General features: G+C 68.7%; 107 protein-coding genes, 1 tRNA gene, 1 other RNA gene and 3 pseudogenes. 51 read left to right on the top strand and 61 right to left on the bottom strand.

Going from position 1 to position 113,017, the window contains the following annotated elements; all coding sequences use genetic code 11:
• A pseudogene (locus H7J06_RS26970) lies at window positions 1-687 on the top strand (cytochrome bc1 complex cytochrome b subunit); the annotation flags it as partial.
• 336 nt (window positions 688-1,023) lie between these two features.
• Here H7J06_RS26970 and H7J06_RS26965 read toward each other — a convergent pair.
• The 4 genes from H7J06_RS26965 to ctaC all read right to left on the bottom strand — a co-directional run bounded on the left by H7J06_RS26965 (window position 1,024) and on the right by ctaC (window position 4,147).
• Window positions 1,024-1,674, bottom strand: a complete 651-nt coding sequence (locus H7J06_RS26965; protein WP_264042467.1) for a DUF2561 family protein — start codon at window positions 1,672-1,674, stop codon at window positions 1,024-1,026.
• Window positions 1,674-2,519 (bottom strand): MmpS family transport accessory protein, encoded by an 846-nt coding sequence (locus H7J06_RS26960; protein ID WP_264042466.1) that lies wholly within the window; start codon window positions 2,517-2,519, stop codon window positions 1,674-1,676. The genes H7J06_RS26965 and H7J06_RS26960 overlap by 1 nt, the downstream gene beginning before the upstream one ends.
• A gap of 164 nt (window positions 2,520-2,683) precedes the next feature.
• Window positions 2,684-3,103 (bottom strand): cytochrome c oxidase subunit 4, encoded by a 420-nt coding sequence (locus H7J06_RS26955; RefSeq protein ID WP_264042465.1) that lies wholly within the window; start codon window positions 3,101-3,103, stop codon window positions 2,684-2,686.
• Between the two features lie 12 nt (window positions 3,104-3,115).
• Window positions 3,116-4,147 carry an aa3-type cytochrome oxidase subunit II gene (ctaC, locus tag H7J06_RS26950; protein WP_264042464.1) on the bottom strand — a complete coding sequence of 344 codons (1,032 nt, stop codon included), beginning with the start codon at window positions 4,145-4,147 and terminating at the stop codon, window positions 3,116-3,118.
• 160 nt (window positions 4,148-4,307) lie between these two features.
• Between ctaC and asnB the strand changes: the two genes are divergently transcribed.
• Window positions 4,308-6,251 carry an asparagine synthase (glutamine-hydrolyzing) gene (asnB, locus tag H7J06_RS26945; RefSeq protein WP_264042462.1) on the top strand — a complete coding sequence of 648 codons (1,944 nt, stop codon included), beginning with the start codon at window positions 4,308-4,310 and terminating at the stop codon, window positions 6,249-6,251.
• A 4-nt stretch (window positions 6,252-6,255) separates the two neighbouring features.
• On the opposite strand, the gene H7J06_RS26940 is transcribed toward asnB, so the two are convergent.
• The gene (locus H7J06_RS26940; protein ID WP_264042461.1) at window positions 6,256-7,230 is read right to left on the bottom strand and encodes a carbohydrate kinase family protein; all 975 of its coding nucleotides are present in this window, start codon (window positions 7,228-7,230) and stop codon (window positions 6,256-6,258) included.
• A gap of 151 nt (window positions 7,231-7,381) precedes the next feature.
• Between H7J06_RS26940 and H7J06_RS26935 the strand changes: the two genes are divergently transcribed.
• Window positions 7,382-7,939, top strand: a complete 558-nt coding sequence (locus tag H7J06_RS26935; protein ID WP_264042460.1) for an Rv0361 family membrane protein — start codon at window positions 7,382-7,384, stop codon at window positions 7,937-7,939.
• Between the two features lie 21 nt (window positions 7,940-7,960).
• On the opposite strand, the gene H7J06_RS26930 is transcribed toward H7J06_RS26935, so the two are convergent.
• Together H7J06_RS26930 and H7J06_RS26925 are read right to left on the bottom strand one after the other, a co-directional pair.
• A complete protein-coding gene (locus H7J06_RS26930) occupies window positions 7,961-8,326 on the bottom strand; it encodes a HesB/IscA family protein (protein ID WP_263998661.1) in 366 nt (121 codons plus the stop codon).
• Between the two features lie 75 nt (window positions 8,327-8,401).
• Window positions 8,402-9,481, bottom strand: a complete 1,080-nt coding sequence (locus tag H7J06_RS26925; RefSeq protein WP_264042459.1) for a glycerate kinase family protein — start codon at window positions 9,479-9,481, stop codon at window positions 8,402-8,404.
• 89 nt (window positions 9,482-9,570) lie between these two features.
• Between H7J06_RS26925 and H7J06_RS26920 the strand changes: the two genes are divergently transcribed.
• The 3 genes from H7J06_RS26920 to H7J06_RS26910 are packed head-to-tail and all read left to right on the top strand — an operon-like array spanning window position 9,571 to window position 11,510.
• Window positions 9,571-10,248 carry a DUF3043 domain-containing protein gene (locus tag H7J06_RS26920; protein WP_264042457.1) on the top strand — a complete coding sequence of 226 codons (678 nt, stop codon included), beginning with the start codon at window positions 9,571-9,573 and terminating at the stop codon, window positions 10,246-10,248.
• A 6-nt stretch (window positions 10,249-10,254) separates the two neighbouring features.
• Window positions 10,255-10,788, top strand: coding sequence for a bifunctional adenosylcobinamide kinase/adenosylcobinamide-phosphate guanylyltransferase (locus tag H7J06_RS26915; RefSeq protein WP_264042455.1), 534 nt, complete (start codon window positions 10,255-10,257; stop codon window positions 10,786-10,788).
• Complete coding sequence (locus H7J06_RS26910; protein WP_264042454.1) at window positions 10,785-11,510, top strand: adenosylcobinamide-GDP ribazoletransferase; 726 nt, start codon at window positions 10,785-10,787, stop codon at window positions 11,508-11,510. Before H7J06_RS26915 ends, H7J06_RS26910 begins: the two co-directional genes overlap by 4 nt.
• Before the next feature lies 1 nt (window position 11,511).
• On the opposite strand, the gene H7J06_RS26905 is transcribed toward H7J06_RS26910, so the two are convergent.
• Together H7J06_RS26905 and gcvT are read right to left on the bottom strand one after the other, a co-directional pair.
• Entirely contained in the window at window positions 11,512-12,618 is a 1,107-nt protein-coding gene (locus H7J06_RS26905) for a branched-chain amino acid aminotransferase (protein ID WP_264042452.1), read from the bottom strand.
• A gap of 22 nt (window positions 12,619-12,640) precedes the next feature.
• A complete protein-coding gene (gcvT, locus tag H7J06_RS26900; protein WP_264042451.1) occupies window positions 12,641-13,738 on the bottom strand; it encodes a glycine cleavage system aminomethyltransferase GcvT in 1,098 nt (365 codons plus the stop codon).
• A 76-nt stretch (window positions 13,739-13,814) separates the two neighbouring features.
• Between gcvT and H7J06_RS26895 the strand changes: the two genes are divergently transcribed.
• Window positions 13,815-15,326, top strand: coding sequence for a leucyl aminopeptidase (locus tag H7J06_RS26895; protein WP_264042450.1), 1,512 nt, complete (start codon window positions 13,815-13,817; stop codon window positions 15,324-15,326).
• Between the two features lie 4 nt (window positions 15,327-15,330).
• Here H7J06_RS26895 and H7J06_RS26890 read toward each other — a convergent pair whose 3' ends face one another.
• A complete protein-coding gene (locus H7J06_RS26890) occupies window positions 15,331-16,212 on the bottom strand; it encodes a LysR family transcriptional regulator (protein ID WP_264042449.1) in 882 nt (293 codons plus the stop codon).
• Window positions 16,213-16,345: 133 nt separating this feature from the next.
• Here H7J06_RS26890 and H7J06_RS26885 point away from each other — a divergent pair, with 133 nt between their 5' ends.
• Complete coding sequence (locus tag H7J06_RS26885; RefSeq protein WP_264042448.1) at window positions 16,346-17,086, top strand: SDR family oxidoreductase; 741 nt, start codon at window positions 16,346-16,348, stop codon at window positions 17,084-17,086.
• 25 nt (window positions 17,087-17,111) lie between these two features.
• Complete coding sequence (locus H7J06_RS26880; RefSeq protein ID WP_264042447.1) at window positions 17,112-17,846, top strand: SDR family oxidoreductase; 735 nt, start codon at window positions 17,112-17,114, stop codon at window positions 17,844-17,846.
• An 11-nt stretch (window positions 17,847-17,857) separates the two neighbouring features.
• Here H7J06_RS26880 and H7J06_RS26875 read toward each other — a convergent pair whose 3' ends face one another.
• Complete coding sequence (locus tag H7J06_RS26875) at window positions 17,858-19,495, bottom strand: SDR family oxidoreductase (RefSeq protein ID WP_264042446.1); 1,638 nt, start codon at window positions 19,493-19,495, stop codon at window positions 17,858-17,860.
• Window positions 19,488-19,845: pseudogene (locus H7J06_RS26870) on the bottom strand (oxidoreductase). The gene H7J06_RS26875 and the pseudogene H7J06_RS26870 overlap by 8 nt, the downstream one beginning before the upstream one ends.
• Before the next feature lie 145 nt (window positions 19,846-19,990).
• Between H7J06_RS26870 and sucB the strand changes: the two are divergent.
• The 6 genes from sucB (at window position 19,991) to H7J06_RS26840 (ending at window position 27,063) form a co-directional block, all read left to right on the top strand.
• Window positions 19,991-21,769 (top strand): 2-oxoglutarate dehydrogenase, E2 component, dihydrolipoamide succinyltransferase, encoded by a 1,779-nt coding sequence (gene sucB / locus H7J06_RS26865; RefSeq protein ID WP_264042445.1) that lies wholly within the window; start codon window positions 19,991-19,993, stop codon window positions 21,767-21,769.
• A 5-nt stretch (window positions 21,770-21,774) separates the two neighbouring features.
• The gene (locus H7J06_RS26860; RefSeq protein WP_264042444.1) at window positions 21,775-22,683 is read left to right on the top strand and encodes a TIGR01777 family oxidoreductase; all 909 of its coding nucleotides are present in this window, start codon (window positions 21,775-21,777) and stop codon (window positions 22,681-22,683) included.
• Between the two features lie 19 nt (window positions 22,684-22,702).
• Entirely contained in the window at window positions 22,703-23,383 is a 681-nt protein-coding gene (lipB, locus tag H7J06_RS26855; RefSeq protein ID WP_264042443.1) for a lipoyl(octanoyl) transferase LipB, read from the top strand.
• Between the two features lie 26 nt (window positions 23,384-23,409).
• Window positions 23,410-24,354, top strand: coding sequence for a lipoyl synthase (gene lipA / locus H7J06_RS26850; RefSeq protein ID WP_264042483.1), 945 nt, complete (start codon window positions 23,410-23,412; stop codon window positions 24,352-24,354).
• A gap of 4 nt (window positions 24,355-24,358) precedes the next feature.
• Complete coding sequence (locus tag H7J06_RS26845; protein WP_264042442.1) at window positions 24,359-25,114, top strand: DUF4191 domain-containing protein; 756 nt, start codon at window positions 24,359-24,361, stop codon at window positions 25,112-25,114.
• Window positions 25,115-25,239: 125 nt separating this feature from the next.
• On the top strand, window positions 25,240-27,063 hold the full coding sequence (locus H7J06_RS26840) for an amidohydrolase (RefSeq protein ID WP_264042440.1): 1,824 nt from the start codon (window positions 25,240-25,242) through the stop codon (window positions 27,061-27,063).
• On the opposite strand, the gene H7J06_RS26835 is transcribed toward H7J06_RS26840, so the two are convergent.
• The gene (locus tag H7J06_RS26835; RefSeq protein ID WP_264042439.1) at window positions 27,060-27,542 is read right to left on the bottom strand and encodes an RDD family protein; all 483 of its coding nucleotides are present in this window, start codon (window positions 27,540-27,542) and stop codon (window positions 27,060-27,062) included. The two genes, H7J06_RS26840 and H7J06_RS26835, sit on opposite strands and share 4 nt — an antisense overlap.
• A gap of 127 nt (window positions 27,543-27,669) precedes the next feature.
• Here H7J06_RS26835 and glnA (H7J06_RS26830) point away from each other — a divergent pair, with 127 nt between their 5' ends.
• Both glnA (H7J06_RS26830) and H7J06_RS26825 read left to right on the top strand, forming a co-directional pair.
• A complete protein-coding gene (glnA, locus tag H7J06_RS26830) occupies window positions 27,670-29,106 on the top strand; it encodes a type I glutamate--ammonia ligase (RefSeq protein WP_263998685.1) in 1,437 nt (478 codons plus the stop codon).
• Between the two features lie 112 nt (window positions 29,107-29,218).
• Window positions 29,219-29,650 carry a DoxX family protein gene (locus tag H7J06_RS26825; protein ID WP_264042438.1) on the top strand — a complete coding sequence of 144 codons (432 nt, stop codon included), beginning with the start codon at window positions 29,219-29,221 and terminating at the stop codon, window positions 29,648-29,650.
• 12 nt (window positions 29,651-29,662) lie between these two features.
• Here H7J06_RS26825 and H7J06_RS26820 read toward each other — a convergent pair whose 3' ends face one another.
• The 7 genes from H7J06_RS26820 to H7J06_RS26790 all read right to left on the bottom strand — a co-directional run bounded on the left by H7J06_RS26820 (window position 29,663) and on the right by H7J06_RS26790 (window position 40,192).
• Window positions 29,663-30,523 (bottom strand): TIGR03619 family F420-dependent LLM class oxidoreductase, encoded by an 861-nt coding sequence (locus tag H7J06_RS26820; protein WP_264042437.1) that lies wholly within the window; start codon window positions 30,521-30,523, stop codon window positions 29,663-29,665.
• Window positions 30,520-31,191 (bottom strand): PaaI family thioesterase, encoded by a 672-nt coding sequence (locus tag H7J06_RS26815; RefSeq protein WP_264042436.1) that lies wholly within the window; start codon window positions 31,189-31,191, stop codon window positions 30,520-30,522. Before H7J06_RS26815 ends, H7J06_RS26820 begins: the two co-directional genes overlap by 4 nt.
• Window positions 31,188-34,139, bottom strand: coding sequence for a bifunctional [glutamine synthetase] adenylyltransferase/[glutamine synthetase]-adenylyl-L-tyrosine phosphorylase (locus tag H7J06_RS26810; protein WP_264042435.1), 2,952 nt, complete (start codon window positions 34,137-34,139; stop codon window positions 31,188-31,190). Before H7J06_RS26810 ends, H7J06_RS26815 begins: the two co-directional genes overlap by 4 nt.
• A 36-nt stretch (window positions 34,140-34,175) precedes the next feature.
• Entirely contained in the window at window positions 34,176-35,516 is a 1,341-nt protein-coding gene (glnA, locus tag H7J06_RS26805; RefSeq protein ID WP_264042434.1) for a type I glutamate--ammonia ligase, read from the bottom strand.
• Between the two features lie 112 nt (window positions 35,517-35,628).
• Window positions 35,629-37,158: an alpha/beta hydrolase gene (locus tag H7J06_RS26800; RefSeq protein ID WP_264042433.1), complete on the bottom strand. Its 1,530-nt coding sequence runs from the start codon at window positions 37,156-37,158 to the stop codon at window positions 35,629-35,631.
• 89 nt (window positions 37,159-37,247) lie between these two features.
• Window positions 37,248-38,756 (bottom strand): alpha/beta hydrolase, encoded by a 1,509-nt coding sequence (locus H7J06_RS26795; RefSeq protein WP_264042432.1) that lies wholly within the window; start codon window positions 38,754-38,756, stop codon window positions 37,248-37,250.
• A 44-nt stretch (window positions 38,757-38,800) separates the two neighbouring features.
• Window positions 38,801-40,192, bottom strand: coding sequence for a WS/DGAT/MGAT family O-acyltransferase (locus H7J06_RS26790; protein ID WP_264042431.1), 1,392 nt, complete (start codon window positions 40,190-40,192; stop codon window positions 38,801-38,803).
• Between the two features lie 155 nt (window positions 40,193-40,347).
• Between H7J06_RS26790 and panB the strand changes: the two genes are divergently transcribed.
• Complete coding sequence (gene panB / locus H7J06_RS26785; protein ID WP_264042430.1) at window positions 40,348-41,190, top strand: 3-methyl-2-oxobutanoate hydroxymethyltransferase; 843 nt, start codon at window positions 40,348-40,350, stop codon at window positions 41,188-41,190.
• Between the two features lie 9 nt (window positions 41,191-41,199).
• Here the strand turns inward: panB and H7J06_RS26780 are convergent, their stop codons facing one another.
• A complete protein-coding gene (locus tag H7J06_RS26780) occupies window positions 41,200-41,979 on the bottom strand; it encodes an enoyl-CoA hydratase/isomerase family protein (protein ID WP_264042429.1) in 780 nt (259 codons plus the stop codon).
• A gap of 110 nt (window positions 41,980-42,089) precedes the next feature.
• Between H7J06_RS26780 and H7J06_RS26775 the strand changes: the two genes are divergently transcribed.
• On the top strand, window positions 42,090-43,598 hold the full coding sequence (locus tag H7J06_RS26775) for a CYTH and CHAD domain-containing protein (protein ID WP_264042428.1): 1,509 nt from the start codon (window positions 42,090-42,092) through the stop codon (window positions 43,596-43,598).
• A gap of 11 nt (window positions 43,599-43,609) precedes the next feature.
• Here the strand turns inward: H7J06_RS26775 and rnpB are convergent.
• The 3 genes from rnpB to H7J06_RS26760 all read right to left on the bottom strand — a co-directional run bounded on the left by rnpB (window position 43,610) and on the right by H7J06_RS26760 (window position 45,680).
• Window positions 43,610-43,999, bottom strand: an RNA gene (gene rnpB, locus H7J06_RS26770) — RNase P RNA component class A.
• A gap of 111 nt (window positions 44,000-44,110) precedes the next feature.
• Window positions 44,111-44,746, bottom strand: coding sequence for an SAM-dependent methyltransferase (locus H7J06_RS26765; RefSeq protein ID WP_264042427.1), 636 nt, complete (start codon window positions 44,744-44,746; stop codon window positions 44,111-44,113).
• A complete protein-coding gene (locus H7J06_RS26760) occupies window positions 44,733-45,680 on the bottom strand; it encodes an NAD(P)/FAD-dependent oxidoreductase (RefSeq protein WP_264042426.1) in 948 nt (315 codons plus the stop codon). Before H7J06_RS26760 ends, H7J06_RS26765 begins: the two co-directional genes overlap by 14 nt.
• 46 nt (window positions 45,681-45,726) lie before the next feature.
• Between H7J06_RS26760 and H7J06_RS26755 the strand changes: the two genes are divergently transcribed.
• The gene (locus H7J06_RS26755) at window positions 45,727-46,302 is read left to right on the top strand and encodes a type II toxin-antitoxin system RelB family anti-toxin (RefSeq protein ID WP_264042425.1); all 576 of its coding nucleotides are present in this window, start codon (window positions 45,727-45,729) and stop codon (window positions 46,300-46,302) included.
• Here H7J06_RS26755 and H7J06_RS26750 read toward each other — a convergent pair.
• A complete protein-coding gene (locus H7J06_RS26750; protein ID WP_264042424.1) occupies window positions 46,291-49,191 on the bottom strand; it encodes an MMPL/RND family transporter in 2,901 nt (966 codons plus the stop codon). The genes H7J06_RS26755 and H7J06_RS26750 overlap by 12 nt on opposite strands.
• Window positions 49,188-49,667, bottom strand: a pseudogene (locus H7J06_RS26745) (MmpS family transport accessory protein). The gene H7J06_RS26750 and the pseudogene H7J06_RS26745 overlap by 4 nt, the downstream one beginning before the upstream one ends.
• A gap of 107 nt (window positions 49,668-49,774) precedes the next feature.
• Between H7J06_RS26745 and H7J06_RS26740 the strand changes: the two are divergent.
• A complete protein-coding gene (locus H7J06_RS26740; RefSeq protein WP_264042422.1) occupies window positions 49,775-50,386 on the top strand; it encodes a TetR/AcrR family transcriptional regulator in 612 nt (203 codons plus the stop codon).
• Here the strand turns inward: H7J06_RS26740 and H7J06_RS26735 are convergent.
• From H7J06_RS26735 to H7J06_RS26725, 3 genes are read right to left on the bottom strand one after another with little or no spacing between them, the layout of a single operon-like run.
• The gene (locus H7J06_RS26735; RefSeq protein ID WP_264042421.1) at window positions 50,361-51,446 is read right to left on the bottom strand and encodes a bifunctional RNase H/acid phosphatase; all 1,086 of its coding nucleotides are present in this window, start codon (window positions 51,444-51,446) and stop codon (window positions 50,361-50,363) included. The two genes, H7J06_RS26740 and H7J06_RS26735, sit on opposite strands and share 26 nt — an antisense overlap.
• Window positions 51,443-52,180: a zinc ribbon domain-containing protein gene (locus tag H7J06_RS26730; RefSeq protein ID WP_264042420.1), complete on the bottom strand. Its 738-nt coding sequence runs from the start codon at window positions 52,178-52,180 to the stop codon at window positions 51,443-51,445. Before H7J06_RS26730 ends, H7J06_RS26735 begins: the two co-directional genes overlap by 4 nt.
• Window positions 52,177-53,310: a Nif3-like dinuclear metal center hexameric protein gene (locus H7J06_RS26725; protein ID WP_264042419.1), complete on the bottom strand. Its 1,134-nt coding sequence runs from the start codon at window positions 53,308-53,310 to the stop codon at window positions 52,177-52,179. Before H7J06_RS26725 ends, H7J06_RS26730 begins: the two co-directional genes overlap by 4 nt.
• A gap of 158 nt (window positions 53,311-53,468) precedes the next feature.
• On the opposite strand from H7J06_RS26725, the gene H7J06_RS26720 reads away from it, so the two are divergent.
• Genes H7J06_RS26720 through H7J06_RS26710 form a run of 3 tightly spaced genes read left to right on the top strand, consistent with a single transcriptional unit; the run spans window position 53,469 to window position 55,463 of the window.
• Window positions 53,469-54,116: an HAD-IA family hydrolase gene (locus tag H7J06_RS26720; protein ID WP_264042418.1), complete on the top strand. Its 648-nt coding sequence runs from the start codon at window positions 53,469-53,471 to the stop codon at window positions 54,114-54,116.
• A complete protein-coding gene (locus H7J06_RS26715) occupies window positions 54,109-54,603 on the top strand; it encodes a low molecular weight protein-tyrosine-phosphatase (protein WP_264042417.1) in 495 nt (164 codons plus the stop codon). Before H7J06_RS26720 ends, H7J06_RS26715 begins: the two co-directional genes overlap by 8 nt.
• A gap of 35 nt (window positions 54,604-54,638) precedes the next feature.
• Window positions 54,639-55,463: an SURF1 family cytochrome oxidase biogenesis protein gene (locus H7J06_RS26710; protein WP_264042481.1), complete on the top strand. Its 825-nt coding sequence runs from the start codon at window positions 54,639-54,641 to the stop codon at window positions 55,461-55,463.
• Here H7J06_RS26710 and H7J06_RS26705 read toward each other — a convergent pair.
• From H7J06_RS26705 to H7J06_RS26695, 3 genes are read right to left on the bottom strand one after another with little or no spacing between them, the layout of a single operon-like run.
• Complete coding sequence (locus tag H7J06_RS26705; protein WP_264042415.1) at window positions 55,417-56,391, bottom strand: cobalamin biosynthesis protein; 975 nt, start codon at window positions 56,389-56,391, stop codon at window positions 55,417-55,419. The genes H7J06_RS26710 and H7J06_RS26705 overlap by 47 nt on opposite strands.
• A 12-nt stretch (window positions 56,392-56,403) precedes the next feature.
• Window positions 56,404-57,480: a hypothetical protein gene (locus H7J06_RS26700; RefSeq protein WP_264042414.1), complete on the bottom strand. Its 1,077-nt coding sequence runs from the start codon at window positions 57,478-57,480 to the stop codon at window positions 56,404-56,406.
• Window positions 57,481-58,023, bottom strand: a complete 543-nt coding sequence (locus H7J06_RS26695) for a cellulase family glycosylhydrolase (protein WP_264042413.1) — start codon at window positions 58,021-58,023, stop codon at window positions 57,481-57,483.
• A 396-nt stretch (window positions 58,024-58,419) separates the two neighbouring features.
• Here H7J06_RS26695 and H7J06_RS26690 point away from each other — a divergent pair, with 396 nt between their 5' ends.
• From H7J06_RS26690 to H7J06_RS26670, 5 genes are read left to right on the top strand one after another with little or no spacing between them, the layout of a single operon-like run.
• A complete protein-coding gene (locus H7J06_RS26690; protein ID WP_264042412.1) occupies window positions 58,420-58,602 on the top strand; it encodes a hypothetical protein in 183 nt (60 codons plus the stop codon).
• A 58-nt stretch (window positions 58,603-58,660) separates the two neighbouring features.
• A complete protein-coding gene (locus H7J06_RS26685) occupies window positions 58,661-59,083 on the top strand; it encodes a DUF6319 family protein (RefSeq protein WP_264042411.1) in 423 nt (140 codons plus the stop codon).
• 53 nt (window positions 59,084-59,136) lie between these two features.
• Window positions 59,137-59,499: an ArsR/SmtB family transcription factor gene (locus tag H7J06_RS26680; protein WP_264042410.1), complete on the top strand. Its 363-nt coding sequence runs from the start codon at window positions 59,137-59,139 to the stop codon at window positions 59,497-59,499.
• The gene (gene arsB / locus H7J06_RS26675; RefSeq protein WP_308205837.1) at window positions 59,496-60,581 is read left to right on the top strand and encodes an ACR3 family arsenite efflux transporter; all 1,086 of its coding nucleotides are present in this window, start codon (window positions 59,496-59,498) and stop codon (window positions 60,579-60,581) included. Before H7J06_RS26680 ends, arsB begins: the two co-directional genes overlap by 4 nt.
• Window positions 60,578-60,994 carry an arsenate-mycothiol transferase ArsC gene (locus tag H7J06_RS26670; protein ID WP_308205836.1) on the top strand — a complete coding sequence of 139 codons (417 nt, stop codon included), beginning with the start codon at window positions 60,578-60,580 and terminating at the stop codon, window positions 60,992-60,994. Before arsB ends, H7J06_RS26670 begins: the two co-directional genes overlap by 4 nt.
• Before the next feature lie 19 nt (window positions 60,995-61,013).
• On the opposite strand, the gene H7J06_RS26665 is transcribed toward H7J06_RS26670, so the two are convergent.
• Window positions 61,014-61,592 (bottom strand): CGNR zinc finger domain-containing protein, encoded by a 579-nt coding sequence (locus H7J06_RS26665; RefSeq protein WP_264042409.1) that lies wholly within the window; start codon window positions 61,590-61,592, stop codon window positions 61,014-61,016.
• A gap of 80 nt (window positions 61,593-61,672) precedes the next feature.
• On the opposite strand from H7J06_RS26665, the gene H7J06_RS26660 reads away from it, so the two are divergent.
• Window positions 61,673-62,653 carry a quinone oxidoreductase family protein gene (locus H7J06_RS26660; RefSeq protein WP_264042407.1) on the top strand — a complete coding sequence of 327 codons (981 nt, stop codon included), beginning with the start codon at window positions 61,673-61,675 and terminating at the stop codon, window positions 62,651-62,653.
• A gap of 3 nt (window positions 62,654-62,656) precedes the next feature.
• On the opposite strand, the gene H7J06_RS26655 is transcribed toward H7J06_RS26660, so the two are convergent.
• A complete protein-coding gene (locus H7J06_RS26655) occupies window positions 62,657-63,541 on the bottom strand; it encodes an alpha/beta fold hydrolase (protein ID WP_264042406.1) in 885 nt (294 codons plus the stop codon).
• Between the two features lie 131 nt (window positions 63,542-63,672).
• On the opposite strand from H7J06_RS26655, the gene H7J06_RS26650 reads away from it, so the two are divergent.
• Window positions 63,673-64,299 carry a TetR/AcrR family transcriptional regulator gene (locus H7J06_RS26650; protein WP_264042478.1) on the top strand — a complete coding sequence of 209 codons (627 nt, stop codon included), beginning with the start codon at window positions 63,673-63,675 and terminating at the stop codon, window positions 64,297-64,299.
• Between the two features lie 16 nt (window positions 64,300-64,315).
• On the opposite strand, the gene H7J06_RS26645 is transcribed toward H7J06_RS26650, so the two are convergent.
• From H7J06_RS26645 to H7J06_RS26625, 5 genes are all read right to left on the bottom strand, one after another.
• Window positions 64,316-64,981, bottom strand: coding sequence for a GntR family transcriptional regulator (locus tag H7J06_RS26645; RefSeq protein WP_264042405.1), 666 nt, complete (start codon window positions 64,979-64,981; stop codon window positions 64,316-64,318).
• 69 nt (window positions 64,982-65,050) lie between these two features.
• The gene (locus H7J06_RS26640) at window positions 65,051-65,776 is read right to left on the bottom strand and encodes a sigma-70 family RNA polymerase sigma factor (RefSeq protein ID WP_264042477.1); all 726 of its coding nucleotides are present in this window, start codon (window positions 65,774-65,776) and stop codon (window positions 65,051-65,053) included.
• On the bottom strand, window positions 65,776-67,347 hold the full coding sequence (locus H7J06_RS26635; protein ID WP_264042404.1) for a GMC family oxidoreductase: 1,572 nt from the start codon (window positions 67,345-67,347) through the stop codon (window positions 65,776-65,778). The genes H7J06_RS26640 and H7J06_RS26635 overlap by 1 nt, the downstream gene beginning before the upstream one ends.
• Before the next feature lie 53 nt (window positions 67,348-67,400).
• Window positions 67,401-68,270 carry a dioxygenase family protein gene (locus tag H7J06_RS26630; RefSeq protein ID WP_264042403.1) on the bottom strand — a complete coding sequence of 290 codons (870 nt, stop codon included), beginning with the start codon at window positions 68,268-68,270 and terminating at the stop codon, window positions 67,401-67,403.
• A 45-nt stretch (window positions 68,271-68,315) separates the two neighbouring features.
• On the bottom strand, window positions 68,316-69,203 hold the full coding sequence (locus H7J06_RS26625) for an alpha/beta fold hydrolase (RefSeq protein ID WP_264042402.1): 888 nt from the start codon (window positions 69,201-69,203) through the stop codon (window positions 68,316-68,318).
• Between the two features lie 187 nt (window positions 69,204-69,390).
• Between H7J06_RS26625 and H7J06_RS26620 the strand changes: the two genes are divergently transcribed.
• Window positions 69,391-69,867, top strand: coding sequence for a hypothetical protein (locus H7J06_RS26620; protein WP_264042401.1), 477 nt, complete (start codon window positions 69,391-69,393; stop codon window positions 69,865-69,867).
• 457 nt (window positions 69,868-70,324) lie between these two features.
• Here H7J06_RS26620 and H7J06_RS26610 read toward each other — a convergent pair whose 3' ends face one another.
• Window positions 70,325-70,906, bottom strand: a complete 582-nt coding sequence (locus H7J06_RS26610) for a TetR/AcrR family transcriptional regulator (protein WP_264042399.1) — start codon at window positions 70,904-70,906, stop codon at window positions 70,325-70,327.
• A gap of 73 nt (window positions 70,907-70,979) precedes the next feature.
• Here H7J06_RS26610 and H7J06_RS26605 point away from each other — a divergent pair, with 73 nt between their 5' ends.
• A complete protein-coding gene (locus H7J06_RS26605) occupies window positions 70,980-71,912 on the top strand; it encodes a TauD/TfdA dioxygenase family protein (protein ID WP_264042398.1) in 933 nt (310 codons plus the stop codon).
• 834 nt (window positions 71,913-72,746) lie between these two features.
• Here the strand turns inward: H7J06_RS26605 and H7J06_RS26600 are convergent.
• Together H7J06_RS26600 and H7J06_RS26595 are read right to left on the bottom strand one after the other, a co-directional pair.
• Entirely contained in the window at window positions 72,747-74,429 is a 1,683-nt protein-coding gene (locus H7J06_RS26600; protein WP_264042397.1) for a PE family protein, read from the bottom strand.
• 187 nt (window positions 74,430-74,616) lie between these two features.
• Complete coding sequence (locus H7J06_RS26595) at window positions 74,617-77,208, bottom strand: helix-turn-helix transcriptional regulator (RefSeq protein ID WP_264042476.1); 2,592 nt, start codon at window positions 77,206-77,208, stop codon at window positions 74,617-74,619.
• A 179-nt stretch (window positions 77,209-77,387) separates the two neighbouring features.
• Between H7J06_RS26595 and H7J06_RS32730 the strand changes: the two genes are divergently transcribed.
• Genes H7J06_RS32730 through H7J06_RS32720 form a run of 3 tightly spaced genes read left to right on the top strand, consistent with a single transcriptional unit; the run spans window position 77,388 to window position 78,354 of the window.
• Window positions 77,388-77,720 carry a hypothetical protein gene (locus tag H7J06_RS32730; RefSeq protein WP_372515416.1) on the top strand — a complete coding sequence of 111 codons (333 nt, stop codon included), beginning with the start codon at window positions 77,388-77,390 and terminating at the stop codon, window positions 77,718-77,720.
• The gene (locus H7J06_RS32725; RefSeq protein ID WP_372515415.1) at window positions 77,717-77,986 is read left to right on the top strand and encodes a hypothetical protein; all 270 of its coding nucleotides are present in this window, start codon (window positions 77,717-77,719) and stop codon (window positions 77,984-77,986) included. Before H7J06_RS32730 ends, H7J06_RS32725 begins: the two co-directional genes overlap by 4 nt.
• Window positions 77,987-78,015: 29 nt before the next feature.
• The gene (locus H7J06_RS32720) at window positions 78,016-78,354 is read left to right on the top strand and encodes a hypothetical protein (protein WP_372515414.1); all 339 of its coding nucleotides are present in this window, start codon (window positions 78,016-78,018) and stop codon (window positions 78,352-78,354) included.
• A gap of 316 nt (window positions 78,355-78,670) precedes the next feature.
• Here the strand turns inward: H7J06_RS32720 and H7J06_RS26585 are convergent.
• The 4 genes from H7J06_RS26585 to H7J06_RS26570 form a co-directional block, all read right to left on the bottom strand.
• Window positions 78,671-78,745 (bottom strand) — tRNA-Val (locus H7J06_RS26585).
• Window positions 78,746-78,791: 46 nt separating this feature from the next.
• On the bottom strand, window positions 78,792-79,256 hold the full coding sequence (locus H7J06_RS26580; protein WP_264042396.1) for a peroxiredoxin: 465 nt from the start codon (window positions 79,254-79,256) through the stop codon (window positions 78,792-78,794).
• Between the two features lie 5 nt (window positions 79,257-79,261).
• The gene (locus tag H7J06_RS26575) at window positions 79,262-79,684 is read right to left on the bottom strand and encodes a DUF3052 domain-containing protein (RefSeq protein WP_264042395.1); all 423 of its coding nucleotides are present in this window, start codon (window positions 79,682-79,684) and stop codon (window positions 79,262-79,264) included.
• Between the two features lie 84 nt (window positions 79,685-79,768).
• The gene (locus H7J06_RS26570; RefSeq protein WP_264042394.1) at window positions 79,769-80,320 is read right to left on the bottom strand and encodes an Rv2240c family protein; all 552 of its coding nucleotides are present in this window, start codon (window positions 80,318-80,320) and stop codon (window positions 79,769-79,771) included.
• A gap of 174 nt (window positions 80,321-80,494) precedes the next feature.
• Here H7J06_RS26570 and aceE point away from each other — a divergent pair, with 174 nt between their 5' ends.
• From aceE to H7J06_RS26535, 7 genes are all read left to right on the top strand, one after another.
• Window positions 80,495-83,287, top strand: a complete 2,793-nt coding sequence (aceE, locus tag H7J06_RS26565) for a pyruvate dehydrogenase (acetyl-transferring), homodimeric type (RefSeq protein WP_264042393.1) — start codon at window positions 80,495-80,497, stop codon at window positions 83,285-83,287.
• A 66-nt stretch (window positions 83,288-83,353) separates the two neighbouring features.
• Complete coding sequence (locus tag H7J06_RS26560) at window positions 83,354-84,619, top strand: PucR family transcriptional regulator (protein ID WP_264042391.1); 1,266 nt, start codon at window positions 83,354-83,356, stop codon at window positions 84,617-84,619.
• A 149-nt stretch (window positions 84,620-84,768) separates the two neighbouring features.
• The gene (locus H7J06_RS26555; protein ID WP_264042390.1) at window positions 84,769-85,692 is read left to right on the top strand and encodes an ACP S-malonyltransferase; all 924 of its coding nucleotides are present in this window, start codon (window positions 84,769-84,771) and stop codon (window positions 85,690-85,692) included.
• Window positions 85,693-85,765: 73 nt separating this feature from the next.
• The gene (gene acpM / locus H7J06_RS26550) at window positions 85,766-86,059 is read left to right on the top strand and encodes a meromycolate extension acyl carrier protein AcpM (protein WP_149483639.1); all 294 of its coding nucleotides are present in this window, start codon (window positions 85,766-85,768) and stop codon (window positions 86,057-86,059) included.
• Window positions 86,056-87,306: a 3-oxoacyl-ACP synthase KasA gene (gene kasA / locus H7J06_RS26545; protein WP_264042389.1), complete on the top strand. Its 1,251-nt coding sequence runs from the start codon at window positions 86,056-86,058 to the stop codon at window positions 87,304-87,306. Before acpM ends, kasA begins: the two co-directional genes overlap by 4 nt.
• 30 nt (window positions 87,307-87,336) lie before the next feature.
• Window positions 87,337-88,590, top strand: a complete 1,254-nt coding sequence (kasB, locus tag H7J06_RS26540) for a 3-oxoacyl-ACP synthase KasB (protein ID WP_264042388.1) — start codon at window positions 87,337-87,339, stop codon at window positions 88,588-88,590.
• A 16-nt stretch (window positions 88,591-88,606) separates the two neighbouring features.
• The gene (locus tag H7J06_RS26535) at window positions 88,607-90,028 is read left to right on the top strand and encodes an acyl-CoA carboxylase subunit beta (protein WP_264042387.1); all 1,422 of its coding nucleotides are present in this window, start codon (window positions 88,607-88,609) and stop codon (window positions 90,026-90,028) included.
• 1 nt (window position 90,029) lies between these two features.
• On the opposite strand, the gene H7J06_RS26530 is transcribed toward H7J06_RS26535, so the two are convergent.
• The 3 genes from H7J06_RS26530 to H7J06_RS26520 are packed head-to-tail and all read right to left on the bottom strand — an operon-like array spanning window position 90,030 to window position 92,785.
• A complete protein-coding gene (locus tag H7J06_RS26530; protein ID WP_264042385.1) occupies window positions 90,030-90,641 on the bottom strand; it encodes a dihydrofolate reductase family protein in 612 nt (203 codons plus the stop codon).
• Window positions 90,642-90,671: 30 nt separating this feature from the next.
• Window positions 90,672-92,204: a glycerol-3-phosphate dehydrogenase/oxidase gene (locus H7J06_RS26525; RefSeq protein WP_264042384.1), complete on the bottom strand. Its 1,533-nt coding sequence runs from the start codon at window positions 92,202-92,204 to the stop codon at window positions 90,672-90,674.
• Window positions 92,201-92,785 carry a TetR/AcrR family transcriptional regulator gene (locus H7J06_RS26520; protein ID WP_264042475.1) on the bottom strand — a complete coding sequence of 195 codons (585 nt, stop codon included), beginning with the start codon at window positions 92,783-92,785 and terminating at the stop codon, window positions 92,201-92,203. The genes H7J06_RS26525 and H7J06_RS26520 overlap by 4 nt, the downstream gene beginning before the upstream one ends.
• A gap of 50 nt (window positions 92,786-92,835) precedes the next feature.
• On the opposite strand from H7J06_RS26520, the gene H7J06_RS26515 reads away from it, so the two are divergent.
• Entirely contained in the window at window positions 92,836-94,416 is a 1,581-nt protein-coding gene (locus H7J06_RS26515; RefSeq protein WP_264042474.1) for an FAD-binding oxidoreductase, read from the top strand.
• On the top strand, window positions 94,413-95,312 hold the full coding sequence (locus tag H7J06_RS26510) for a diacylglycerol kinase (protein ID WP_264042383.1): 900 nt from the start codon (window positions 94,413-94,415) through the stop codon (window positions 95,310-95,312). The genes H7J06_RS26515 and H7J06_RS26510 overlap by 4 nt, the downstream gene beginning before the upstream one ends.
• A 147-nt stretch (window positions 95,313-95,459) precedes the next feature.
• On the opposite strand, the gene H7J06_RS26505 is transcribed toward H7J06_RS26510, so the two are convergent.
• The 4 genes from H7J06_RS26505 to H7J06_RS26490 form a co-directional block, all read right to left on the bottom strand.
• The gene (locus H7J06_RS26505; RefSeq protein ID WP_263998797.1) at window positions 95,460-95,972 is read right to left on the bottom strand and encodes a DUF3145 domain-containing protein; all 513 of its coding nucleotides are present in this window, start codon (window positions 95,970-95,972) and stop codon (window positions 95,460-95,462) included.
• A 110-nt stretch (window positions 95,973-96,082) separates the two neighbouring features.
• Window positions 96,083-96,907: a serine hydrolase domain-containing protein gene (locus H7J06_RS26500; protein ID WP_264042382.1), complete on the bottom strand. Its 825-nt coding sequence runs from the start codon at window positions 96,905-96,907 to the stop codon at window positions 96,083-96,085.
• Window positions 96,908-96,918: 11 nt separating this feature from the next.
• Entirely contained in the window at window positions 96,919-97,851 is a 933-nt protein-coding gene (locus H7J06_RS26495) for a homocysteine S-methyltransferase family protein (RefSeq protein WP_264042381.1), read from the bottom strand.
• Window positions 97,852-97,856: 5 nt separating this feature from the next.
• Window positions 97,857-98,624: a dioxygenase family protein gene (locus H7J06_RS26490; RefSeq protein WP_264042473.1), complete on the bottom strand. Its 768-nt coding sequence runs from the start codon at window positions 98,622-98,624 to the stop codon at window positions 97,857-97,859.
• 41 nt (window positions 98,625-98,665) lie between these two features.
• Here H7J06_RS26490 and H7J06_RS26485 point away from each other — a divergent pair, with 41 nt between their 5' ends.
• The gene (locus tag H7J06_RS26485; RefSeq protein WP_264042380.1) at window positions 98,666-99,751 is read left to right on the top strand and encodes an S-(hydroxymethyl)mycothiol dehydrogenase; all 1,086 of its coding nucleotides are present in this window, start codon (window positions 98,666-98,668) and stop codon (window positions 99,749-99,751) included.
• Entirely contained in the window at window positions 99,748-100,380 is a 633-nt protein-coding gene (locus tag H7J06_RS26480; protein ID WP_308205835.1) for an MBL fold metallo-hydrolase, read from the top strand. The genes H7J06_RS26485 and H7J06_RS26480 overlap by 4 nt, the downstream gene beginning before the upstream one ends.
• Here the strand turns inward: H7J06_RS26480 and H7J06_RS26475 are convergent.
• On the bottom strand, window positions 100,377-101,141 hold the full coding sequence (locus tag H7J06_RS26475) for an alpha/beta fold hydrolase (RefSeq protein ID WP_264042378.1): 765 nt from the start codon (window positions 101,139-101,141) through the stop codon (window positions 100,377-100,379). The two genes, H7J06_RS26480 and H7J06_RS26475, sit on opposite strands and share 4 nt — an antisense overlap.
• 4 nt (window positions 101,142-101,145) lie before the next feature.
• Window positions 101,146-101,664: a phenolic acid decarboxylase gene (locus tag H7J06_RS26470; RefSeq protein ID WP_308205838.1), complete on the bottom strand. Its 519-nt coding sequence runs from the start codon at window positions 101,662-101,664 to the stop codon at window positions 101,146-101,148.
• A gap of 46 nt (window positions 101,665-101,710) precedes the next feature.
• Between H7J06_RS26470 and H7J06_RS26465 the strand changes: the two genes are divergently transcribed.
• Window positions 101,711-102,151: a MarR family winged helix-turn-helix transcriptional regulator gene (locus H7J06_RS26465; protein WP_264042377.1), complete on the top strand. Its 441-nt coding sequence runs from the start codon at window positions 101,711-101,713 to the stop codon at window positions 102,149-102,151.
• Here H7J06_RS26465 and H7J06_RS26460 read toward each other — a convergent pair.
• A complete protein-coding gene (locus tag H7J06_RS26460; RefSeq protein WP_264042376.1) occupies window positions 102,148-102,876 on the bottom strand; it encodes an SHOCT domain-containing protein in 729 nt (242 codons plus the stop codon). The two genes, H7J06_RS26465 and H7J06_RS26460, sit on opposite strands and share 4 nt — an antisense overlap.
• Window positions 102,877-102,925: 49 nt before the next feature.
• Here H7J06_RS26460 and H7J06_RS26455 point away from each other — a divergent pair, with 49 nt between their 5' ends.
• Entirely contained in the window at window positions 102,926-104,005 is a 1,080-nt protein-coding gene (locus H7J06_RS26455; protein ID WP_264042375.1) for a class I SAM-dependent methyltransferase, read from the top strand.
• Between the two features lie 3 nt (window positions 104,006-104,008).
• Here H7J06_RS26455 and H7J06_RS26450 read toward each other — a convergent pair whose 3' ends face one another.
• Genes H7J06_RS26450 through H7J06_RS26435 form a run of 4 tightly spaced genes read right to left on the bottom strand, consistent with a single transcriptional unit; the run spans window position 104,009 to window position 109,103 of the window.
• Window positions 104,009-105,766, bottom strand: a complete 1,758-nt coding sequence (locus H7J06_RS26450; RefSeq protein WP_264042374.1) for an acyl-CoA dehydrogenase family protein — start codon at window positions 105,764-105,766, stop codon at window positions 104,009-104,011.
• A 10-nt stretch (window positions 105,767-105,776) separates the two neighbouring features.
• Window positions 105,777-107,498, bottom strand: a complete 1,722-nt coding sequence (locus H7J06_RS26445; protein ID WP_264042373.1) for an Hsp70 family protein — start codon at window positions 107,496-107,498, stop codon at window positions 105,777-105,779.
• 1 nt (window position 107,499) lies between these two features.
• Window positions 107,500-108,573 carry an NAD(P)H-dependent amine dehydrogenase family protein gene (locus tag H7J06_RS26440; protein WP_264042371.1) on the bottom strand — a complete coding sequence of 358 codons (1,074 nt, stop codon included), beginning with the start codon at window positions 108,571-108,573 and terminating at the stop codon, window positions 107,500-107,502.
• Between the two features lie 2 nt (window positions 108,574-108,575).
• Window positions 108,576-109,103, bottom strand: a complete 528-nt coding sequence (locus H7J06_RS26435; protein WP_264042370.1) for a hypothetical protein — start codon at window positions 109,101-109,103, stop codon at window positions 108,576-108,578.
• A gap of 89 nt (window positions 109,104-109,192) precedes the next feature.
• Between H7J06_RS26435 and H7J06_RS26430 the strand changes: the two genes are divergently transcribed.
• A complete protein-coding gene (locus tag H7J06_RS26430; RefSeq protein WP_264042369.1) occupies window positions 109,193-109,933 on the top strand; it encodes an SDR family NAD(P)-dependent oxidoreductase in 741 nt (246 codons plus the stop codon).
• Window positions 109,934-110,003: 70 nt separating this feature from the next.
• Window positions 110,004-112,493 (top strand): glycogen/starch/alpha-glucan phosphorylase, encoded by a 2,490-nt coding sequence (locus H7J06_RS26425; RefSeq protein WP_264042368.1) that lies wholly within the window; start codon window positions 110,004-110,006, stop codon window positions 112,491-112,493.
• A 120-nt stretch (window positions 112,494-112,613) separates the two neighbouring features.
• Here H7J06_RS26425 and H7J06_RS26420 read toward each other — a convergent pair whose 3' ends face one another.
• On the bottom strand, window positions 112,614-112,958 hold the full coding sequence (locus tag H7J06_RS26420) for a DUF732 domain-containing protein (protein WP_264042469.1): 345 nt from the start codon (window positions 112,956-112,958) through the stop codon (window positions 112,614-112,616).
• Window positions 112,959-113,017 lie beyond the last annotated feature (59 nt).

Raw genomic sequence — 113,017 nt, 5'->3', positions numbered from 1 at the left:
GTGGCGTTGTTGATGGGACTCGTCTTCATCCTGCTGACCGTGTACCCGTTCCTGGAGAAGCGGTTCTCCAAGGACACCGCGCACCACAACCTGCTGCAACGTCCCCGGGACGCCCCGGTGCGCACCGCGATCGGCGCGATGGCCATCGCCCTGTACATCGTGCTCACCTTCGCCTGCATGAACGACATCATCGCGCTGAAGTTCCACATCTCGCTGAACGCGACGACGTGGATCGGTCGGATCGGGATGGTCGTACTGCCCGCCATCGTCTACTACATCACCTACCGGTGGGCGATCAGCCTGCAGCGCAGCGACCGCGCGGTCCTCGAGCACGGCATCGAGACGGGCATCCTCAAGCGGCTGCCGCACGGCGCCTACGTCGAGCTGCACCAGCCGTTGGGTCCGGTCGACGAGCACGGCCACCCCATCCCGCTGGAGTACCAGGGCGCCCCGCTGCCCAAGAAGATGAACAAGCTGGGTTCGGCCGGCGCGCCGGGCACGGGCAACTTCCTCTACCCCGACCCCGAAGGCGAACAGGCCGCCCTCGTAGAGGCCGCGCACGCCGCCGAACACCGCGCCATCACCGCCCTCAAACAACGCCAGGGCGTCAACGGCAACGGCAGCAGCAATGGACACGGCAGCAACGGGCACGGCTCCAACGGCCACGGCTCCAACGGAGATCACTGACCGGGTCCGCATCCGCACCATCAACGAACACCGCCCCGACGAAAGTCGGGGCGGTGTTCGTATGTGTGACAGCCATATTCGTCGCCGACCGTGGGGCTCGTGTACGTCGCCACCCGCACTTCTAGGTCACAACCCACACACTCGGCGCCCGACGGTCCCGATCGAGTGTCCGTCCCGGCCCCACTCCCCCACCCCGAGGGGCGGTGTTCGTATGTGTGACAGCCATATTCGTCGCCGACCGTGAGGCTCGTGTACGTCGCCACCCGCACTTCGCGGTCACAACCCACACACTCGGCGGACCGAGCGGATGCCCCCGCTCCCCCACCGCCGAACGGGCTAGTGGGCCGACTCGAGGACGCCGTGGAGCTGACGCAGGAAGGTGAACGGCACCGCGACCATGGCGACGGTGATCACGCCGGCGACGGCGTACACGATCCAGGACGCCGTCTCGTGCTCGGAGGCCATGAGATAGGTGGCCACGCCGATCGCCGTGGCGGCAGCGCCCATGGCGGCCGCGATGGAGGCGGTGCAGCGCAGCCAGATCTGTTCGACCGCGGCGGTCGGGAAGCCAACCCGGTGTCCGGCCGGCGGCGTGGAGTATCGCCGGAGCACCGGCGCACCGAACGGCTGTAACCGCTGCGCCACCGACGGCGTCTCACGGGCCGTGGCGTCCTCCGGCGCATCGGTGCGCGACGGGACACTGGCCACCGCCGACTGCCTAGCCTTCAGCAGCAACGGGATTGCGCCGACGATCACCAGCGCCGAGACACCGATGACGGTGTACAGCAGCCACGGCGTGTCCGACTTCCCCGCACCGGAGGCGTGGGCGCTGGCGAGGTCGACGAGTGCGACGACGGCCGCCACCCCGGCGCCCAGGGCGGTCAGCCACAGCGCGACGGCGGCGACGATCAGAATGCGATCCGTCCGGTCCGGTGTGCCCGGGCGGGGACGCGGGGGCGCGGCCCCACCTTCCACGTCAGTGGTCATCAGCAGCTCGTCTGCCAGTCGTTGTTCTGCTGTGAGGCGATGGTCTGCCCGTCGCTAGTAGTGATCTGACAGTTCAACTTGCTCAGTCGTAGCAGGCTCGACGCCTGCACCGAGCCGAACTCCGACATCGAGATCGGCGTGACGGTCAACGACCAGGGGATGTAGACGTTCTGCTGGGTGCGCTGTCGGCCGGACGCATCGGTGTAGGTCACCGAGATGCGGTCCAGCGGCGCCTTGGTTCCCGTCACGGTGTAGGTGATGAACCGCGGGCCTGCCGGGGCGGCGGAGGTGGCCGGCGGCGGTGCCGTCTCGGCCGGTGGCGGTGCGGGCGGTGCCTCGACCGCCGGCGGGGGCGGCGGCGGCGGCTCCTGGGTGACGGTGATCGTCTCGGGAGGCGGCGGTGGCGGTTCCTCGGTGGTGGACGGCGGAGGAGGCGGCGGGGGCGGAGGCGTCGTGGTGGTGATCTCGTCCTGAACCGGGGGCACCGACGTCGTCGTGCTGGTCTCCGGGTTGGCGAGCGTCTCGCTGTCGGTCCGCGTGACCAGAACGGCAACCGAGACCACCAGCGAGATCGCGGCGACGATGGCGACCACCCCGACCACCCAGGGCCAGCGGGGCGGGGTCGCGTCGTCGTCCTCGGTCTTCGGGTCGAAGGAGTCGTAGTCGTACAGCGCGGAGTCCGGTGGCACGTACGGTGCGCTGGTGAACTGCTCGGATTCCGGCGCGGAGTACGCCCGCGAGTAGATCTCGGTTTCGCCCGTCTTCGGCGACTCCCGAGCCGGTTCGTCCGGCCCCAGTGAATTCGATCCTGGAGAATCCGACTCTGGGGGATTCGGCCCGCTCATCTACGCCTGTCCTTTTCGACTGCCCGGGTGGCGCGACGTCAGCGTCGGGGTCGTGACTGGTGGTCGTGCCTCGGCAACCTTACCGAACGCGACGCCCCGACGGCTTCGGCGGCACGACACATCGGCCAACTGGGGCCTCTATCGTGACCTTGAGCCGTGTGGGGTCAGTGCTTCTCGGGACCGGTGTAGTACTCGAACACGAGGCCGGCGGCCGACGCCAACACCATGCACACGCCCGCGACGATCAACCATGGCAACCACAGTGCGACCGACACGGCCGTCACCGACGCCGACAGGGCGATGAGAAGGGGCCACCAGCTGCTGGGGCTGTAGAAGCCCAACTCCCCTGCGCCGTCGGAGATCTCGGCGTCTTCGTAGTCTTCGGGCCGGGTGTCCAGGCGCCGTGCGACGAACCGGAAGAACGTGCCGATGATCAGTGACAGACCGGTGGTGAGGACCAACGCCGTGGTGCCCGCCCACTCGATGCCGCCATTGGCGTAGATCCCGGTCAGTACGCCGTAGCCGACGGCGCAGACCGCGAAGAACGCGGTGAGGAACTCGAACAGTCTCGCTTCGATGTGCATGAGTCGTCGTCCCTACTTGCTCGCCAGCGGAACCTGCTCGCCGCGGCGCGACTCGAACGGATGCGTGGTGACCGCCAGCTCGGGCAGGCCCACCGCACCGAGTGCGTCGGCGTTGGTTCCGTTGGGATGGTCGATGCGGTATTGGAGGTACGCCTTGAACACGTTGGGCTCCACGACCCGCACCTCGAAGTTCATCATCGAGTGGTACGTGCCGCACATCTCGGTGCAGCGCCCGACGAACGCTCCGGTCTCCTGGATCTCGCTGACCTGGAAGACGTTGTCGGAGTTGTTGGCCTTCGGGTCAGGCATGACGTCGCGCTTGAACAGGAACTCCGGCACCCAGAAGCCGTGGATGACGTCGGCGGAGGCGATCTGGAACTCGATGCGCTTGCCCTTCGGCAGCACCAGGATCGGGATTTCGTTGCTGGTGCCGGTGGTCTCGACCTTGTCGAAGTTCAGGTAGGTGCGATCCTCGGGGTTGAGTCCCTTGATCGGGCCGACGAGTTCCTCGCCGTGCTCGTCGACGCCCTCGGGCTTGGACACCATGGCAGCCTTGCGCTCCGCGTCGGCGCCGTCGTAACTGAGGGTGCCGTCCTTGAACGCGATCTTCTGGTATCCGAACTTCCAGTTCCACTGGAACGCCGTGACGTCGATGACGACCTCGGGGTTGGGATCCTTGTGCAGCATCTTCTCCTGCACCACCACGGTGAAGTAGAAGAGCACCGAGATGATGAGGAACGGCACGACGGTCAACACCAGTTCCAGTGGCATGTTGTAGCCGAACTGGCGCGGCATGTCGGTGTCGGTCTTCTTCTTGCGATGGAAGACGCTCGTCCAGAACAACATGACGTAGACGATGGCGCCGACGACCAGCGCTGCGATGACGCAGGCGATCCAGAGCTCTCGGTTGAGCTTGGCCTCGGGCGTGATGCCGTTGGGCCAGCCGAGGCCGATTGCCTCAGACCAGCTGCAGCCGCTGAGCAGGAGCGAAGTCCCACCGAGAACTACCGACAACGCCACCAACCGGAACCCGCGTGCGGTCACGTCGGTGCCTCCTAGAAGTGGGTGAAACCAGGCGAATACTACGCAGCGTAGACCACACCGTTGGGCAGGAGCGAAGCGACCGGGGGATGTCACTGTGGCCCGGAGCGAAGCGACCGGGGTGTCGGTTCCGTGACCCGTGGCGATTCGGCATACTGGCGCGATGTGCGGACTGCTGGCCTATCTACGCAACCCGTCCGCAGACCCGTCCCCCGGGCTGGTCGACGCGGTGTCCGGCGCCACCCACCTCATGCGTCACCGCGGGCCGGACGAGCCGGGGACCTGGGCTGACGACGACTCCGACCCCACCGTTGTGCTGGGCTTCAACCGGCTGTCGATCATCGACATCGCCCACAGCCATCAGCCGCTGACGTGGGGTCCCCCCGAGCAGCCCGACCGGTACCGGCTGGTGTTCAACGGTGAGATCTACAACTACCTCGAACTACGGGAGGAGTTGTCGGCGCGCCACGGCGTCGAGTTCGCCACCGACGGTGACGGCGAGGCGATCGTCGCCGCCTATCACCACTGGGGCACCGAGGCGCTGAACCGGCTGCGCGGCATGTTCGCCTTCGCGCTGTGGGACGCCAAGGACGAGGAGCTGTTCTGCGCCCGCGACCCGTTCGGCATCAAGCCGCTGTTCATGGCGACCGGCAGCGGCGGCACCATCGTCGGCAGCGAGAAGAAGTCACTCCTGGACCTGGCACCGGTCGCCGGTGTCGACCTCGAGGTGGACGAGCGCGCCGTGCAGCACTACACGGTGCTGCAGTACGTGCCCGAACCCGAGACGTTGCACCGCGGCATCCGTCGGCTGGAGTCGGGCAGCTACGCCCGCATCCGTCCGGGGCACGCGCCCGAGGTGACCCGCTACTTCGTGCCCCGTTTCTCGGCGGTGCCGTTCGTCGCGGGCGCCGAGCAGAGCCGGTACGACGAGATCACCGCGGTCCTGGAGGACTCGGTGGCCAAGCACATGCGTGCCGACGTCACGGTGGGCGCGTTCCTCTCCGGGGGCATCGACTCGACGGCCATCGCCGCACTGGCGATGCGCCACAACCCCCGCTTGATCACCTTCACCACGGGCTTCGAACGGGAGGGCTTCTCCGAGATCGACGTCGCCGTGGCCTCGGCGGAGGCGATCGGCGCCCGGCACGTCGCCAAGGTCGTCAGCCAGGCCGAGTTCGTCGCCGCGTTGCCCGAGATCGTCTGGTACCTGGACGAGCCGGTCGCCGACCCCGCCCTGGTGCCGTTGTTCTTCATCGCCCGCGAGGCCCGCAAGCACGTCAAGGTGGTGTTGTCCGGCGAGGGTGCCGACGAGCTGTTCGGCGGGTACACGATCTATCGGGAACCGTTGTCGCTCAAGGCATTCGACTACGTGCCCGGCCGCCTGCGCCGCACGCTGGGCAAGGCGTCGCGGCCGCTGCCCGACGGCATGCGCGGCAAGAGTCTGCTGCACCGCGGGTCGCTGACGCTCGAGGAGCGGTACTACGGCAACGCCAGGAGCTTCTCCGACGCTCAACTGCGGGCGGTGCTGCCGGGCTTTCGGCCGGAGTGGACGCACACCGACGTGACCGCTCCCCTGTACGCGCAGTCCGAGGGCTGGGACCCGGTCGCCCGGATGCAGTACGTCGACCTCTTCACCTGGCTGCGCGGCGACATCCTGGTCAAGGCCGACAAGATGACGATGGCGAACTCGCTGGAACTGCGGGTGCCGTTTCTGGACCCCGAGGTGTTCGAGGTGGCCTCGCGCCTCCCGTTCGACCAGAAGATCACCCGAACCACCACGAAGTACGCCCTGCGTCGCGCGCTGGAACCGATCGTGCCTGCGCACGTGCTGAACCGGGCGAAGCTTGGCTTCCCGGTGCCCATCCGGCACTGGCTACGGTCCGGTGAACTCCTCGACTGGGCCCACGCGACGCTCGCGTCGTCGCAGACCGACGGCTTGGTCGACAAGGCCGCGGTGGGCCGGATGCTCGACGAACACCGGACCGGCGCGGCCGATCACAGCCGACGGCTGTGGACGGTGTTGATCTTCATGCTGTGGCACGCGATCTTCGTCGAGCACAGCGTGGTGCCTCAGATCGCCGAACCGACGTATCCGGTGCAGCTGTAGGCACTCAGGCCAGCGTGGCGCCGATTTCCTGGCCGGCTTCGGGGCCGTAGGCCGCCGAGAGTCGCTCGACCGCGGCGTCGCGGTCCCAGGTCCACTCCTGCGGTCCGGTCGCCTCGAGCACCAGCACCGCGACGAGCGAGGCCAGCTGGGCCGAGCGCTCCAGGCTGAGCCCGGCGGCACGGCCGGTGAGGAAGCCGGCCCGGAACGCGTCGCCGATGCCGGTCGGGTCGGCCTGATGGGTCTCGGGCACGACGTCGACGTGGACGAACGTGCCGTCCGAGGACACCAGGTCGACGCCCTTCGGGCCAAGCGTGGTCACGCGCAGCCCGATCTGGTTCATCACCTCGGCCTCGCTCCAGCCCGACTTCTGCAGCAGCAGATCCCACTCGTAGTCGTTGGTGAACAGGTACGTCGCACCGTCGATGAGCTTGCGGATCTCCTCACCCGAGAGGCGAGCCAGCTGCTGGGACGGATCGGCCGCAAAGGCCAGTCCGAGCGCGCGGCACTCCTCGGTGTGCAGGAACATCGCCTCGGGATCGTTGGCTCCGACGATGACGAGGTCGATCTCGCCGGCCTTCTTCGCGACGTCGGCGAGCTTGATGTTGCGGGACTCCGACATCGCGCCCGGGTAGAAGGAGGCGATCTGGGCCATGTCCTCGTCGGTGGTGCAGACGAACCGCGCGGTGTAGGCACTCTCGGAGATCAGGACGTTGGAGCAGTCGACGCCGTGTTCGTCGAGCCAGGCCCGGTATTCGTCGAAGTCCTTGCCCGCCGCGCCGACGAGGGCGACGTCACCGCCGAGGACGCCGATGGCGAACGCCATGTTGCCGGCCACGCCGCCGCGATGCAGGACGAGGTCGTCGACCAGGAAGCTCAGCGACACCTTCTGCAGGTGGTCGGCCAGCAGTTGTTCGGAGAACTTGCCGGGGAACTTCATCAGATGGTCGGTCGCAATGGATCCGGTCACCACAATCGTCACGAAGCGTTGCCCTTCATTTGGTTAAACGCGCTACCTAAGACTAACTCGCAGGTCGGTGCGCTAGCCTAACAACGTCATGGCCGGCCCAATCCCGTACCCCGAGTCCCCATACCCGGAATCGACGCCCCAGCAACGGTTTGCACCGACTGGGATGCGGCCGCCCTACCCGGGCGCGGTGCCGTCGGCGTATCCGGGCACGTTGCCGCCTCCGGTGAACTATCCGTCGCCACGCCGCCGCAGGCGCGTCGTGGTCCTCGGGGTGGTGGTCGTGGCGCTGATCGCCGCGGTCGTGGCGGTCATCGTGGTTGCCGGCCGCCGCGGCGGCGACGCCGTGACGGTGACCGACGCCTCGGCCACGACGGCAATTCAGGGTTATCTAGACGCGCTGTCCCGCGGCGACGACGAGACCGTGGCCCGAAACAATTCGTGCGGGTTCTACGACGCGGTCACCGACCGCCGCTCCGACATGACGCTCGCCAACCTGACCAGCGACGCGTTCCGTCGGCAGTACGGCCAGGTGAAGGTGACCTCGATCGACAAGATCGTCACGTGGTCACCCACGCAGTCTCAGGTGCTGTTCACGATGCGGGCGACCCCGGCGGGGCGCAACCAAGGCGAGGTCGAGCGCCAGGGCATCGCCCAGCTGCTCATCCAGGACCGGACGATCCTGGTGTGTTCGTATCTGCCGCGCAACGCCGGCCAGTTCTAGTCGGCGTCGCGCGGCGGGGACTCAGTTGAAGGAGTCGCCGCAGGCGCAGGAACCGCCGGCGTTCGGGTTGTCGATCGTGAAGCCCGTCTTCTCGATGCTGTCGACGAAGTCGATCGTCGCACCCTGAAGGTACGGAGCGCTCATCCGGTCGACGGTCAGCGTGACGCCGCCGAAGTCGACGTTCAAGTCGCCGTCGAGCGAGCGGTCGTCGAAGGCGAGCTCGTAGCGCAGACCTGCGCAACCGCCGGGCTGGACCGCGATGCGCAGATTCAGGTCGTCGCGGCCCTCCTGGTCCAGCAGCGACTTGGCCTTGGCCGCGGCGGCGTCGGTGAGGATGGCGCCGTGGGCGGCGGTGGTAGTCGTAGTCGACTCGTCCTGAACAGTCATTCCGTCTCCCTTGTACCAATCTTTTCCGAGGGGATTGTCATGCGTCGGATATCTCAACGGTACCTTGCCGGGACGCTATTCCCGACCCGTGGCGGCGGCCCACCGCGACGACGTCCATTCGGCGAGCCCGGTGAGCTGTCGCGCAGCGTCGTCCATCGCGACCTGGACCGAACCTGCGAAGTCGGTGATCGAGTGTGCGGCGACGATGCCCGCTCCCGCGAGGGCGGCGTCGTCGAGGGTGACCTGGCCGGCCAGCACCAGCACCTGGGCGTGCCGGGCTCCCGCGGCCAGGGCGCTGACCACCTTGCCGTGCAACGACTGGTCGTCGAATCGGCCCTCGCCGGTGACGATCACGTCGGCGGCGGCGACGTCGCCGGCGAGGTCGGTGTGTTCGGCGATGACGGCGGCACCCGACTCCCGCCGGCCCCCCAGGGCCAGTAGCGCCGCTCCCAGACCGCCGGCCGCACCCGCGCCGGGCTCGTCGCGCACGGTGCGACCGGTGCCCGCCTCGAGGACGTCGGCCCACGCGGTCATCCGGTCCTCGAGCAGGTCGACGGTGGCGGGATCGGCGCCCTTCTGCGGGCCGAAGACGTGGGCCGCACCCCTTGGCCCCAGCAGCGGGTGCTCCACGTCGGTGGCGGCGACCAGGTCCACCCCGGCCAGCCGGGTCACGGCGTCCTCGATGCCGCCGAGCGCGTCGACCAGGCCGCGTCCGCCATCGGTGCAGGCGCTGCCGCCCAACCCGACGACGATGCGGACGGCACCGGCGGCCAGGGCGGCGTCGACCAGCTGGCCGACGCCGCGACTGTGCGCCTCGACCGCGGTGTGGACGGTGGGCGGTCCGCCGAGGATGGCCAACCCGCACGCCTGCGCGCACTCGACGTAGGCGGTCGCCGAGTCGGCGTCGTACACCCACTCGGCGGTCACCTGGGCGGACAGCGGACCGCTGACCTGGGCCGACCGGCGGCCGCCGAAGCGGTTGGCCAGCACGTCGACGAATCCGGGGCCGCCGTCGGACTGCGGCGCCAGCGTCAACTGATCCCCCGGCCGGCCGCGCCGCCAGCCGGTGGCGATGGCCTCGGCGGCTTCGACGGCGGTGAGGCTGTCGCCGTAGCAGTCCGGGGCGATGAGGACGTGTAGGTCGGGGATCGTCACCCCCGAAGGGTAAGGCGAATGGGTCTCGGCGACGCGGCAGATCGGAGGTGCATGTCGGTGCCCGCCAGGATGTCAGTAACCTGGGAGGCGTGAATCTGCTGGGTCGCAAGAAGGACAATCCCCCATCCGAGGAGAGCGACGCGTCCTCCTCCGTAGCCGGGATGTCCGTGGCCGAGCAGGAGGCCAGGGCGCGTGTGACGGCCCCGAAGGGCCGGCCCACGCCCAAGCGCAACCAGACCCGCAGTCGCGGCCCGGTCGCCCCGGCCCCGATGACGTCGGCCGAGGCGCGCAAGCGCAAGAAGGCCGCCAAGCAGACGATGAGCAAGGAAGAGCGCAAGGCCGACAAGCTGGTGCGCCGCGCGGCGCTGGCCGAACGTCGCGAGAAGATGATGTCGGGCGAGGACTCGTACCTGCTGCCCCGCGACAAGGGCCCGCTGCGCCGCTACGCCCGCGACGTCGTCGACGCCCGGCGCAACCTGCTGGGGCTGTTCATGCCGGCTGCGCTCGCTCTGGTCTTCGTGATGCTGTCGCTGCCGTCGGTCCAAATCCAGTACTACGTGCAGTTCGTCATGCTCGGCCTGGTGGTCGTCATGGTGGTCGACGGGTTGCTGATCGGCCGTCGGGTCAACAAGGCCGTCGACGCCAAGTTCCCCGACAACACCGAAAGTGGTTGGAAGTTGGGCTTCTACGCCGCCAGTCGGGCGTCTCAGCTGCGCCGCATGCGGGCACCCCGCCCCCAGGTCGAGCGCGGCGCCAAGATCGCCTGATTCGGCGTGCGCGTCCTCGCGCTCGGTGGCATCCGGTCCGGCAAGTCGCAGTGGGCGGAGGCGGTGATCGCCCTGGCCGCCTCGGCGGCACCCATCCGCTACGTGGCCACCGGCGCCGTCTCAGACGATCCCGACTGGGCAGCCCGGGTCGCTTCCCATCGGCAACGCCGTGACGATCGTTGGTCGACGGTCGAAAGTACCGACGTCGCAACGCTTTTGCGCACCGATCCCGACGTGCCCACCCTGGTCGACGACGTCGGCGGCTGGCTGGTGGCCGCGATGGATCGCCGAAGCGCGTGGACCGGTGGTGTCGTCACACCCGACGTCGACGACCTGGCCGACGCGGTCGAGGCGTTCCGGGGGCCGCTCGCACTGGTCAGCCCGGAGGTCGGGCTGACGGTGGTGCCCGCGACCGAATCCGGCCGTCGGTTCGCCGACGCGTTGGGCACGCTCAACCAGCGCCTCGCGGCGACGTGTGACCGGGTGGTCCTGGTGATCGCCGGGCAGCCGCTGACGGTCAAGGAGCAGTCCCCCACGTGATCGGTTCCGTCGCATCGGCTTTCGCGTTCAGCACCGTCCTGCCGGTCCGCACCCGACAGCCCTTCGGCCGGGGCGCCCTGACCGCGCTGCCGGTGGTCGGGGTGGTGCTCGGCGCGATGGCCGCCGCCGCAGCGTGGCTGGCGGCGCAGGCGTTCGGAACCGGGAACCCGTTGAACGGCATGGCCGTGGTGACGGTCCTGCTGCTGGCGACTCGGGGTTTGCACGTCGACGGCTTCGCCGACACCGTCGACGGGCTGGGCTGCTACGGACCGCCCGAGCGGGCGCTGGCCGTCATGCGCGACGGTCCCGCCGGTCCGTTCGGCGTCGCGGCGATCGTCGTCGCGGTCGTGGTCCAGGGCTTGACGTTCACGATGCTCGACCCGGTCGCGATCGTCGTGGCGGTGGTGGCGGGCCGGGTGGCGGTGGTCTTGGCCTGCCGCCGCGGTGTTCCCGCGGCACCGGGCGGCACTTTGGCCGCGCTGGTGGCGGGCACCCAGCCGGGTTGGGTGGCCGCCGCGTGGGTCGCCGTGCTCGCCGCGGGTGCGTCGGCGGCCACCGTCCGGCCGTGGCAGGGCCCGGTCGCAGTGGTGGTCGCCCTGTCGATCACCGCGGTGCTGGTGGCGCACTGCGTGCGACGGTTCGGCGGCATCACCGGTGACGTGCTCGGTGCGTGCGTCGAGTTGACGACCACGGTCGCCGCGTTGGGACTGGCGGTCGGCTGAGTCAGCCGAGTCGGGTCATCCAGTCGTGGGTGTCGGCGAACGTGCCGCGCTGAATGCCGGTCAGGGTGTCGCGTAGCGCCATCGTGACCTCGCCCGGTTCGCCGTCGGCGATGGTGAACTCGCCGTCGCCGGACTTCACGTGCGAGACCGGGGTGATGACCGCGGCGGTGCCACAGGCGAACACCTCGGTGATCTCCCCCGCGGCGGCCTTCTTCTGCCACTCGTCGACGTCGATCTTGCGTTCCTCGACGGAGTACCCGGCGTCGGATGCCAACTGCAGCAACGAGTCTCGCGTGATGCCCGGCAGCAGCGAGCCGCTGAGTTCGGGGGTCACGAGACGCGCGGTGCCGCCGCTGCCGAAGACGAAGAACAGGTTCATCCCGCCCATCTCCTCGACGTAGCGCCGTTCGAGCGCGTCGAGCCACACCACCTGGTCGCAGCCGTGGTGCGTCGCCTCGGCCTGGGCGAGGAGTGACGCGGCGTAGTTGCCGCCGAACTTCGCCGCGCCGGTGCCGCCGGGGCTGGCCCGGACGTACTCCGTCGACAGCCACACCGACACCGGCTTGAGGCCACCCTTGAAGTACGCGCCTGCGGGCGAGGCGATGACCATGTACCGGTATTCGACGGCCGGCCGCACGCCGAGGCCCGGCTCGGTCGCGAAGATGAACGGACGCAGGTACAGCGACTCCTCGCCGCCCGCGGCGGGCACCCAGTCACCGTCGACGGCGATCAGCTGCCGCAGCGACTCGAGGAACACCTCCTCGGGAAGTTCGGGGATGGCCAGCCGCCGCGCGGAGGTGCGCAGTCGGGCGGCGTTGGCCTCCGGCCGGAACGACACGATGGAACCGTCGACCCACCGGTAGGCCTTCAGGCCTTCGAACACTTCCTGGGCGTAGTGCAGCACCACCGCGGACGGGTCGAGTTGGATGGGCCCGTACGGCAGCACCTTGGCGTCGTGCCAGCCACGGCCCTCGCCGTATTCGATGCTCACCATGTGGTCGGTGAAGTACCCGCCGAAGCCGGGGTCGGCCAGAATTCCGGTCCGTACTTCGTCGCTTGCCGGGTGCGCGTTGCGGGCAAGCGTGAAGTCGAGGGGACCGTCAGTCATGTGCCGATTGTATAACCCGTGACTACCGAGTTTTCGCCTCCACGAACGGCGGTGCGACGACCTCGCAGTCCAGGGCCCGGCCCCGGACGTCGACCGCCACCCGTTGTCCGTCGGCGATGCCGGCGTCCGCGTCGATCAGGGCCAGGGCGATGCCGAGTTTCAATGTCGGAGAGAAGGTTCCCGAGGTGGTGACGCCCACCGGGCGGTCGCCGTCGAGCACCGTCATGTCCGCCCGGAGCACGCCGCGTCCGAGCGCCTTGAGCCCGCGGAGCACCCGGCGCGGGCCGGCCTGCTTCTCCTCGAGCAATGCCTCCCGACCCCAGAACGCGTCCTTCTTCCACCCGATGGCCCAGCCGCAGCGGGCCTGCAGGGGTGAGATGTCCAGCGACAGTTCGTGGCCGTGCAGCGGGTAACCCATCTCGGTGCGCAGCGTGTCGCGGGCGCCGAGTCCGGCCGGTTCGCCGCCGGCCGCCGCGACGGCCTCCACCAGCGCGTCGAACACGACCGCGGCGCGGTCCCATTCGGGGAGCAGTTCGTAGCCGTGCTCGCCGGTGTACCCGGTGCGGCACACCCGCACGGGCACCCCGCCGTACTCGGCGTCCGCATACCCCATGTAGTCCATGTCGGTGGGCAGTCCCAGCGCGGCGAGCACCTCGGCCGACTTCGGGCCCTGGACGGCGAGCACCGCGAAGGACCGGTGCTCGTCGGTGATGGTCAGCCCGGCCGGCGCCTTGGCCTGCAGGGCCGCGACGACCGCGGCGGTGTTGGACGCGTTCGGCACCAGGAACACCTCGTCGTCGGACACGTAGTAGGCGATCAGATCGTCGATCACGCCACCGGAGTCGTTGCAGCACAACGTGTATTGGGCCTTGCCCGCGCCGATCCGGCGGAGGTCGTTGGTCAGGGCGGAGTTGACGTACTCCGCGGCGCCCGGCCCCACCACCAGGGCCTTGCCGAGGTGGCTGACGTCGAAGAGGCCGACGGCGTTGCGGGTGGCGTTGTGCTCGCTGACGGTGCCCGCGTAGGACACGGGCATCAGCCAGCCCCCGAATTCGGCGAAGCTCGCCCCCAACTCGCGATGGCGGTCCTCCAGCGGGCCCTTCAGCAGGTTGTCACTCACGGCGAGTGACTTTATCCCCCCGGGTCGCTTCGCTCCTGCCCGCCGGACCCAATGCCCCGCCGCTAGGGTGACTTCCGTGAGCACTTCACCCGGCTACCAGTCCCCCACCGTCACCGTCTCCACCGGCCTGCCCAAACGCGGCATCGGCGCGGCGGTGCTGATCGTGCCCGTCGTCACCGGCGACGACGATCGGGCCCGCGTGGTCCCCAACCCCTTCCTCGACGCCGAGGCCGTCGGCGAGATCGAAGTGGCGCTGACCGCGCTCGGCGCCAAGGGCGGCAGTGAGCAGACGACGCGGGTGGTGGCTCCGTCACTGCCGGTCGCCAGCGTGTTGGCGGTCGGTCTCGGCAAGTCCCGCGACGAATGGTCGGCCGACGCGATCCGGCGGGCGGCCGGGGTGGCGGCGCGGGCGTTGAGCGGCGTCGAGAGCGTCGTGACCACGCTCTCCGAGCTCGACGTGGCGGCGACGGTCGAGGGCCTCGTCCTCGGCGCGTACCGCTTCACCGACTTCCGCAGCGGCAAGACCGCCCCCAAGGAGCCGGGCCTGGCCAAGATCACGGTGCTGTCGACGGCGAAGGGCGCCAAGGCCGACGCCGTCCGCGGGACCGACGTGGCCACCGCCGTCGCGACGGCGCGCGACCTGGTCAACACTCCGCCGAGTCATCTGTTCCCCGACGAATTCGCCAAGCGCGCAAGGGCTCTCGGCGAGTCGGTCGGCCTGCGGGTCGAGGTGCTCGACGAGAAGGCCCTCGAGAAGGGCGGCTACGGCGGCATCGTCGGCGTCGGCAAGGGTTCGACGCGGCCGCCGCGCCTGGTCCGGCTGATTCACGACGGCGGCAAGGGGCGCAAGCCCAAGAAGGTCGCCCTGGTCGGCAAGGGCATCACCTTCGACACCGGCGGCATCTCGATCAAGCCGGCCGCGAACATGCACCACATGACCTCCGACATGGGCGGTGCGGCCGCCGTGATCGCGACGGTGGTGCTGGCCGCCAAGCAGGGCCTGCCGATCGACGTCGTGGCGACGGTGCCGATGGCCGAGAACATGCCCTCGGCCAGTGCGCAGCGCCCGGGCGACGTGCTCACCCAGTACGGCGGCATCACCGTCGAGGTGCTCAACACCGACGCCGAGGGCCGGCTGATCCTGGCCGACGCGATCGTGCGGGCCTGCGAGGACGGGCCCGACTACCTCATCGAGACCTCGACGCTGACCGGTGCGCAGACGGTCGCGCTCGGCGCCCGCACCCCAGGGGTGATGGGCAACGACGAGTTCCGCGACCGCGTGGCCGCGCTGTCGCAGGCCGTCGGGGAGAACGGCTGGGCGATGCCGCTGCCCGACGAGTTGAAGGACGACCTCAAGTCCACCGTCGCCGACCTGGCGAACGTCAGTGGTTCCCGGTACGCCGGCATGTTGGTCGCGGGTGTCTACCTTCGCGAGTTCGTCGCCGACGGTGTGCAGTGGGCCCACATCGACGTGGCCGCTCCGGCGTACAACACCGGCGGCCCGTGGGGCTACACCGGCAAGGGCGGCACCGGCGTGCCGACGCGCACGATGTTCGCCGTCCTCGAGGACATCGCGAAGAACGGCTGACGGGCTAGGCCGCCAGCGGCACCAGGTGGGCCTGGGCGGCCTGGACGAACTCGGCGACCAGTGGGTTCGCGTCCCCGATCCGGGTGACGACGACGACCTCGCTGGCGGGCACGTCCTCGATCGGGACGGACGCCAGGTCGGCCCGCAGCGAGCTGCGCCGGTCACCGACCGGGACGACGGCCACTGCCAGGCCGCTGGCGACGAGTTCTAGTCTGTCCTCGAAGCTCACGACGACGGGGCCCTCCGGGACCGAAGCGGCGTCGGTCGGGTAGATCGAGCGCGGTGCGCCGTGGGAGCAGTAGACGGTGAGGCCACCGGCGAAGTCCTGCAGTGACACCGATGCCCGACCGGCCAGCCGGTGGTCGGCGGGGAGTACCAGCATCCGCGGCTCCTCGTACAGCACGGTGACGTGCACGTCGTCCGCCGGATGCGGCAGTGGCGCGCGGGTGACCAGCACGTCCACCCGGCCCTCGGCGAGCATCGCCCCGTCGTGGCACTCGAGGTGGCGGGTGCCGATCGTCGCGTGAGGGTGGCGGCGCCGCAGGTCGCGGATGGCCGGGGTGACGACCAGATCCTCGACGTAGCCGACGACGACGTTGCCCGCCGGCGCATGGGCGCGGGCGGTCAGAGCGGCCCGGCGCGCGGCACGCAGCAGGGCCTGCGCCTCGGGGAGGAACGCCGCGCCCGCCTCGGTGAGCCGGGTGCCCCGAGGCGTGCGGTCGAACAGCGGCACGCCGAGCCGGTTCTCCAGACGCTGGATCTGACGGCTCAGGGCCGGTTGGGCCAGGTGCAATTCGGCCGCCGCCCGGCCGAAGTTCAACTGCTCGGCCACGACGGTGAAGTACCGCACCAGCCGCAGTTCGAGGTCGGTTCCGAAGTCGTTCACCGGGGAGTCCTCACGGGCGGGTTCAACCCGGCCGCCGACCTCGGCTATTCCGACGCCGCCATGCCGTTTCGGCATGACGCGGTGCCGAACGGGTCTTGGACAGCCCTGCCACGCGGGCCGAAGACTCCTTGGCATGGGCAGATACGACGGCAAGACGGCAGTGATCACCGGCGGCAGCAGCGGCCTCGGGCTGGCCGCGGCCCGGCATCTGGTCGACGAGGGCGCGCGCGTTCTCGTCACGGGACGAACCCAGGAGACGCTGGACGACGCGGCGGGGCAACTGGGCGGCGGGGCGGTCGCCGTGCGCAGTGACACCAGTTCGCTGACGGAGATCGACGCGTTGGCCGAGCGGGTGCGCGCCGAGTTCGGCACGGTCGACGCGCTGGTGGTCAACGCGGGCATCGGCAGCTTCGACCCGTTCGACGCGGTGACCGAGCAGACCTTCGACGAGGTGTTCGCGATCAACGCGAAGGGCCCGTTCTTCACGGTGCAGAAGCTGGCGCCGTTGCTGGCCGAGGGCAGTGGCGTGGTGCTGACGACGTCGACGGCCAACCAGACCGGGTGGGACGCGGTCAGCGTCTACGCGGCGAGCAAGGCGGCGCTGCGGTCGATGGCCCGCACGCTGAGCCGGGAGTTGCTGCCGCGGGGCATCCGGGTGAACGCCGTCAGCCCCGGCTCGATCGACACCGGCAAGTTGGAGAAGGAAGTGCCCGAGAGGGCCGCCGAGATCAAGGCCGCGTTCACCGCGAGCAACCCGATGCGACGCTTCGGCCACCCGGACGAGTTCGCGCCTGCGGTGGCCTTCCTGGCCTTCGACGCGACGTTCGTCGCAGGCGTCGAACTCGTCGTCGACGGCGGCGACTCACAGCTCTAAGACGTTGTACGAGAAAGGAATTCACATGCCAGACTACGACGGCAAGCGCGTCGTCATCACCGGCGGCACCAGCGGCATCGGCCTCGCCACCGCCAAATTGTTGGACGCGGGTGGGGCCCGGGTCATGGCGACCGGCCGGACCCCCGCGTCGCTGGCGGCCGCCACGGCCGCCCTCGGGCCACGGGCGCTCGTCGACCGGCGCGATGCCGCCGACGTCGACGGCCTCGCCGACCGGGCGGCCGCCGCGTTCGGCGGCGTCGACCTGCTCGTGCTCAACGCCGGAGCGACGGTGGGCGCCACGATCTCCGACACCACCGGCGAGCAGTACGACGACCTGTTCGCCCTCAACACCAGGGCACCGTTCTTCACCCTGCAGCGGTTCGTCCCGCTGATGCCGCCCGGCAGTGCGGTGGTGGTGACGACGTCGATCGCCAACCGCAAGGGCATCGCGGCGACGAGCGTGTACTCCGCAACCAAGGCCGCCCTGCGATCGATGACCCGCACGTTCGCCGCGGAACTGGTCGACCGAGGGATTCGGGTCAACGCCGTCTCCCCCGGCCCGGTCGACACCGGCATCCTCGAACGGTCCATGCCCGCCGAGGCGGCGAGCGAATTCCTCGCCGCGCAACGAGCCCAGAACCCGATGCGACGCCTCGGCGAACCCGACGAGGTGGCGAAGGCCATCGTCTTCCTGGCCTTCGACGCCACCTACACCACCGGCGCGGAGCTGACCGTCGACGGCGGTGCGTCCCAGCTCTAAGGGCGCCGGGGTTACATCACCGATCCGCGCGCGGTGCTGCGCAGCACCTGCGGCGCAATCCTCGAGGTGCCGTAGAGCAGGTACGCCTCGGGCGCGACCGGGCGGATCGCCGTGTTCTTGGCGACCGACGACACGATGGCCTTGGCAACCTTGTCGGGGCCGTAGCGCCGCGCGGCGAACAACACCTCGAGCTGTTTGCGGCGACCCGCCACATGGCCCCCGCGGCCCGCCGGGGCGTCGAACCGGGTGGTGCGCACGATGTTGGTGTCGATCACCCCGGGGCAGATGGTGGTGAGGCCGACGCCGGCGGCGTCGAGTTCGGCGCGCAGGCAGTCCGAGAACATGTACACCGCCGCCTTGGACGTGCAGTAGGCGTTCATGGCTTGCAGCGGCGCGTAGGCGGCCATCGACGACACGTTCACCACGTGGCCACCCGTGCCGCGTTCGACGAGCCGGCTGGCGAACGCCCGGCAGCCGTTGACCACGCCGCCGAGGTTCACCTCGAGCACGCGGTCCCACTGCTCGGCGGGAGTGTCGAGGAACGACCCGGCGTGGCCGATCCCGGCGTTGTTCACCACCACGTCGGGGACGCCGTACGCGGTGCAGACGCGCTCGGCGAACGCCTCGACGGCATCGGCGTCGGAGACGTCCAACACGTAGTGGTGCGCCACGCCGCCGCGGGCGGCGATCAGCGCCGCCGTCTCGGCAACGCTGTCCTCGTCGACGTCGCTGACCACGATCTCGGCGCCGCGCTCGGCAAAGGCCAGCGCCGTCGCGCGGCCGATGCCGCTGCCCGCCCCGGTCACCGAGACCAGCGAGTCACCGAAGGTGTCACGCGCCCTGCCGACCTGGGCCCGCAACAGGGCGCGGGCGGGTGCGCCGCCCTGAACGTGGTCGACGAACTCCGCGACCGCGTCGGCCACCGTCCGGGGATGCGACAGCTGCACCCGGTGGCCGGCGGCGACGTCGCGGCGCCACAACCGGGACGCCCAGGTGGGGGTCTCGTCGTACACGTAGTGGCGGACGAACGGGTCGTTGGTGGCGACGACGAGCTGGACGGGCACGCCGACGCGGTGATCCGGCCGGGCGTGGGCCAGGGACGCGCCGACGTTGGCGCGCACGACGGGAGCCGCCACGGAGCGAGCGGCCAGGTAGGTCAGCAGTAGCAACTGCGTCAGCGCCCTGGCGAACCGGCGCGGCGCGTAGGGCCGCGTCAGGCCGCCGACGACGAAGCGGTTCAGGTGGTCGGCGCTCGGGCCGGAGATCGAGGTGAACGAGGCGACGCGGTCGGCGTCGGCGCGTCGCGCGAGGTACTCCCACACGCCGACCGATCCCCAGCCGTGTGCCAGCACATGGACGGGCCCGTCCGGGCTCAGCGCGCCGACCACGGCGTGGAAGTCGTCGGCGAAGCGTGCCACGGCATAGGCCGAGCGACGCGAGGGCACGTCGGACCTTCCGGCGCCACGGTTGTCGTAGCGGATGACGCGGTAGCGATCCTCGAGCAGTGCGACCACGCCGTCCCACACCACGTGCGAGTCGGGCGAGCCGTGCACCATGACGATCGTCGGTCCGTCCGGGTTGCCCCGTTCGTACACGGCGATCCGGACGCCGTCGGGTGCGGTGACGGTGTGGGCGGTCCCGTCAGCCATCCTCGAGTTCCCGTCTGAGTTCGCGCTGGCGTTCGATGCGCCGACGCGCGTCGAAGTCGCGCATGCGCTGCGGATAGCCGACCTTTTGCACGTCGTAGACCGGGATGTTCAGCTTGTCGCTGAGGCGGCGGGCGCCCTTGTCCCCGCCGGCCCGGCGTCGCGTCCACTCCCCGTCGGCGAGCCACCAGCACCACCGTCACCTCCGTGACGGTGGTCTTGGGTTCGACGAACGCCTCCACGCCCTGATGCTCGGCCACCCACCGTCGGAGGTACGTGAGGTCGGCCGCGGGGTCTCGACCGTCGGGAGCCCCCTTTGAGCCGCGTCGGCGGAACGAATCGAACAGTCCCAACTGGACCTCACTCCCTGAATCAGGCCTTCAATGGTGCCAGAGGAGCAACTCGGCCGGTCTGCGGCGACCGCCGGGCCAGGACGTGACAGGATGGGCAGCGAGCATTTTCGACCGTTACGAGCGACCGTTCGAGGAGTCACATCACATGGCCATCACCGTCCAGATGCCCGCACTCGGTGAGAGCGTCACCGAGGGGACCGTCACGAGATGGCTGAAGCAAGAAGGCGACACCGTCGAGGTCGACGAGCCCTTGCTCGAAGTGTCCACCGACAAGGTCGACACCGAGATCCCGTCACCGGCCGCAGGCGTACTGACCAAGATCATCGCCAACGAGGATGACACCGTCGAGGTCGGTGGCGACCTCGGCACGATCGGCGACGCCGACGAAGGCGACGGTGGCGAGAGCGCTCCCGCCGACGAGGAGAAGTCCGAGCCGGAACCAGAGCCCGAGCCAGAGCCGGAACCCGAGCCAGAGCCCGAGGCCAAGGAAGAACCCAAGGACGAGCCGGCCGCAGCGAAGAGCAGTGGTGGCGGCAAGTCCACCTCGGTCGTGATGCCCGAGCTGGGCGAGTCCGTCACCGAGGGCACCGTCACCCGCTGGCTGAAGAAGGTCGGCGACAGCGTCGAGGTCGACGACGCCCTGGTCGAGGTGTCCACCGACAAGGTGGACACCGAGATTCCGTCGCCGGTCGCAGGCACGCTGCTGTCGATCACCGCCGAGGAGGACGACACCGTCGCCGTCGGCGGCGAACTGGCGAAGATCGGTGACGCCGCGCCCAAGGCCGAGGAGCCCGAACCGGAACCAGAGCCCGCGCCCAAGGCCGAGGAGCCCGAGCCGGAGCCAGAGCCCAAGGCCGAGGAAGCCAAGCCGGAACCCAAGCCCGAGCCGAAGCCCGAACCCAAGCCCGAGCCCAAGCCCAAGCCCGAGCCGAAGCCCGAACCCAAGGCCGCCCCCGCCGCCGAGGCACCCGCGTCCGACGGCAGTCCGTACGTGACGCCGCTGGTCCGCAAGCTGGCAGGAGAGAACGGCGTCGACCTGTCCTCGGTCAAGGGCACCGGTGTCGGCGGCCGCATCCGCAAGCAGGACGTGCTCGCCGCCGCGGAGGCGAAGAAGGCACCTGAGCCAAGCGCGGCTCCCACGGCGCCCGCCGCCGACGCCCCGGCGGCCAAGGCACCCGCCGCCGCACCCGCGCTGTCGCACCTGCGCGGCACCACGCAGAAGGCCAACCGCATCCGGCAGATCACCGCCAAGAAGACGCGCGAGTCCCTGCAGACGACGGCACAGCTGACGCAGACGCACGAGGTCGACCTGACCAAGATCGTGGCGTTGCGGGCGCGCGCCAAGGCGACCTTCCAGGAGCGCGAGGGCGTCAACCTCACGTACCTGCCGTTCTTCGCCGTCGCGGTGATCGACGCGCTGAAGGCGCACCCGAACGTCAACGCCAGCTACGACGAGGACTCCAAGGAGATCACCTACTACGACGCCGAGCACTTGGGCTTCGCCGTAGACACCGAGCAGGGTCTGCTGTCCCCCGTCGTCAAGAACGCGGGCGACCTGTCGCTCGGCGGGCTCGCGCGGGCGATCGCCGACATCGCGGCACGCGCGCGCTCGGGCAACCTGAAGCCCGACGAGTTGTCCGGCGGCACGTTCACGATCACCAACATCGGCAGCCAGGGCGCGTTGTTCGACACCCCGATCCTGGTGCCGCCGCAGGCGGCGATGCTGGGCACCGGTGCCATCGTCAAGCGTCCCCGCGTCGTGGTCGACGAGAACGGCAACGAGTCCATCGGCGTCCGGTCGGTGTGCTACCTGCCGCTGACCTACGACCACCGACTGGTCGACGGGGCCGACGCGGGCCGCTTCCTGACGACGGTCAAACGGCGTCTCGAAGAGGGAGCGTTCGAGGCCGACCTCGGACTGTAGGCCTCGTGCGACATGCCGTCATCGCGATCGCGGGCTCCTCGGGGCTGATCGGTTCCGCGCTGACGTCGGCCCTTCGGGCCGCCGATCATCGGGTGCTGCGGCTGGTGCGGCGTGCCCCGTCCACCGCCGACGAGGTCTTCTGGGACCCGGACACCGGACAGTTCGACGCGAGCGCGTTGCGCGGCGCGGACGCCGTCGTCAACATGTGCGGCGTCAACGTCGCCGGCAAGCGGTGGTCGGGTGCGTTCAAGCAGAGCCTGCGCGACAGCCGCATCGGCCCCACCGAGGTGCTGTCCCGGGCGGTCGTCGAATCCGGCGTCCCCGTGCTGGTCAACTCCAGCGCGGTCGGGTACTACGGCGACGCCCGTGATCGCGTCGTCGAGGAGTCGGCTCCCGTGGGCAAGGGCTTCCTCGCCGGTCTGTGCCGGGACTGGGAGGCGGCGACGGAGTCCGCCACGGCCGCCGGCGTGCGAGTGGTCCTGATGCGGACCGGCCTGGTGCTGTCCCCTGCGGGCGGCGTGGTCGCGCGGCTCAAGCCACTCTTCGGAGTGGGTCTGGGCGCACGGTTGGGCGGCGGCCGGCAGTACATGCCCTGGATCACCCTCGAAGACGAGGTGCGGGCGTTGACGTTCGCCATCGAGAACCCCGACCTCGCCGGTCCCGTCAACGGCACCGGGCCCGCGCCCGTCACGAACGCCGAGTTCACCGCGGCGCTCGGGCGGGCGCTACACCGGCCGGCCCCGCTGGCGGTGCCCAAGTTCGCCTTGCGTGCCGTCCTCGGCGAGCTGGCCGACGAGGGTCTCCTCGGCGGGCAGCGGGCCATCCCGGCGGCCCTGGAACGAGCTGGCTTCGAGTTTCACCACCACACGATCGGCGAGGCGATGGGCTACGTCACCGCACCGAAGGCATCCTGAGACGCGTAGCGTCAAGGCCATGGGCGCAGCATCGGTCCGGTTGGCGGACACCGACGTCGAGGTGCGACGACTTGGTTCGATCGACTACCTCGCGGCGTGGCAGCTGCAGCGTGAGCAGGCCGACGCCCGGCTCGCCGGTGGTCCGGACACTCTGCTGTTGCTCGAACATCCCCCGGTCTTCACCGCGGGCCGACGCACCGAACCGCACGAGCGCCCCGTCTCCTCCGACGTTCCGGTGGTCGACACCGACCGCGGCGGGAAGATCACCTGGCACGGGCCCGGTCAGCTGGTCGGCTACCCGATCGTCGGCCTGGCCCAGCCGCTGGACGTGGTGAAGTTCGTCCGCCGCCTGGAGGACGCATTGATCGCGGTGTGCGCGAGCTTCGGCCTGCCGACCGGTCGCGTCGAGGGCCGGTCGGGCGTGTGGGTCCCCGCCGACGACGTTCGCCCCGCCCGCAAGGTCGCCGCGATCGGCATCAGGGTGGCCAGGGCGACGACGCTGCACGGCTTCGCCGTCAACTGTGACAACGACCTCTCCGCGTACTCGTCGATCGTTCCGTGCGGCATCTCCGACGCGGGTGTCACGTCGTTGACCGCCGAGCTCGGCCACCGGGTGACCGTCGACGACGTCGCCGCCGTGGTGGCCGTGGCCGTCCCCGACGCCCTCGACGGTCGACCAGCGCTAGCATTGTCGAAGTGACCGTCGAACCGTCCGAGATCGCCAAGCTGCCCGTTTCGCCGACCGGCCGCAAGCTGCTGCGCCTCGAGGTGCGCAACGCCGAGACGCCCATCGAGCGCAAGCCACCGTGGATCAAGACCAAGCTGAAGACGGGTCCGGAATACAAGGAACTCAAGGCCCTGGTCAAGCGCGAAGGTCTGCACACCGTCTGCGAAGAGGCCGGCTGCCCCAACATCTACGAGTGCTGGGAAGACCGCGAGGCGACGTTCCTCATCGGCGGTGAGCAGTGCACGCGGCGGTGCGACTTCTGCCAGATCGACACCGGCAAGCCGGCGGAGCTGGACCGCGACGAGCCCCGGCGGGTGGCCGAGAGCGTCCAGGCCATGGGCCTTCGGTACTCGACCGTCACCGGGGTGGCCCGCGACGATCTGCCCGACGGTGGGGCGTGGCTGTACGCCGAGACGGTGCGTCAGATCAAGGCGCTCAACCCGAACACCGGCGTCGAACTGCTCATCCCGGACTTCAACGCCATCCCCGAGCAACTCGAGACGGTGTTCGAGACCCGACCAGAAGTGTTGGCGCACAACGTCGAAACCGTCCCGCGCATCTTCAAGCGCATTCGACCCGCCTTCAAGTACGAGCGCAGCCTCGCGGTGATCACCGCGGCGCGCGACTACGGCCTGGTGACCAAGAGCAACTTGATCCTCGGAATGGGCGAGACCCCCGAGGAGGTGCGGACGGCGCTGGTCGACCTCCACGAGGCGGGCTGCGACATCATCACCATCACCCAGTACCTCCGCCCCTCCGCCCGCCACCATCCGGTGGAGCGGTGGGTCAAGCCCGAGGAGTTCGTCGAGCACGGCAAGTTCGCCGAGGAACTGGGCTTCCCCGGAGTGCTGGCGGGTCCGTTGGTGCGATCCTCGTACCGTGCGGGCAAGTTGTACGCCCAGGCGGCGCAACTGCGGACGAATAACACGCCACCCGTATCCTGATCCGATGGCGAAGACTCGCAAACCCGTTGCCGACAAGGCCGCCAAGGCCGAGGCGAAGGCTGCCCGCAAGGCCGCATCCAAGGAGCGCCGGAGCCAGCTCTGGCAGGCATTCCAGATCCAACGCAAGGAGGACACCCGACTCCTCCCCTACATGATCGGCGCGTTCGTGCTGATCGTGGCGATCGCGGTGGTCATCGGCATCCTCGTCGGCAACACGTTCACCTACGTCACGCTGATCCCGCTCGGCGTGGTGCTGGGCGCCCTGGTGGCGTTCATCATCTTCGGGCGCCGCGCGCAGAAGTCGGTGTACCGCAAGGCCGAGGGACAGACCGGCGCGGCCGCGTGGGCCCTGGACAACCTGCGGGGCAAGTGGCGCGTCACCCCCGGCGTCGCCGCCACCGGACACTTCGACGCCGTGCACCGCGTGATCGGCCGCCCGGGCGTGATCTTCGTCGGCGAGGGATCGGCCACGCGCGTCAAACCCCTGCTGGCGCAAGAGAAGAAGAAGACCGCCCGGCTCATCGGTGACATCCCCATCTACGACTTCGTCGTCGGCAACGGCGAGGGCGAGGTGCCCCTGTCGAAGCTGGAGCGCCACCTCACCAAGTTGCCGGCCAACATCACGGCCAAGCAGATGGATTCACTGGAGTCCCGACTGGCGGCGCTCGGCTCCCGCATGGGACCGGCCGCCATGCCGAAGGGCCCGCTGCCTCCGGGTGCCAAGATGCGCGGTGTACAGCGAACGGTGCGGCGCAAGTAGCGCACCGACACACCCGTCGGCCCGATTGAGCCCCGCATTCAAGGTCACCAGCTAATCTCCGTCCGGGAGTAGGCACGCCGGCATTCCGACCAGGTGCCTCGGGGGAAGTCTGTGGGGGGCAGTGGATGTGTACTGCGTGTGATTGGGCGCCGCATTTCGCCGCGTTCGGAGGTGTCCGCGCGAGCCGACGAACGGTGCTGACCGTTGCCGCAGTGGCCGCGGCGACCACCGCGATGGCGGCGTGCACGCCGACGCGGGAATCGCCCTCGTCGTCCAGCGCACCCAGCACGGCAGCCGCGGACGGGAAGGCGGACTTCGTCTTCCGCAACGGTCCCATCTACACCGTCGCCGGCCCGGACCCGTGGGCCAAGGCGCTGGCGGTCACGGGCACCACCATCACCCACGTCGGCGACGAGGCCGGCGCGATGGCCCTGGTCGGCGACAAGACCCGGGTGGTCGACCTGAACGGTCGACTGTTGATGCCCGGCTTCGTCGAAGCCCACATCCACCCGTTCATGGGGGCCTTCCTGACCTCGGGTCTCGATCTGCAGCTGCCCACCGGGGCCGACGCGCTCGCCGCGATCGCCAAGTACGCCGCCGACAACCCGGTCGGGCCGGTGCGCGGGTTCGGTTGGCGGGTCGACATGTTCGGCCCCGAGGGACCCAATCGAGCGGACCTGGACCGGATCCTGCCGGACCGTCCCGCGTTCTTCTTCGCCATCGACGGCCACAGCCTGTGGGTCAACTCGAAGGCACTCCAGATTGCCGGGGTCGACCGCAACACCCCCGATCCGATACCGGGATTCAGCTACTTCGTCCGCGACACGAAGGGCGATCCGACCGGGTACGTCCTCGAGGTCGTCGCCGAGCTACAGGTCGTCAACGCCGTCGAGCCGATCTCCCCCGAGACGATGGCGAAGCTCTTGGCGTCGTGGACGCCGAAGGCCGCCCAGGCGGGCATCACGTCGGTGTTCGACGCCGGGGTACCACCGATCGGTGAGGATCAGGCGGCCATCCTCGAGCTCTACGTCGACGCGGAGAAGCGCGGCGAGCTGCCCTTCCGCGTGGTGGCGTCCTACGCGGTGAAGGGACCGCCGGTCGACGACACGGTGGCCAAGATGACCGAGGTGCGCAACCGCGTCAACACCGAGCTGGTGCAGGCCACGGTGGTCAAGATCGTCGGGGACGGTACGCAGGGCGGCTACACCGCCTGGTTGTTGGAGCCCTATGCCGACAAGCCCGACACCACCGGTGGTTCGCCGTTCACCGAGGAGCAGTGGCACCGCATGATTCGCGACGTCGACGCGGCCGGTTTCGACCTGCACGTGCACGCCTGCGGGGAGCACACGGCCCGAGTGGCGCTGGACGCCATCGACGAGGCGATCGCCGCCAACCCTCCCCGCGAGCGCAGGCACGCCATCGCCCATCTGGTCTACGTCGACGACTCCGACAATCCGCGGTTCGGCAAGCTCGGCGTCATCGCGCAGTTCTCGGCGAACTGGCTGTCGGCAGACCCGGACACCGTGACCAACATGGGGGCGCGATACGGGTCGCCCCGCAAGGATCTGCTCTACCGGCCCCAGGACGTGCTCAAGTCGGGCGGCCGCATCTCGCTGGGCACCGATTGGCCTGCGGCGGGCTACTTCTCGACGTACAAGCCGCTGGACTCGATCCAGATCGGCGTCACCCGGCAACTCATCGGGCAGCCCGACGCGCCGGTCCTGGAACCCGCCGACCAGCGGCTGTCGGTGGTCGAGGCGGTGCACGCCAACACCTTGGGAGCGGCGTATCAGATTCGGTTGGACGACAAGGTCGGCTCACTCGAGACCGGCAAGCTCGCCGACCTCATCGTGCTGGACAAGAACATCCTCGACGGCGATCCGCACGACATTCACCAGGCGGCGGTCACGATGACGATGATGAACGGCCAGATCCGCCACGAGGTCTAGCGCCGGACGACGGCCGTTCCCGTCAACCGGTCCTGAAAGCCACGGCCGTCGGCGTCGGTGAACAGGGCGGGAATCACCAGCGCGACCAGCAGCACGCGGACCGTCGACCGGCCGATGCCGACGTGCTGGCGGTGGTCGACGGAGGCCACCTGCAGCCCCAGTGCCAGTTGGCCGGGTGTGAAACCGAACAACCGCACCGACACCGCCCCGAGCACGAGCCAGATGACCTCCAGGACCAGCGCCCGGTGGTCGGCAAGGGTGCCGCTGCGGTCCACCGACCCGGCGAGCGAGGCCAGCCCCATCGCGATCAGCCAGTCGAGCGTGACGGCCAGGACCCGTCGCCCGGTGCCGACCAGCGAACCCGGTCCCGACGGGGGCAAACCCAGACGTTGCCCGGCGAAGTCGTTGGGCCCCTGGCTGGCGTCGCCAGCCTCGGAGGGTGGCGGCCCGGAGAGCCAGGAACCAAAGGTGCGGGCCATGAATCCAGCATAGGGTGGGCGCCTGACACCACCACTGCGTAACGTCGGCGCAACATGCCTTTGACCGCCGCGCAATATGGTGTCCCTAGCGTCGAACGGCGGATCACCAGTCAAAGGAGAATTCTCAGTGCCAGAAAAGACTGCAGACGACATCTTCAAGCTGATCAAGGACGAGAACGTCGAGTACGTCGACATTCGCTTCTGCGATCTGCCGGGCGTCGTCCAGCACTTCTCGATCCCCGCCTCGGCCTTCGACGCGAGCGTGTTCGAGGACGGTTTGGCGTTCGACGGTTCGTCGGTGCGCGGCTTCCAGTCCATCCACGAATCCGACATGATGCTGCTGCCGGATCCCAACACCGCGCGCATCGACCCGTTCCGGCACGCCAAGACGCTGAACCTCAGCTTCTTCGTGCACGACCCGTTCACCCGTGAGGCCTACTCGCGCGACCCCCGCAACGTGGCCCGCAAGGCCGAGAACTACCTCGCCAGCACGGGCATCGCCGACACCTGCTTCTTCGGTGCCGAGGCCGAGTTCTACATCTTCGACTCGGTGACCTTCGACTCGAAGATCAACGGCACCTCCTACGAGATCGACTCCGAATCGGGCTGGTGGAACACCGGCGAGCCCTTCGAAGCCGACGGCAGCCCCAACCTGGGCTACAAGGTCCGGCCCAAGGGCGGCTACTTCCCCGTCGCGCCGTACGACCACTACGTCGACCTGCGCGACGAGATGGCCACCAACCTGCAGAACGCCGGGTTCGTCCTGGAGCGCGGCCACCACGAGGTCGGCACCGCGGGCCAGGCCGAGATCAACTACAAGTTCGACACCCTGCTGGCCGCCGCCGACGACGTGCTGCTGTTCAAGTACATCATCAAGAACACGGCGTGGAAGAACGGCAAGACCGTCACCTTCATGCCCAAGCCGCTGTTCGGTGACAACGGTTCCGGCATGCACGCCCACCAATCGCTGTGGAAGGACGGCAAGCCGCTGTTCCACGACGAGTCGGGCTACGCGGGTCTGTCGGACCTGGCGCGCCACTACATCGGCGGCATCCTGCACCACGCGCCGTCGCTGCTGGCGTTCACCAACCCGACGGTGAACTCCTACAAGCGTCTGGTGCCGGGCTACGAGGCGCCGATCAACCTGGTCTACAGCCAGCGCAACCGGTCGGCGTGCGTGCGCATCCCGATCACGGGCAACAACCCGAAGGCCAAGCGTCTCGAATTCCGTTGCCCGGACAGCTCGGGCAACCCGTACCTGGCGTTCGCGGCGATGCTGATGGCCGGCATCGACGGCATCAAGAAGAAGATCGAGCCGTTGGCGCCCGTCGACAAGGACCTCTACGAGCTTCCTCCCGAGGAGGCCGCGAACATCCCCCAGGCGCCGACGTCGCTGTCCGCGGTGATCGACCGCCTCGAGGAGGATCACGACTACCTCACCGAGGGTGGCGTGTTCACCGAGGACCTGATCGACACCTGGATCTCCTACAAGCGGGAGAACGAGATCATGCCGATCCAGATCCGTCCGCACCCGTATGAGTTCGCGCTCTACTACGACGTCTAATCGCGCGTAGAACGACACGCGAAGCCGGGCGGAGGTCACCTCCGCCCGGCTTCGTCGTGTCGGCGAGACGTACAACTATGCGGACCGGGGTCCGGATAGTAGAGTCGTCGCCATGCTGACGAATCTCGACGCCAGACTCGCCCCGCACGCCCCCGCCGTACTGAGCATCTTTCGCGTGGTCTTCGCGCTGCTGTTTCTGTGCCATGCCACCTCGCACCTCTTCGGTTGGCCGCTCGCCCAGCAGCAGGCCCCCGTCGGGGTGTGGCCGTACTGGTTCGCCGGGGTCATCGAACTGGTCACCGGCATCCTGATCGGCCTCGGATTGTTCACCCGCATCGCGGCTTTCATCGCCTCGGGCACCATGGCGTTCGCCTACTTCACCCAGCATTTGCCGAAGGACTTCGTCCCGCTGAACAACGGCGGCGAGGCGGCCGTCCTCTACTGCTTCGCGTTCTTCCTGCTGGTGTTCACCGGTGGCGGCGCGTGGGCCCTCGACGCCCGGCGCCGCAGCGGCGCGGCGTCGGTCACCCGCACCAGGCGCTGACGCCGGGGACGGTCAGCGGTCGAGCGCCAAGTCCTTGCGGAAGCGCTTCATCCCGTCGATCTTCTCCGCCGTGGTGGCCTCCGGGCCCGAATGGAACATCCACGGCTGCGTGAGGATGTGGGTGATTCCCGCAGCTTCGGCACGTTCGTAGTCCGCACTGCTCACCGCATCGACGAGCGGGGTCAGGATGGTGAAATCCTCCATCCCGAGCCCATTTTCGGCGCGTAGGTCGCGCAACCGCCGGGCACTCGCGATGGCGCGGTCGGTGGTGATCAGATCACCGATCCACCCGTCGTTGCGAGCCGCCCGGCGCAGCGCCACGTCGCTCAGTCCCCCGACGAAGATCGGAATGTGCGGCGGTGTGGGCTCCATCTCCAGGCGCGGGGTCTGGTAGAACTCGCCGTCGAACTCCGTCCACCCCGGCTGCCAGAGCGCGCGCAGCAGCTCGAGCATCTCGTCGGTGCGCTTGCCGCGGCGGTCGAAGCGCTGGCCCATCAACGTGAATTCTTCTTCGCACCACCCCACGCCGACGCCCAGCTCCACCCGGCCGCCGGCCAGATGTGCCGCCGTGCCAACGGCTTTCGCCACCGAGTACGGGTCGCGCATGCCGGGGATGAACACCGTCGTGACGAAGTGCAGCCGTTCGGTGACCAGGGCCAGCGCCCCGATCAGCACCCACGGGTCGGGCCAGTCGGTGAACGGTGGCCACCGGCGCTCGCCGTCCTTGGTGTACGGGTAGGGCGTGGCCAGCGTCTCCAGGTTGACTACGTGATCGGGGATGCCGAATCCGTCGTAACCGAGATCGTCTGCCGCCTTGGCCAATTCGACGATTTCACGGGTCGGCAGGAACGCGGGACTGACGTAGAACTTCATCCGCTGCACATTCCCGGGTCGCTACGCTCCTGCCGTCGCCCACCCCGCGCCCAGGCCGGCATGATGAACACCCCGTCGGCCTCCACCGTCCAGCCGCCGGCGTCACCGAGGAAGCCGCGCGCAAAGGTCTTGACGCCTTCGGTCCTCTCGACGAAGGCCTCCGCCCGCACCGCGCCCAGCGGGGTGCCGCGCAGGTAGCGCAGCGTGATGGTGCCGGTGAACAGCGGTTTGGTCAGGCCGTCGCTGGCCACCTCGCCGAGAAGGTGGTCGAGCACCAGCGCGCAGATGCCACCGTGCACCAGACCCGGCGGCCCCTCGTAGGCCAACCCGAGGTCGAATTCGGCCCAGCACCGGCCCCCGTCCTCGTGGTGGATGTCCATCGGCGGGGCGATCGCATTGCGCAGTCCCACTGCGGGATTCGCCCACGCCAGGGGTCGACCGGTCTCGGCGTGCCGCAGCGTCGACGTCGTGGTGCGCTGCGCGCTGCGCAGCCGGGCCGTGACCGCCTCGATGGCGGCCCTGGCCTCGTGGGCAGTGTCGTCGTCGACGTCGGTGCGGATGCCCGCGTCGATCAGCTCGCGGATCGCGTGGGTCAACGCACCGTGCACCACCTGTTGGCGCTCGTACTCCTCGGCGGTGACGAGGTCGAACGGGAACTCCGCGGTCATTCTCCGAAGACCCGTCGCACGACCGTCTTCGCCCGTCGTGTCACCCGCAGGTAGTTGTCGAGGAACTCGCTGCCGTCACTGTTGTCCCATCCCGCCGCGACGGCCACCGCGTTGAGCTGGCGACCCGGCCCCGGTAGCTGGTCGGTTGGCTTGCCGCGCACCAACACCAGTGCGTTGCGGGCCTTCGTCGCGGTCAGCCAGGCCTGCCGCAAGAGGTCGACGTCGCCCTCGGCGATCAGTTCAGCGGCGCCGATGGCGTTGAGGGCGTCCAGCGTCGAGGTGCTGTGCAGCGCGGCGATTTCGTGGCCGTAGCGCAGTTGCAGCAGCTGGACGGTCCACTCGACGTCGGCGAGCCCACCCCGGCCGAGTTTGGTGTGGGTGTTCGGGTCGGCGCCGCGAGGCAGCCGTTCCGCGTCGATCCGAGCCTTCACCCGCCGAATCTCTTGCACCGCTTCGGTGGACACCCCGCCGGGTGGGTAGCGGGTCTTGTCGGCCATCAGCAGGAAGCGGTAGCCGAGGTCCTCGTCACCCGCGACGCGATGGGCCCGCAGCAGGGCCTGCACCTCCCAGGTTTGCGCGAACCGCGAGTAGTACGCCTCGTAGGAGGCGAGCGTGCGAACCAGCGGACCGCTGCGACCCTCCGGGCGCAGGTTGGTGTCGACCTCCAGCGGCGGGTCTGCGCTCGGCGTGCCCAGCAACGCGCGGACCTGTTCGGCGATGGTGACCGACCACTTCACCGCCACGGATTCCTCTGCCCCGCCGACGGGTTCGCAGACGAACATGACGTCGGCGTCGGAGCCGTAACTCAGTTCGCCACCACCGAGCCGGCCCATGCCGATCACGGCGATCCTGGCGGGCGGGCCGCCCGCGGGCGAATTGGCGCGGATGACGACGTCCAACGCGGCCTGCAGCACCGCGACCCACACCGAGGTCAGCGCCCGGCACACCTCGGTGACCTCCAGCATGCCGAGCAGGTCCGCGGACGCCAGGCGGGCCAGCTCTTGGCGCCGAAGCGTTCTGGCCGCCGCGATGGCGCGCAGCGGATCGGTGTGCCGACCCACCGACGCGACGAGCGCGTGGGCCAGGTTTTCCGGCTCGACCTCCAGCAGCTTGGGTCCCGACGGGCCGTCGGCGTATTGCCGGATCACCTCGGGTGCCCGCATGAGGAGCTCGGGGACGAACGCAGACGTGCCAAGCACGTGCATCAGCCGCTTGGCCACCGCGCCCTCGTCGCGCAGCGAGGCCAGGAACCACCGCTGCTCGGCCATCTCGTCGCTGAGCCTGCGGTAGGCGAGCAACCCGGCGTCCGGGTCGGGTGCGTCGGACAACCAATCCAGCAGCGTCGGCAGGAGCACCTGTTGCACCCGGCCCCGTCTGCCGCTACTGCCGGTGAGCGCCGCCAGATGGGTCAGTGCACTCTGCGGTCCCTCGTATCCCAGTGCGGCGAGCTGACGTTCGGCCGACTCGGGCGACATGCTCGGGGAGAACTCGACGGCGTTGCCCTCGACGGACTCCAGCAGCGGTTGGTAGAAGAGCTTGGCGTGCAGGCGCGACACCCGCAGGCTCTGGCGCTTGAGTTCCTCGCGCAGCACGCCCAGCGAATCGTGCTGGCCGTCGGGCCGCATGTGTGCGGCGCGGGCCAACCATCGCATGGCCTCTTCGTCACCCGCTTCGGGGAGCATGTGGGTGCGCTTGAGCCGCTGCAGTTGCAGGCGGTGCTCGAGCAGTCGCAGGAACTCGTATGACGCAGTGAGATTCGCGGCGTCGTCACGGCCGACGTACCCGCCGGCACCCAGCGCGGCGAGCGCGTCGACGGTCGATGTCACGTGCAGCGATTCGTCGTTGCGGCCGTGGACCAGTTGTAGCAACTGGACGGCGAACTCGACGTCGCGCAGGCCGCCCGTGCCGAGCTTGATCTCGCGGGACCTGACCCCGGCGGGCACCAGTTCCTCGACCCGTCGACGCATCTTCTGAACCTCGGAGACGAAGTCCTCCCGTTCGCAGGCCGCCCACACCATCGGCATCAGCGCCGCCATGTACTGCGCGCCGAGGTCGGCGTCGCCCACGGCCGGGCGGGCCTTCAGCAGGGCCTGGAACTCCCACGTCTTGGCCCACCGCTCGTAGTACGCCACATGGGATTCCAGCGTCCGTACCAGCTCGCCGCTCTTGCCCTCGGGCCGCAGGCCGGCGTCGACTTCGAAGAACGCCTCGCCGGCGAACCGCATCATCTCCCCGGCCAGCCTGGCGCTCATCGCGTCGGCCTTCTCGCAGACGAAGATGACGTCGACGTCGCTGACGTAGTTCAGTTCGCGCGCACCGCACTTGCCCATCGCGATGACCGCCAGTCGGGGCGGGGTGCCGTCCTTGCACACGGTCCTGGTCGCGACGACGAGGGCGGCGGCCAACGCGGCGTCGGCGAGGTCCGCCAGGTGCTCCCCCACCGTCGGGAACGGCAGCACGGGTTCGTTCTCCACCGTCGGCGCCAGGTCGAGCGCCGCCAACACCAGCAGCCGGTCGCGGTAGAGCACGCGCAATTCATTTGTCTCCGAGGTGTTCTCGGCCATCTCGGTGAAGGCGCGGCGAAGTTCGTCCGGGCCGGGCAGCGCGACCTGCCCCGCCAGCAGGTGCCAGGACGTCGGTTGGGCGACGAGGTGGTCTCCCAGCGCCAGGGAGGACCCGAGCACGCCGAACAGCCGGCCGCGCAACCCGCGGTCCTTCACCAGGGCGCGGTTGAGTTCGTCCCATCCGTCGCCGAGGGCGTCGGCGAGGCGCACCATCGTCCGCAGCGCGGTGTCGGCGTCGGGTGCACGAGACAGCGACCACAACAGCTCGACGTAGTCGTCGGTGGTCCAACCCAGCCGGTCCAGATCCGCACGCGCGGGCGGTTCGACCAAGCCCAACCGACCGACGCTGGGCAGCGTCGGTCGCTGCGTCGCGGGTTTTGCCACCCCATCACGGTAACGCAGGGGGTCGAGCCATCCGCGCTACAGGGAGAGGTAGGCCTTCAGCTCGTACGGCGTCACGTTGCTGCGGTAGGTCTCCCATTCGGCGCGCTTGTTGCGCAGGAAGAAGTCGAAGACGTGTTCGCCGAGCGCTTCGGCGACCAGTTCCGAGTTCTCCATCTCGCCCAGCGCGACGCCGAGGCTGCCCGGCAGCTCCTTGTAGCCCATCGCGCGACGTTCCTCGGGCGTCAGGTTCCACACGTTGTCCTCGGCCTGCGGACCCAGCACGTAGTTCTTCTCCACGCCGCGCAGCCCGGCCGCCAGCAGGACGGCGAACGCAAGGTACGGGTTGCAGGCCGAGTCGGGACTGCGCACCTCGATGCGTCGCGAGGACGCCTTGCGCGGGGTGTACATCGGCACCCGGACCAGGGCCGACCGGTTGGCTGCCCCCCACGATGCCGCGGTGGGCGCCTCGCCGCCGTGCACCAGCCGCTTGTAGGAGTTCACCCACTGGTTGGTGACCGCGCTGATCTCGCTGGCGTGCTCGAGGATGCCGGCGATGAACGACTTGCCGATGTCGGAGAGCTGCAGCGGGTCGTCGGGGGTGTGGAAGGCGTTGGCGTCGCCCTCGAAGAGACTCATGTGGGTGTGCATCGCCGAACCGGGGTACTGCGAGAACGGCTTCGGCATGAACGTCGCCCGGACCCCCTCGGTCAGGGCCACCTCCTTGACGACGTAGCGGAACGTCATCACGTTGTCGGCCATCGACAGCGCGTCGGCGTACCTCAGGTCGATCTCCTGCTGGCCGGGCGCGCCCTCGTGATGACTGAACTCCACCGAGATGCCCATCGACTCCAACGCGTCGATGGCGTGCCTGCGGAAGTTGGGGGCCGAGTCGTGCACCGCCTGGTCGAAGTAGCCACCGTTGTCGGCGGGCACCGGCTCCGAGCCGTCGTAGGGGCCGGGCTGCAGCAGGAAGAACTCGATCTCCGGATGCACGTAGCAGGAGAAGCCCAGCTCACTGGCCTTGGCCAGCTGCCTACGCAGGACGTGCCGTGAGTCGGCCCAGGAGGGGGAACCGTCGGGCATCGTGATGTCGCAGAACATCCGGGCGGAGTGGTGCTTGCCGCCGCTGGTGGTCCAGGGCAGCACCTGGAAGGTGGACGGATCCGGGCGGGCGACGGTGTCGGATTCCGACACCCGGGCGAAGCCCTCGATCGACGATCCGTCGAAGCCGATGCCTTCTTCGAACGCGCCCTCCAGCTCGGCGGGGGCGATCGCGACGGACTTGAGGTATCCGAGCACGTCGGTGAACCACAGCCGCACGAATCGGATGTCACGCTCCTCGAGCGTCCGGAGCACGAATTCCTTCTGCCGATCCATGTGCGAAGCGTAGGCACCCGCTGTTAATTCCGTGTTACGCGGCTGCTGCGTATGGTGTGCGGCTCGGCGGTCAGCAGGGTCGGCATGACCCGCGCGCCTGTCCCGGCGCGAGCTAGCACTGAAGATCTTGCGGCGGCGGCGCCGAGGTGACGAGGAAGTCGACGACCGCCGAGTCGACGCAGGCGTCGCCGTTGAAGACGACGGTGTGCTGAGTCCCGTTGAAGGTGATCAGCGAGGCATCCATTTCGTGCGCCAGGTCCACCCCGGCCTGGTACGGGGTGGCCGGATCGTGGGTCGTCGAGACGACGACGACCTTGCCCGGCCCGGGTGACGTCGCCGCGTGGGGTGCGGAGGTCGGCGGCACGGACCACAGGGCGCATTGGTCCCGGGGAGCCAGTCCGGTGAACTCGCCGTAGGCCATGAACGGCGCGGCGGCCCGCCCTTGTCGATCGGCCTCGGCCCACACCGCGGGGTCGGTCGGGTAGGGCGCGTCGACGCACCGGATGGCGGTGAACGCGTCCTGCTGGTTGGTGTAGTGCCCAGCCGCGTCGCGCCCCTGGTAGTCGTCGGCGAGCAACAACAGGTCCCCGGCGTCGGTGCCGCGTTGCAGGCCGAGCAGCCCACTGGTCAGGAACTTCCAGTAGCGCTGGGTGTAGAGCGCGTTGGCCGTTCCCGTGATGGCGTCCTGATAGCCGAGCCCGCGCGGGTCCGAGGTCCGGCCGGGCTGCTGCACGAGCGGGTCGACCAGTTGGTGGTACCGCGCGACGAACTGCGTCGGGTCCTGCCCGAGCGGGCAGTCGACCGACCGCGCGCAATCCGCGGCGTAGTCGTCGAATGCGGTCTGGAAGCCGGCGAGCTGACGGACGTTCTCCGACACCGGATCGGCGCTGGGGTCCACGGCACCGTCGAGGATCATCGAGCGCACCCGGTCGCCGAACTGTTCGGCGTACCTGGCGCCGAGTTCGGTTCCGTACGAGTAGCCGAGGAAGTTGATCTGGTTCTCCCCCAACGCGGCCCGCACGACGTCCATGTCGCGGACGGTGGAGGCGGTCCCGACGTTGGCCAGGAAGTCCTCTCCGGTGCGGGCGACGCACTCCCGGGCGACCTGCTGGTAGATCTGCTCGATGCGAGCCACTCCGTCGGGGCTGTAGTCGGTGAGCGACTCGCGACGGTAGGCGTCGAACTCCGCGTCGCTGCGGCAGCGCACCTGGGGTGTGGAACGTCCGACGCCGCGCGGATCGAAGCCGACCAGGTCGAAGCGGCGGGTGATCTCGTTGTCACCGAAGCTGCCGGCCATGGCGGCGACGGCGTCGACGGCGGATGCACCCGGCCCTCCGGGGTTGACCAGCAGCGCCCCGATCCGGTCGCCGGTGGCCGGCACCCGGATCACGGCCAATTGCGCTTGTGCGCCTTCGGGTTTCGCGTAGTCGACGGGCACGCTCACCATGCCGCACTGAGCGGTCGGCAGCGCGGCGGCGGGCCCGAGGAAGCCGGCGCAACTGCCCCACACGGGGGGTTGTCCGTACTGAACCGTGGGCGATCCCTCGGGTGACGCCGTTGCCACCGGGCCGACGAGCGCCGACGCCAACACCAGTGCGGGCAGTGCCGCGATCAGCCTGCCCACCAGCCACATGGCGAACATCGTTGCACGCAAAGAAGTTCGGTGGTCGAGCGGGGCTCGCGCAGACACTAGTCGGCAACCGGACGGTGATCCGACGGTGACCTAACCGGTCAGCAGCTCGAGTTGGGCGGCGGCACCGCGACGTCGACCAGGTACTTGGCGGCGATGTCGTCGACGCACTTGTTGCCCTGGAACACGACGGTGTGCTGGGTGCCGTCGAACGTCAGGAGCGTGCCCCCGAGTTGCTTGGCAAGGTCGACGCCCGCTTGATACGGCGTGGCCGGATCGTTCGTGGTCGAGACCACCAGGACGGGAGGAAGTCCCGCGACGGAGATCCGGTGCGGCTTGGACGTGGCGGGCACCGGCCAGAACGCGCACGTGCTGAGCGGGGCGTGCCCGGTGAACTGTCCGTAGCTCATGAACGGGGCCACCTCGCGGACGCGTCGGTCCTCGTCGACGACGGTCTTGCGATCGGTGATCGGCGGCTCGTCGACGCAGTTGACGGCGACCCGCACGTCGGTGGAGTTGTTGTAGTGACCGTTCTCGTCGCGGCCCATGTAGAGATCCGCCAGCGCCAGCATGGTGTCTCCGGAACCGTTCTTGAGCTCGGAGAGGCCCTGGGTGAGGTGACGCCAGAGGTTGGGCGAGTACAGCGGGAGGATCGTGCCGACGATGGCGTCGCTGTAGCTGAGGCCGCGTGGATCCCTGGTCTTGCCCGGATTGTCCACCAGTGGCTCGACCATGCTCTTGTAGACGTCGACCGCCTTGGCGGGGTCGGTTCCGAGGGGGCACCGCGGACTCTTGGCGCAGTCGGCCGCGTAGTCGTTGAACGCGGTCTGGAACGCCGCGGCCTGACGAATGTCGGCCTCCACCGGGTCCGCGTTGGGGTCGACCGCGCCGTCGAGGATCATCGCGCGCACGTTCTGCGGGTAGGCCTCGGCATAGGCCGAGCCGATGCGGGTGCCGTAGGAGTAGCCGAGGTACGTCAGCTTCTGGTCACCGAGGGCGGCCCGCATGGCGTCGAGATCCTTGATGACACTTGACGTTCCAACGTTCTCGAGAAAGTCGTTGCCCATCTTCTCGACGCAGCGCGCAACGAAGTCCTTGGTCTCCGACTCGATGTGGGCGACACCTTCTGGCGTGTAGTCCACCTGGTCGTCGGCCCGCTGCCGGTCGTTGTCGGCGTCGGAGTTGCACCACACCGCCGGCGTCGACGAGCCGACCCCGCGCGGGTCGAAGCCGACGAGGTCGAAGCGTTGACGGACGGACTCGGGCATCGCGCCCACCAGGGAGGCCGCGGCGTTGACGCCGGACTCGCCGGGTCCGCCGGGATTGACGATCAGCGAACCGATCTTGTCCCCGGTTGCCTTGAACCGGATCATTGCCAGGCGCGCGACGTCACCGTCGGGCTTCGCGTAATCGACCGGTACCGAGAGCTTTCCGCATTCGGCGCCCGCCGGGATGCGGACGTCCGACGACGCGACGTCGCATTGCGACCAGTCGATCGGCGCGCCCGGCCGGGGCGTGGCGATGACGCCGCGACCGTCGACCACTTTGCTGCAGCCGGCCACCAGCAGCACGATGAGGGCGGCCGCGAGGACCCCGCGTCTGAGGTTCATGGCTGTCATGCTGCCATGGCGGACCGTCGGCGCAGTTGAGGGTGTTAGCCCGCGGCGTTCAACAACTCCTTGAGCGCGACCTCGAAGTCGTCGGCCATGTCCCAGAGATCGGGAAGCAGTTCGGGGCAGGAGATCAAACCGACGTCCAGCGTGCCGTTGAGCGACATCACGGTGATGTTGAGCCCGGACCCGTGGAAGATCGGCCCCAGCGGGTACATCGCGTTGACCTGAGCACCCAGGAAGTACAGCGGCTCCTGGGGCCCCGGCACGTTGGACACCACCAGGTTGTGCACGGGCGCAGCACTGGTCAGCCGGCTGGAGGCGTACACGCGCATCGCCACCCCGAACACCGCGGGCGCCGCGAACTGCGACCAGTCCTGCAGCAGTGTCGCTCCGATCGCCGCACTGTGTTGCTTGGCAACGGAATTCGCCTCCGCGATGGCCCGCAGCCGCTCGGCCGGATCCTCGACGTCGGTGTGAAGACTGGCGAACATGCCCGACACCTGGTTGCGGCCCGGCCGGTCGGACTTGTCGTGCACCGACACCGGGACCATGGCCACCAGCGTGCTGTCGGGGAGTTCCTCACGCTCGAGCAGGAACCGCCGCAGCACCCCCGCCACCAAGGCCATCACTACGTCGTTGACCTTCACCCCGAAGTGGTTCTTGACGGTCTTGACGTCCTCGAGGTCGAGCTGGGCGAACGCGACGTTGCGGCGTCCGGTGACCGTCGCGTTGAACCTGGTCTGCGGTGCGGCGAAGGGCGCCGCCATGGTGAGACCGTTGCGCGCCCGCCGCACGGTGTCGACGACCGTCGACAGCGTCGACGGCACCACGTTGGCCAGCTTCAGCGGCCGGGTGGCGAACTTGAACGCGCCACTGACGGCGATCTCCAGGTCCGATCCGCCGCCCACGCCATCGACGGGTTCGGGCGCGGGCGCGTCGGCTTCGGTGGTGCACAGATGCGACATCAGGTTCGCCCCGGTCACGCCGTCGACGCCGGCGTGGTGCACCTTGGTCAGCACGGCCAGCCGGCCACCGGCGTGCGCGTCGGTGCCCGCCACGTTCTCGATGATCCACATCTCCCACAGCGGCCTGGTGCGGTCCAGCGTCAGCGAGGCGATGTGTCCGCAAATCTCGCCGAGTTCGACGCGTCCTCCTGGCGACGGGAGTCCGATGCGGTGCAGGTGCCGGTCGACGTCGAAGTCGTGGTCCTCCACCCATACGGGGTGGTCGAGGTTGAACCGGTTGTCGGCGAGCTTTTCCCGGAACTCGGGCATGGCCTTGATGCGCAGGCTCAGCGCCTCGCGCATCCGGTCGAAGCTGTATCCGCCGGGAATGGTGGAGGTGTCGATCTCGAGGATCGAGCACACGTGCAGCGGCTGCGCGGCGGTTTCGAGATAGAGGAAGCTGGCGTCGAGTCCGCTGAGCCGTTGCATGTCGCGATGGTAAGGCCCGCTACGAGTCCAGGTGTGAGGAACTGCACTTGATCGAGGGTTCACCTTCGGTTACGGGGATGACAGACTTGTGAACGTCAGATGACCCGGGGACCCACATGGGCCTCGAGGAATGAATCGACCAATTGAGGACAATGATGTCTGAGCAGACGGTTTACGGTGCCGCCACCGACGTGCAAGCCCCCCGCAGCAAGACCCGCACCCACCACCTTCTGAAGTGGAAGGCCGAGGGGCACAAGTGGTCGATGCTGACCGCCTACGACTACTCCACGGCACGCGTCTTCGACGACGCCGAGATTCCCGTTCTCCTCGTCGGCGACTCGGCGGCCAACGTCGTCTACGGCTACGACACCACGGTCCCGGTCACCGCCGACGAGCTGATCCCCCTGGTGCGCGGCGTGGTGCGCGGTGCCCCGCACGCACTGGTGGTGGCCGACCTTCCGTTCGGCAGCTACGAGGCGGGGCCGCAGCAGGCATTGGCCACCGCGACGCGCTTCATGAAGGAAGCCGGTGCCGCCGCGGTGAAGCTGGAGGGCGGCGAGCGGGTCGCCGAGCAGATCGCCACGCTCACGCAGGCCGGCATCCCCGTGGTGGCCCACATCGGCTTCACCCCGCAGAGCGTCAACGGGCTCGGCGGCTTCCGCGTGCAGGGCCGCGGCGACGCCGCGGAGCAGACCGTCCACGACGCCATCGCCGTCGCCGAGGCCGGAGCGATCGCCGTCGTGCTGGAGATGGTGCCCGCCGAGTTGGCCACGCAGATCACCGGCAAGCTGACCATCCCGACGGTCGGCATCGGCGCGGGACCGAACTGCGACGCTCAGGTCCTCGTCTGGCAGGACATGGCGGGGATGACGGCGGGCCGGACCGCCAAGTTCGTCAAGAGGTTCGGCGACGTCGGCGGTGAATTGCGGCGCGCGGCAACGCAATACGCGGCCGACGTGGCAACGGGTGCGTTCCCGGCCGAGGAGCACTCCTTCTAGGGACCGCGGTCAGGCGAACTCGGGCCTGCGCTTGCCGAGGAACGCCGCGACGCCCTCCTTGCCGTCGGCGGAGTCGGCGCACTCGGAGATCAACCGAGCCTCGGTCGCCACCTGGTCTTCGAAGCTGGACGCGTACGCCGTCAGCAGCAGCTGCTTGACCGCCGCGTTGGAGCGCCGCGCCCCGGACGCCGTTCGGTTGGCCAGCTCGTCGAGTCTGGCCGGCAGCTCGGCGTCGGGTACGACGGCGGTGACCAGTCCCCACTGCGCGGCCTCGGCGGCGGTCAGCACCCGGTTGGTGATCATCAGCTCCTGGGTCTTGCGCAGGCCAATCAGGCGGGGAAGCAGATACGACGAACCGCCGTCCGGGCTGAGGCCGGCCTTCGTGTAGGCCATCGTGAACGACGCCGACTCCGCGGCCAGGACCAGGTCGCCGGACACCCCTAGCGGGAAGCCCGCGCCGGCCGCGACGCCGTTGACCGCGGTGATCACCACGGCGTCCATCCTGGCGAACGTCGACATCGCGCGATGCAGGTCCTCGGCCATGCCGTTGACGTAGGTACCCGGACTGGCGGCCGCGGCCACGGCCTTGAGATCGCCTCCCGCACAGAAGAACTTGCCCTCTCCGGTGATGGTGACCACCTTGACGGCGTCGTCGTCGCACAGGGCCGCGGCCTCGGCGAGCTCCCGGGTCAGCGTGTCGTTCATCCCGTTCGCGGCCTCGGGCCGGTCGAGGACGATGCCGACGACGGGGCCGGAGCGGGTGAACCTCAGCGTTTCGAATTCGGGCACCGCCCGACGTTATCGCACCCGTTGGCGGGGCCTGGGCCTCGTGCCGCCGTCCGTTCACCTTGATGTGGCAACCTGTTCACCAAATTCAGGAACACGAACCGAAGGTGAAGATGCCAGCCCAAAAGCGCAAGCCGTCGCGCCACACGGAGGTCGAGCGCAAGTTCGCGGTCACCGACGACACCGTGTCCCCGTCCTTCGGCGGGCTGTACTCGGTGGCCAAGGTGGAACGCTCCCCCGTCCAGCACCTCGACGCCGTCTACTTCGACACGCCGGATCAGGATCTCGCCCGGCATCGGATCACGTTGCGGCGCCGCACCGGTGGGCCCGACGCGGGCTGGCACCTCAAGCTTCCCGCCGGCGCCGACGCCAGGACCGAGGTGCGCACCCCGCTCGACGACTCGGGTGCTCCGGACGACACGGTCCCCGACGAGTTGCGCGACGTCGTGCTCGCCATCGTGCGGGACCGTCCGCTCCGCCCGGTGGCGCACATCGCCACCACCCGCACCGTCGACCTGTTGTACGGGGCGGACGGTCAGGCGCTCGCCGAGTTCTGCGACGACGCCGTCCGGGCGTCGGCGGAGGGCGACGAGGAGCCCCAAGAGTGGCGGGAGTGGGAACTCGAGCTCGCCGAGGGCGCCGGCGACGCGGCGTTGCTCGACCGATTGGCCAACCGACTGTTCGACGCGGGTGCCGAGCCCGCCGGGCACGGCTCGAAGCTGGCGAAGGTGCTGAGAACTCCCGCGGCCGCGGCGGCACCGCGCGCGGACGACCCGGTGCACCGTGCCGTCGGGGAGCAGGTCGAGCAACTCCTGGTGTGGGACAGGGCCGTCCGGGTCGACGCCTGGGACTCCGTGCACCAGATGAGGGTGATCACGCGCAAGATCCGCAGCCTGCTGCGCGGCTCGGAGGAGTCGTTCGGCATCGCCGACGATTCCTGGCTGCTCGAGGAGCTCAAGGAGCTGGCCGGAATCCTCGGGGTGGCGCGTGACGCCGAGGTGCTCGCGGAGAAGTACGAGACCGTGCTGGCGGAACTGCCCGCCGACTTGATCCGCGGACCCGTCCGCGAGCGCTTGGTCGAGGGCGCCAAGCGGCGCTACCACGCGGGGTGGAAGCGCTCACTGGTGGCGATGAGGTCCGAGCGTTACTTCCGGCTGCTCGACGGGCTGGACGCGCTGATGGCGACCGAGCTGCCGCAGGCCGAGCCGGGTGCCGAGCCAGAGCCGTTGACCGTCGACGCCGCCTACAAGGGAGTACGCAAGGCCGCGAAGAAGGCCGCCGCCGCGGCCGCCGACGAGACCGTCTCCCCCGAGCACGCCGACGAGGCGCTGCACAAGATTCGCAAGCGCGCCAAGCAGCTTCGCTACACGGCGTCGGCGTTGAGCAACGAGAAGGCCGCCTCCGCAGCCAAGACGATTCAGACCTTGCTCGGCGATCATCAGGACAGCGTGGTCAGCCGGATCCACCTCTCCCAGGAGGCGATCGCGGCGCACGAGGCCGGTGAGGACACCTTCACCTACGGCGTGCTCTACCAGCTGGAGTCCGAGGTCGCCCAACGCGCGGAGGAGCAGTTGGACGGTGCGCTGAAGGCGCTGAAGAAGGCAGTCCGCTCCGCCAAGTGACGGGCGGTGGGCGGACGAGTTGGCCTGTAAGCCGGATTCTGTTCCGCGCCCGTAGGCGCGGCGGCGACCATCCATCTGGACACACCGTCGCCGGGTGCCTCGAGCGGCCTACCCGCGGGCTCGGGCGAGCAGCCCTCGAACGTCCGCGCAGCCGCAACCAGGTTGCGGCCTTCTTGGCCTTGCTTCGGGTGGGGTTTGCCTAGCCACTCCGGTCACCCGGAGTGCTGGTGCGCTCTTACCGCACCGTTTCACCCTTACCACCCAGGGGTGGCGGTCTGTTCTCTGTGGCACTTTCCCGCGAGTCACCTCGGATTGCCGTTGGCAATCACCCTGCTCTGTGAAGTCCGGACTTTCCTCGACGCCCAGGCGAACCTGAACGCCGCGGCCGCCCGGCCAACTCGTCCGCGGTGCTCACCGTACTCCGGGACGCGGCCCATCGCGGTCACCGCCCCGACTCTGCGGTGACGGTGACCGCTTCTCGCACTTCTCCGCAGACACCGCAGAGTGGGCGGTCAAGCCCGGCGCCGCAGCACCATCACGTTGTCCCGCCACGTGAACGGCTGACCGTCGGGGTCGGTCCCGTCGCGTTCGACGACTTCGACGCGCGCCCTCTCCCACTGGTCGGCGGGCAGGTTCAGTTCGGCCAGCACCTCCTCGGGAGCGGGGAACGGGTGGTCGTGCGGAACCTTCTTCGAGAACGGCGGCGGTGCGGCATGGTCGACGACCACCAGCCGGCCCCCGGGAGCCACGGCGTTCGCGGCGTTGCGCAGGATGTGGGGCCGCTCCAGCCGTACCGTCGAGTGCAGGAACTGCGCGGAGATTAGGTCGAAGGTGCCGTCGGGAAAGCTGTCCGACAGGTCGTGGCGTTCGAAGGTGACGCGGTCGCGAACCCCGCGGGCCTCGGCGGCGGCCTCGGCGCGCCCGATCGCGGTCGCGGAGACGTCGACCGCCGTCACTCGCCACCCGTTCTCGGCCAACCACACGGCGTCGCCGCCCTCGCCGCAGCCAAGGTCGAGCGCCGTGCCGGGGACCACGCCCGCCAAGATGCCGGGCAGCTGGGCGTTGACCCGTCCGCTCCAAACGCGTTCGCGCTCTGCGTAATGCGCTTCCCAGTAATCCTGGGCGGTCTGGTCGTCACGAGCTGACATCGGCGTTCTCCTTCTGGTTGGGCCAGGGTGGCACGGGTAGGCCGACGTCGTCGGCCAGCAGACTTTGGACGACGGCCGCCGCGCTCAGCGATCCCGCCGAGATCGCTGCGGCCACCTGGGGCATCGACGCGCTGAGGTCCCCGGCGGCGAACACCCCCGGCACCGACGTGCGATGGAACGCGTCGACGACGACGGCGTCCTCGGCGACGGGTCCCGGCGGGGCCACGGCGACTCCGAGTTGGGCGGCGAGGCCGGAGCGCTGGCGCAGGGTCGCCGCCACCAGGACGCCGCGGCGGGCCAGCCGGTCGCCGTCGGCGAACTCCACGGCGACCAGTTCGCCTGCCTCGGAGACGAATCGGGCGATCTTGCGCTCGTCGGTCGGAACGTCGGCGGTGAATCCCCCCGGGCCGTTGGTGAGCACCACGACGTCGTCGGTCCACCCGCGGAGCATCAGCGCCATGTGCAGGGCGCGGTCGCCGTTGGCCAGCACGGCGAGCGGTTGGTCGCGGGCCTCCCAGCCGTGACAGAACGGGCAGTGGAAGGCCGACCGTCCCCACAGGTCGGCCAGCCCGGGGATCGGGGGCGCCACGTAGTCCATGCCCGTGGCCAGCAGCACGCGTCGGGTGCGCATCTGGGTCCCGTCCGCGAGACCCAACGTGAACCCGGCGCTCTCCGTCGTCGCGGTGGTGACCTCACCGGGCCGCACCTCGACGCTGGGGTACTTCCCGAGTTCGGCACGCCCGGCTGCGTACAACTCGGCCGGGGGTCGTCCGTCGTGGCCGAGAAGACCGCCGATGCCGTGTGCGGGCAGATTGCTTTGGCGTCCCGCGTCGACCACCAGTGTGCGACGCCGGGCCCGGCCCAGCACGAGTGCCGCACTCAAGCCCGCCGCGCCGCCGCCGACGACGACGCAATCCCATTCCGTGGAGTCCATGACACCACCTTGCCGACCGACGACGGTTCTGCCAACATCATTTGCCATGCAGGCAAAGAGCACCGACGACGTGGACCTTCGAGTCAGGCGACGGCTGCGCGACCTGCGCACCCAGCGCGGCCTCACGCTGGAGGAGGTCGCCACCAGGGCCGACATCGACGTCTCGACGTTGAGCCGGCTGGAGTCGGGCAAGCGCAGGTTGGCGCTCGACCACCTGCCGCGCCTGGCTGCTGCGCTGTCGGTGAGCACCGACGACCTCTTGCGGGCACCGGTGGCGGACGACCCTCGCGTGAAGGGCGCCTCCCAAACCCACGACGGGGTGACCTATTGGCCGCTGACCCACAGCGGTCCGGCGGCCGGCCTGCACGCCTTCAAGATTCGCGTCAGCGCCCGTCGCCGCACCCCACCCGGCGAGTTTCCGGTGCACGACGGCCAGGACTGGATGTACGTGCTGTCCGGTCGTCTGCGGTTGATCCTCGGCGAGCGCGACTTCATCATCAAACCCGGTGAGGCCGTGGAATTCTCGACGTGGACGCCGCATTGGTTCGGCACCGTCGACGGACCCGTCGAAGCGGTGGCCATCTTCGGCCCGCACGGCGAGCGGCTGCACCTACACGCGTGAGCCGGAATCCTTGGTCTCGGGTCCGAGCAGCTTGCGCACCGATATCCGGGATCCGAACGGCTGCAACATCTGACTGGCGGGACGGGTCCGCACGTTCAGCGGCCACCAGAACCAGCGGCCGAGCATCGCGGCGATCGACGGCGTCATGAACGACCGGACGATCAGCGTGTCGAACAACAGGCCCAGGGCGATCGTGGTGCCGATCTGGCCGAGCACGACCAGGTCGCTGAAGGCGAAGGACGCCATGGTGCCGGCGAACACCATGCCGGCGGCGGTGACGACACCGCCGGTGCCCGCCATCGCCCGGATGATGCCCGTGTTCAGGCCGGCCCCGATCTCCTCCTTGAACCTGGATATCAGCAGCAGGTTGTAGTCGGCGCCCACCGCCAGCAGCAGGATGATCGCCAGGGCGGGCACGATCCAATACAGCTCGATGCCGAAGATGTACTGCCACACCAGGACCGCTAGGCCCAGCGAGGCCCCGAGCGACAGCACGACGGTGCCGACGATCACCACCGCGGCGACCATGCTGCGGGTGATGAACACCATGATGAGCAGGATCAGGGCGATCGCCGCGATCGCGACGATCAGCAGGTCGTACGTCGACCCCTCCTGGATGTCCTTGTACGTCGACGCGGTGCCGGCGACGTAGATCTTGGCATCCGACAGCGGTGTCGCCTTGATCGCGTCGAACGCGGAGTTCCGCAGGGCGTCGATGTGCGAGATGCCCTCGGGGGTGGCGGGAGTGCCTTCGTGCGTGATGGTCATCCTGGCGGCCTTGCCGTCGGGTGACATGAACAGTTTGAGACCACGCTTGAAGTCCGCGTTGTCGAAGGCCTCGGGCGGCAGGTAGAACGAGTCGTCGTTCTTGGCGTCGTCGAACGCCTTGCCCAACGCGGTCGCGTTCTTCAACGCCTCCTGGCTCTGGGTGTTGGTGCCGCCGGTGGTGGCGTAGTTCGACTGCAGCAGATCGCGATTGGCAACCTGAATGTCGATCTGGGGCGGGATCAGCGCCACCAGTTGCGGCTGCAGGGCGTTGAGCTTGTCCAGGCTGGCGGTGACCTTCGCGAACTGGTCACTCAGCGCGGAGATGCCGTCCAGCGAGTCGAACACCGACCGCAGCGCCGCACACGACGGAATGTCGAAGCAGTGTGGCTCCCAATAGAAGTAGTTGCGCAGCGGGCGGAAGAAGTCGTCGAAGTTGGCGAGGTTGTCCCGCACCTCGTTGATGGTCCCCACGGTGTCGTGGAAGGCCTGCACCTGCTCGTTGGTGGCGGCGGCACTCTGCTTCTGCAGTTCGAGCTGTTGTTGCAGGACCGCGATGGACTTGCTCGTCTGGTCCACCTGCTTGAGGATGTCCTGCGCCCGGGCCTGCTGGTAGCTCAGGTTCATGATCTGCCCGGCGCTCTGGGCACTGATCTGAAACGGTATGGAACTGTGGGTGATCGGCGTACCGAGCGGACGGGTGATGGACTGCACGAGGGCGATGCCCGGGGTGTGCAGCACGGCCTTCGCGACGCGCTCCAGGATCAACATGTCCGACGGGTTGCGCATGTCGTGATCGGCCTCGATCATCAGCAGTTCGGGGTTCAACCGCGCCTCGGAGAAGTGCCGCTCGGCCGCGGCGTACCCCACGTTGGCCGGTGCGGTGTCGGGAAGGTACGGCCGGCCGTCGTAGCTGATCTTGGCGCCCGGCAGCGCCAACACGCCGATCGCGGCGATGGCGAGTGACACGACCAGGATGGGTCCGGGCCACCGGACGATCGAGGTGCCGACGCGGCGCCATCCGGAGGTCCGCACCTTGCGCTTGGGCTCCAGCAGTCCGAACCGGGAGACGAGCACGATGACGGCGGGACCGAGCGTCAGTGCCGCCATCAGCGTCACCAGCACGCCGAGCGCGGCGGGCACGCCGAGGGTCTGGAAGTACGGCAGCCGGGTGAAGTACAGGCAGGCCACGGCCCCGACGATGGTCAGTCCGGAGCCGACGATGACGTGCACCGTCCCCCGGAACATGTCGTAGTACGCGTCGGCGCGCTCCAGTCCCCGGTTTCGGGCCTCCTGATATCGACCGACGAGGAAGATGACGTAGTCGGTACCCGCGGCGATCGCCATCAGGGTCAACAGGTTGGTCGCGTAGGTCGACAGGCCGATGATGCCTTCGTGGCCCAGCGTCGCGACGACGCCGCGGGCGGCCATCAACTCGACCATCACGACGACGAGCATGATCAGCATGGTGACCAGCGATCGGTACACGATCAGCAGCATCACGGCGATGACGGCGAACGTGATCGCGGTGACCTGGTGGGTGCCAGCGTTGCCGACCTCGAAGTTGTCGGTGATCAGCGGTGCAGCGCCCGTGACGTAGGCCTTGACCCCGGGTGGGGCCGGAGTGTCGGCCACGATCTTGCGGATGCTGTCGACCGACTCGTTGGACAGTGCCTCGCCCTGGTTGCCACGCAGGTACACCTGGACCAGCGCCGCCTTGCCGTCCTTGCTCTGGGCACCGCCCGCGGTCAGGGGGTCCCCCCAGAAGTCCTGGACGTGCTCGACGTGGGTGGTGTCGGCGTTGAGTTTCTTGACCAGGACGTCGTAGTAGTCGTGCGCGTTCTGGCCGAGCTTCTCCTGGCCCTCGAGGACCACCATGGCCGCGCTGTCGGAGTCGAACTCCTCGAACTTCTGCCCGATGTGCCGCATGGCCATGATCGACGGCGAATCCGGCGCGTTCATCGCCACGGACCGCTCTTCCCCAACCGTCTCGAGCTGGGGCGAGATGACGTTGCTCAACACCGCTATCGCGATCCACAGCAACAGGATTGGCAGCGCCAGCGTCCAGATCAGCCGCGCGGGACGTGACCTCTCGTCCGTGCTCTGCTCGGCGTGCTGGCTCATGCGGACTTGTCCAGGCAAGCGATGTATCCGTTCACGTTGCTGGCGGACCTTTCGTCCTTGACGATCCCGTTGACCGTGATGCGGCAGGTGATGGGAGCCGAGTCACCCTGGGCGCGGAGATCCGCGAAGAGCGTCGGGTCGTCGGTGGTCAACGTGTGCGACTACGGCAACGACACGTCGTCCACGCGTTGAGGCTGGGCGTGCTCGTCGAGATAGTTGATGGTGGCCGTCGCACCGGGACTGCCGAACACCTCGAACAGAACCCGCTTGGGGTTGTAGCCGGTGTTCTCCAGCGAGTCGGCACTCGGGCGGGACACCTCGTTGTTCGACCCGAAGATCCCGTGCAGCCGGGTGACGCTGAAGACGACCAACGCCACCACCACCACCGCGACGATGACGGTCCACTGCCGTCTGAGGACACGCCCGATCGAAAGCTTGCTCACCCGTAAGCCTTTCGACAGCCGACGACGCGGCATCCATCCGATTGCGCCCTCTTTGGCAGACTGAGAGCGACCTGAGAGACGGTACGGTACGGTACGGGTCAGTGCAAGTCGTCCCAACCCCTTGCGCAAGAGGTGTTTCCATGGTCTCCGAATCGACGGATCCGTCAGCTCCGGCGTCGGGTTGCCCGTGGAGCGCGCGTGAGGCCGAACTCTTGGCCGTGACGCTGAAACTGTTGCAGCAGCATGGATATGAGCGTCTGACGGTGGAAGCCGTCGCGACCGAGGCCAAGGCCAGCAAGTCCACGATGTACCGGCGCTGGCCGTCGAAGGCGGACCTCGTGCTGGCGGCCTTCATCGAGGGCACCCGCGAGTCCTCCATCCCGCCTCGCACGGGCTCTCTGCGCGGTGACCTGCTCGCCATCGGCACGTCGGTGTGCGAGCAGAGCCGGGAGCACGCGAGCACCATGCGCGCGGTGCTCGACGAGATGTCCCGCAGCGAAGCGCTGAGCGCCGCCATGCAGGAGAAGTTCGTCTACCACCGCAACGTCCTCATCAGGGAGGTGCTCGGTGAGGCCGTGGCACGCGGCGAGATTCAGGCGGAGGCGATCAACCCGGAGATCTGGGACGTCCTGCCCGGATACCTGGTGTTCCGCTCGCTGGTCTCGGAGCGACCGCCGACGGAGGAAACGGTGCGCGCCCTGGTCGACGAAGTTCTGATGCCCAGCCTCACTCGAGATAGGACGTCTGGTTGACCAGTCGCACCGACGAGCCGCCGTCGGGGTAGAACTCCGCGACCGACAGCGACGCCAGGTCGAGGTGCAGCCGATAGAGGATGCCGGAACCCGCGTCCAGCGCCAGGCGCAGGATGGACTTGATCGGCGTCACGTGCGACACCACCAAGACGGTCGCGTCGCCGTACTCGGCGATGATCCGGGTGCGCGCCCGCCGCACCCGCGCCGCGACGGCGTCGAAGCTCTCCCCGCCACCGGGCGGTGCGACGCTGGTGTCCCGCAACCACGCCCCGTGCACCTCTGGATCTCGTTGCGCCGCTTCGCCGAACGTCAACCCCTCCCACGCGCCGAAGTCGGTCTCGATCAGGTCGTCGTCGACGGTGACGTCGAGGCCCAGTTCCTTGGCGGCGGCCGACGCGGTGTCGTGGGCGCGCTGCAGAGGCGACGAGACGACGGCTGCGATGCCGCCCCGCCGGCCGAGGTAGCGAGCCGCGGCGTCGGCCTGTTGCCGCCCGAGTTCGGTGAGCGGAGGGTTGCCCTGACCCGAATAGCGCCGGTCCACCGACAGCGCGGTCTGCCCGTGCCGCAGCAGGAAGAAGCGGGTCGGGGCACCCCGTGCACCGGTCCAGCCGGCCGGGGAGACCACCGCCGCCGACGCCCCCGTCGGCGCGAGCTCCTCGGCCGCGGCGTCCATGGCCTCGTTGGCCAGCCGGTCGGCATGCGCGTTCTCGGCCCGCGGGATCCACGAGAAGGTGACGCCGCCGAACGCGCTGGCCAGCTCGACGGCGCGCTCCCGCAACGGAATCAGGTCGGGATGCTTGACGCGCCACCGCCCCGACATCTGCTCCACGACCAACTTCGAGTCCAGCTGCGCCACCACCTCGGTGGCGCCCACCTCGGCCGCCGCCTCCAAACCCGCGATCAGGCCGCGATACTCGGCCACGTTGTTGGTGGCGCGTCCGATGCCCTCCTTGCGCTCGGCCAGCACCGTGCCGTGGTCCGCCGACCACACCACGGCGCCGTAGCCCGCCGGGCCGGGGTTTCCTCGCGACCCACCGTCGGCCTCGACGATCACCTTCATTCGCTGAAGTCCCTCACCCGCACCAAGATTGCCGAGCACTCCGGGCAGCGGAGCACCTCGTCCTCCCGCGCGGCGGAGATGCGGGCCAGCTCTCCCCGGTCGATCTCGATGCGGCACGCACCGCACCGCCGCCCCTGCAGTCGACCGGCACCGACGCCGCCCTGCGCCCGCTGACGTTCGTAGAGTGCCACCAGTTCGGACGGGGCCGACGCCGCCAGCTCCTCGCGGCGGGACAGCGCCTGGTGCCGGGACTGGTCGATCTGCACCAGCACCTCGTCACGCGCGGCCGTGGCGGCCACGAGGTCGGTGTGCATCTCCTCGATCCGATTCTGCTGTTCCAACAGGTCGTTCTGTAGCTTCTCGCGGCGCTCCATGATCTCCAACAAGGAATCCTCCAGGCTCTCCTGGCGGCGTTGCAAGGCCTCGAGCTCGTGCTGAATCTCGCCGACGTTCTTGGCGTCCACCGTGCCCCCGGCGAGCAGGCCGCGGTCGCGGTCTTCGCGCTTGCGCACCGAATCGATCTCGCCCTCGAACTTGGCGACCTGTCCGTCGAGGTCTTCCAGTGCAATGCGCAGCGTCGCCAGCACGTCGCCGGCCGCGCGGTGCTCGGCCTCGATCGTGTCGAGCCGTTGCTGCTCCTCGAGGTGCTTGCCCCGGTGGACGAGGCGGCTCAGCTCGGCGTCGACCGCCGCGATCTCGAGGACCAAACGCTGTTGTGACTCTTCGGCTTTCATGTGGTGCTGATGTCCTTCTCTAGATTCCAGGGATCCGTCCGGACCGGGCTGACGCGCACGTCGAGTGCCTCGCCGAACTGCTTGCGCAACAGCGCCTCGGCTTGGCCACACCACGGGTACTCACTGGCCCAGTGGGCGACGTCGACGAGGGCGACGTCGGAGGTGCGGAGGTGCTCGTCGGCCGGATGATGTCTGAGATCGGCGGTGACGTAGGCGTGCACGTCCGCCGCTGCCACGGTGTCCATAAGCGAATCGCCCGCCCCGCCGCAGACCGCCACGCGCGACACCACCGCATCGGGGTCGCCCGCGGCCCGCACTCCCCACGACGTGGCGGGAAGTCCGCGATTCACCCGAGTCACGAAGGCGCGCAAGCTCTCCGGGACGGGCAACGCACAGATGCGGCCGATGCCGACGTCGGAGGGCAACGGCGCCAGGGCCACCACGTCGAACGCGGGCTCCTCGTACGGATGCGCGTGTCGCAAGGCGCCCAGCACCGCGGCACGCCGACCGGCGGGGGCGATCACCTCGACGCGGTCCTCGGCGACGAATTCGACGTCACCCACCGTGCCGATCGCGGGTGCGGCCCCGTCGTGCGGCAAGAACTGCCCCGTGCCCGCGACGGTCCAGCTGCAGTGCGAGTAGTCGCCGAGCGCGCCGGCGCCCGCGGCGAACAACGCCGCGCGCATCGCGTCGGTGTCCGCGGCGGGGACGTACACCACCCACTTGTCGAGCCGGGCTCCGTCCGACACCGGCGACAGCACGTCCTCCACGATCAGCCCGAGCGCCTCGGCGAGCGCATCCGACACCCCCGGAGCCGCCGAGTCGGCGTTGGTGTGCGCGGTGAACAGCGCGCTGCCGCCGCGGATCAGGCGGTGCAGGATCGCACCCTTCGCCGTGTTCGTCGCCACCGTGTCGACGCCGCGCAACAGCAGCGGATGATGGGCGAGAAGAAGGCCCCGGTCCGGTACCTCGGCGACGACGGAGGTGGTCGCGTCCACCGCGATCGTCACCGACTCGACCGTCTCGGACGGGTCGCCGCAGACCAGCCCGACCGAATCCCAGTCCGCGGCCAAGGCGGGCGGGTAGGCACGCTCCAGCACCTCGATCACGTCGGCCAGCCGCGCGCTCATCGCCGTACCTCCCTTGCCGTTGTCTCGACGAGAGCCTACGACGTCACCAGCGCAAAGAGACGTTCCGGCGGCCGTGACGGTGCTTCGTCGACCCCGCGACCCGCAACCCCCGACGACCGCACGGAACCGCCCGCGACGGGACAGTAGACAATGGACGGGTGAGTCCCCAGCTGGTCATCTTCGATCTCGACGGTACGCTCACCGATTCCGCCCCCGGCATCGTCGCGAGCTTCCGCCGGGCGCTGGGTGAGATCGGTGCCACGGTGCCCGACGGCGACCTCGCGAGCCTGGTCGTGGGCCCGCCGATGCATCAGACGCTGGCGGCGATGGGTCTCGGCGACCGCGCGGATCAGGCCTTCGCCGCCTATCGCGCCGACTACACCACCCGGGGCTGGTCGATGAACAGCCTGTTCGACGGTGTGGCTGACCTCCTTACCGACCTGCGCACGGCCGGCGTGCGGTTGGCCGTCGCCACGTCGAAGAACGAGGTGACGGCCCGTCGGATCATCGAGCACTTCGGCATCGAGGAGCACTTCGAGGTGATCGCCGGAGCCAGCTCCGACGGATCGCGGTCCGCCAAGGCCGACGTGGTGGCGCACGCCCTGGCCCAACTCGGGCCGCTGCCGGACCAGATGCTGATGGTGGGCGACCGGTCCCACGACGTGCTCGGCGCGGCCTCGCACGGCATCGACACCGTCGTCGTCGAATGGGGTTACGGCGCGTCGGACTTCGACGGCCCCGACGCGGTCAGCGCATTCACGTCCGTGGCGACGATGGCCGATCTTCGGGAGGTGCTCGGTGTCTGACCCCCTGCACGTGACGTTCGTGTGCTCGGGCAACATTTGCCGGTCCCCGATGGCCGACAAGATGTTCGCCCACCAGCTCTCCGAACGCGGCCTCGCGGACGTAGTGCGGGTGAGCAGCGCCGGCACGGGCAGCTGGCACGTGGGCGACCCCGCTCACGAGCGGGCGGCGCACGTGCTCCGGGAGCACGGCTATCCGACGTCGCACCGCGCCTCCCACGTCGGCGACGACCACGTGGCGGCCGACATGGTCGTCGCGATGGGCCGCAACCACGTCCGCATCCTGCGGGACCTCGGAGTGCCCGCGGACCGGATCCGGATGATGCGCTCCTTCGACCCGCGCTCGGCGGCCCACGCCTTGGACGTCGAGGACCCGTACTACGGAACGCTGGAGGACTACGAGGAGACCTTCGCCGTCATCGAGGCGTCGCTGCCCGGCCTGCACGACTGGGTCGACGGGCAGCTCGAACGACGCGGGATCGCGGGCTGATGCCCACTGGATCCCCGGGTCGCTCCGCTCCCGCCCTGCACCGCTTCGCGTTCCTGTTCAAGCCGCAGTGGCTGGCGCTCTACGTCGTCGCGATCGCCTTCGCCTACCTGTGCTTCACCGTGCTCGCGCCGTGGCAGCTTGGCAAGAACACGACGACGTCGAGGGAGAACGCGCAGATCTCCAACTCGGTGTCCCAGCCCCCGGTCCCGCTGACGACGCTTCTGCCGCAACAGGATTCCGCGGCACCCGGTGACCAGTGGCGACAGGTCACCGCCACCGGCAGATACCAGCCCGAGGCGCAGGTGCTGGTGCGGCTCCGCGTCGTCGACGGCGACCCGGCCTACGAGGTGCTCCTGCCGTTCCACGTCGACGGCGGCCCGACGGTTCTCGTCGACCGCGGGTACGTCAAGCCCGAACGCGGCACGCAGGTCCCGGACTTCGCCGCACCGCCGACCGGGACCGTCACGATCACCGCACGGTTGCGCGACCCCGAATCCGTCGTCGCCGGCAAGGAACCGTTCCGCGAGAACGGCATTCAGCAGGTCTATTCGATCAGCACCGACCAGGTGGCCCAGGTGACGGGCGTTCCGCTGGCGGGGTCGTACCTCCAACTCGTCGACGGTCAGCCCGGCGGACTCGGGGTGATCGGCCTGCCCCACCTCGACGCGGGCCCGTTCCTGTCCTACGGCATCCAGTGGATCGCCTTCGGGATCGTCGCGCCGATCGGCGTGGGCTACTTCGTCCTGGCCGAGGTCAAGCAGCGCCGCCGGGAGAAGGCTCAGAGCGACTCGCGGGCCACCACGTCGGCGCCGCTCACCGCCGAGCAGAAGCTGGCCGACCGCTACGGCCGACGGCAGTGACGGCGACGGCGATCCCCGCGGCCGCGAGCTGAACGGCCCGCGACAACCGCACCGACCGCATGACGTCGGCGACCTCGGGCGCCTGCCCCTCCCCCAGCGTCGGCCGGATCTCGAGGCGGTGGGCGTACTGCGTGGGTCCGCCGAGGCGGACGCCGAGCGCACCGGCGAACGACGCCTCCACTACCCCGGCGTTGGGGCTCGGGTGGCGTGCGGCGTCCCGGCGCCAGGCGGCCACTGCCGCGCGTGGGGACCCCGAGACGACGGGGGCGCACGTCGCCACGAGGAGCCCCGTCACACGGGCAGGCAGGTAGTTCGCGACGTCGTCGAATCGTGCTGCCGCCCAACCGAAGTGCAGGAGGCGCGGCGACATGTGGCCAATCATCGCGTCCAGGGTGTTTGCCCCCCGGTAGACCAGGAGGCCGGGCGCCCCGCCGATCGCCCCCCACCACAGCGGCGCCACCTGGGCGTCGGCGGTGTTCTCGGCGACCGACTCCACCGTGGCCCGCGCGATGCCGGCCTCGTCCAGCGACTGGGGATCGCGTCCACACAGTGACGGCACCAAGCCCCGCGCCCCGTCGACGTCACCGGCGTCGAGGAAGTCCGCCATGGCCGCTCCCGTGCGGCCCAGGGACGTCCCACCCAGGGCGACGTACGTCGCCGCGGCCGTTACCGCCGCCGTCCATCTCGGTCCTCGCCGCGCCGCGGCCCGCTCGGCCAGCACGCCGAGGACGCCGAGCGCCCCGAGCAGGATCCCCGTGTGAGCGACGCCGGCGGCTCGACTGTCGGAATAGGTCACTCGCTCCAGCGACGCCGCGGCGGTCCCGAACGCCGCCACCGGGTGACCTCGGCGGGGGTCGGCCCACAGCACGTCCGCCAGGTAGCCCAACGCCAGGCCGACGGCTCGGCCGCGGCGGTGGGACTGGGACACCCCGGCAGCGTCTCACGAGCGGCGTGCCCCACCGCCGCCGGCGTCAGCCGCGACGCGTCCGGGGCGATGCTTCTGCCGATCGTCACCGGGGCGCTCGCGCGTGTCGGCGGTTCGCTTGGACGAGTCCGCGGACGTCTTGTCGGACGACGCGACCGCACGCGTGGGACTGTCGGCTGCGGACCTCGACGTGGCCGGTGCGGCAACCCGGGCCGTCCGTTCCGTGCGCAGGGCTTGCCGGTCGAGCTTGCGTTGGACCACTGGGTCTTTGGCCAGCGTCGAGGCATCGGTGGTCGACACCTGGACGCCACCCGTCGGGGTGACCACGTAGCGCTGGTCTTGGGCGGGCGCCGCCGGCGCGGCAGGCGCGGTGGCAGCCGCGGCCGGCACCCGAGGGAGATCTGCCGAGACCATCGCCGTCGCCTGCTGGAGCGCCGTGGCCACTGCCTGACCGGCCGCGGCGAGGGAATTCGCCGCCATCTGCATCGCGGCTTCCATCGGGTTCGACGGCACGGCGTCCGGGGTCGCGGCCGTCGCGGGGGCCTCGGCGACGGCGGTCAAAGCGGCGAGATCGGCCGGCGCCGCCTGCTGCGCGTCCGGGAGGGCCAGAGCCATTCGCGCCATCGCAGGCGTCGTGTTCTTCTGAGTCGCCAGCTGCTGGATCACGTAGGCCGCCGGCTTCCACGTCCCGTCGGAGCGGATGACGCCGAAGGTGTCCTCGGGGTCGGTGCTCGCGGTGTTGCGATCCTGCAGGGTCCACACGAACGTCGGACCGGTGTAGCCAAGCGTCCGCCACTTCGTGAGCATGTCCTGCAGGTACGCGGCTTGATTCGCTTCTCCCGCAACCGAACTCGGCTCGCCATATTCACTGGCCCAGATCAGCTTGCTGCCGTCGCCGTTGGCGACCATCAGGTCGTGAATGTCCGCCAATTGGTTGATCGGCGAGTCCGGCAGGGAGCCCCCGTCGGAGAACGGGGTCGTGTACTGATACGGGTGGAACGACAGCGCGTCGAAGTACGGCTCGCCACCTGCGGCGTAGATGCCGTTGACGAAGTCGACCGGATTCATGGTCAGGTTGCCGTAGGTGACCACCTAGCCTACGACGCCACCGATGACCGTGGCATGCGGATCCGCGGCCTTGATCTGCGGGTACGCGGCCTTCAACAGCTCGGTGTAACCCGCCGGATCGGGTTGCGGCGAGTAGAACGCGTACGAGTTGGGCTCGTTCCAGATCTCGTAGGCACCGACCTTGCCCGCGTACCGCGCCGCCACCGTGCCGGCGAAGTCGCCGTATGCGGCGGGTGAAGCCGGCGCTCCGCTGAGCGCGGGCTGCCCCGGCTCGGTCGCCCAGGACGGGGTGGAGTTGATCACTCCGAGCACGCCCATGCCGCGGGAGTCGGCGGCGTTGACCATGTAGTCGACGGTGCTCCAGTTGTAGTAACCGGGGTAGTACTCCACCCCGGCCCACGGGATCATCACACGAACGTTCTCCACACCCATGGCCTGCATCTGGTCCAGTTGTGCGTCGATTTGCGTCGGCGTCATGCCGTACAGGTCGGAGTCGGCGAACCCGACGGTGTCGCTGGACTCGTCGATGGCGGCGAGCGGGGCGACGTTGATCGTCGCAGTGCGCATGCTCGGCACGATCGTAGTGGCGCCGACTGCGGAAACGGCCACGGTAGCCATCCCGGCGACGACGACTCTGACTACCGCTGGATGCCAGCTCCTGTCACTACTTTGCCCCATGACACTCTCACTCTCCTGATTCAGGTCCACGGTTCGACGTGCACCGCCGATCCCCATGTACGAAGTGATGCCCGGTCGCCATGTGACCTAACCCACGATTTTCCTGTAGATAATCTTTGAACAGCACGTTTACCCCATGGCCACGGTCTGGGCTGACCCCAAATTCGACGTCGCTCATCGATTTCAGCAAATTAGACGCCAGCGTGAATCGACGGGCTCGAAATCGCGACGAACGGGCATTTGTCATTTGCTGATCAAATGTCCGCGCCATTTAGAGCACAACAAATGAAGATCAAAGATTGGGCTTTGTCGCCGGCGGACGAAAACGTTTCAGTCCACGATCGTTCACCAACTGAACCCGCCAGCCGTGACGCGCACCAGCGTTTGCATGGCAACCACGACACCCTTGACGGAACCGCCGCTCGTGTCAGCGCCACTGCACGCAAGGGGGTCGAACGCATGTTCTAATGGAGCCCCCGCCTGCCCGCTCGCCGTGGGCGACCGTTTGAAGGAGAGAGCCGCACCGATGACCGCAGACACCCTGACCGCAGACGCGCCGTCCGCCGACGTCGACGAGCTCGAATCCCCGGCGACCCCGCTCACGAGCACCCCGGCAGCGTCGCCCGACACCGCCACCGCCGAGAAACCCGCCAAGGCCCCACGGAAGAACGCCGCCAGGAAGACCAAGACTCTCGAGTTGACGCTCACCGTGACGGGCACCGCCGACGGTGAGTGGCGCGCGGAGCTCAAGCAGGGCACCACCTTCCTGGCGCGCGACCTTGCCGTCGCAGCGGCCGCCGTCTCCCGAGCGGCCAAGGAACTGCACGCCGACCTCTCGACGCCAATCGACGCCGTCATCGAGGAGGCGCGCTCGCAGCAGGCCGCCAAGGTCGCCGCGCTCGAAGCCGAACTGGAGGCTGCGCGAAGGTCTCTCGCCGACCTGGACTGAGGCGCCGCTCGCCGCCGTTTGCACTCTGATTCGATGTCCGTCAATATCGACACATGTCGAATCCATCGAACGCCGCCCCGGACGACTGCTGCGTCACGGCGCCGGTGCTGCGCGAGCCGCTGACGGAGTCAGCCGCCGTCGCGATGGCCACGAAGTTGAAGGCGCTCTCCGACCCGGTGCGGTTACGACTGTTCAGCGCCATCGCCAGCCATGCCGGCGGTGAGGCGTGCGTGTGCGACGTCTCCGGCGGGGTCGCCGTGTCTCAGCCCACGGTGTCCCACCACCTCAAGGTCCTCCGCGACGCCGGTTTGTTGACCTCGCAGCGGCGGGCGTCGTGGGTGTACTACGCCGTAGTTCCCGAGGCGCTGCACGACATCTCGGCCCTGCTCGATCCCACCACGCCGGTCACCACGTGACGTCGGCGGCGCCGGTCGTGGCCAAGCTGTCCACGGTGGACCGGTTCCTGCCGGTGTGGATCGGCGTCGCCATGGTCGCCGGCCTACTGCTGGGGCGGGGGATTCCGGGGTTGAACAGGGCGCTGGAAGGCGTTCGGCTCGACGGCATTTCGCTGCCCATCGCCCTTGGGCTGCTCATCATGATGTACCCGGTGCTGGCCAAGGTCCGCTACGACCGCCTCCACACCGTCACCGGCGATCGCAGGCTGCTGGTCAGCTCGCTCGTGTTGAACTGGGCCTTGGGTCCGGCGTTGATGTTCGCGTTGGCGTGGTTGACGCTGCCCGACCTCCCCGAGTACCGGACTGGGTTGATCATCGTCGGTCTGGCTCGCTGCATCGCGATGGTCGTCATCTGGAACGACCTGGCTTGTGGCGACCGGGAGGCCGCCGCCGTTCTCGTGGCGCTGAACTCGATCTTCCAGGTCGCCATGTTCGCCGCCCTGGGGTGGTTCTACCTGTCGGTCCTGCCCGGCTGGCTGGGTCTCGAGCAGACCACTGTCAGCACGTCACCGTGGCAGATCGCCAAGTCCGTTCTCGTCTTTCTCGGCATTCCCCTGCTCGCCGGGTACCTGTCTCGCCGACTCGGCGAAGGAGCCAGGGGCCGGGAGTGGTACGAATCGACGTTCCTACCGCGGATCGGGCCGTGGGCGCTCTACGGGCTACTGTTCACCATCGTCATTCTCTTTGCGCTACAAGGGGAACAGATCACCGACCGCCCCCTCGACGTCGTGCGCATCGCGCTTCCGCTGCTCGCCTACTTCACCGTCATGTGGGGCGGCGGGTTCCTGCTCGGCGCCGCGATCGGTCTGGGCTATCAACGCACCACCACCCTGGCGTTCACCGCGGCGGGCAACAACTTCGAACTCGCGATCGCCGTCGCCATCGCCACGTACGGCGCCACCTCCGGCCAAGCCCTCGCCGGGGTCGTCGGACCGCTGATCGAGGTTCCCGTCCTCGTCTGCCTGGTCTACGTGTCACTGGGGTTGCGCCACCGATTCGCCGACCGACACCCGGCCGTCTCGACGGGACAGACGACTTCGTGACCACCCCGTCCGTCCTGTTCGTCTGCGTGAAGAACGCCGGCAAGTCACAGATGGCCGCCGGACTGATGCGCCAGCTCGCCGGTGACACCGTGGAGGTCCATTCGGCCGGCACCGCACCGGGCACGGCCGTCAACGACCTGTCCGCGCAGGCACTTCTGGAAGTCGGGGTGGACATCAGCTCCGAGCAACCCACCCGAGTGGATTACGAGCTGGCCCGCGACGTCGACTTCGTGGTCACCCTCGGCCGAGAGGCCCGTCTCGACCCGCTCCCGGGAACCCGGGTCGAGAACTGGGACACCGACGAGCCCTCCGAACGCGGCGTCGACGGCCTCGAACGGATGCGTCTGGTGCGCGACGACATCGCCGCCCGCGTGCGACGCCTGTATTCCACACTCGTCGACGCCACCCCCTAACGGGGCGGCGGCACGCCAATCAGTGAGCGGTTCGCCTGCGGTACTGCGCAATCTTGGCCCGGTTGCCGCAGCGTTCCATGGAACACCACCGCCGCCGCCCGGACTGCGAGTCGTCGACGAACAACAGCGAGCAGTCCGGGTGGGCGCATTCCTTGATCCGCTCTCGCGGTGAAGCGGTCAGCAATTCCACGGCGTCACGGGCCAGGCTCGCCATGGCCGCCTCGACGGGATCACCGACCGACGTCCACGACCGGCCCGTCCCCCGCAACTGCGGCGCGAGGTCCGGACGCACCGCCCACTCGTTGACCAAAGTCACGTCGGCGCCTACCAGGGACGTGCCGGCCATGGCGGCACGCACCAGGCGGTAGACGGCCTCCCGCAGTTCACGGAACGGCATCACGTGGCCCTCGCACGCGGAGACGTCGGGAGGCACCGGGAGGATGTCGGAGGCAACGAGCCACTGCGACAACGCCTTTCCGTCGGGAATCCGCTCGACCGGATCGGCGTGACGACGCCCGAGCGTGGCCGTCAGGTTGAGGCACCGTCGGCCCCCGTCGAGGGGAAACCTCGAATCGCCGCCGGAACTGGTCGCGTCCATGCCACCCACTATAGGGGTTGACACCCCTTCAACCGGTGTCAATGATGGAAACCTGTTCAACCAGTTACCTGGGAGCGTCGATGCGTGCAGTTCAGCTCACCGAGTTTGGCCCGGCCCACACGCTGCGGTGTTCCGAGATTCCCGACCCCACAGCGGGTCCCGGTGAGATCGTCGTCGCCGTGGCCGCGGCGTCGGTCAACCGGGCCGACCTGCTCTACCGGTCGGGCAGGTATCACGCCGGGCCGCCGTTGCCAGCCGTGCTGGGTGGCGAGGGCGCCGGAACAGTCGCCGGCATCGGGCCCGGTGTGACCGGCTTCGAGGTCGGCGACCGAGTGGTGACGTGGGGCGCCAGCGGGGCGCCCGGCTGTTACGCCGAACAGGCGGCAGTCGGTGCGGACAGGGCCCTGGCGATCCCGCCGGAGGTCGAGCTCGTCGCCGCCGCGGCGGTGCCGATCGCCTGGTTGTCGGCGTGGTATTGCCTGCGTCACTTGATCAAATTGGGCGACGGTGAGACCGTGCTCATCACCGCTGCGGCCAGTGGCGTCGGCAGCGCGGCGGTCCAGATCGCGCAGGACGTGGGCGCAACGGTCATCGCCGTCGTCGGCCACGACGAGAAGGCCTCGTGGGTAAGGGATCTCGGCGCCCACCACGTCCTGAACCGCACGCGCGACGACGTCGTCGAGCGAGTTCGCGACCTCACCTCCGGCAGAGGTGCCGAAGCGGCCCTCGACCTGACCGGCGGAGAGACGTTCACCGCCTGCGTCCGCGCGGTCGGTCACGCCGGCCGAGTCGCGGCGATGGCGAACGTGGCGTTGGCGCCGAGCACTCTGGACACCCGCGACTTCTACCCGAAGAACGCGTCCATCCACGGCTTCCAGATCAACGACCTGATGGGTCATGGATGGGATCCCCGCCCCGATTTGACCGCAATCCTGAACGGAATCGCGGCCGGGCGCTTCCGCGTCCCGATCGAGAAGACCCTGCCGCTCGAGCAGGCCGGGTTGGCCCACGAGCTGCTCGAATCAGGCGAAGTCCGGGGGAAGATCGTCCTGACGACGTGACCGTCACGCGCGAGCCCTGACCGCGGCGGCAAAGGCGTGCGGCGCTTCCGACTGCGGATAGTGGCCGACTCCGTCGAGCGCGGTCACCGTGGCGTGGGGCAGCAGGCGGGTCGCTTCTGCGAGCACGTGGCGTCCGGACACTGGATCGTCCATACCCCACACCAGATGCACCGGGCCGCCCCACGCCGACAGCGCGTGCTCCCAACGACGGTGATGGATCTTGCGTTCGGCGTTGTACCGAATGTGCCTGTGCGCCAGCCGGTGCCCATCCAGACGTGACACGCCCAGCCAGAGCTGGTCGAACTCGTCATCGGTCAGATCGCGGCCACGGAGCGCGTCCAGGCCGGTCCGCAGGCGAGCACCGGTGATGCGGCTCGCGATCCAACGGCCGATGACGGGCCGAATGAGCAATCGTTGCAGACGGGTTGGCTTGTAGGCGCTGAACACCAGCCCGAAGTTGGCGGCAATCAGACGCTCGATGGTGAACGCGAGGCGGCCGGCGACGGCTCGGTGGATCAACTCCTGACCGACGATGCCGCCGTAGTCGTGGACCACCAGGTGCACCGACTGCAGGCCGAGGTGCTCGGCCAATTCCTCGACGATGTCGGCCGATTCGGCAACGGAGTAGTCGTAGGGATTGGGTTTGTCGGAAGCGCCATAGCCGAGGAAGTCCACCGTGACCACCTCGTGGTCTGCGACCAGGTCTTCGGCGACGACGGCGTAGTCGTAGGACCACGTGGGGAATCCGTGCAGCATCAGCACGGTGGGTCCGTGGCCCCGCCGGCGGAAGGCGATGCGGTGTCCGCGACTGCTGGTCAGGCTGTCGCACTGGCCGATCCATTCGCGGGCGGTCGGCACGACGCGGTCGGTGTGTTCGCGGTGGTTCACACGCGTTCCCCTCGATTCAGAAGTGCACGTGCACTCAGATACAGTTGTGTATCACAATGCAGATGTGTCATTCTCCTGTCAAGAGGAGTTCGGAGCTCCTTCAGGATCGGACAGGAGCGAGCGTGGTTCGCATGACGCGCGCCGAGCAGCGGGCCGTCACCCGTGAGCGGTTGATCGGCGCTGCCGGAAAGGTTTTCTGCCGCACGGGATTCGAGGCCGCGCCGATCGACGTCATCGCCGAGGAGGCGGGATACTCCCGCGGCGCGTTCTATTCGAACTTCGAGTCGAAGGACGAACTCTTCGTCGAGCTCCTCGGGCGCCACCTCGACGCCGAAGTGGACACGTTGGGCCACGCGCTCGAGAGGATCACGACGGCGCGGGACCTCGCCCCGGCGATCGAGCGTCGTTATCGCGTGCTCGGCGAGAACGACGGCTGGTGCCTGTTGACCACCGAGTTTCAGCTCTACACGATGCGTGGCGGAACGAAGGCCAGCCAGTTCGCCGAGATGTACGAGTCGTATCGGCAGCGGCTGGCGGCTCTGATAGCGACGCACTTCGACCGACTTGGCATCGAATCGAGTTTGACGCCATACGAATTCGCCGTGTCCCAGATTGCCCTGTCACATGGCCTGGCCCTGCAGCGCGCCGCGAACCGGAGTCTCGAGGACACCCTTCCGGCGCGGGCGCTCGCGACGTTCGTACGCGGCGCGCTGTCCGAACGGCGACACGACTCCCAAGACCATCCGGCCAACGGCTGACAGCCCGCGGTACTCGTCACTCCCCGTCGAGCTCGTCCAAGATCGGCGACAGGGTCTCCCAGTTTTGCTGGGTGGCCTCCGCGGCACCCTCGGCATCACCCTGACGGCAGAGTTCGATGATTCGCTTGTGCTGCGCTATCGACTGACGGCCAGAGAGCGACGAAAAGCGCAGAAACTCGACGCGGCGAAGCACCGGGGTGACCTGTTCGAGGACGACCGGAATCGCCTCGTTCAGGCTGGCGACGACGAAGATTCCGTGGAACAGATCGTCTGCGCTCAGCCCGGACTCGGCGTCTGCTGCGGAGACGGCCGCGGCGAACTCCTTGTTCGCCCTCGCCAAAGCGGCGTATTCGGGCTTCCCCATCAGCGGAACCGCAATCCGCACGGCAAGCGCGTGCATGGTCGCCACGACGGCCTGTGCGTCGAGTACCGCCTTGCGTTCGATGGTCGACACCACCGTCGACCGACCAGGCAACGTGTGGACCAGCCCCGCCGTCTCCAACCGGGCGATGGCTTCCCGGATCGGAGTGCGACTGATTCCGAGCCACTGCTCCAATTCGGGATCGCGCAACGTCTCCCCGGGGGCAAGCGTGCCGTTGACGATGGCATCCCTGATCGACACGTATGCCTGGTCTCGCAGCAGCGACCGTCGATGTCTTCCGTGCTCGTCTGGGACCGGCATGCAGAATATCTTAGGCCATGTCCTACGTCGGAAGTCAGCGACGAACCGACGGCACGACACACGCAAATGTCATGCGGGTGAATGATGTTCACAGGTGACACCGTGAACGACTCTGCGATGCTCACGACGCGTCGACCCATTGGCAGCGTGCGGTATCTCCACCCCTTCGTGCCCAAGCGCCACCCCTTCCAGCAAGGCCGAACGCAATTGGTGACGTGCCCGATGGAGGCGGGACCCCACGGTGCCCACCGGCACACCCTCGATCTCTGCGATGGTCCTCATCGGTAGTTGACTGACGTCGGCGTAGAACAGGACCGACTGCAGAAGGGCTGGCAGCGACCGAATACCCTGCACCAGATGATCATTGGGAAGTTGACCCAACGCCGTCTCCTCCGCTGAGGGATCAGTGAATCCCCGCTGCCCCTCGATCGGGAACGAGGTGTCCGCGTCCGAGCCGGTCAGCACGACCGTGGGGCGTCGCCGCGCCTTGCGGTAGTCGTCGATCCAGATGTTGACCATGATCCGCGTCATCCAGGCACGAGTGTTCGAGCCCGGGGTACAGGATTCGTAGCGCAGCCACGCCTTGACGAATGTCTCCTGAACGAGATCCTCGGCGTCGTGGACGTTCATGGTGTAGCGGCGCGCCGTCCGGAGTAGTTCGCCGTGCAACGGGAGTGCCTCGCTGGCGAAACGTCGTTCCAGCCGCCCGCGAGTCGTAGCGTCGGCGCCTCGGCGGCATCCCGAGCGAGACGGGAGTGGTCGCCCACTCGAGGGTCCAGCCACCCCGGGAGGCATCATGGAAATCGCCCGCGAATCAGGTCGGAAGCCTTCTCGCCGATCATGATTGACGCGGCGTTGGTGTTGACGGATACGATTCTGGGCATGATCGACGCGTCGGCTGTTCGCAGTCCGGACAATCCGTGGACTCGCAGTTCCGGGTCCACCACCGCCTCGGACCCGGTTCCCATCGCACAACTGCCGACCGGGTGGTAGTACGTCCCGGTGCCGTGCGCCAAGAACGCCCGCAGCCCGGGCCCGTCGGTGACGTCGGGCCCGGGGTGCACCTCGCGTCCGCGCCATGGTCTGAACGGTTCGCTGGCCGCGATGTCACGGGCCACGCGCAGGCCGTGCATCATCCGCTGCACGTCGGACTCGGCACCAAGGTAGTTCGGATCGATCAGTGGCGGGGTGGCGGGGTCGGGCCCGGCGAGGCGGATGGAGCCGCGGGCTTCGGGCACCGTGGCGATCCCGAACGTGAAGCTGTTCAACGGAGCTGCCAGGTGCGGCAGGTGGAACGGCACGTGGATGAACATCAGCTGCATGTCGGGACCGCTGAGCGACTCGTCGCTGCGCCACAGCATCGAGGTCTCGGCGAGGTTGGTCTGAGCATCGGGTATCGGCTGCGTTGCTTCGTAGACGACACCGCACAGCGGGTGGTCGTGGAGGTTGCGGCCCACTCCAGGCAGGTCGTGCACGACGGTGACACCGGCGGCCTCGAGCTCCGCGGCAGGCCCCACCCCGGACAGGAGCAGCAACCGTGGCGAGTCCACCGCACCCGCACTCAGCACGACCTCGGCATCCGCGTAGGCGGTCACGAGCTTACCACTGCGCTCGAATTCGACTCCGACACAACGATTCTTCTCGACCAGGATCCGACGCGCCCGGGACTCGGTGGAGATGGTCAGGTTGGGTCGGTGACCACTGACCGGGTGCAGGTACGCCTCAGCGGTGCTCTGTCGCCTGCCCTGCGAGATCGACAGGTCGTGCCAACCGGCACCTTCGGCAAGGCCGCCGTTGAAGTCCTGGGTCAACGGAAAGCCCGCCGCGACGGCACCGTCGAGGAAGACGCGCGACAGGGGGTTGGCGACCTCCGACGGGGCGGGCGCCGGGTGCATCGGTCCGTCGGTGCCGCGATACCGCGGATCCCCGTCGCGCACGGTCTCCATGCGGCGGAAGTAGGGCAAGACCGACTGATAGTCCCAGCCCGCGCAGCCGGCCGCGGCCCAGGCGTCGAAGTCACTCGGGTGGCCCCGCAGGAACACCATGGCGTTGATGCTGCTACTGCCGCCGAGGGTGTGTCCGCGCGGCCAGTTACGGGTCAGGCCATCGGCGTTCGCTTGCGGGACGGTGTCATAGGCGTAGTCGACGTCGGTACCCCACAGTGTCGGCCAAGCCGGCGGCGTGGCGATCTGCGGTCTCGTGTCGGCCGGGCCGGATTCGAGCAGCAACACGCGGACGGCCGGGTCCTCCGACAGCCGGGCGGCGATGACGGACCCGGCCGAGCCGGCGCCAATCACCACGTAGTCGTAGCGGTCGGTCTTCGATGTTGCGGCCCGCCATTCTGGTCTGCCGCCGGTAGTCGTCATGTCCTGCACACTCTTCTCAGTCGTTGGATTCATTGCCGTGACGGGTTGCGGCGTCAGGCGATTGGGTTCTTCGGCTGCAGCACGAAGTCGTAACGCGCAATCAGCCACGGCACATTACATTCGCGGCCGTCCGGGGTAGGCCCTGGTCGGCGGCGCTCGAACTCGACGACCAGCTGGTCCTTCACTCCGAAGACGGCGTCGGTGTCCAGGTATTGCGCACCCTTCGGAAACAGGTGGGTGACGAGCCGTTCGTGGCCGGGGACGTCGACGAGGAAGTGGACGTGCGCGGGCCGGTAGTGGCTGATGTCGGTTCGCGAGATCAGCTCGCCAACAGGGCCATCCATCGGGATGCTGTAGCTCAGCGGTGCGATCGTCCGCACGCAGTAGGCTCCCGTCGACGTCGAGGTGTACTTGCCGCGCAACCGGGCCTCGTCGACCTCGAGCTGGGCCTCATAGGCACCGTCGGCGTCGGCCTGCCACACGTCGAGTACCGCGTCAGCCACGGGCGTGCCACCCAATTGGCGGACCGTGCCGACGATGAAGAGCGGTGTGCCGGGCACCCCATCGGCCATGTCCGCGCCGAATTCCAGCATGGGCGAACCGTCGACGTGGAAGGGGCCGAGCACCGTCGCCGGCGTGGCGGCCGGGTCGAGGCGGTGGTTCATTTCGACGACGAGGGTCGACAGGCCCAAGACGTCCGAGGCAAGGATGAATTCCTCACGTTTGCCGTCGCTGATCTGCCCCGCACGGCATAGCCACTCGACGGCGGCCGACCATTCCGGCTCCGTGAGCCCGACCCTGCGGGCGAAGTCGTGCAGGTGCCGAACCAGCGCCTGCATGACGTGGGCCAGCCGTGGATCGTGGGCGCTGGACCAGCGCTCCGCGGCGACGGCGGTGATGTTCTGTTCGGTGATCGGTTGCATGTGTCCGTTCCTCTTTCGTGTGGCGCGCTGACGAAGCGGGCGGGGTCAGCCGAGCGTGGAGTCGGCAGCCTGGATGATGAAGTCCGCGACGGCGTCGGGTTGCGACACGGCCACCGCATGAGATGCCTTGATTTCGAGCGTGTGCGAATGCGCCCGCTCCCCCATGAACCGCATCGCCTCCGCTGGAATGGCGAGATCGTCGGTGGTGACCAAGTTCCATGACGGAACGGCCTTCCACGCGGTCTTGGTGGCCGGTTCCTCCAGTGCGGCTTCGGTGATGGGCCGTTGAGCGGCGGCCATCAACGCGGTCACGTCCTCGGGCACGTCCGCAGCGAACACCCTGCGGAATTGGTTCTGCTCGATGTAGAGGTCGCTGCCCTCGCTCCCGTCGGAGAGCGGGATGGGCAGGGTCTTCAGCGCGGGACCGAGTTCGCCCCCCGGGAACTTCGCCGCCAATTCCGCCGTGCTCTCCCCTGCCTCGAGAATGAAGCTGGCGATGTACACCAGCGCCTTCACGTTCGGTAGACCGTCGGCGGCCTGACTCATCACCGACCCGCCGTAGGAGTGCCCGGCCAACACCACGGGGCCCCGCACACCGTCGACCACACTGCGCACGTGCTCGGCATCCGTGACCAGCCCTCGCAGCGGATTGGCCACCGCGACGACCGGATATCCGTCAGCCTTCAGTGACCTGACCACCCCGTTCCAACTCGACGAATCGGCGAACGCGCCGTGCACCAGCACCACCGTCGGCTTTGCGGCCCCCTGCGTGGCGTACGCCCCGCCACAACCGACTGTCAGCGCCGCCACGGCAACACCCGCCGTCATCGCCGTCTTGAACGTTCGGAACGTCATTCGTGCCCTCTCCAGGTTGAGGCGCACCTCGTCGGCGTCAATCGATCCTGCCGAATCGGTGTCCAATATATTGCACATTGCATGTTGATAAACGGGCCCCATCAGGATTTCATTCCACGGCGTGCCAGTCTTGGTCTGTCGCAGGCAGTTTCAAGCCCGCCGGACGGCGCCACGGTCGGGTCACATCTGCGGCCACGTGAAGACAAAAGGCTTCGCGGTCGTTTCACGATGTGTACCGACCCGTCGACACACTACGAGGACGATCGTGGACGAGCAGGCAAACCAGATGACCCCCAACACCGGCGTCGGCCGCCCCGCGACTGCGGTCGGCCGAGGATCGCTGCGCGCGCGACTGGCCGCGCGACTCCTCGCGGGCCACCTCGACCGGCAATTGGCCGTGGGGTTCGTCGGTCCGGGCGGCAGCGCACTGGCCATCCGCGCGGCCCGCCTCGAATCCGACGACGAACGCCATTCGGTCGCCCGCGCCCTTCGCCGGGCCGTCGACGAATCGCGGCACGGTCGCCCCCTCGGAGCCCCCACGGTGCCCGTCAACCGTCACAACGTCGCCGCCGCAGAAGACGTGATCGACGCCATCACCCTGCGACTGCATTCGCCGCGGCGGGTGAACGCTCGGGGAATGGCACGCCTGCACGGAGTGCTCTCCGACGGATGCGGGCCGATGTATGCCCGCGGCGGCGGCAATCTCGCCGACCGCCTCCGCGCAGCGCTCGCCGCACTCTGACGCCGGGTGTTGACCCTCCCCCAGGGGCAGACCGCACGCCGTTGAGAGCGCCGCCCGCTCGGTGCCGACGGATGACCGAGAAGTTCCCCTCCACACCGAAGACGACGATGAACGCGACGCCCTCGTTGCGCACGGCTCTCCGGAGACCGTCTACCGGCGCCTCGACGAGGACTTGTCCGCCGGCGCGGACCACGTCGGCATCCAGGTCTTGACCGGTGAGCACGACGCCAGCCTCATGCCGGCGTTCCGGGCCCTCGCTACCCACCGACCTTCATCGTAAGTCAAGACCGTTGCCTCACAATGACTCTCATGTCCGTAGGCCTGCTCGACCAGCACCCGCGGACACTGTCCACTTCGCCAGGAAACACCGAGCGGTCTGCATGTGGTGAATTCGGTGGCGCCAGAAAGACGTAGCCGTGGACCGGCCGGCGTCGCCCGGTCGCCTGAGCGCGGGAAGCTACTGCGAGTCGTCGGCCGCGGCGGTGAGAAGGCGGGTGGTCTGCGCGTCGACTGCGCGTCTCAGCTCCGCCTCTGGCACGTCCTCGAGCCCGGCGGCGGCGCGTAGGAACGGGCCGAATAGTCGCCATCCCAGCCCTAGGGCCACGGCGTGCGCGACGGCGAGTCGAGCCTCGGCTTCGCTGTCGTGGCAAACCCGGAAGCGGTCGACCAACGTCGAGACGTTCGGGAATCGTCGTTGCAGCTCGCCCGGGTCGTAACCGTCAAGGACGCTGCGGGCCAATACTTTCCATTGACGCTCGATCATGGTCTCGACGACGGCCGCGTCGACGCCTGCCCCTCGGGCCGATTCCAGCTCCCGGGCCAGGTAGTCGAGTACGGCGCCGACGAGCTGATCCTTGTTGCCCACGTGTCGGAAGATCAAGCCCTGGTTGACACCGGACCTCGCGGCGACGTCGCGCAACGAGGTGGCCGCGGGTCCACGCTCGGCGAAGAGATCTGCGGCATGCGTGAGCACCTTGGCGGTGGTGGCGGCCCGACTGGAGTTCGGATCCGCCCGAGGCCCCTCCCGCGGTGTAGTCATTTGACTAACTTAACGTGTAGATTGGTGTAGTCGATCGACTACATCAGATGTCGCGAAGCCTAGAGGAGCAGTCATGACGACCCTGACGGAACCCCCGCACCCGACGGTCATGGACGGATATCCCCTCGTGGCAGGACCCTTCGGACATCTCGCGGCCGAGCGAGAGCGACTTTCCACACTGCGGTGGAGGCACTTTCACGCCAAACAGATCGGCGCGACGTTGGGCGCGGAGATCTCGGGCGTGGACCTCGACCCATCCCTCGACGAGGCGGTGATCACCGAGATCCTTCACGCGCTGCACGAATACAAGGTGCTGTTCTTTCGAGCCCAGAACATGACCGGCACGCAGCACGCCGCTCTTGCCCGACGATTCGGCGACTTGGAGGTCCATCCCCTTCTCGCCGCGAGCGGTGACGAGGACGCCCTCGTGCGATTCGAGAAGAACGCCGGGGTCTCGGGCGTGGAGAACCTCTGGCATCACGACGTGACCTGGCGCCCCTTGCCCTCGATGGCAGCGATGTTGCACGCCGTCAGGGTTCCCGACATCGGCGGAGACACTCTGTTCTCCGACATGTACGCGGCATACGACGCGCTCGATGAGAAGACCAAGGACGAGATCGACGACTTGTACGCGGTCCACGACGTCACCCACGCGTTCGGTCCGCACCTGGATGCAGCCCGGGCGGCCGAGATGCGCGCGATGCACCCACCGGTGCGGCATCCAGTCGTCTGCACGCACGCGGTGACCGGTCGCAAACACCTGTACGTAAACCGGGCGTTCGTCAGCCACTTCGAGGGCAGGGACCGTGCCGCCAGCCTCGAATTACTCGACCGGCTGTGCAGGTTCGCCGACTACCCCGAGCATCAGGTCAGGTTCACGTGGTCGGAGGATTCGGTGGCCTTCTGGGACAACCGCGCGGTGCAGCACTACGCGGCCAGTGACTATTGGCCCCAGGTCCGCATCATGGAACGCGCCTCGATCATCGGACCCGTACCGGTTCGTTGACGGTCCTCGCCGGAATCGGCTGTCGCACAGTCACACTGACGGTCATATCGCCATCGACGAGTTGGGTGTTCGCGGCCCTTTCAGAGGTGGACACCAAACGACAGGGTGACCCAGTTGCTGAATTCGGTGGCGAGGTGCCAGCGATGAGCAGCGACCATGGCTGACGGAAACAGCTTCGGAACTCAACGCTAAGCAGTGCTTTAGTGGTCAGGACAGGCGGCAACCATGTCTGCCTCGGCGTTGGTGGCCGTGATGTCGTCGAACCACTCGCCGAAGGTAGACGCCGAGCAGCCTGGGACGGATCCGCGGTGTCCAGGGTGTGCACGTCGTGTCCGAGGATTTCGGCCACCGCGCGCCGACCCATGCGTGAACCAAGCTTCTTGAGCCGTGAGAGCTGCTCACCGAGTCGCAATAGTGGCCACGCCACACCGACTTCCACGCTTCAACCCCAACACCGCCGCACCCCCACGACAGCGGCGCTCGGACATCGAGCGCACGACGACACGAGGGAGACCAACTCACGAACAGCGTCAGCATCATCGGTACGGGCACCATGGCCCGCACCGTCGGCATCCTGGCGGCCGAGTGCGGCAACGCCGTCGACATCGCCGGCCGCGACGCAGCCAAGGCCACCGAGCTGGCCGAGACTGTCGGCGGCGGCACTACGACCGCAGAGTTCGGTGTTGCCCCGGCCGGGGCGCCAACCGGTCACCTCGCCGAATCCAACCTGGGCCCGCCGACGTGCGCGACGTCGTCAGAACCATCGCCCGGACGGTGGAGTTGGGCCCTCAATTGGGTGGATCAACAACGATATTGCGCGTTGCCGGTCCCCTGTCACCCGTCGGTTCCCGGGGTCCCGTTTCCGCCGCCGCCGGTGCCGCCGGCCCCTCCCGAGCCGTTGTGACCGTCTGTTCCCGTTCCCCCGTTGCCGCCGTTGCCGCCGACGCCGAGTGTGCTGTCGCCGCCGTCTCCGCCGTTGGTGCCCCGGCCGAAGCCCGCATCGCTCGGGTGTACGCCGTTTCCGCCGTTGCCCCCATTGCCGCCGGTGCCGCTGTAGCTCGAGCCGCCCTTGCCGCCCACACCGCCGAGGGAGTAACCAACACAGGTGGCCGTGCAGGTGCCGGTGCCGCCGTCCCCTCCTCTGCCACCAGCGCCGGCTTGGTTCTTGCCGCCGTTGCCGCCGTTGCCCGCGTACGCGTATCCGACGCCGCTGACCGTCGAGTCGCCGCCCCTGCCGCCGTTGCCGGCGGTGGTTCCGCCCGCCCCCTTGGACCCGTTGGTTCCGCTCACGGTGCCGGTACCGCCGGTGCCGCCCGCCCCGCCGAGGCCAACGTCGCCGCCGTTGCCCCCGCTCTGCACCGCAGGTCGTCCGCCATCGAGGCTGGCGTTCACTCCGTCGGTGCCGTCGGCCCCGTTACCGCCGGTGCCACCGTTGCCCCCGCGGCCGCCGTTGCCGAGCGCTCCGGTCGTGCCATTCGTTCCTGCGGTTCCTCCGGCGCCGCCAACTCCGGCGGCGCCGCCGGTGCCGGGCTGACCGCCCGCTCCACCATCACCGCCATTGCCGCCGGCCTGTCCGCTTAGCCCGTTGCCGCCGTTGCCACCCGACGACGTGGACTTCTGGCCGTCGGCCCCGTTCGCCCCGTCGGCACCCTCGCCGCCGACACCACCGGTTCCACCGTTGCCGCCGGTGCCGCCGTCTCCGTTCGCCCCCACTGACGCCGCCGCACCGAAGAGCCCTGAGGTTCCGGCAAAGCCACCGCTACCGCCCGCACCGCCCGCACCGCCGTTGCCGCCGGTCTGTCCTGAAGTACCGTCGCCGCCGGGGGTCGTGGCTGCCAACCCGGCGATCCCGGCTCCGCCGTCGCCACCTGCTCCTCCGTGACCGCCGGCACCACCGGCTCCACCAAGACCCGTTAGCAGCGCACCGTTGCCGCCGGCACCGCCGGCACCGCCGGCACCGCCGCCTTGACCGGCTGACCCGCTCATACCATCGAGACCGGCGGCCCCAGCCCCACCGCTGCCGCCGTTGCCGAAGAGCAGTCCGGCGTTGCCGCCCTTGCCGCCGGCCTGCCCGGCGAGGACGGCGTTGCCGCCGGCACCGCCGTTGCCAATGAAGAACGCACTTCCCCCGTTACCGCCGTTGGCTCCGTTGCCACCGTTGCCGAAGAACAGACCGCCGTTACCGCCGTTGCACGCCGCACCCACGCAGTCAGCGGCGGCGTCGGCGCCGTTGCCGAACAACCCGAACAGCGGACCCACCGACGCCCCGACCCCAATCATGGGCGCCGACGAGGTCATGTTCTGCCCCCCAGAGGTGAGACACAGCGGCGCGGCCAGGGTGCACGACGCAGTTCCTGCCGCCCGTGCGTCGGCGTGCGCAGCCCCGGCGCCGCCCAACACCACCGCACCCAATCCCACGGTGAGAGCCCCGGCGGAGAGCCAACTCGACACCGGCAGCATTCGGCGAGCGGTCCGATCAGTGACGTGGGTAGCGGTGGTGCGGTGTCGTCCCGTCATCGGGGTCTCCTTCAATGGGTTGCGTGCGTGTCGCAACCAAGGCATGAACGCAGGTGGCGCCCCGTTGCTGGAGCGACTTCCCGCAAATTAACGCACCGCTGTCCTCGCACCCCGCGATATCACCGTCCGTGCCCGCATTTGCAGTAGCCGCACGCCCACATTGCAGTAGTGCTCGCAGCGCTGGATGTCAGACGTCGTTGATCAATGCGCCCAAACCGGCGCGTCCGGTGACACCGGCCTTGATGCTGGCGCGGTAGATGTGGCTTTCCACGGTGCGGACCGACAGCGATTCGATCTCGGCGATCTGGCGGTTGGTCAGTCCCCGGGCCACCAAGACGACGATCTCGCGCTCGCGATTGCTGAGTGGCGCGGAAAGCTCGGCGGTCGTGATGGCGGGGCTGGTCGCTCCACCGCAGGCCGCTGCCAGCTGCCTCGCACGGGCTGCGGCAGTGGCGGCGCTGTCCCGCCGGCCGGCCCGGCGATGCGACGTCGCCGCCTGAGCCGCTGCATCGGCGGCGGCGAGCCGATCGCCCTTCGACTCCCACAGCGCCGACGCCGCATCGAGGCCGTGTGCGTCATCGCCGCTCAGTGCCGTGCCGTGGCGCGCGGCCACCGCGGCGCGTTCGGTCCCGACTCGCTCGGCAAGCATGGCCAAGCGGTCGGCCGCCGTGGTGTCGTCGAGCTGCACCGCCGCTTGCAGACACCACACCTCCCGCGCCATCTGGTGGTGATCGCGGGCGAAGTCGGCCGCGGCCAGCGCTAGGGCCCGGGCCTCGCCGAATCGTGTTCGTGATGCCGCGATCCAGGCTTCGGCGATCAGGTCCGCGGAGTCGTAGTAGTGGTAGGCCGGTGGTCGAGACGCGCGCGCAGTTTCAAGTGCCAGAGCGGCGGCATCCGCCTCGCCCACCCGCGCCAGCGCTTGGGCGCGGAGCAACGCGAATCGCGGAAAGCTGTTCGCGGCGTGGAATCCTCGTCCGATCCAGCTGCTCGGATCCGGGTTGGCGGGCAGGTGCTCCAGGGCCGCGCGCAGGTCTCCGGCGGCTAGATGAGCCATGCCCAGGATTTGCTGAGCCACCTGCCGCATCGCCGCTGCGCGACCATGCCGGCTGCGAGAGAATCGCCGGGCAACCTCCACCGCCTCGCCGATGTGGCCCGCGGTCACCAGCGCACTGGCATGGACCTCGGCGAGGGGGCCGGAGAGGTGTGCGCCCTCGATGCTGGACTCCAACGCCCGTGCGGACACCGCGACGGCGGTGGCCACCTGGCCGAGATCGCCGAGTTCGCCGTGGGCCATGCACGCGGCGATGCACGCCATCGCCGTGCCGTAGGGCTCGAGCTCGCGGTCGTCGACCTCTTCGAGGGTGTCCAGCACCTCCAGGGTGCGCCCGGCCAGGGCCAGCTGATTGGCCCGAAACACCATGATCTGAGCGCGCCTTTCACCGGTCTTGGTCTGCAGGGCTCGCTCCACGATCTGCCAAGCCTGCTCGGGATCGCGTCGAGCCCACAGCGCCGTCGATGCGGCCAACACCACCTCGTTGCGAAAACCTGGGCCGACCTCACCTTGGCGCGGTGCCCCGGCAAGGACGTCGCCGGCGGAGTCGCCGTCGCCCATCATGAACAGCGTCCACGCCCGAGACACGTGCGCCCGCGGGCCCATGTCTGCCTCGGCTGCCGCGGCGAAAAGCCGCTCGGCCAAGTCGAAGTCGAGTAGGGAATTCGCCGCACTACCCGCGGCCACCAACACCTCGGGCCGCACGGGCAAGTCGGACTCCAGCCACAGCAGTCCGCGCTTGACCACGACTGCTGCGCTACCGCCGTCACCCATCGCCAACGCAACCTGCCCACGCAGCCGGGCCAGGCGCGCCGACCCGCACCGCGCCCGCCGGATCTCGGCGAAGAGGGGATGGCCAACGCAGACCTCATGACCGGTGATCCGGATCAGCCCGCGATCTTCAGCTTCTTCGACGGCGTCCGGCCCAGCCAGCAGCGCCAACGAGCGCCGGTCGAGCGGCTCGGCAACTGCGATGGTGTCGACCACCTCGAGTACCGGACCCCGCAGCGCACCGACCTGACGTTCCACGACCTCGGCCAACGACCCCGACACCGCCACGTCCCCGCTCCACCGAAGCACGTCGCCGTGCACGGCCAACCGTCCGGCGCCGGCCTCCTGCTCGGCGAGCTGCCGCACGAACAGCACGTTCCCGCCGGTCAACTCCCAGAATCGGTCACTGCAGCCGGGATCCGGCTGCGCGCCGAACGCCGCCTCCAAGACCGCGCCCATCTGCTCGCGCGACAGCACCGCTACCTCGCGCCACACGACCTCGCCATCCCTGACCCACGCGCTCAGCGCCGCCGGCACGTGTTCCCCCATTCGGATCGTCATCACCACCGTCGCGGCTCCGGACCCGACCAGGTGCTGCACCACCAAAACCGACAGATCGTCGAGCAGATGGGCGTCGTCGACGACGAGCAACAGCCGGCCCGCTGTAGTACCCACGATCATCGCTTCGCCCACCCGGCGCACCAACGCCGCCTCGCCGCCCCCGACATCGTCCGTCCACTGGGCGCACGCGCCCAACGGGATGTGCCGACTGTTGACCGTCGCCGTGATGGTTCTGACAGACCACCGTGTCGCGGCGGCTCGGTCAGCCGCCTCCCACGCCACCCGGGACTTGCCGACCCCGGCCGGCCCAGCGAGGACGATCCCACGTCTCCCGCGCCCCTCGATCACCGCCATCACCTCGCCGATGACGTCATCACGACCGGCCATCGGCCACATCCGGGTCACAGCCGAACATTAACTGGAAGCGTGTGAAGGTGATGCGCAACGGCATCGCCGGCGGTCACTCGTCATCTTTGGCTCGTGTTGACCACGGATGAGAATCCGGCCAGCCGCGACGGTTGAAAAGAGGCCACCCAACCAGATTGGATGGGTGATTTCCTTGGACGACTGGGGCCTTGATAAGGCATCTTCACCGCAGCGAGGGTTTGTCGCAGCGGGCCATTGCACGCCAGCTCGGCATCGCGCGTGACACCGTGGCGTCCGCGGTCGCCAGCGACGGCCCACCGAAGTACGAGCGGGCGGCCGGGCCGTCGGCGATCAACGAGGCAGAGCCCCGAATCCGGGCGTTGCTGTCGGTCTACCCGACGACGATGTCGGCGACAGTGCCCGCCGAGCGGGTCGGATGGACGGGTTCGATTTCGTGGTTCCGCGAGCGAGTGCGTGCGATCCGCCCGGAGTACCTGCCCGCCGATCCGGTCGACCGCCTCAGCATCCCCCGGGGCGGGTGATTCAGTGCGACCTGTGGTTCCCAGCACCGAAGATCGCGGTCGGGTTCGGTCAGGAGGCGATGCTGCCGGTGTTGATGATGGTCGCGGCGTTCCCCCGGTTCATCGCCGCGGTGATGCTTCCCTCGCGCCGGACGATGGATCTGGTGGCGGGGATGTGGCAGCTTCTCTCGCAGAACTTCACCGCGGTGCCGCACGAGTTGTGGTGGGACAACGAGGCCGGGATCGGGCGTCGGGGCCGGTTGACCGAACCGGTCACGGCGCGTTGATGGGTGCCCTCGGGTCACGGCTGGTGCAAATGAAACCCTATGCCCCCGAATCCAAGGGGATGGTGCAGCGAGCCAACCGGTATCTGGAGACCTCGTTTCTGCCCGGACGCAGCTTCGCCTCACCGCAGGACTTCAATGATCAACTGGGTCAATGGCTTCCGATCGCGAACAAACGTCTGGTGCGGGTGTTGGATGATCGTTCCGTCGACTTCCTCGATGCCGATCGAGCTCGTATGCTGGCCCTGCCACCGGTGCCGCCGACGGTCGAGACGAGGACGTCGCTCGCCATACGGCGGCGACTCGGATGCTCGACAGCGGCACGACCATTTCAGCGGCGGCGAAGTGGCTGGGCCGTGATCCGGCGATGACATTGCGGGTCTATGGACACGTCTACGACGACGCCCTCGCATCAGCGGGCATGGTCTTAATCGGCCTGCCCGACACCGATTCCACGACGACGTCCTAGTCGTCGGTGTTCCCGGTGCGCTGTCCGCGTCGGCTTCCACGGGAGCCAGGAGCTGGGTCCTCTCTACGGCCGGCGTCGGCGGAGCCGGCGTGCGCCACCACCAACACCTGATGAGTGATCGGGAACCTATCGCTAGTGCGTGCGACGGCGCTTGGCACAACCGTGGGTGTCAGAACCGGACTTGTCGAAGCCGAAAACGCCCTGACCCTTGTCGATCATGGTGGGCGCGGAGGGGATCGAACCCACGACCGCTGGTGTGTAAAACCAGAGCTCTACCACTGAGCTACACGCCCGTGCTCGGCCAAGCTACACGGCGGACCGCCCCGAGGTGAAATCCCGTCAGGCGTCGTGGACGGCCGCCAGCGCCTCGACGAAGACGGACCGATCGCGCGTCTCCCCCGGTCCGTTCATCGCGGCGAACCTGACGAGGCCGGCGTGGTCGACGGCGAAGGTGCCGCGGTTGGCGAAGCCGGCGTCGGCGTTGAACACGCCGTAGGCCTGCGCCACCGCACCATGTGGCCAGAAGTCCGACAGCAGCGGGAACGTGAAACCGCTCCGCGTGGCCCAGACCTTGTGGGTGGGCGGTGGTCCCACCGACACCGCCAGCGCCGTGGTGCCCCCGTCGGCGTAGTCGGACAGCTGGGATTGGATGTCGTCGAGCTCGCGCTGGCAGATGCCAGTGAAAGCGAGCGGAAAGAACACCAGGAGGACGTTCGTCACCCCACGGTGTGCCCGCAACGTCACGGGCCGCCCGTCCTGGTCCTTCAGCGTGAAGTCGGGCGCCACGGCGCCCACGTCGAGCACGGTCGTCAGCGCCGCCCCGAGGGACCCGACTTCGGCTGGACCAGTCTGCTGGCGATCCAGTCTCCGAGGTTGGCCGACGAGGTCTGCATGAGACCGGCCGTCGGCGCCGATTCGGCGATGTCGGAGGGTTTGACGTGTCCGGGGTGTCCGGTCTTGGGGGTCACCACCCACACCACGCCGTCTTCGGCGAGGGGCGTAATGGCGTCCATCAGTCGGTCGACGAGATCGCCGTCGTCGTTGCGCCACCACAGCAGCACCACGTCGATGACGTCTTCGGCGTCCTCATCCAGCAGTTCGGCACCACTTGCGTCTTCGATGTCGAACCGGATGTCATCGTCGGTGTCCTCGTCCCAACCTAGCTCTTGGACGAGTTGATTCTTCTCGATGCCCAGCTTTCGGGCGTAGTTCGGCGAGTCCGCCGCAACCACCTGATCCTCCTTCAGCCAGCGAGTCAGCTTTTCCCTATCGTCGCACGCCGCGGGCGTTCGCTCGACGCCTGGCACACCAAATCGTCAATAAGCGGCTTCGCAGGCGGCGCCCGCCGCGGTCTTGGAATCGTTGAGTTGGCGAATCGCGCCGTTGAACTCGTCGGGTCCGGGGTTGCCTCCCAGCACCCCCGCCAGCGCTCGCGCGGAGTCGGCCCAGCCGTTCAGCGCCTTGGTCAGATCTGGCGACAACGGCCCCGACAAACTGCCCGTGACCTGGTCGGCGCTGCGGTTGAGGGCGTCGACGGCCGGTCCGACCTTTGCGGGTGCATCCGGTGCGTCGTTGTTGAAGGCGTCGACGTAGTCGTTGACCGCGTCGACGGCCGCCACGCTGCTCGAGGACAGCGCGTCGCAGGAGGTGTGCACGGCGGCCTTGGTCACCGCAACCTGACGTTCGGATTCGGACACGGCAACCGACGACGCCACCGACGCCCGGTAGTCGGGCGCCTCGACGGCGTCGTAGGTGGCGGTCCCCTTGGTGATGGACGTGCACCCCACGACCACCATCGCCAGCCCCGCCAGCACCCCCGCGACCAGGCCCACGGCACGCAGCCGCGCTGCTGGCAACCAAGTCGTCACGTCAACAGACGCTACCGGTTGGCCCGATTCGTCGCCGGTCCATCCCGGTAGCCCAACCCCGCCCGAGCATCTACGGCACGATAGGGGCACGATGGACACGTCGCCAGGAACGACGACGAAAATCACGTGTGACGGGGCCACGAGCTCCCGATCACGCCTACCGAGGAGCTGCAGTTGACCACCGAGTTCGCGCGCCAGGACCTGGCCCAAAACTCAGGCACCGCAAGCGAACCCGATCGGGTCCGCGTCATTCGCGAGGGTGTTGCCTCGTACCTGCCAGACATCGATCCGGAGGAAACCAGCGAGTGGCTGGAGTCGTTCGACGACCTGCTCGCACGGTCCGGACCCGCCCGTGCGCGCTACCTGATGTTGCGCCTGCTGGAGCGTTCTGGCGAACAGCGGGTCGCCATTCCGGCGCTCACGTCGACCGACTACGTCAACACGATTCCGACCGAATTGGAGCCGTGGTTTCCCGGTGACGAGGACGTCGAGCGGCGGTACCGTGCCTGGATCCGGTGGAACGCCGCGATCATGGTGCACCGCGCCCAGCGCCCCGGAGTTGGTGTGGGCGGCCATATTTCGACCTACGCCTCGTCCGCCGCGCTGTACGAGGTCGGGTTCAACCACTTCTTCCGCGGCAAGTCCCACCCGGGCGGTGGCGACCAGGTGTTCATCCAGGGCCACGCCTCCCCCGGCATCTACGCACGCGCGTTCCTCGAGGGCCGGCTAACCGCCGACAAGCTCGACGGGTTCCGCCAGGAGCACTCTCACCCCGGTGGCGGCATCCCGTCCTACCCCCACCCGCGGTTGATGCCCGACTTCTGGGAGTTCCCCACGGTGTCGATGGGCCTGGGCCCGATGAACGCCATCTACCAGGCGCGGTTCAACCACTACCTCAACGATCGCGGCATCAAGGACACCTCCGATCAGCACGTGTGGGCGTTCCTCGGCGACGGCGAGACCGACGAGCCGGAGAGCCGCGGACTGGCCCACGTCGCGGCCCTGGAGGGCCTCGACAACCTGACCTTCGTCATCAACTGCAACCTGCAGCGCCTCGACGGTCCCGTGCGCGGCAACGGCAAGATCATCCAGGAGCTGGAGTCGTTCTTCCGCGGCGCCGGCTGGAACGTCATCAAGGTGGTGTGGGGCCGCGAATGGGATGCGCTGCTGCACGCCGACAAGGACGGCGCGCTGGTCAACCTGATGAACACCACTCCCGACGGTGACTTCCAGACCTACAAGGCCAACGACGGCGCCTACGTCCGCGACCACTTCTTCGGCCGCGACCCGCGCACCAAGGCGCTGGTCGAGCCGATGACCGACGCCGAGATCTGGAACCTCAAGCGTGGCGGTCACGACTACCGCAAGGTGTACGCCGCCTACCGGGCCGCGATGGAGCACAAGGGCCAGCCGACGGTGATCCTGGCCCACACCATCAAGGGCTACACGCTGGGCAAGCACTTCGAGGGCCGCAACGCGACCCACCAGATGAAGAAGCTGGCGCTGCAGGACCTGAAGGACTTCCGCGAGGCGCAGCGCATCCCGATCACGGACGCGCAGCTCGAGGAGAACCCGTACCTGCCGCCGTACTACCACCCCGGACCCGACGCCCCCGAGATCCGCTACCTGCTGGATCGGCGCCGAACCCTCGGCGGCTTCGTGCCCGCCCGGCGCAACAAGGCCAAGGCCCTGCCTCTGCCCAGCCGCGACGTCTACAAGTCGCTCAAGAAGGGGTCGGGCACCCAGTCCGTCGCCACCACCATGGCGATCGTGCGGACGTTCAAGGAGTTGTTGCGCGACAAGGAGATCGGCAAGCGCATCGTGCCGATCATCCCGGACGAGGCCCGCACGTTCGGCATGGACTCGTGGTTCCCGAGCCTGAAGATCTACAACCGCAACGGGCAGCTGTACACCTCGGTCGACGCGGAGTTGATGCTCGCCTACAAGGAGAGCGACCTCGGTCAGATCCTGCACGAGGGCATCAACGAGGCGGGGTCGACGGCGTCGTTCACCGCGGTGGGCACGTCGTACTCCACGCACGACGAGCCGATGATCCCGATCTACATCTTCTACTCGATGTTCGGCTTCCAGCGCACCGGCGACGGTCTCTGGGCGGCGACGGATCAGATGGCCCGCGGCTTCGTGCTGGGCGCCACCGCGGGTCGCACGACGCTGACCGGCGAGGGGCTTCAGCACGCGGACGGTCACTCCCTGCTGTTGGCGGCGTCCAACCCCGCCGTCGTGGCCTACGACCCGGCGTTCGCATACGAGATCGCCTACATCGTGGAGAGCGGCCTGGCCCGGATGTACGGCGAGGACCCCGAGAACGTCTTCTTCTACATCACCATCTACAACGAGCCCTACGTCCAGCCGGCCGAGCCCGAGAACTTCGACCCCGAGGGCATGCTGAAGGGGATTTACCGCTACCGCGCGGCCAAGGACAAGCGCTCGAACGTCGCGCAAATCCTGACCTCGGGTGTCGCGATGCCGGAGGCGTTGCGCGCGGCTGACCTGCTCGCGGCGGACTGGGACGTCGCGGCCGACGTGTGGTCGGTGACCAGCTGGGGTGAGCTCAACCGCGACGGCATCACCGTGGAGAAGGAACTGCTGCGGCATCCGGATCGGCCGGCTCCGGTCCCCTACGTCACCCAGGTGCTGGAGTCCACCGCGGGCCCGGTCGTCGCGGTGTCGGACTGGATGCGCGCGGTGCCCGAGCAGATTCGGCCGTGGGTGCCCAACACCTACGTCACGCTGGGCACCGACGGTTTCGGCTTCTCCGACACGCGCCCCGCCGCGCGGCGGTACTTCAACACCGACGCCGAGTCGGTCGTGGTGGCGGTGCTCGAGGCCCTGGCGCGCGACGGCGAGATCGATCCGTCGGTGGCGGTGGCGGCCGCGAAGGAGTACCAGATCGACGACGTGATGGCCGCTCCGGTGCAGACCTCCGACCCCGGGCCGGGCGCCTGACCCAGGTTCCCTCGATCGACTCAGCAGTTGTAGGTTTCCACCAGTAAACGGGCGTATCTTTTAGGGATGCCGGACAAGCAGATCGACGACCCGCGGATCTCGTCGCTCGAACTGCTCGACTCCGTGCCCGAGTCGCTGCTGCGTCGTGTCAAGCAATACTCGGGCCGCCTGTCCACCGAGGCCGTGCAGGTGATGGGTGAGCGGCTGCCCTTCTTCGCCGAGCTGGAGGCGTCGCAGCGCGCCAGCGTTCAGCTGGTCGTGCAGACGGCGTTGGTCAACTTCGCCGAGTGGATGCGCAACCCGCGCGGCGACGTCGGCTACACCGCCGAGGCGTTCGCGCTGGTGCCGCAGGAGCTGACGCGCCGAATCGCACTGCGCCAGACCGTCGACATGGTGCGGGTGACGATGGAGCACTTCGAGGAAGCCGTCCCCCTCCTGGGCCGCAACGAAGACCAGACGACGGCCCTGACGATCGGCATCCTGCGCTACAGCCGCAACCTCGCGTTCGCCGCGGCGTCGGGGTACGCCGACGCCGCGGAGGCGCGGGGTGCGTGGGACACCCGGATGGAGGCCAACGTCGTCGACGCCGTGGTCCGTGGCGACATCGGTCCGCAGTTGCAGTCCCAAGCCGCCGCGCTGAACTGGGACGCCACGGCACCGGCGACGGTGCTCGTCGGCTTCCCCAAGCCGGGACGTTCGGAGTTCGCCAGCGAGGACGTGCACGAAATCGTCACCCGCAACGGCAGGGCGGCGCTTTCCGACGTGCACGGCACGTGGCTGGTCGCGATCGTCTCGGGTCATCTGACCCCCACCGACAAGTTCCTCGGTGAACTGCTCGGGGTGTTCGCCGACGAGCCGGTGGTCATCGGCCCGTTCGCGGCGTCCCTGGTAGCGGCTCACTACAGCGCCGCCGAGGCCATCGCGGGCATGAATGCCGTTGCGGGGTGGACCGGGGCACCGCGACCGGTGTCGGCCCGCGAGCTGCTTCCCGAACGGGCGCTGCTCGGCGACCCGTCGGCCATCGCCGCACTGGACTCCGACGTGATGCGACCCCTCGCCGAAGCGGGTCCGGCGCTCACGGAGACACTCGACGCCTACCTGGACTCGGGGGGCGCGATTGAAGCCTGTGCCCGCAAATTGTTCGTTCATCCAAACACCGTCCGCTACCGACTCAAACGCATCGCGGACTTCACCGGGCGCGATCCCATGCTGCCCCGCGACGCCTACGTTCTGCGGGTGGCGACGACCGTCGGTCGGCTCGGTCGGCAGACGACATATGCCAGCACGACAAATACTTCGGTGGCGCGGGTAACACCGCGGAGCGGGTCGTGACGTTGCTTCATTTCCCGGATGATTGATCGCAATCCGGTCTCGTTGCAGTCCCATCACATGCCGTTTTGTGGGATCCCCACAAAAACATAAGACTATGTTCATATTCTCTTACACCGCGCGAAACCGGTTTCACAGTGTTTTCTTAATCCGTGCCCCAAACACCCACGCTTGCGCTGCTCGCGCCCGGACAGGGATCGCAGACTCCCGGCATGCTCGCGCCGTGGCTCGAACTACCCGGAGCCGACGAGCGCGTCGCATCGTGGTCCGAGGCGATCAAGCTCGACCTGGCCCGGCTGGGCACCACGGCAACCGCCGAGGAGATTACCGACACGTCGGTCACGCAACCTCTCGTGGTCGCCGCCACCCTGCTGGCGCACCAAGAGCTGACCACGCGCGGCCTGCTCTCCGGCGCCGAGCTCGTGGTGGCGGGCCACTCCGTCGGTGAAATCGCGGCCTACGCCATCGCCGGAGTGCTCGACGCCGACGACGCCGTCCGCCTCGCCGCCACCCGCGGCTCCGAGATGGCCAAGGCGTGCGCCGTCGAACCGACCGGCATGGCCGCGGTACTCGGCGGCGACGAGGCCGAGGTACTCGCCCGTCTCGACGAACTCGACCTGGTGCCCGCCAACCGCAACGCCGCCGGACAGATCGTCGCCGCAGGTGCGATCTCCGCCCTCGACAAGCTGGTCGAGGACCCGCCGGCGAAGGCACGCGTACGCAAGCTGGCCACCGCGGGTGCCTTCCACACGCACTTCATGGCCTCGGCACTGGACGGCTACTCCGCCGCGGCCGACGCCGTCACGGCCAGCGCCCCCACCGCCAGCCTGCTGTCCAACGCCGACGGCCAGCCGGTGACGTCGGCCGCCGACGCCATGACCAAGCTGGTCGCCCAGCTCACGCAACCGGTGCGCTGGGATCTGTGCACCGAAACCATGCGGCAGCGCGACGTCGCCGCGATCGTCGAGTTCCCGCCCGCGGGCACGCTGGTCGGCATCGCCAAACGAGAACTTCGGGGAGTACCGACGTACGCCGTCAAGACCCCCGCAGACCTGGACGGGCTCTCCGAGCTCTAAGCCAGAAAGCTCATGTCGGCGCTCCAGAAGGGGGCGTCGTCGCACCGAGATACACAGAACAGAAGGAGCCATCGTGGCCGCCAGTCAGGAAGAAATCATCTCGGGTCTCGCAGAGATCATCGAAGAGGTCACCGGCATCGAGCCGTCCGAGGTCACCCCGGAGAAGTCCTTCGTCGACGACCTGGACATCGACTCGCTGTCGATGGTCGAGATCGCCGTCCAGACCGAGGACAAGTACGGCGTGAAGATCCCCGACGAGGACCTCGCCGGCCTGCGCACCGTCGGTGACGTCGTCGCCTACATCCAGAAGCTCGAGGAAGAGAACCCCGAAGCCGCCGCAGCACTCCGCGACAAGTTCACCTCGTGACCCGTCCTTCCACTGCTAACGGCGGTTTCCCCAGCGTGGTGGTGACTGCCGTCGAGGCGACTACTTCTATTGCTCCGGACATCGAGAGCACGTGGAAGGGCTTGCTGGCAGGAGAAAGCGGCATCCGCGTCCTCGACGACCCGTTCGTCGACAAGTGGGACCTGCAGGTCAAGATCGGCGGGCACCTCGCGGAGCCCCTCGATCCACTCATGACGCGGCTCGAACTGCGCCGCATGTCCTACGTGCAGCGGATGTCGAAGTGGGTTGGAAACCGCCTGTGGGAGACCGCAGGACGGCCCGAGGTCGATCCCGACCGGTTCTCGGTCGTGATCGGCACCGGGCTCGGTGGCGGCGAGAAGATCGTCGAGACCTACGACGCGATGAACGAGGGTGGCCCCCGCAAGGTGTCCCCCCTCGCCGTCCAGATGATCATGCCCAACGGTGCGGCCGCGGTGGTGGGCCTCGAACTCGGGGCCCGCGCCGGCGTCATCACGCCGGTGTCGGCATGCTCGTCCGGTTCGGAGGCCATCGCCCACGCGTGGCGCCAGATCGTGATGGGCGACGCGGACTTCGCCGTCTGCGGCGGTGTCGAAGGCATGATCGAGGCGCTGCCGATCGCGGCGTTCTCGATGATGCGGGCGATGTCGACCAAGAACGACGATCCCGAGGGCGCGTCGCGGCCGTTCGACAAGAATCGCGACGGATTCGTCTTCGGCGAGGCCGGCGCGATGATGATCATCGAGACCGAGGAGCACGCCAAGGCACGCGGCGCAACGCCGTTGGCCCGGATCATGGGGGCCGGCATCTCGTCGGACGCCTTCCACATGGTGGCTCCGGCACCGGACGGCCTCCGGGCCGGGCACGCGATGAAGCGGGCGATGGAGACGGCGGGCCTCTCGCCGTCCGACATCAGCCACGTCAACGCGCACGCCACGTCCACGTCGATCGGTGACGCGGCCGAGGCCAACGCCATCCGCAACGCCGGTGTGGAGAACGCCGCGGTGTACGCCCCGAAGTCGGCACTGGGTCACTCCATCGGCGCCGTCGGCGCACTGGAGTCCATCCTGACGGTGCTGGCGCTGCGCGACGGCGTCATCCCGCCGACGCTCAACTACGAGACGCCCGACCCCGAGATCGATCTCGATGTCGTCGCGGGTGAGCCTCGATACGGCGACTACCAGTACGCCATCAACAACTCGTTCGGGTTTGGTGGACACAATGTCGCCCTGGCCTTTGGGCGCTACTAAGCACCCTGGGCACGGAGAGGATTGGCAGAGTTGACCCGTCTCACCACGGGGAGCGGTCTCCCCAATGTGGTCGTCACCGGATTTGCGATGACGACCGCATTGGCGACCGACGCCGAAGGTACGTGGAAGCGTCTGCAGGACGGAGAAAGTGGCATCCGCACGCTGGATGACTACTTCGTCGACCTGTACGACCTTCCGGTGCGCATCGGCGGTCACTTGCTCGAGGACTTCGAGAGCGAGCTGACGCCCGGGGAACTCGAGCGGCTGTCCTATCTCCAGAAGATGGCGACCGTCGTCGGTCGGCGGGCCTGGGAGAGCGCAGGCTCCCCCGACGTCGACACCCGGCGCCTAATGGTGTCGATCGGCACCGGCATGGGCAGTACCGAGGAACTCCTCTACGCCTACGACGGGATGCAGGAGAAGGGCATCTCGGCCGTCGCCCCGTTGACCGTGCAGAAGTACGTGGTCAACTCCCCCGCAGCCGCGGTCGCCCTGGACCGGCGGGCGAAGGCAGGCGTCATCACTCCGGTGTCGGCGTGCGCCTCCGGCAGCGAGGGCATCGCCAACGCATGGCGCAGCATCGTCCTCGGTGAAGCCGACGTCGCCATCTGCGGTGGCGTGGAAACCAGGATCGAGGCGGTTCCGATCGCCGGCTTCGCGCAGATGCGAATCGTGTTGTCCACCACCAATGACGACCCCGCCGGTGCGTGCAAGCCGTTCGACCAGAACCGCAACGGGTTCGTCTTCGGCGAGGGCGCCGGCCTCATGGTTCTCGAGACCGAAGAGCATGCCAGGGCACGCGGTGCGAACATCGTGGCGCGGCTGATGGGCGCGGGGATCACCTCCGACGGCTACCACATCGTCGCCCCGGATCCGACGGGTGACCGTGCGGGACAGGCGATTTCGCGAGCCATCCAGCTCGCCGGCCTGCAACCGGGCGACGTCGACCACGTGAACGCCCATGCGACGGGCACGCAGGTCGGCGACGTCGCCGAGGGCAAGGCGATCAACAACGCACTCGGCAAGACGTGCCCGGCGGTGTACGCACCCAAGTCGGCACTGGGCCACTCCGTCGGCGCGACCGGCGCGGTGGAGTCCATTCTCACGGTGCTTGCCCTGCGGGACGGCGTCGTCCCACCCACACTGAACCTGGACACCCTCGATCCAGAGATCGACCTCGACGTGGTCGCCGGCGAACCTCGCCGCGGCAATTACCAGTACGCAATCAACAATTCATTTGGATTCGGCGGGCACAACGTCGCGATCGCCTTCGGGAAGTACTGAGATTTAGGAGACAGAGATGACGACGATGGCGCCCGAAAGCGTGAATGAGTCCCTCGACCCGCGTGACCCCCTGCTTCGCCTGCGCACGTTCTTCGACGACGGCACCGTGGAGCTGCTCCACGAGCGCGACCGCTCGGGCGTGCTCGCCGCATCCGGCACCGTCAACGGCGTGCGCACCATCGCGTTCTGCACCGACGGCACCGTGATGGGTGGCGCGATGGGCGTGGAGGGTTGCCGCCACATCGTCAACGCCTACGACACCGCCATCGACGAGCAGGCCCCGATCATTGGTATCTGGCACTCCGGTGGCGCACGACTGGCCGAGGGCGTCAAGGCCCTGCACGCCGTCGGTCTGGTCTTCGAGGCCATGATCCGGGCGTCGGGTTACATCCCTCAGATCTCCATCGTCGTCGGATTCGCCGCTGGCGGAGCGGCTTACGGGCCTGCGCTCACCGACGTCGTCATCATGGCGCCCGAGGGTCGCGTCTTCGTCACCGGACCCGACATCGTCCGCAGCGTCACCGGCGAGGACGTCGACATGGCGTCGCTCGGTGGACCCGACACCCACCACAAGAAGTCCGGCGTCTGCCACATCGTCGCCGACGACGAAGCCGACTCCTACGAGCGTGGCCGCCGACTCATCGGATTGTTCTGCCAGCAGGGGCACTTCGACCGCTCCAAGGCCGAGGCGGGCGATTCCGATCTGCGCGCGCTGCTGCCGGACTCGGCCCGTCGCGCCTACGACGTGCACCCGCTCATCTCGGCGCTGCTCGACGAGGACGCGCCGTTCGACGAGTTCCAGTCCAAGTGGGCGCCGTCGATGGTCGTCGGCCTCGGCCGGTTGGCCGGCCGTAGCGTTGGCGTGCTCGCCAACAACCCGCTGCGCCTCGGCGGTTGCCTGAACTCCGAAAGTGCCGAGAAGGCAGCCCGTTTCGTTCGCCTGTGCGACGCATTCGGCATTCCGATCGTCGTCATCGTCGACGTGCCCGGGTACCTGCCCGGCGTCGACCAGGAGTGGGGTGGCGTCGTCCGCCGCGGCGCGAAGCTGCTGCACGCGTTCGGCGAGGCCACCGTCCCGCGCGTCACGCTGGTGACGCGAAAGATCTACGGCGGCGCCTACATCGCGATGAACTCGCGGTCGCTGGGTGCGACCAAGGTCTTCGCCTGGCCGAACGCCGAAGTCGCGGTCATGGGCGCCAAGCCCGCCGTCGGCATTCTGCACAAGCGCACCCTGGCCGCGGCCGCCCCCGAGGACCGCGAGGCCCTGCACGAGCAGCTCGCGGCCGAGCACGAGCGGATCGCCGGCGGCGTCGACAGTGCCATCGAGATCGGTGTCGTCGACGCGAAGATCGACCCGCCGCACACCCGCAGCGTGCTCACCCAGGCGCTGGCCGAGGCTCCCGCGCGTCGCGGTCGCCACAAGAACATCCCGCTGTAAGTCACTCCAGCGCAAACGAACCGACGGTGACGGCACCTGCCGGACGGTAGGTGCCGATCACCACACCGGTCGTCGAGACCGAGCTCGTCACCAGTTCCAGGTTGGTGGGCACGACTCCGTCGGCGAACAGCCGCTTCCCGGTACCGACGAGCACCGGGAAGGTCCACAGCAGGTATTCGTCGATCAGGTCGTGACGCATCAGCGTCTGAAGCAGATCGGCGCTGCCGAGCACCTGAAGCTCGGGGCCGTCGGTCTCCTTGAGCGCGGCGATGGCCGCAGGCACGTCGTCGTCGAGCAGGACCGAGTTCTGCCACTCCAAGGCGGGGCGCTGCCGCGAGGCGACGTACTTCGTCGCCTCGTTGAGGGGTGTGGCGCCGTCCTCCTCGGTGGCATGCGGCCAGTGCGCGGCGAAGATGTCGTAGGTGCGCCGCCCCAGCACCAGATCGAACGGCGCCCCCATGGTCTCGCCCATGGTCTGGTTCATGTGCTCGTCCCAGAAGTTCACCGACCAGCCGCCGAGGCCAAATCCCCCGTCGACGTCCTCCTCGGGTCCGCCGGGGGCTTGCATCACACCGTCGAGGGTCAGGAACGTGCTCGCGATAAGTCGTCTCATGCACGTTGAGACACCCCGCGGCCGTGAAACTCATCGCGCAGCGAGGAACTCCTCGGCGGCGACGACGGCCCTGGCCCGGTCCGCGGCCACCAGCCCGATGCGGGTGCGGCGGTCGAGGACGTCGTCGACCGACAGCGCGCCCTCCTGGGTGATCGCGTACTCGAATTCGGCTCGGATGACGTCGATTCCGTCGGCCACCACCGCACCGGGCCGATCGCAGCTGGCCTGGGCGACGACGTTGGGCGCCTCGGCACCGTAGCGTGCGACGAGGGACGACGGCAGCGCCACCGACGACCGCAGCGTCGACACCGGATTGGCGGGCGCACCGACCAGCGGCAGATTGCCGGTGCGACACGAGCCCGCGGGCAGTCCACGCAACGCCACCGCGCGGTCCAAGACGTCTTGGGCCATGTAGCGGTATTCGGTGAGCTTGCCGCCGATGACGCTGAGCACGCCGTTGGCCGACTCCACCACCGCGTGCTCACGCGACACGTCCGCGGTGCGGCCGGCGCCATTGTCGATCAGCGGCCGCAATCCCGCGTAGGCCCCGACCACGTCGTGGGTCGTCAGCGCGACGTCGAGTGCGGTGTTGACGGTGTCGAGCAGGAACGACACCTCGGCCGGGGTGGGCTCCGGCACGTCGGGGACGGGCCCGGGCGCATCCTCGTCGGTGAGGCCGAGGTACACCCGTCCGAGTTGCTCGGGCATGGCGAAGACGAAGCGGTTGGTCTCACCGGGGATCGGAACCGTCAGTGCGGCAGTGGGATTGCCGAAGGCCGCGGCGTCGAACACCAGGTGCGTGCCTCGGCTGGGTCGCAGCCGGATCGACGGGTCGACGTCGCCCGCCCACACCCCGGAGGCGTTGACCACCGCGCGCGCGGCGACGTCCACGGACTCGCCGGTGAGCTGGTCGGTCAGCCGCACCGACGTGCCGGTGGCATTCGACGCGGCGACGCGGGTCAGGATTCGCGCGCCGTGCTGGGCAGCGGTGCGGGCGACCGCGACGACCAGCCGGGCGTCGTCGACCAGCTGGCCGTCGTAGGCCAGGAAGGCGCCGTCGAGTCCGTCGCGGCGCACCGTCGGCACCAGGTCGACGGCCCGCGCGGCATCCACGCGTCGCGATCGCGGCAGGGTCGACGCGGGCGTGCCCGCCAGCTTGCGCAGACCGTCGCCCGCGGCGAAGCCGAATCTCACGAGTGCCCGCGAGGCGCCGCTCATCGACGGCAGCAGCGGCACCAGTTGCGGCATCGCGGTGACGAGGTGAGGAGCGTTGCGGGTCATCAGGATTCCGCGTTCGACGGAGCTGCGGCGGGCGATGCCCACGTTGCCGGTTGCGAGGTAGCGAAGGCCGCCGTGGACCAGTTTCGAACTCCACCGGCTGGTGCCGAACGCGAGGTCGTGCTTCTCCACCAGCACGACCGACAGCCCGCGGGAGGCTGCGTCGAGCGCGATGCCGGTGCCGGTGATGCCGCCGCCGATGACGACGACGTCGACCCGGGCGGTGTCGCCGAGGGCCGTCAGCTCGGCGGTGCGGCGGGCGGAGTTGAGGGCGGGGCCGGTCATGGCGCGAGGTATCCGTTCAGAGCCAGGGCCAGCTGAGCGGCCAGGTCGTCGGCGGGCAGGATGGCCTCGACCATCTGCGCCGCCAGAATCGTCGACTGCGTGATCAGCAGGCACATCACGGCGAGTTGCCGGACGTCGCCGGGTCGTACGCTGCCCTCGTGCTGGGCGGACGTGATCTCGCCGGCGACGGTGTCGAGCAGCATCTGCTGACTGGTGCCGAGCCGTTCGGAGAGATAGGACATCGCCAGGTTGGGGTCTTGCCGGAGCACGGACATGACGACGTCGTCGCGGCGCACCAGCTCGGCGACGCCGACCACCCGGTCGACGAGCGGCGTGCGGCCGACGCCCGCGCTGGGGACGGCGTCGAGAGCGCGGGTGATCCGTGCGGTCAGCAGGGCGGCGAGGATCGACCGGGTGTCGGGAAAGCGGCGGTAGACCGTGGGCCTGCTGATGGCCGCGCGGCGGGCGATCTCGGCGAGCGTCACGCGGTCGACACCGTAGGCCAGCACGCAGTCGGCGGCCGCGTCGAGGATGCGCTCCTCGACCGACGTCGGTCGAGCTTCGTTACTGATTGACATGATCTGTAATACTGTAACGCATGACCCGATCGCACGACCAGTTCACGCCTCCGATGAAGTGGAACGCCTGGGGCGACCCGGCGGCGGCCAAACCCCTCTCCGACGGCATCCGAACACTGCTCGTGCAGGCTCTCGGGGTCTCGACCGACCCCGCCGCCCAGCCGGAAGCCGACCAGGTGCACGTGCGTCCGTCGGCACTGTCGGACGCCGACCGCAACGCGCTGTCGACCGTCGTCGGCGAGGCGCACTGCCTCACCGACGACTACGCCAGGCTGCTGCGGGCCGGCGGCAAGTCCACCCTGGACCTGTTGCGGCGCAACGGCACCGGGGTTCAAGACGCGCCAGACGCGGTGCTGCTGCCTGCCGACGAAGACGAGATCGCCAAGATCCTCCACCACTGCTCGAGGAGCAGCATCGCCGTCGTCCCCTTCGGCGGGGGCACCAGCGTCGTCGGCGGCCTCGATCCCGCTCGGGGCGACTTCAAGGCCGTCGTGTCCCTGGACCTGCGTCGCCTCGACGCACTGCACGGCCTCGACGAGGTCTCCGGTGAAGCCGAACTCGGTGCCGGAGTCACCGGCCCCGACGCCGAAAAACTCCTTGGCGCCCAGGGCTTCTCGCTCGGCCACTACCCTCAGAGCTTCCAGTTCGCCACCATCGGCGGATTTGCGGCGACGCGCTCGTCGGGGCAGGACTCGGCCGGTTACGGTCGATTCGACGACATGGTCCGCGGCCTGCGAGTGGTGACCCCCGCGGGCGTGCTCGACCTGGGGCGCGCACCGGCGTCGGCGGCCGGCCCGGACCTGCGGCAGCTGCTGGTCGGCTCCGAGGGCGTGTTCGGCGTCATCAGCCGGGTGCGGGTCCGGGTGCATCCCGTCCCCGAGACGACCCGGTACGAGGCGTGGTCGTTTCCGGACTTCACCACGGGCGCAGCGGCGTTGCGCGCGGTCGTGCAAAACGGCACCGGCCCCACCGTGATCCGGTTGTCCGACGAGGCCGAGACCGGCGTCAACCTCGCCACCACCGAGACCATCGGCGAACAGAGCGTCACCGGTGGGTGCCTGGCGATCACCGCCTTCGAGGGCACGGCCGCCCACACCGAGAGCAGGCACGCCGAGACCCGGGCGATGCTGGCGGCGCACGGCGGCACCAGCCTCGGCGAGGAACCCGCCAAGGCGTGGGAGCACGGCCGGTTCGGGGCGCCGTACCTGCGTGATTCGCTGCTGGCGGCCGGCGCGCTGTGCGAGACACTGGAGACCGCCACCAACTGGTCGAACCTGGCCGCGGTCAAGGCCGCCGTCACCGAGGCCCTGACGACGTCGCTGGCCGAAACGGGCACCCCGGCGTTGGTCCTGTGCCACATTTCCCATGTGTATCCGACCGGTGCCTCGCTGTACTTCACCGTCGTGGCGGGGCAGCGCGGCAACCCGATCGACCAATGGCGCAGGGCGAAGACCGCCGCATCCGACGCCATGATTCGCGCCGGGGCGACGATCACCCACCATCACGCCGTCGGCGCCGATCACCGGCCGTGGATGCGCGACGAGATCGGCGATCTCGGCGTCGAGGTCCTGCGCGCCGTCAAGGCGGTGCTCGACCCCGCCGGAATCCTCAACCCGGGCAAGCTGATTCCGTGACGCTCGGCCGCATCACCGTGCTGACCAATCCGGCGTCCGGGCACGGCGGTGCCACGCACGTGGCGGAGCGGGCGATCGCCCAGTTCCACCGCCGCGGCGTCGACGTCGTGGCCATCGCGGGCACCGACGCCGACCACGCGCGTCGCCTGGTCGAGGGAGCGCTGGAGCGCGGCATGGACGCCCTCGTCGTGGTGGGTGGCGACGGCATCGTCTCGCTGGCTCTACAAGTGCTCGCGCAGAACGACATTCCGCTGGGCATCATCCCGGCCGGCACGGGCAACGACCACGCCCGCGAATTCGGCATCCCCACCAAGAGCCCCGAGGCCGCGGCCGACGTCGTCGTCGACGGGGTGGCCGAGACCGTCGACCTGGGCCGCATCTCCGGCGCCGACGGCACCGACCGCTGGTTTGGCACCGTGATGGCCGCAGGCTTCGACTCGCTGGTGACCGACCGGACCAATCGGATGACGTGGCCGCACGGCCGGATGCGCTACAACGTCGCCATGCTGGCCGAGATCTCGAAGCTGCGGCTGCTGCCGTTTCGGTTGACGTTCGACGGCGAGGAACTGGTCACCGATCTGACGCTGGCGGCGTTCGGCAACACCCGCAGCTACGGCGGCGGCATGCTGATCTGCCCGGACGCGGACCACTCCGACGGCCAACTGGACGTGACGATGGTGCAATCCGCGTCGCGCGCCAAGCTGATCCGGCTGTTCCCCACGGTGTTCAAGGGCACGCACGTCGACCTCGACCAAGTGCGGACGGCCAGGGCGAAGGTGATCACGGTCGAGTGCCCCGGCATCAACGCCTACGCCGACGGCGAGTTCGTCTGCCCCCTGCCGGTCGAGGTGTCGGCGGTACCCGGGGCGTTGCGGATCCTGCGGCCCGCCCCGTGAGTCCGCGCGAGTGGCCCCCGCGAGACATAAGCCGTGGCGACGACACGCCGTAGCCCGCCGCCACCAGTTATGCCTCGCGCCGCGTGAGCCCTCTGCGAGACGCCAGCCTCACGGGATGAGCCTCCCCGCGAGACGTCCCGCGAGCGGTTAGCCGACCCCGCGGTTGAGCCAGGTGACCTCGCCGGTGTCGCCGCCGCCGCGGAATTCCTCGAGCGCCTCGTCCCATGCGGTGCCCAGCACGGTGTCCATCTCGGCGGCCATGGCGTCGGCCCCGGAGGCCATCAGCCCGCGCAGCCGCATCTCGCCGACCATCACGTCGCCGTTGGCACTCATCACGCCGCTCCACAGCCCCAGTTGCGGGGTGTGGCACCAGCGGTGCCCGTCGACGCCCTCGCTGGGGTCCTCGGTGACTTCGAAACGAAGCACCGACCACGACCGCAGCGCGTTGGCCAGGGCAGCCCCCGTACCCACGGGACCTACCCAGTTGGTGACGGCACGGAGCTGCCCAGGCATCGCCGGCTGCGGCGTCCACTTGAGGTTCGCCCTCGCCGACAGGGTCGACGAAAGCGCCCACTCCACGTGTGGACATACCGCCGCGGGCGAGGCGTGGACGTACACCACACCGGTGGCCGTGTCGGCGAACTGGTTCGACGCACGCATCATCTGCTCCTTCGGCTCAATAGGGACGTCTTCCCCGACGACCTGCTGAGCGCCAAAAAGAGGCAGTTGTTTCGTGCGTGTCTATTGTGCCCTGTGAGGCAGGTGTTGCGCTAGTGTGGCCCGAATTCTCTCAGCACTCCATCAGAGATGGCTGGCCACAGCGGGTGTGCCCAGTCGCCGAAATCGCGGTCGGTGAGCACCACCAAGGCCAGGTCGACGGCCGGATCGACCCAGATGAACGTGCCCGACTGGCCGAAGTGCCCGAACGTCGTGGCGTCGTTCAGAGAACCGGTCCAGTGCGGCGACTTGCCGTCGCGCAGCTCGAAGCCCAGCCCCCAGTCGTTCGGCCGTTGCGTCCCGTAACCCGGCAACACGCCCGACAGGTCCGGGAATTGCACCGAGGTGGCCTCGGCATGCATCTGCACCGACACCAGCGCCGGCCGCAGCAGCTCGGCGGCGAACCGGCACAGGTCGGCGACCGACGACTCGCCCCCGAACCCCGCGGCCGCGGCGCCGCCCACCAGGGTCGACGCGACCATGCCTAGCGGCTCGAAGACGGCCTCCAGCAGGTAGCGGTCGAACGAGATCTTTGACGCCTCCTCCAGCGCCGCGGCCAGCACACCGAAGCCCTCGTTGGAGTAGATGCGGCGCTTGCCGGGTTCGGCGACGACGTCGGGTGACCGCATCGACAGACCCGAGGTGTGCGCGAGCAGATGCCGCACGGTCGAGCCCGGCGGGCCGGCCGGGGTGTCGAGGTCGACGACGCCCTCCTCCACCGCCACCTGCGCCGCGCGGGCGACGAGCAACTTGGTGACCGACGCCAGGGCGAACCTGCGGTCGACGTCCCCGTGGGACGCGAGAACGCCGGCCGGTCCGACCACGGCCGCCGCCGCGGTGGTGACCGGCCACTCGGTGAGGACGTCGAGAGCTGACATGCGACAGGAGCCTAGTGCGGAGCCAGCCGACGCCAGATCGACGCCACGTGCCGCGCGTCCGTGCCGCAGCACCCACCGAATACGGTCGCCGCGGGCAGCCGCTCCCGCAGGGCCGCGGTCCGGGTGCCGAAGTCGTCTGGGTCGCCCTCGTCGAGGTCCTCGGCCTCGTCCAGTTCGGCGTGACTCCTCGTCGAGGCGTTCAGCCGCACGCCGACCACCCGGCGCAGCCACTGCCCGTCGTCGAAGGTCGTCGCCAGATGGGTCGGGTGGGCGCAGTTGACCATGAAGTAGGCCGCGCGTGCCCCGGTGTCGGCATCCACTTGCTCGACGGCCGCCCGCAGGGACTGTCCCGTCGCGAGCCGGCCGTCGGTCTCCACCGTGAACGAGACCGCGACGGGAACGTCCGCCGCCGCGGCGGCCCTGACGATGCCGACGGCCTCCGCGGCGTCGTTGATCGTGACCGCGGTGACCAGATCCGCGGTGGTCGCGGCGAAGGACGCGACCTGCGGGGCGTGATAGTCCTGCGCCTCGTCGGCGGTCATCGCCCGTTCGCGGGGCCCAATGCAGCCGCTGACCACCGCGGTGATCCCGTCGGACGCCGCCGCGGCGCGCACCTCCTCGGCGAGCTCGATCGCCTGCCGGTTGAGGACGTCGAGCTGGCTGGGCGAGAACCCGAGGCGCGCGGCCCAATCGGGATTGGCGCGCCACGTCGGCGCCTCGACGACGAAGCCGGCCCCGTGCCGTCGGGCGATGTCCAGGTAACCCGCGTAGTAGCGGCGGAGCACCTCGCGCGTGTCGGGGTGCTGCACCAGGGGGAAGGCCGCGAAGCATGCCAGCTCGACGCCGTGGTGGAACACCAGGTCGGTCTCGAGACCCCCGTCGGTGACGAACATCTGGTCACCGGCGAGCTGTGGCAATCGTCGTCCGTCGATGCCGTTCAACATACCGATCAGACCAATTGCAGCGACCGCTTCGCCAAACCCATCCAGAACCCGTCGACCACCTGCGTCGGAATTTGTTCGGGATCCGCCGACGCCCCGAGCGCGACGAACAACGGCGCGAAGTGCTCGACGGTCGGATGCGCGTACGGCATGCCCGGCGCCTTGGCGCGGAAGTCCAGGAGCGCGTCGAGGTCGCCCGCGGTGAATCGTTCGGCTGCCCAGGCGTCGAATTCGCGCGACCACCCCGGTGCCGCGGCGTTCGGGGACGGATCGGTCAGGAACGGCAGGCCGTGCGTGGTGAATCCGGATCCGATCACCAGCACGCCCTCCTCGCGCAGCGGTCGCAGTCGCGCACCGAGCTCCAGCAGCCGGTGGGGGTCGAGCGTCGGCATCGACATCTGCAGCACCGGGATCTCCGCCTCGGGATACATCACCGTCAGCGGCACGTAGGCGCCGTGATCCAGTCGGCGGTTGGGGTCGTGGGCGACGGTCTCACCGTCGGGCATCAACGCTTCCACCCGACGAGCCAATTCGGGCGCACCCGGCGCGTCGTAGGTCACGTCGTAGTAGCGCTGCGGGAAACCCCAGAAGTCATGTGTCAGCGGGGTTTTGGTAGTGGTCGAGCCAAGGGTCAGTGGTGCCGCCTCCCAGTGGGCGGACACCACCAGGATCGCCTCGGGTCGCGGCAGCTCGGCGGACCACCCCACCAACTGCGACACCCACCTCTCGTCGTCGACGAGTGGCGGTGCACCGTGAGACAGAAAGAGAGCGGGGATCACCGACCAAGGATGACACCTCGGCGGCTAGGTTGTAGGCCATGAGTCAGACGGTGCGTGGTGTCATTTCCCGGTCCAAGAAGCAGCCTGTCGAGTTGGTCGACATCGTGATCCCCGACCCCGGTCCCGGCGAAGTCGTGGTCGACGTCATCGCCTGCGGGGTCTGCCACACCGACCTCACCTACCGCGAGGGTGGCATCAACGACGAATACCCGTTCCTGCTGGGCCACGAGGCCGCCGGCACCGTGGAGTCGATCGGCGAGGGCGTGGTCAACGTCGAGGTCGGCGACTTCGTGGTGCTCAACTGGCGCGCGGTGTGCGGGCAGTGCCGCGCCTGCAAGCGCGGTCGCCCCCAGTACTGCTTCAACACCCACAACGCCGCCCAGAAGATGACCCTGACCGACGGCACCGAGCTCACCCCCGCCCTGGGGATCGGCGCGTTCGCCGACAAGACCCTCGTCCACGAAGGGCAGTGCACCAAGGTCGACCCCGAGGCCGACCCCGCGGTCGCGGGCCTGATCGGCTGCGGTGTGATGGCCGGCATCGGTGCGGCCATCAACACCGGCAACGTCAACCGTGACGACACCGTCGCGGTCATCGGCTGCGGCGGCGTCGGGGACGCGGCCATCGCCGGGGCCGCCCTCGTCGGGGCGAAGATGATCATCGCCGTCGACATGGACGAGCAGAAGCTGAACTGGGCGCGCGACTTTGGCGCCACCCACACGGTCAACGCCAAGGAGTTCGACGTCGTGGAGACCATTCAGGACCTCACCGGCGGCAACGGCGCCGACGTCGTCATCGACGCGGTGGGTCGCCCGGAGACCTGGAAGCAGGCGTTCTATGCCCGCGACCTGGCGGGCACCGTCGTCCTGGTCGGCGTTCCGACGCCCGACATGACGCTGGAGATGCCGCTCGTCGACTTCTTCTCCCGCGGTGGCTCGTTGAAGTCTTCCTGGTACGGCGACTGCCTGCCCGAGCGTGACTTCCCCACCCTGATAAGCCTCTACCGCCAGGGCCGACTTCCCCTGGAGAAGTTCGTCTCCGAGCGCATCGGCCTGGACGGAATCGAGGACGCCTTCCACAAGATGCACGCCGGCGAGGTCCTGCGCTCGGTCGTGATCCTGTGAGTGCCGCCAAGAACATTCAACGTTTGGTCACCAGCGGCACCTTCGAGCTCGACGGCGGCAGCTGGGACGTCGACAACAACATCTGGATCGTCGGTGACGACAAGGACGTAGTGGTCTTCGACGCCGCCCACAGCGCCGAGCCCATCGTCGAGGCCGTCGCGGGCCGCAACGTGGTCGCCGTCGTGTGCACCCACGGTCACAACGACCACGTGACCGTCGCCCCGGAACTCGGCAACGCCCTCGACGCCCCGGTCCTGCTGCACCCGGCCGACGACGTGCTGTGGCGAATGACGCACCCCGACGAGGACTTTCGCGGTGTCGAGGACGGCCTGGTGCTGCGGGCCGGCGACGTGGAACTGCGGGCGCTGCACACGCCGGGCCACTCGCCGGGATCGGTCTGCTGGTACGCCCCCGACCTCGGTGCGGTGTTCAGCGGCGACACCCTCTTCAGCGGTGGACCGGGTGCGACGGGCCGGTCCTACTCCGACTTCCCGACCATCCTGGCGTCCATCTCCGAACGCCTCGGCACGCTGCCCGCCGACACCGTGGTCTACACCGGCCACGGCGACACCACGGTCATCGGCGACGAGCTGGTCAACTACGACGAGTGGGTCAAGAACGGGAGTTAGTCTGCGTCGCGCTCGGTCGCGTCGACGATGGTCCGGGCACATAGTTCGGGATCGTCGATCATCGGGACGTGGCCGACGCCGCGGAGCATGACGAAGTGCGCGTGCGGGATTCGCTCGCGCGCGGTCACGCCGTTGACCTCGGGCGGGAAGATGCGGTCACCGTCCGCCCAGGCGATGGTGATCGGGCACGTGTGACCCAACGGCTCCACCCGTTCGGTGGTGCCCAGCAGGTCGTCGGCGACGTCGCACCCGAGTAGGTCGCGCGTCGACTCCACGGCCTGGCGACGGGTGAGGCGGTCGGCACGCTCCGCCACGTCGCGCATCGCCAACCGGCGAATCGCCGGCACCCCCAGAGCGGCCGGAGCAACGAATCGCGTTGCCGCGACCATCTTTTGGGTGCGGCGAATCATACCGGTGGCGTGGGTTTCGTCGCTCTCGCCTGCGGTCCAGAAGCCCGCGGGCGAGAAGGCACACACCGATCGGGCCCGACCGCGGCGGGCGAGTTCGACGGCGATCCACCCGCCCATGGAGTTGCCCGCCACGTGCACGGTGGCCAACCCGCGCTCGTCGAGCAGCGCCTCGGTCGCGTCGACCAGGGCTGCGATGGTCGGCCGCCCCTGATGCCTTGGCCCACCGCGGTGGCCGGCGGCGGTGGGCACGATCAGGTCGAAGCGGTCGGCGAGCAGGGGCACGACGCCGTCCCACGCGGCGGCTGACATCGTCACACCGTGCAGCAGAAGCAGCGGCGGCTTCTCCGTCACGGCGTCAGTTCCGCCGGTCGGCGAAACCGGGCGGCAGGTCGGCAGGCGCCGCGGCGACGATGGTTTGGTCGTCGGCGCCCACGTACTCGAACAAGGTGATGTCGGCGAATTCCGGGACGACGTAGATCGGGTAGGTCGGGCCGGCGTCGCGGTAGGCCCGCATCTCGTCGAGGTGCTCGTTCTGGAACAGGACGGTCTTGGACCCGTCGAGGCGGATCCACTCGGGGAAGAAGATCGTGCCGTGCAGCCGTCGCAGCGCTGGCATGACGTTGACGACGACGCTCGTTCCGGTGGGCTCGGTCCAGGAGATCTTGTAGACCTCCGGCGCGAGGGTTACGAGGTCGACCGTCTGATCGCGCACCCACCGGCCGCCGACGTGACCGGTGTGGATCCGGTAGTCGATGGTGGTGGCGTTCTTGACGTACATCTCGTACTGCCACCCGTTGGCGTAGGTGTAGATGAAACGGTGTCCCACCAGCCCGTTTATGTCCGAGGCGCGGTCACTGTCGGTAGTGTCGTCGATGCTCACGATTTCAGTTTAGAACAAACTAGGTTTGTTAGGAACATAATTGTCGAATGCCGCGGCGCTCTCGCGCACGCTCGGCCCGCTGCGCCGCGCCGTACTGCGCGCGACCCGGTTGGCCGAGGACCTCCCCGATCTCCCGGAGACCCACATCGAAGTGCTGCGCACCGTGGCCGACACCCCTGGGTTGGGGCCGCCGGCGATCGCCGAGCAACTCCGACTCGCCCGCCCCACGGTCAGCAACCTGATGAAGACGATGCAGCGGGCGCACCTGATCGAACTGGCCCGCGACGTCGACGACGCCCGCCGCGTCCACGTCACCGCAACCGCGACGGCGTTGGAGCTCCTGCGCCGTTACGACGCTTCGAGCGAAGCGATCCTGACCGCGGCGATGAACGAACTGGACCCCGACGAACGAGCGGCCGTGGCGGCCGCGGTTCCCGCTCTGGCGAAGCTACGGTCGATCCTCTCCGAATCCGGCCGCTAGCGGCCCTCCAGCACCCTCTTCTTCTCCGCGTCGTACTCGTCCTGAGTCAAGGCGCCCGAGTCACGCAGCCGGGCAAGCGTTTCCAGCGTGTGCGCCCGGATGGCGTCCTCCGAGGACGCGGGGCTCGGCACGGCCCGAATCGGTGCCGGCGCGCCGTCGTCCGCCGCCCACTGCGGCGCGTCGAGACCACTGCGCCGCACCCTGACCGTCCAGGCCCGCGCGACGATCAAACAGGCGACGGCCAAGCCGAAGACTGCCGCCAGAATCCACGGCAGGTGGCCGTATCTGCTGCCGTGACCGAACGCGAGCGAGGGGTTGAGGTACGCGCTGACGTTGCCGTTGAGCTCGACGTCGTAGGTGCCGGCGACCGGGAGGTGGACGTATCCGATGCGAACCCGAGCGTCGTTGTTGACCGTCGTCGTCCCGCCGTAGTCCTCGGCGAGTTGCACGTCGACGCCGTCCGGTCCCGTCATCCGATAGGTCAGCGGCGGGACGGGCAGCCCGTTGCCGCCGCCGCCGACCAACACGGTGTGGAAGGTCACCGTCACCTGGCCCGCGGGCAACTCCAGACGGCTCGACCCGGGGATGGGAACCTCGCCGTAGGCGTCGTATTCGTCGAAGACGAAGGCGTTGAGCATCAGCGCGGCGACGAACCCGACCCCGGCCACGATCATCGTCACCACGGCGACGATGGTCGGTATCCGTGGCCCGGTCGCGCTCCTCATGGCTCGCAGTCTTCCACGTCGAAGCCGCAGAGGGGTTACCGTTTACGGTATGCCCGAATCGAGCGCGGTGGTGCGTCCGGAGCCGATGAACAGCGCCTCCTATACCGCTGCGTCGCGCCTGCAGGCAGCCGGATTGCGCCGGGCGACAGCACTTTTCGCCGACGCCGCGGCATCGGTTCCCCTCCCCCAGTCGCCACGGCCCATCGTGATCGCCGACTACGGCGCCGCGACCGGACACAACTCGCTGGTGCCCGTCGGCGCGGCGATCGCCGTGCTACGCAAGCGGACCCGGCCCGAGCACTCCATCCTGGTGACCCACACCGACGTGCCCGGCCACGACTTCGCCCAGCTGTTCCGCACCCTCAGCGACGATCCCGACACGTACCTGAAGAAGGACAAGGCGGCGTTCGCCTCCGCGGTCGGCCGGTCGTTCTACGGCCAGATCGTTCCCTCCAACAGCGTGAACCTGGCCTGGTCGGCCTGGTCGACCCAATGGTTGTCGCGCACTCCGACGCCGATCCCCGACCACCTGCTGGTGGCGCACAGCCGCGACGGGGAGGTGCGGGCCGCCTACGAACGCCAGGCCGCGCGCGACTGGCACGAATTCGTCGCGTTCCGCGGACGCGAGCTCAGTCCGGGCGGACGTCTCGTGGTGATGACCATGGCCATCGACGAGGACGGCGACTTCGGCTACCGGCCCCTGCTCGACGCCATCGCCGAGACACTCGCCGAACTGGTCGAGCGCCAAGTGCTGAGCGACGACGAGTCGACGGCGATGTCGATCCCGATCGCCGGGCGCCGCGCTCGCGACTTCCTGTCGCCCTTCGCCCCGTCGGGCACCTTCGAGAAGCTCTCCGTCCAACACCTCGAGGTGTTCCACGGTGACGACAGGTTCTGGTCTCAGTATCGAATCGACAAGAAGGCCAACGAATTCGGTGCCAAATGGGCAGCGTTCCTGCGAGGGACGGCCTTCCCGACCCTGGCCGCCACCCTGCCGGCCGACCGCCGCTCCGACTTCGTCGGCCGGCTCTCCACCGGGGTGGCCCAGCGGTTGGCCGCCGCCCCCGCCGAGGTGCGCATCCCGCTGGCGGCCGTCGTCATCGAGAAGCAGCGGCGCCCGCACCATTGACGGTCAGGGCGCCATTTCGTAGGCGCCGTCGTAGGCCTTGACCCGCTCCCACACGCGATCGAACCGCGCAGCGTCGGGCACCGGTTTGCGGACGGCCCCGAGCGCCCACTCCTGCTGCGCCGGGGTGGACGTCGGCTTGCCTTGCAGCGCAATGGCATAGGAGTTGAAGTCGTCGACCTGAAAGCCGAAGATCTGGTCGACGACGTCGTCGTCCAGACCGGTGAGTGCCGCCTGCTCGAGGATCAGCTGACCGTAGACGATCAACGAGAACAGGTGTCCGACGTTGAGCATGAAGTCGAGGTCCCTGGCCTGGTCGGCATCGGGTGCGGCCGCGAGCAGCATCTCCCGAAATGCCTGAGCCTGCTCGTAGAAGACGCCGACGTTGGGCACGTGGACGTGCTGCTCGTATGCCGGTGTCCAGTCGGCGAATTGAATGGCACCCGCCCCACGGGTGGGCCCCTGGTTCCAGAAGAACGTGTCGTCGGCCGCGTCGTTGCGGGTCGGAACGGCCGGGTACTCCTTGGGGTTGAGCATGTAGTTCGGCATGAACTTCAGCACCAGGCCCACGTTGACGTGCACCGTGCCCTCCAGCCGCGGCAGGCATCCGATGAGCTGCGCGACCTCGCGGAACATCGTGTTCTTCTCGTACCCCTTGGCGGCGACCACGTCGTGCAGCGCCCGCACGACGGTCTCACCCTCCATGGTGACCTTGGCCTTGGTCATCGGGTTGAACAGCAGGTAGCGCCGATCCTCCAGGCTGGCGCTGCGGAAGTAGTCGACCGCCCGCCGGCTGAAGGCCTTCATGGCGATCATCCGCGCATAGGCGTCGACGAAGTTGGCGCGCACGTGGCCGAAGTCGGTGACGGGGTTGCCGTACAGAATCCTGTTCTGCGCGTGGGTGATCGCCTCGTAGAACGCGTGTTCGCACATCCCGATCGACGATGAGCACAGGTTGAACTTGCCGACGTTGACGGTGTTGAGGGCGGCGCTGAACGCCTCCACCCCGGTGTGCAGCACGTCCTCGGCACGTACCGGATAGTTCTCCAGGCGGAACGTGCTGACATAGATCTGCATGTGCACCACGTTGTCGATCAGGTGGTAGTTCTCGTGACGGCTGTCGGCGGCGAAGAACACGTACCCGTCGTGTCCCTCGACGTCGCCGCGCCGACCGAAGACCGAGACCAGGCTCGCGACGTTGCCGTTGCCGATGTAGTACTTCTCCCCCGACGCTCGGTAGAGGATGCCGTTGGCGACGTCCTCCTCACTGGCCGGGGTCAGCACCATGTCGGTGCTGTAGACGTCGGCGCCGTGTTCGCGCTCGGAGAGCCCGAACGCCATCACCTCGCCCGCCTCGAGGTCGTCGGCGGCACGCAGCTTCGCGTCCTTGTTCTCGCTCTGCCACACCGGGCCCAAGCCGAGAATGGTGACCTGCTCGGTGTACCAGTAGGTCAGTCCGTAGAAGCCGAGGATCTCCGCCAGCGCGGCGTTACGAGCGCCGTCCCATCGCTTGTCGGGGTTTCCGTCGGCGAATTCCGACGGCGTCAGAAAGGTCGCGAACAGCTTCTCGCGCTTGACGAACTCGACGAAGTCGGCGGGCCACTGGGCCCGGAGGTCGTCGTCGAGGATGCGCTTCTTGCCCTGGCCCTCGAAGAAGTCGATCGTCGCGCGCAGCAGGCGACGCGTCTCGGCGTCGAACTCGGACGCGTCGTAGTGGTGCGGGTTGAACAGCAAGCCGTCGGTGCGGGGCAGAGCAGCAGTCATGCCCCCGAGCCTAGGGCTGCTGCGGTTGGAACGGTGACGGAACGAAGGGCAGACCGGGGATGGTCTGGTAGGGCAGCGTCGGAATGGCCGGCGCCTGGGTGGTCGAGCTCGTCTGCGGCGGCTGGGTGGTCGTGGTTGGTGGCGCCTCGGTCGTGGTCGTCGGCGGCGGGGTCTCGGTCGTCGACGGCGGTGGGGGCGCCTCGGTCGTCGACGGCGGGGGCGGCGCCTCCTGGGTCACCGTCACCGCAGGCGGTGGGGGCGCCTGCTCGATCACCGTGCGGTTCGGCTCCGACGGCACCTCCGCCGGCGCCTCGGAGGACGGCGGGGGAACCTCGGTCGACGGCCCCGGGGCCTGAGTGGTGGTCGCCGGGGCGGCGGGCGGCGAGTCCTCGCCTCGGAACAGCAGATACAGGACGACGCCGATGGCCAGCAGCGCCGCGACGACGGCGACGGCGATGATCCCGGTGGGCCGGCGATACCAGGGCACGGCGGCCGCCACGCGCGCGTCGTCCTCGTCGTCGACGAACGCGATCGGCGGCCGCGGGTCGAGGTAACCGTCGTCGGGACTCTCGGTCACCGGGTCGGGTTCGGGAATGTCGTCCGCGTCCGACCACGCCAGGGCGCGAAAGGTCGACGACGCCGGGGCGGCCTGGTCGACGGGTGGCAGCGGTGCGATCGGGGCGACGGCAGCGGGAGCCATCGCCGTCGCGCCGTCGGGCACCAGCCCGCGCGCCGCGGAGAGCCCGCCCCCGATCGCGGCGACCAGCTCGGGCCGGGCGGAGGTGATGACGGGCACCCGCAGCCGTTCCGAGAGCGACGTGACGAGGGCCGGGATGAGCGCGCCGCCGCCGACGGTGGCCACTGCGGCCAAGTCAAGTGGTCGAATTCCGCTGCGCTGCAACGTGTCCTGGATGACGTCCAGCAACCCGCCAAGCGGTTCGCGGATCGCCTCGTCGAGTTCGGCGCGGGTGATCCTCACCTCGGACTGCCGCCCGGGCAGGTCGACCGAGACCGACGCGACGGTGGAGGTGGACAGACGTTCCTTGGCTGCCCGGCACTGGCCGCGCAACCGGTTCAGGTTCCCGATCGCCGACGTCGACGACAGGTCGACCGATCCCGCCGCCGCGAGATCGCCGACGATCCGGGTCAGCAGCGCCTGGTCGACGAGGTCGCCGGAGAAGTCGGTGTGCCGCACCGTCGGGCCGATCGGCGCGAACCCGTTGGCGGCGTCGGCCAGGGTGATGCTCGTACCGGTTCCGCCGACGTCGCACAGCGCGATCACGCCGCGGCTCGGCACGCCGGGATCGTCCTGCAGGGCGACGAGCGCGGCGACGGCGTCCGAGCCGAGGGGCATCCCGTCGAGCTCGCGGCGCAGGGCCTCGACGGCGGCCGGTCCCCAGTGCGCCGGGTGGGTGACCCCGACCGCCTCGGTGGGTGGCCGCCCGCCCGTCAGCGCCGCCAGCAGGGACCTCAGCGCCTCGGCGACGAGGGCCTCGGCACGGTGGGAGGATCCGTCGGCGGCCACGATGGGGACCGGGTCGCCAACGCGGTCGACGAAGTCGGTGATGATCAAGCCGCGATCGGTGAGGTGGGGGTTTTCGCTGGGTACGCCGACTTCGGCGGGCCGGTGCGGATACCGCGTGAGCACCGGCGACCGGGTCACCGCCGACCGGCCTATTGCCACCGCCCGCAAAGCGGTGGCACCGACCGAGAGCCCTATACCGTCTGCCACGTCATCGAATTGTGCCTTGTCCAGCTATCAGGGGCAGATCCAGTGGGGTCACCCAGCCCGGCGGCAGGTCGTTGACGGCCGGCACCGCGTTGAGGGCGCGCAGGCCAGTGGCGAGGCAGCCCGCCGCCGCGGCGTCGCGTCCGGATCCGTCGGTGAACCGGAAGGCGGTCTCCTGGAAGATGCTCGGCGTGCCCTCGATGTCGACCCGGTAGACGTCGTTCTCGCTGCCCGACGGCCAGTCCGGCGCGGCGTCGGCGCCGATGCGGTTGACGTGCTCGAGCTGGATGCGCGTCTCGCCCTTGAAGACGCCGTTGATCGTGAAGCGAACGGCGGCCACGTTGCCCGGCGCGATGACGCCCTTGACGGTCTTGCGCTCGTCGGGGGTGACCCACTTGTCCCACGTGGTCGTGATCTCGTCGAGCTCGATGCCCGCGGCGTGGGCGATCATTGGAACCGTTGCACCCCAAGCGAAGACGAGGATGTCCGGCGTCTCGAGCAGCGGCCGGTGCTCGGGCGGCCGTCCGATGCCCATCTCGAATTCGTAGTCGCCTTCGTAGTTGGTGTAGTCGAGCAGCTCCGACGCCCGGACCGTGCGGACCTCCGAGCACAGCCCCATCAGCGTCATCGGGAAGAGGTCGTTGGCGAAACCGGGGTCGATGCCCGTGGTGAAGCACGACGATCCGCCCTCGTCGCAGGCGTCGGTGACCGGCTGAATCCAGTTGGGCGGGTTGAGGTGCATCTTGGGCCACACCCACGGCGTCATCGACGTCGAGCAGACGTCGATGCCGGCCCGGAGGAACCGCGTGATGAGTGCGATGTTGTCGTCGGCGTGCGCGGCGGTCGGTCCGTAGTGCACCACCGCATCCGGCTTCAGGGCGATGAGCGCGTCGACGTCGTCGGTGGCGGTCAGGCCGGTCGACGTGCCGAGCCCGCAGATCTCGCCGACGTCGCGGCCGACCTTCTCGGGATTGCTCACGCCGACGCCGACGAGGTCGAAGAACGGATGCTTGAGGATCTCGGCGATCACCATCCTGCCGACGAAGCCGGTGCCCCACACCACGATTCGCTTGCTCATCGTCAGCGGCACCTCTTGAGGCCGCCCGGATCGCAATACAGCGGATACCGGTCGACGGGGATGGGCAGCGGCCCGTCGAACGCGAGGGTGAACGGTGAGACGACGATCTTCGGGCCGACCTGGCCGTTGCACGCGGCGCTATTGCTGACCGACCGGGTGCCGGTCATCGTGAGGTCGTCGAACTTGTAGGTCTCCTGAACGGGTGCCCAGCTGCCGTCCGCGCACTGGAAACCCTCCTTGATGTTGGTGGAGAACGCCCACTGCCCGCCGGTCAGGCGGGCGTCACCACCGCTGACCCGTGGCGAGTTCGGCGAGACGTGCAGCCGGCACGCCACCGGAAGCTCGAGGTTGTCCCGCAGGTCACCCACCGTGGGAACACAGCTGGGGTAGATGGTCCACTTCGCGTGGATGTCACCCTGGTCGTAGCCGTAGATCCCCTCCATGACCTGATCCGCGCTGGCACTACCCGCGAATCCGAGCGTCGAGGTGAACAGGATTGCGGCGACGGCGAGCACCCGGGCGATCGTCATTCCCGGAGTATCGCAGTGCAGCGGGGTGGAAGTCAGCGGTTTGCCCGATGCGCACCGACCGGCGCCGTGGAGCGTGAGAGGGTCCACTCATGACTGATCTGACTGGGAAGGTCGCGCTGATCACCGGGGCGTCGACGGGTTTGGGCGCCGCGACGGCGCGAGTGTTCGCCGAGCGGGGCGCCACGGTCTTCGGAATCGCCCGCGACGCCGACCGGATGGCCGAGGTGTTCGCCGACGTGCCCGGCGGCCGGTTCTCCTCCGTCGACGTCACGACCTCCGCCGCGTGCGCGCAGGCGGTGGCCGACTGCGTGGCCGCGTTCGGCAGGCTCGACGTCCTGGTCAACGTCGCGGGCTTCCACCAGATGCGCCACACGACGACGATGTCGGACGAGGACTGGGACCGCGACCTGGCCGTCAACGTCAACGGCCCGTTCTACCTGTGTCGCGCCGCCCTGCCGCACCTGCTGGAGGCGGGCGGCAACATCGTCAACGTCTCCTCCATCGCCGGGGTCGAGGGCGAGGTCTACTCCGCGGGGTACTGCGCCGCCAAGCACGCCCTGGTGGGCCTGACGCGCGCCCTGGCCGTCGAGTTCACCAAGGACAAGCTGCGGGTCAACGTGGTCTGCCCCGGCGGCATGCCGACCGCACAGGCCACCGAATTCGAGGCACCCGAGAACGCCGACTGGGACTTGATCATGCGCATCGCCTCGCCCCGCGGCTTCATGGAGACCGCCGACGTCGCCAAGACCATTGCGTTCCTGGCCAGTGACGACGCCGCCGCCGTCCACGGCGCGGTGTACCGCGTCGACAACGGCAAGGGGGCGGGATGAGCACCGGACGTTCACCTGCACGACGATTACTGCGAGTGCGCCGTGCACGCGTAGCTGCCACAATCGCGCGGTGACCGACGTCGTGAGTACAGCAGCAGAAGAAGCCTCCCATCTCCGGTCCGGATTGGACGCCGAGGACCTGAGAGTGGCGATCACCGACCACCTCAGGTACACCATCGGCCGGCCCGCCGCCGCGCTGCGGCCAGACCACTACTACCGCGCGCTCGCGCTCGCCGTCCGCGACCGCATGCAGGACAACCGCGTCGCGTCGACGCAGCAGTCACTCGACAGCAGCGCGAAGGTCACCTGCTACCTGTCCGCCGAGTTCCTGATGGGGCCGCAGCTCGGAAACAACCTGCTGAACCTCGAGATCGAGGACGCCGCCCGCGCGGCGCTGGACTCGCTGGGTCAGGACTTCGACGAGGTGCTCGCCTGCGAGCCCGAGCCCGGTCTGGGCAACGGCGGTCTCGGCCGGTTGGCCGCGTGCTACCTCGACTCGCTGGCCACCCTCGAGCGGCCGGCCATCGGATACGGCATCCGCTACGAGTTCGGCATCTTCCGGCAGGAGTTCTCCGACGGGTGGCAGGTCGAGCTGACCGACAACTGGCTGGCCAACGGAAACCCGTGGGAGATCGCCAAACCCGACGTGAACTACCCCGTCAACTGGGGTGGTCACACCGAGCACTACATCGACGACTCGGGCGCCGACCGCATCCGCTGGGTGCCCAAGCAGGTCATCAAGGGCGTCGCCTACGACACGCCGATTCAGGGCTACGGCGTGCACACTTGCAACGTCCTGACGCTGTGGAGCGCCCGCGCCGTCGAGTCGTTCGCCCTGGACGCGTTCAACACCGGCGACTACTACAAGGCGGTCGAGTCGGAGGTCACCTCCGAGACGGTCACCAAGGTGCTGTACCCGAACGACGAGCCCGAGGCGGGCAAGCGCCTGCGACTGCTGCAGCAGTACTTCTTCGTGTCGTGCTCGCTGCAGCACGTGGTGCACATCATGGACGACCTCGCCGACGTGTCGCTCCATGAGCTACCGAAGCGTTTTGCGTTGCAGCTCAACGACACCCACCCGTCGATCGGTGTCGCCGAACTGATGCGCATCCTGGTCGACGAGCGTCGCCTCGGGTGGGACGAGGCCTGGGCGATCACCGTGGCCACCTTCGGCTACACCAACCACACGCTGCTTCCCGAGGCTCTGGAGAAGTGGCCGCTCGGCCTGTTCGGCGAGTCGCTGCCGCGCCACCTCGAGATCATCTACGAGATCAACAGCCGCTTCCTCGACGAGGTGCGGGCGAAGTTCCCCGGCGACGTCGAGCGGGTGCGGCGCATGTCGTTGATCGGCGAGGACGGCGGCCAGACGGTACGGATGGCCTACCTCGCCACCGTCGGCAGCCACGCGGTCAACGGTGTCGCGGCACTGCACTCGGACCTGCTGAAGGCCAGCGTGCTCAAGGACTTCTACGAGCTGTGGCCGGAGCGGTTCTCCAACAAGACCAACGGCGTCACGCCGCGGCGCTTCCTGGCGTTGTCCAACCCCGGCCTTCGCGGCCTGCTCGACGGCACCATCGGCGACGGCTGGCTGACCGACCTCGAGCGCCTGCGTGGTCTGGAGGCCTTCGTCGACGATCCCGAGTTCCGGCAGCAGTGGCGAGAGGTCAAGCGCGCCAACAAGGCTCGGCTGTCCAACTTCCTGCAGACCGCGACGGGCGTGCAGTTGGACCCCAGCTGGATGTTCGACATCCAGGTCAAGCGCATCCACGAGTACAAGCGCCAGCACCTGTCGGTCCTGCACATCATCAGGCAGTACTTCCGGCTGAAGATGGATCCGACGCTGGAGGTCGCGCCGCGCGCCTACGTGTTCGGCGGCAAGGCCGCCCCCGGCTACTTCATGGCCAAGCGAATCATCAAGCTGATCAACGCCGTCGGCGAGACCGTGAACAACGATCCGGACGTCAACAAGTTCATGAAGGTGGTGTTCGTCCCCAACTTCAACGTCCAGAACGCGCACCTCATCTACCCGGCGGCGAACCTCTCGGAGCAGATCTCGACGGCAGGCAAGGAGGCGTCGGGCACCGGCAACATGAAGTTCATGATGAACGGCGCCCTGACCATCGGGACGCTGGACGGTGCGAACGTCGAGATCCGCGAGGAGGCCGGGCCGGAGAACTTCTTCCTGTTCGGTCTGACCGAGGACGAGGTCGAGACGGTCAAGCGCAACGGATATCGTCCGTCGAGCTACGTCGACGAGAACGACGAGCTCAAGACCGTGCTCGGATTGATCTCCTCGGGACAGTTCTCCCATGGTGACGTCGAGGTGTTCCGGCCGCTGGTGGACAACCTCCTGCACGACGACCCGTTCCTCGTCCTGGCCGACTACGCCGCGTACGTGAACTGCCAGGACGAGGTCGCCGCGGCGTGGCAGGACCGCGACACCTGGTCACGGATGTCGATCCTCAACACCGCGCGCAGCGGCAAGTTCTCCTCGGACCGCGCGATCGCGCAGTACTGCGACGACATCTGGAACGTGCGGCCGGTGACCGTCGAGATCTGACGGGTCGGGAGCGGGTGGGCGTCAGCCTTGCTCGGCGGGCAGGGGTGCCCCGACCGGCGCCGGTGAGACCTGCGGCTGCCCCGCCAAACTGTCCACCACCGGACGCTGATCCGGGCAGCGTCAGCCTTGCTCGGCGGGCAGGGGTGCCCCGACCGGCGCCGGTGAGACCTGCGGCTGCCCCGCCAAACTGTCCACCACCGGACGCTGATCCGGGCAGTAATAGTTGATCCCCGCCGACAAGAACTGATAAATCGCCTGCTCCGAGGTCCCCCGCGGCAAATTCGTCTTCAAGAACACCGCCGCCTCACCGGCATTGGCGTCCAACCCCGTCCGCAACCGCTTGCACTCGATCTTCCCGATCCACGCGTTGTAATCCTTGGGCCCGTAGATCCCGTACACGTGCAACTCATTGGCAAAGTCGGTGTCCGGATCGGCATTCGCCGGCGCCACCGCACCCACCACCATCGAGCACGCCGCCACCGCAGACAGTCCAAAACGCGTCAAGGCCTTCATAGCCGGATCCT

The sequence above is a fragment of the Mycolicibacterium hodleri genome (assembly GCF_025822245.1).
GTDB lineage: Bacteria > Actinomycetota > Actinomycetes > Mycobacteriales > Mycobacteriaceae > Mycobacterium > Mycobacterium hodleri.
The sequence above is the reverse complement of the archived record's forward strand: the minus strand, read 5'-3'. Positions and strand labels throughout refer to the sequence as shown.

Excerpts from the sequence above, each read along its gene's own strand:
- H7J06_RS26595 (WP_264042476.1), bottom strand. The coding sequence starts at position 77,208 with ATGTGGCCGATGGCCGGTCGTGATGACGTCATCGGCGAGGTGATGGCG.
- H7J06_RS26685 (WP_264042411.1), top strand. The coding sequence starts at position 58,661 with ATGACCGCAGACACCCTGACCGCAGACGCGCCGTCCGCCGACGTCGAC.
- H7J06_RS26640 (WP_264042477.1), bottom strand. The coding sequence starts at position 65,776 with ATGCCTCCCGGGGTGGCTGGACCCTCGAGTGGGCGACCACTCCCGTCT.
- H7J06_RS26515 (WP_264042474.1), top strand. The coding sequence starts at position 92,836 with ATGAAGTGGAACGCCTGGGGCGACCCGGCGGCGGCCAAACCCCTCTCC.
- H7J06_RS26505 (WP_263998797.1), bottom strand. The coding sequence starts at position 95,972 with ATGCGTGCGTCGAACCAGTTCGCCGACACGGCCACCGGTGTGGTGTAC.
- H7J06_RS26430 (WP_264042369.1), top strand. The coding sequence starts at position 109,193 with ATGACTGATCTGACTGGGAAGGTCGCGCTGATCACCGGGGCGTCGACG.
- H7J06_RS26495 (WP_264042381.1), bottom strand. The coding sequence starts at position 97,851 with ATGTTGAACGGCATCGACGGACGACGATTGCCACAGCTCGCCGGTGAC.
- H7J06_RS26965 (WP_264042467.1), bottom strand. The coding sequence starts at position 1,674 with ATGACCACTGACGTGGAAGGTGGGGCCGCGCCCCCGCGTCCCCGCCCG.
- H7J06_RS26525 (WP_264042384.1), bottom strand. The coding sequence starts at position 92,204 with ATGACCGGCCCCGCCCTCAACTCCGCCCGCCGCACCGCCGAGCTGACG.
- H7J06_RS26440 (WP_264042371.1), bottom strand. The coding sequence starts at position 108,573 with ATGAGCAAGCGAATCGTGGTGTGGGGCACCGGCTTCGTCGGCAGGATG.
- H7J06_RS26840 (WP_264042440.1), top strand. The coding sequence starts at position 25,240 with ATGTGTACTGCGTGTGATTGGGCGCCGCATTTCGCCGCGTTCGGAGGT.
- H7J06_RS26885 (WP_264042448.1), top strand. The coding sequence starts at position 16,346 with ATGGGCAGATACGACGGCAAGACGGCAGTGATCACCGGCGGCAGCAGC.
- H7J06_RS26875 (WP_264042446.1), bottom strand. The coding sequence starts at position 19,495 with ATGGCTGACGGGACCGCCCACACCGTCACCGCACCCGACGGCGTCCGG.
- H7J06_RS26650 (WP_264042478.1), top strand. The coding sequence starts at position 63,673 with ATGACGCGCGCCGAGCAGCGGGCCGTCACCCGTGAGCGGTTGATCGGC.
- H7J06_RS26450 (WP_264042374.1), bottom strand. The coding sequence starts at position 105,766 with ATGACTGCTGCTCTGCCCCGCACCGACGGCTTGCTGTTCAACCCGCAC.
- H7J06_RS26645 (WP_264042405.1), bottom strand. The coding sequence starts at position 64,981 with ATGCCGGTCCCAGACGAGCACGGAAGACATCGACGGTCGCTGCTGCGA.
- H7J06_RS26665 (WP_264042409.1), bottom strand. The coding sequence starts at position 61,592 with ATGGACGCGACCAGTTCCGGCGGCGATTCGAGGTTTCCCCTCGACGGG.
- H7J06_RS26880 (WP_264042447.1), top strand. The coding sequence starts at position 17,112 with ATGCCAGACTACGACGGCAAGCGCGTCGTCATCACCGGCGGCACCAGC.
- H7J06_RS26535 (WP_264042387.1), top strand. The coding sequence starts at position 88,607 with ATGACGACGATGGCGCCCGAAAGCGTGAATGAGTCCCTCGACCCGCGT.
- panB (WP_264042430.1), top strand. The coding sequence starts at position 40,348 with ATGTCTGAGCAGACGGTTTACGGTGCCGCCACCGACGTGCAAGCCCCC.
- H7J06_RS26820 (WP_264042437.1), bottom strand. The coding sequence starts at position 30,523 with ATGAAGTTCTACGTCAGTCCCGCGTTCCTGCCGACCCGTGAAATCGTC.
- H7J06_RS26795 (WP_264042432.1), bottom strand. The coding sequence starts at position 38,756 with ATGAACCTCAGACGCGGGGTCCTCGCGGCCGCCCTCATCGTGCTGCTG.
- H7J06_RS26625 (WP_264042402.1), bottom strand. The coding sequence starts at position 69,203 with ATGTGCAATATATTGGACACCGATTCGGCAGGATCGATTGACGCCGAC.
- asnB (WP_264042462.1), top strand. The coding sequence starts at position 4,308 with ATGTGCGGACTGCTGGCCTATCTACGCAACCCGTCCGCAGACCCGTCC.
- H7J06_RS26740 (WP_264042422.1), top strand. The coding sequence starts at position 49,775 with ATGGTCTCCGAATCGACGGATCCGTCAGCTCCGGCGTCGGGTTGCCCG.
- H7J06_RS26935 (WP_264042460.1), top strand. The coding sequence starts at position 7,382 with ATGCGGCCGCCCTACCCGGGCGCGGTGCCGTCGGCGTATCCGGGCACG.
- H7J06_RS26485 (WP_264042380.1), top strand. The coding sequence starts at position 98,666 with ATGAGTCAGACGGTGCGTGGTGTCATTTCCCGGTCCAAGAAGCAGCCT.
- H7J06_RS32720 (WP_372515414.1), top strand. The coding sequence starts at position 78,016 with ATGAAACCCTATGCCCCCGAATCCAAGGGGATGGTGCAGCGAGCCAAC.
- H7J06_RS26765 (WP_264042427.1), bottom strand. The coding sequence starts at position 44,746 with ATGTCAGCTCGTGACGACCAGACCGCCCAGGATTACTGGGAAGCGCAT.
- H7J06_RS26845 (WP_264042442.1), top strand. The coding sequence starts at position 24,359 with ATGGCGAAGACTCGCAAACCCGTTGCCGACAAGGCCGCCAAGGCCGAG.
- H7J06_RS26610 (WP_264042399.1), bottom strand. The coding sequence starts at position 70,906 with ATGACTACACCGCGGGAGGGGCCTCGGGCGGATCCGAACTCCAGTCGG.
- H7J06_RS26835 (WP_264042439.1), bottom strand. The coding sequence starts at position 27,542 with ATGGCCCGCACCTTTGGTTCCTGGCTCTCCGGGCCGCCACCCTCCGAG.
- H7J06_RS26690 (WP_264042412.1), top strand. The coding sequence starts at position 58,420 with ATGAAGATCAAAGATTGGGCTTTGTCGCCGGCGGACGAAAACGTTTCA.
- H7J06_RS26630 (WP_264042403.1), bottom strand. The coding sequence starts at position 68,270 with ATGCAACCGATCACCGAACAGAACATCACCGCCGTCGCCGCGGAGCGC.
- H7J06_RS26755 (WP_264042425.1), top strand. The coding sequence starts at position 45,727 with ATGCAGGCAAAGAGCACCGACGACGTGGACCTTCGAGTCAGGCGACGG.
- H7J06_RS26455 (WP_264042375.1), top strand. The coding sequence starts at position 102,926 with ATGCCCGAATCGAGCGCGGTGGTGCGTCCGGAGCCGATGAACAGCGCC.
- H7J06_RS26605 (WP_264042398.1), top strand. The coding sequence starts at position 70,980 with ATGACGACCCTGACGGAACCCCCGCACCCGACGGTCATGGACGGATAT.
- H7J06_RS26905 (WP_264042452.1), bottom strand. The coding sequence starts at position 12,618 with ATGACTGACGGTCCCCTCGACTTCACGCTTGCCCGCAACGCGCACCCG.
- H7J06_RS26635 (WP_264042404.1), bottom strand. The coding sequence starts at position 67,347 with ATGACGACTACCGGCGGCAGACCAGAATGGCGGGCCGCAACATCGAAG.
- H7J06_RS26420 (WP_264042469.1), bottom strand. The coding sequence starts at position 112,958 with ATGGTGGTGGGTGCGGTGGCGCCGGCGAATGCCGATCCGGACACCGAC.
- H7J06_RS26680 (WP_264042410.1), top strand. The coding sequence starts at position 59,137 with ATGTCGAATCCATCGAACGCCGCCCCGGACGACTGCTGCGTCACGGCG.
- H7J06_RS26815 (WP_264042436.1), bottom strand. The coding sequence starts at position 31,191 with ATGACCGCGGAGTTCCCGTTCGACCTCGTCACCGCCGAGGAGTACGAG.
- sucB (WP_264042445.1), top strand. The coding sequence starts at position 19,991 with ATGGCCATCACCGTCCAGATGCCCGCACTCGGTGAGAGCGTCACCGAG.
- H7J06_RS26600 (WP_264042397.1), bottom strand. The coding sequence starts at position 74,429 with ATGACGGGACGACACCGCACCACCGCTACCCACGTCACTGATCGGACC.
- H7J06_RS26695 (WP_264042413.1), bottom strand. The coding sequence starts at position 58,023 with ATGCGCACTGCGACGATCAACGTCGCCCCGCTCGCCGCCATCGACGAG.
- H7J06_RS26760 (WP_264042426.1), bottom strand. The coding sequence starts at position 45,680 with ATGGACTCCACGGAATGGGATTGCGTCGTCGTCGGCGGCGGCGCGGCG.
- H7J06_RS26825 (WP_264042438.1), top strand. The coding sequence starts at position 29,219 with ATGCTGACGAATCTCGACGCCAGACTCGCCCCGCACGCCCCCGCCGTA.
- H7J06_RS26930 (WP_263998661.1), bottom strand. The coding sequence starts at position 8,326 with ATGACTGTTCAGGACGAGTCGACTACGACTACCACCGCCGCCCACGGC.
- H7J06_RS26435 (WP_264042370.1), bottom strand. The coding sequence starts at position 109,103 with ATGACGATCGCCCGGGTGCTCGCCGTCGCCGCAATCCTGTTCACCTCG.
- H7J06_RS26790 (WP_264042431.1), bottom strand. The coding sequence starts at position 40,192 with ATGCAACGGCTCAGCGGACTCGACGCCAGCTTCCTCTATCTCGAAACC.
- H7J06_RS26725 (WP_264042419.1), bottom strand. The coding sequence starts at position 53,310 with ATGAGCGCGCGGCTGGCCGACGTGATCGAGGTGCTGGAGCGTGCCTAC.
- H7J06_RS26530 (WP_264042385.1), bottom strand. The coding sequence starts at position 90,641 with ATGAGACGACTTATCGCGAGCACGTTCCTGACCCTCGACGGTGTGATG.
- H7J06_RS26660 (WP_264042407.1), top strand. The coding sequence starts at position 61,673 with ATGCGTGCAGTTCAGCTCACCGAGTTTGGCCCGGCCCACACGCTGCGG.
- H7J06_RS26960 (WP_264042466.1), bottom strand. The coding sequence starts at position 2,519 with ATGAGCGGGCCGAATCCCCCAGAGTCGGATTCTCCAGGATCGAATTCA.
- H7J06_RS26730 (WP_264042420.1), bottom strand. The coding sequence starts at position 52,180 with ATGAAAGCCGAAGAGTCACAACAGCGTTTGGTCCTCGAGATCGCGGCG.
- glnA (WP_264042434.1), bottom strand. The coding sequence starts at position 35,516 with ATGGATCGGCAGAAGGAATTCGTGCTCCGGACGCTCGAGGAGCGTGAC.
- H7J06_RS26800 (WP_264042433.1), bottom strand. The coding sequence starts at position 37,158 with ATGTTCGCCATGTGGCTGGTGGGCAGGCTGATCGCGGCACTGCCCGCA.
- H7J06_RS26775 (WP_264042428.1), top strand. The coding sequence starts at position 42,090 with ATGCCAGCCCAAAAGCGCAAGCCGTCGCGCCACACGGAGGTCGAGCGC.
- H7J06_RS26560 (WP_264042391.1), top strand. The coding sequence starts at position 83,354 with ATGCCGGACAAGCAGATCGACGACCCGCGGATCTCGTCGCTCGAACTG.
- H7J06_RS26955 (WP_264042465.1), bottom strand. The coding sequence starts at position 3,103 with ATGCACATCGAAGCGAGACTGTTCGAGTTCCTCACCGCGTTCTTCGCG.
- lipB (WP_264042443.1), top strand. The coding sequence starts at position 22,703 with ATGGGCGCAGCATCGGTCCGGTTGGCGGACACCGACGTCGAGGTGCGA.
- H7J06_RS26500 (WP_264042382.1), bottom strand. The coding sequence starts at position 96,907 with ATGTCAGCTCTCGACGTCCTCACCGAGTGGCCGGTCACCACCGCGGCG.
- H7J06_RS26735 (WP_264042421.1), bottom strand. The coding sequence starts at position 51,446 with ATGAAGGTGATCGTCGAGGCCGACGGTGGGTCGCGAGGAAACCCCGGC.
- H7J06_RS26750 (WP_264042424.1), bottom strand. The coding sequence starts at position 49,191 with ATGAGCCAGCACGCCGAGCAGAGCACGGACGAGAGGTCACGTCCCGCG.
- H7J06_RS26460 (WP_264042376.1), bottom strand. The coding sequence starts at position 102,876 with ATGAGGAGCGCGACCGGGCCACGGATACCGACCATCGTCGCCGTGGTG.